The sequence below is a fragment of the Mumia spirodelae genome, assembly GCF_050632745.1.
Classification (GTDB): Bacteria; Actinomycetota; Actinomycetes; order Propionibacteriales; family Nocardioidaceae; genus Mumia.
This window is the reverse complement of record NZ_JBODSD010000001.1, coordinates 54876-165288: the sequence shown is the minus strand read 5'-3', so window position 1 is coordinate 165288 and position 110413 is coordinate 54876. Positions and strand designations below refer to the sequence as shown.

Sequence of the window (110413 nt, the reverse complement as noted above, 5' to 3'; positions counted from 1 at the left end):
GCGGCGTGGTCGCTGTGGCGGGCGATCAACGCCGTCGGCGACACGCGGTCCTACACCGAGCGCCTGCAGGAGGCGACGGCGGAGAAGCAGCAGCAGCGCCGCGGATAGCCCCGCGTCACGCGCCGGCCAGCAGCGCACCCGTACGACGGAGGTGCTCGACGAGGGCCGGCGGCTCGACCTGCTCGTACGGCGCGCCGACCGACGCGAGCACGAGGACGACCCAGTCGAAGCTGTCCACCGACATCGCGACCCGGCACCGGCCGTCGCCGGCCGGCTCGACCGTCCCGTACCAGCGGACGACGCGCCCCACCTCGGGCGCCGGCGCGTGCACGACGAACGACACGTCCGTCGTCGGCGACAGCGACGCGATCGACTCGCTCACGAACGTCGCGGCGTCCGGGGCGGGCAGGTCTCGCGGGCGGAAGCGAGCCCCGGTCGGCCGCGGCTCGGTCATCCGGTCGACGCGGAAGCTGCGCCAGTCGCCCCGGCCGAGGTCGTACGCGACGAGGTACCACCGCCGTCCGAGCGAGACGAGGCGGTGCGGCTCGACCGTACGCCGCCCGCGCTCGCCGTCGGCTCGGCGGTAGACGAGCTCGAGACGCTCGGCGTCGCGGCACGTCTGCGCGAGGACGGACAGCACCACCGCGTCGACCTGCGGGCCTCCCATCGGACCGCGGTCGGTGAAGTCCTGCAGCGCCTTCACCCGTCGCCGCAGCCGTGGTGGCATCACCTGGACGATCTTGCTCAGCGCGCGGACGGCGGCGTCGTCGAGCCCCGCGGCCCCGGTCCCTGCGGACGCCTGGAGCCCGACCGCGATCGCGACCGCCTCGTCGTCGGCGACCAGCAGCGGGGGCAGCGACGCGCCGGCCTGGAGCTGGTAGCCGCCGGCGGCCCCGCGCGTCGCCTCCACCGGGTAGCCGAGCCCGCGGAGCCGGTCGACGTCGCGGCGCAGGGTGCGCTCGCTGACGTCGAGCCTGTCCGCCAGCTCCGGACCCGTCCAGTAGCGGTGCGTCTGCAGGAGGGACAGCAGGCGCAGCATGCGTTCGCTCGATCCAGCCATGTTTCTCAGGCTAGACCGTGAATCAGGTCAGAACCTGACCGCAAGCCACGAGAGCGTGGAGCCATGGACACGATGATCGAGACCCGGGGACTCACCAAGGAGTTCCGTACCGGAAAGAAGACCGTGACCGCGGTCAAGGACCTCGACCTCCACATCGCGGCGGGCGAGATGGTGGCGCTGCTCGGGCCGAACGGTGCCGGCAAGTCGACCACGCTGCGGATGCTCACGACGCTGCTCGCACCGACCTCCGGCACCGCACGCGTCGCCGGCCACGACGTCACCGCCGACCCGCGGGCCGTCCGCCGCGCCATCGGCTACATCGGCCAGGGCAACAGCGCCGCGCACGCGCAGCGGGCGATCGACGAGATCGTGGTGAGCGGGCGTTCGTACGGGCTGTCGCGCACCGAGGCGCGCACCCGTGCGCACGAGCTGCTCGAGTCGCTCGGCCTGACCGACCAGGCGACGCAGAAGGTCATGACGCTCTCGGGCGGGCAGCGGCGCCGGCTCGACATCGCGATGGGCCTGATCCACGCGCCGGGCCTGCTCTTCCTCGACGAGCCGTCGACCGGCCTCGACCCGCAGAACCGCGCGAACCTCCAGGAGCACGTGGTCGACCTCCGACGCCGGCACGGCGCGACGGTCGTGCTGACGACGCACTACCTCGACGAGGCCGACGCGCTGGCCGAACGGATCGTGGTCGTCGACCACGGCCGGGTCGTCGCGGACGACACCCCCGCCGCGCTCAAGGCGAACCACGCCGGGGACCGCATCGCGCTCACCTTCGCCACGCCGGGAGACGCCGGACGGGCGGCGGAACGGGCAGCGGCTGCGCACCCGACGGCGCAGGTCGTGCAGGACGGGACCGCGGTCGACGTCCAGGTCGCCGGCGGTGCCGGTCTGGTGACCGACATGCTCCGCGACTACGCCGCGGTCGGGGTGTCCCCCGCGACCGTCGAGGTCGCGCGCCCGACCCTGGACGACGTCTTCCTCTCCCTCACCGGCCGCAGCCTGCGCGAAGGCGGCACCAGCAGCAGCAGCACCGACATCCTCGAGGAGGTGGCGGCATGACCGCCCTCGACACCCCCACCCGTACGACCCCTTCGCCGGCGCCGGCGCCCGCAACCCGGACCACCAGCTCGTTCCACGACACCGCCCTGGTGTTCCTCCGCGAGCTGCGTCCGGTGGTCCGCGACCCGTTCTCGGTGATCTTCGGGATCATCCAGCCGCTGTTCTTCCTCGGGCTCTTCACCCCGCTGCTCGTCGCGTCGTCGGGACAGTCGACCGCCGACACGCTGCAGTGGTTCGTGCCGGGCGTCATCGTGATGCTGTCGCTCTTCGGCACGTCGACGACCGGCGCAAACCTGCAGTTCGAGATGCAGACCGGGTCGCACGAGCGCACCCTCGTCAGTCCGCTGTCGCGCTCGTCGCTGATGGTCGGCCGGGCGCTCAAGGAGATCGTCCCGGCGATCGTGCAGGCATTGGTGATCGTCGCCGTGGCCGTGCCGTTCGGGTTCCGTCCCGACCCGGCAGGACTGGTCGTCGGGCTCGGCGTGCTCGCGGTCTTCTGCGTCGGCCTCGGCGCTCTGTCGTACGCCCTCGCGCTCGCCGTCAAGGAGAACCAGTGGGCGTTCTGGGGCGTACAGCAGACCCTGCTGTTCCCGTTGATGCTGCTCGCCGGGATCCTCCTCCCGCTCGAGGGGGCGCCACGCTGGCTGGAGGTGCTGTCGAAGGCGAACCCGCTGACGTACGTCGTGGACGCCGAGCGTGCGCTGATCGACGGGACCTGGGACGGCGACGCGGTCGCCGGAGCGGTCGCCGCCGCGCTCACCTGCGTGGTCGGCCTGCTCGTCGGCGCGCGGGCGATGCGCGCCAGCAGCTGACGCACGCGCTCCCGACACGACGAGGCATCCCGACCGCGAGGGGGTCGGGATGCCTCGTCGTCCGTGCGTGCGGGTGCGTCAGAGGATGGCCCCGGGGCGGTACGACGCCGCCTCGGGGTGCTGCGCCGCGAGCTCGCTGACCCGGCCGACGACCGTGCCGACCTGCGCGACCGCGGCGCCGGTGAACGTCAGCGGCTCGGCGACCAGCGTGGCGAGGTCGGACTCGGTCAGCCCGAGGCGAGGGTCGGCGCCGAGCCGCGCGAACAGCTCGTTCTCGGCCGAGCCCTTCTCGCGCATCTCGAGCGCGATGGCGACCGCGTGCTCCTTGATCGCCTCGTGCGCCTCCTCGCGGCCGACGCCGTGGCGGACCGCCGCCATCAGCACCTTCGTGGTCGCGAGGAACGGCAGGTAGCGGTCGAGCTCGCGCGCGATGACCGCCGGGAACGCGCCGAACTCGTCGAGCACCGTCAGGAAGGTCTCGAACAGGCCGTCGGTCGCGTAGAACGCGTCCGGCAGCGCGACCCGGCGTACGACGGAGTCCGAGACGTCGCCCTCGTTCCACTGGTCGCCAGCCAGCTCCGAGACCATCGAGAGGTGGCCGCGCAGGACGACGGCAAGACCGTTGACGCGCTCGGACGACCGCGAGTTCATCTTGTGCGGCATCGCCGACGACCCGACCTGGCCCGGCTTGAAGCCTTCGGTGACGAGCTCGTTGCCGGCCATGAGACGGATCGTGGTCGCGAGGTTCGACGGGGCGCTCACCAGCTGCACGAGGGCACTGACCACGTCGAAGTCGAGCGAGCGCGGATAGACCTGGCCCACCGAGGTCAGCACGTTGTCGAAGCCGAGGTGCGCCGCGACACGCTCCTCGAGCGCCGCGAGCGCGTCACGGTCCCCGGACAGCAGATCGAGCTGGTCCTGCGCGGTGCCGACCGGACCCTTGATGCCGCGCAGCGGGTAGCGGGCGATCAGGTCCTCGACCCGCTGGTAGGCGACCAGCATCTCGTCGGCGACCGTGGCGAACCGCTTGCCGAGCGTCGTCGTCTGCGCCGCGACGTTGTGGCTGCGACCGGTGAGCACCTGGGCCTCGAACTCCGCGGCGCGCTCGGCCAGCCGCGCCAGCGCCGCGACGGCGCGGTCGCGGACGAGGAGCAACGAGGAGCGGATCTGGAGCTGCTCGACGTTCTCGGTCAGGTCGCGCGAGGTCATCCCCTTGTGGATGTGCTCGTGACCCGCGAGGGCGTTGAACTCCTCGATGCGCGCCTTCACGTCGTGGCGCGTCACGCGCTCCCGCGCGGCGATCGAGTCGAGGTCCACCTGGTCGACGACAGCCTCGTACGCCTCGATGACGCCGTCCGGCGTCTCGATGCCGAGGTCGCGCTGCGCCCTCATCACGGCGATCCACAGCTGGCGCTCGAGCACGATCTTGTGCTCCGGCGACCAGAGGCGGGCCATCTCGGGCGAGGCGTAGCGGAGCGCGAGCACGTTCGGAGTCGTCACGTCCTCCATTCTCCCAGGTGCCGCCAGCGCCGCCCCCGCCTCGTCCCCGTTGTGAAGGGTTGCGACCCGATTCGGCATCCCGATTCCGACCGCAACCCTTCACAACGCGGACGGGAGGGGACGGGAGGGGAGGGGACGGGGCTGGGGCTAGGCGGGCTCGGCGAGCAGGACCGGGATCTCGCGGTCGGTCTTGCGCTGGTAGTCGGCGTACGGCGGGTACGCCTCCACGGCGCGCGCCCACCACTGCGACCGCTCGGCACCGTGGACCTCGCGGATCCGCAGGGCGTACTTCTCCGTCCCGTCCTGCAGGTCGATCTCCGGGTGCTGGGTGAGCGCGTGGTACCACTCGGGGTGCTGCGGGCTCCCGCCCTTGGACGCCACGAGCGCGTAGGTCCCCTCGTGCTCGACCTTCATCACGGCGGTCTTGTGCACCTTGTCGGACCGTCGGCTGTGGAACGTCATGACGACGATCGGCCTGCCCAACGGCGTGTTCGTCGGCTCGCCGGTCGTCTCCATCTCCTCGACGTGCTTGCGCACCCGGGCCGACGGGCTCGGCTCGTACTCTCCGGTGACTGGCATCTGCTCAGTCAAGCACCGTCGCGTGCCTCCAGCACGAGCACCGGGATCTCGCGGGAGGTCTTCTCCTGGTAGTCGGCGTACGACGGGTAGGCCTCGACCGCACGGGCCCACCAGAGCGCCTTCTCGTCCCCGTGGACCTCGCGCGCGACGTAGTCCCGAGGCTCGGGTCCGTCCTGCAGCATCACGTGCGGGTCGGCGACCACGCTGGCGTACCACTGCGGGTTCTGCGGACGTCCGCCGATCGACGCGACGATCGCGTAGACGCCCTCGTGCTCCACGCGCATGACCGGCGTCTTGCGCACCAGCCCGGTCTTGTGACCGCGGTAGGTGACGATGACGACGGGCCTGCCGACGATCGTGTTGTGGGTGCGCCCGGCGGACGCCTCGTACCCCGCGACCTGGTCGCGGGACATCTTCCACGCGCTGGGCTCGTACTCTCCGGTGATCGGCATCGGACCAGTCTGCCCGTTCCGGGAGAGGATCAGGCGCCGGCGGCCTTCGCGGCGATGTCGCGGCGCGAGAATCCGCCGTCGATCCGGATGAGGTCCACCGCCTCGTACGCCCGCCGCCGCGCCTCCGCCAGGTCCGCGCCGGACGCGGTGACCGCGAGGACGCGACCGCCCGCCGTGACGAGCTCGCCGTCGGCGTTGCGGGCCGTGCCGGCGTGGATGACGTCGACGCCCTCGAGCGCGTCGGCCTCCTCGACGCCGTGGATCACGTCGCCCTTGCGCGGCGAGGCCGGGTAGCCCTCCGCCGCGACGACGACCGTGACCGCGGCGCCGTCGCGCCAGCGCGGTGCCGGGACCTGGTCCAGGGTGCCCGTGGCCGCACCGTGGAGCAGCGGGCCGAGCGGCGACAGGAGCAGCGCCATGAGCGCCTGCGTCTCCGGGTCGCCGAACCGCGCGTTGAACTCGACGACCCTCAGCCCCCGAGAGGTCAACGCCAACCCTGCGTACAGAAGGCCGGAGAACGGAGAGCCGCGTTGCGCCATCTCGTCCACCGTCGGCTGCAGCACGCGCTGGGTGACCTCCTCGACGAGGTCGTCCGGGGCCCACGGCAGCGGCGTGTAGGCGCCCATGCCGCCGGTGTTCGGGCCTGCGTCGTCGTCGTAGGCCCGCTTGAAGTCCTGCGCCGGCTGCAGCGGCACGACCGTCGCACCGGACTCCTCGCTGTAGCTGCACAGGGCGAACAGCGAGACCTCGGGACCGTCGAGGTACTCCTCGACCACGACCCGCTCGCAGCCGGCGGCATGGTCGAGCGCCTCCTGCCGGTCGTCGGTCACGACGACGCCCTTGCCGGCGGCGAGCCCGTCGTCCTTGACCACGTACGGCGGACCGAACGCGTCGAGCGCAGCCGCGACCTCCTCGGGCGTGGTGCACACGTGGGCCATCGCGGTCGGCACCTCGGCCGCCGCCATCACCTGCTTGGCGAAGGCCTTCGAGCCCTCCAGCCGTGCGGCCTCCCCCGACGGCCCGAACACGGCGATGCCCCGAGCGCGGACCGCGTCCGCGACGCCGGCCACCAGCGGCGCCTCGGGGCCGACGACCACGAGGTCCGCAGCCAGCGCCACTGCGAGGTCCGCGACCGCGGCGCCGTCGAGCGGGTCGACCTCGTGAAGGGTCGCCACCTGCTCGATGCCGGGGTTGCCGGGCGCCGCGTGCACCTCGGTGACGGACGGGTCGCGGGAGAGAGCGAGCGCGAGGGCGTGCTCACGGCCGCCGGTGCCGATGACGAGGGTCTTCACGGGGCCCCACCCTAGTGGCCGCCTTCAGTGCGCCGGGCATCGCAATCTGACACTGCCAGTGTTACATTGTTGATGCGATCCACGTCACAGCTCGGGACCGAAGGGGAACCCATGACACTCACCGCTCCCGATCCACAGAGCACCGCCGCCCGACGCGAGGCCTCCGGCCAGCGCCTGCTCAAGTCCTCGGCCGCTCTGTCGTACGACCCGTTCGTCGACCTCGACTGGGACGCGCCGCTCGAGGACGACAAGTTCTTCGCACCGCCGCACCGTGTGTCGCTCTACGGCACCCCTCTGTGGGACCGGATGTCGCGCGACCAGCAGATCGACCTGAGCCGCCTCGAGCTCGCGAGCATCGCCTCGATGGGGATCTGGTTCGAGACGATCCTGATGCAGATGATGGTCCGCCGGATCTACGACGACGACCCGCGTACGGCGACGGTCCAGTACGGCTTCACCGAGATCGGCGACGAGACGCGTCACTCGGTGATGTTCGGCAAGCTGCTCGCCACGCTCGACGCGCCCTACTACCGGCCCCTCCGCCCGCTGCACGAGGGCGGACGCTTCCTCAAGACGACGTCGAACGGCGCCACCTGCTTCGCCGGCGCACTGTTCGTCGAGGAGGTGCTCGACCAGCTCCAGCGGGAGGCGCGCGACGATGCGTCGCTGCAGCCGTTGGTGCGTGGTGTCTCCCACGTGCACGTGGTCGAGGAGGCGCGGCACATGCGCTATGCCCGCGAGGAGGCCGCGATCGAGTACCAGGGCCAGGGATGGGCGACCCGCGAGTGGTCCAAGTTCGTCATCGGCGCCTCCGCGTACCTCGCGTCGGTCCACCTGATCCACCCGCACGTCTACCGCGACGCCGGTCTCGACGGGCGCTCGGCGTGGAAGGCTGCGCGCCGCAACCCGTACGCCCGGGCGACCCGCGCCTGGGCCGCCCGCCGGGTCCGCGCGACGCTCGAGGAGATCGACATGATCACCGGTCCGGGCCGCCTGCTGTGGAAGCGCGCCGGACTGCTCGACGAGGTGCCGGCGGCCAGGCCGTGACCCCGGCTGTGGCCCCCGGCGAGACCCCGGCGGACGCCGACCCGCACGCGCCCGACGACACCTACGTCGGCCCGCTCGAGCTGGTCGCGGCGGGCGAGGTGGTGGCGACGCAGGTCGTGATGTCGGGACTGCTGCAGCCGATCGACGGTGTCTTCCACTGGCACGGGCGGCTGGCGCCCGACGACGCCCTCACCGCGATCGCGACCCGTGTCGGGCGCAAGCCGATCGGCGTCCGTGTCCCCGGCGGGCCCGAGGTCTCCGGCCGGCTGGGTGAGCGCAACCCGTGGGGCGGCTACCGGATCAGCGGGACGGGAGCGCCTCCGCGTCCTTAGGATCCGTCCATGCCACGCGGCACCGCACGGCCTTCGCCCTCGTGGCGGCGCCGCACCGCCCTCGCCCTCGTCGTCGTCCTGCTCCTGGCCGCCGGCGCAGGAGTCGCGTCCCTGCTCTCGGACACGCTCGGCCTCACCTCCGAGGCTGCCGACGTCCCGCAGGAGGGTCCGCAGGCCGCGCCTGTGCGAGCCGCGATCGCTCCCCCGCGGCTCGACGTGATCGCGTTCGCGCCGGGAAGCACCCGCGTCGTCGCCGCTGCCACCGCGCTCGCCGACGCCCTCGACGACGCCGGTGCACCGCGGCCCTCGCTCGTCGCGGCCACCGACCTCTTCGCAGCCGTGTCGGGGAAGGCGGCGGTCACCGTCCACGCGGACGCCCTGACCGACACGGGACCCGAGGCGTACCGGATCACGGCGGACGCGGCCGGCCAGCGGCTCGACGCGGCCACGACCGGCGGCGCCGCGACCGCGCTCCGCGTCCTCGCCGACCGGGTCCGGTCCGGCCGAGCGGTGTTCCCGGACGCGGAGGACGGTGTCGTGGTCACGCCGCGGCTCGCGACCCGGCTCGTCGACACCGGTGCCGTCGGGTTCGACGACGATCCCGCGCGCTTCGCCGCCGGTGACGACTACACGCTCAACACCGACGTCGTCGGATCCGCGGTCCTGCCCGACGCCCCGTACGTCGACGCGGCGGCGGTCGAGGAGATCGCCGCGCAGTTCCGCGACCTCGTCGACCACAGCCTCGCCCTCGGCTACAACGGCGTGGTCGTGCCGGGCTTCCTCGAGTACGTGACGTTCCGCGACGTCGGTGACGGGCACGAGGTCTACCCCGTGGGCGACACGCACCCGGAGCGCGCCGAGGCGATGGTGGAGGCGTTCGGCCCGGTGTGGCGCTACGCCTACGACCAGGGCATGAAGGTCTACTTCTCGACCGACATGCTGGCCGTCTCCCCACCGCTCGCCCGCTACCTGGAGTCCCACGGCGACGGAGTCGAGGACCCCGCGTCGTGGACGGTCTACCAGGCGGGCCTGCGTGAGCTGTTCGCCGCGATGCCGTTCGCGGACGGGCTGATGGTCCGCGTCGGCGAGGGCGGCTCGGCGTACGCGATGGAGGGCTGGGACTACTCCTCGGAGCTGGCCGTCACGACTCCGGCAGCGGTCCGCACGATGCTGCGCGCCTTCCTCGAGGTCGCCGGGGACGCGGACCGGGACGTCATCTTCCGCAGCTGGACGGTCGGCGTCGGTCCCGTCGGCGACCTCCACACCAACCCGGACTCGTACGACGCGGTGCTCGGCGACCTCGACGACCCGCACCTGGTGGTCTCGACGAAGTACGTCGCGGGCGACTTCTACAGCCACCTGCCGCTCAACGCGACCCTCGAGCGCGGGCCGCAGCGGCGCATCGTCGAGCTCCAGGCCCGACGCGAGTTCGAGGGCCTCGGCTCGCTCCCGAACGACCTCGGTGCCGTCACGCAGGAGGCGCTGCAGCGGTTCCTCGCCGCGAACCCGCAGGTCGAGGGCGTGTGGACGTGGACGCAGATCGGCGGGCCGCTGTACGCCGGGCCCCGCTCGCTGTACCTGCGCGACGGGTTCTGGCAGCTGTACGACCTCAACGCGTACGTGGCCGGTCGCCTCGCGCTCGACCCCACCACCGAACCCGGCGAGGCGACGGCCGACTGGGTCCGGCAGACGTTCTCCGCCGACCCCGAGACCGTCCGCGCGCTCGGCGAGGCGTTCGCGCTGTCACGCGCGGCGATCTCCGACGGCCTCTACCTCGGCCCGTACGCGGACCGCTCCGTGAAAGCGCTCGGCCTCGAGCCACCGCCGATGATGTGGATCTTCGAGTGGGACCTCGTCACCGGCGACAGCGCGTCGCTCGACAGCATCTACGCGATCTCCCGCGGGCGGCTCGACGAGGCGGTCGCGGAGGGCGAGCGGGCGACGCGCACCGTCGCCCGGATGCGCACGCTCGTCGAGGGGACCGACGCCGCCACGTGGCGCGACGCCGGCCTGAGGACCCGGCTGCTGGACACCCTCGCGTACGAGGAGGACCTGTTCCGCACCCTCGCCGCCTACCGCGCGACCTTCCTGCGGCACGTCCAGTGGCTCGACACCGGGAGCGAGCGGGCGCGGACCGCCTGGCACGCGGCGCGGGAGAGGTACGAGGCCGCGCGTGCCGAGCACGTCGCGCGCTACGCGGACGACCTCGACCTCCCGGCGTACTCCTTCACTCCCGCCGACCTCGGGAGCGAGCGCGCGGACCGCGATCCCGGCATGGCGCTGCTGGCGCGTGGGCTCCTCGTCCTCGTGCTCCTCGTCGTCGCGGCGGCGCTCACCCTCCGTCGTCGCTCCGTGCCCGGCCTCACCGCCGTGCGGGCGCTGCTCGTCGGCGTAGTCGCTCCCTGGCGACTGCGCGACGTGCCTGCGCCGTCGCGGACGGACCGCGTCGCCGTCTGGCTCTTCCCCGCGCTGCTCCTGGTCGCGAGCCGCGCGGTGCTGACCTGGTTCGCCGCACCGGCGCACCTGCTGGTGACGCTCGGAGCGTGGGTGCTCTTCGCCCTCGCCGCGCGCCTCCTGGTCCGCGGCCGCGACCCGTACGCGCTGTGGGCGGCGATCGGCGGTGTCGCGATCCTGCGGACGGTCGTCCTGCTGCTGGCGCTCGCGCGCCGCGGCCCCGGACGCTACTGGTTCCTCTTCTGGACCGACCCCGACGCGCGCACGGCGTACGTCACGCTCGCCTTCGCGGCGTTCTGCTGGCTGTTCGTGGCCACCTGGCTGGTGCTGCGCCACGGGTACGGACTCCGGGTCACCGGCGCGACAGGGCGGCTCCTCGTGGCTCTCGGCGTCCCGCTCGTGGTGCTCGGCGGCCTCGTCGCCGTGATCGGGCTCGAGCAGGCGCTGACGGTCTGGAACGACCAGATGGCGCTCCTGCCGTGGGGGCTCTCACGGATCCTCGGGATCACGGTCTACCTCGGGATCCCGACGTGGCTGCCCGCCGCCGCGGCCGCGCTCGGTGCGGCGCTCGCGGCAGCCGGCGGAGTGCTCCTCCTCGCCGGCCGCCACGGGCGCGCCGCGGTCAGATGAGGTCGTGGCGGACGACGGCCTGCTCGCGGCCGGGTCCGACGCCGACCACGGAGATGCGCGCGCCGGAGAGCTCCTCGACGCGACGGACGTACGCCTGCGCGTTGGCCGGCAGGTCCTCGAACGACCGCGCGCCCGAGATGTCCTCCGACCAGCCCGGCAGCTCCTCGTACACCGGGACGGCGTGGTGGAAGTCCGTCTGGTTGACCGGCATCTCCTCGTGGCGCACCCCGTCGACGTCGTACGCGACGCACACGGGGATCGTCTCCAGCCCGGTCAGGACGTCGAGCTTGGTGAGGACGAAGTCGGTGACGCCGTTGATCCGCGCGGAGTAGCGCGCGACCACGGAGTCGTACCAGCCGCAGCGCCGCGGGCGCCCGGTCGTCGTGCCGAACTCTCCACCCTGCTCGCGCAGGAAGTCGCCGGAGGCGTCGAAGAGCTCCGTCGGGAACGGTCCTTCGCCGACACGTGTCGTGTAGGCCTTGACGATGCCGATCACGCGCTCGATGCGGGTCGGTGCGATGCCGGAGCCGGTCGCCGCACCGCCGGCGGTCGCCGAGGACGACGTCACGAACGGGTAGGTCCCGTGGTCGACGTCGAGCATCGTGGCCTGGCCGGCCTCGAGCAGCACGATCTTGCCGTCGGCGATCGCCCGGTCGAGCAGCAGCGTGGTGTCCGCGACGAACGGGGCGAGCCGGTCGGCGTACGACAGGAGGTCCTCGACGACCTCGTCGACGGTCACCGCGCGGCGGTTGTAGACCTTGGTGAGCAGCTGGTTCTTGAGCTCCAGCGCGCCCTCGACCTTCTGGGTGAGGATCTTCTCGTCGAAGATGTCCTGGACGCGGATGCCCTGGCGGTTCATCTTGTCGGCGTACGTCGGGCCGATGCCGCGCCCGGTCGTGCCGATCTTGCGCGACCCGAGGAAGCGCTCGGTCACCTTGTCGAGGACCTTGTTGTACTCCGGGATCACGTGCGCGCTCGCGCTCACCTTGAGCTGCGACGTGTCGACGCCACGGGCCTCGAGGCCGTCGATCTCCTCGAACAGGACGCCGATGTCCACCACGACGCCGTTGCCGATGACCGGGACGCAGCCCGGGGTGAGGATGCCGCTCGGGAGGAGGTGCAGCGCGTACTTCTCCTCGCCGATCACCACGGTGTGCCCGGCGTTGTTGCCGCCGTTGAACTTCACGACGTAGTCGACGCGGCTACCGAGCAGGTCTGTCGCCTTGCCCTTCCCCTCGTCTCCCCACTGGGCTCCGACGATCACGACTGCGGGCATGGGAGGCGCACCACCTGACGACATGCGACAAGCCCCGTGCAAGGGGCTCTTACGGTGGGAGTCTACCGGGCTCCCGCTCGGACGTGAGGCCCCCGCGGTGGTAGACCTCCTTCATGACCTCCGCCCTGCTGATCGCCAACGCCGACGCCGGGAGCTCCGACGACGCGGTGCTCGAACGCGTCGTCGCCGCGCTGCGCCGCGCGTGGAGCGTCGAGGTCGCCCGCACGGCCGACCCCGGCGAGCTCGAGAGCGCCCTGCGCGACTCGGACGCCGACGTCGTCGTCGTCGCCGGTGGAGACGGGTCCCTGCACGCCACGGTCCAGGCGCTGTGGTCGCTCGACCGGCTGGGGTCCACGACGCTCGCTCTCGTGCCGCTGGGGACCGGCAACGACTTCGCGCGCACGCTCGGGCTGGCCGAGGACCCCGTCGAGGTCGCCGAGGGGCTGCCCGACGCGGCGCCGCGGCCGCTCGAGATCGCCGTGGACGACGAGGGCAGCGTGGTCGTCAACGCCGTCCACGTGGGTGTCGGGGCCGAGGCCGGCAAGGAGGCCGGTCCGTGGAAGAAGCGCCTGGGGCCGCTCGGCTACGCCGTCGGCGCGCTCAAGGCCGGGCTCCTCGGGTCACCGGCGCGGCTGCGCGTCCTGGTCGACGGCCGCCCGGTCGACCACGGCGACGACGTGGTCCAGGCCGCCGTCGGGGTGGGCCGGTACGTCGGGGGCGGCGCGCCGCTGCTCCCCGACGCCGAGCCCGCCGACGGGCTCCTGGACGTGACCGTGTCGCACGCCGCCCCGCTGCACCGGCGGATCGCCTACGGCGTGGGGCTCCTGCGGGGGTCCCACACCCGGCGCGCCGACGTCGTGACGACGCGCGGCCGGTCGGTGACGATCTCCGGCGAGGCGATGTCGTGGAACGCCGACGGCGAGACGGGCGACGGTCTGCGGCAGCGCACCTGGACGGCCGTCCCGGGTGCCTACCGCATGCTGGTCCCGGCCGGCGGCAGGGCGGTCTGACCGGGTTGACCAAAATCTGCCCGAAACAGACATATTGCGATGTGACCCCATCGGAGTGACAATGGGGTCAGTGGCAGTGGCCGCGACGGAGTCTACCGGGGGATGGCTCCAGTCCGCGGCCACTGTTGCGCGTTCGGGGCAGGGCGCTCCCGCAGGCCGCGCGGGCTACTCCTCGCCGGCCCGCTCGCCCAGCACGAGGGTGTCGTAGGCCTCCCGGCTCGACTCGCGCAGGAACTCCCGGCACCGGTGCGCCTCCTCGAGGTCACCGATCCGCTCCGACGCCTCGGCGAGGTCCGCGAGCGCCCGCAGGAAGCCCTGGTTGCCCGGGTGCGACCACGGGATCGGCCCGTGGCCCTTCCAGCCGTTGCGGCGCAGCGCGTCCAGTCCGCGGTGGTAGCCGGTGCGCGCGAATGCGTACGCGGTGACGTTCTCGTCCGCGGCGAGCGCCTCGTCCGCGCACAGCGCCCACGCCAGGCTGGACGCCGGGTTGTCCCGCGCCAGCTCCTGCGGCGTGCCGTCGGCCTCGGTCACCGGGTCCGCGGGAAGAAGGGTCTCCGGCGGCTCGCCGAGCAGGTTCGTCACGGCGATCAGACCCGGGTGCCGGTCGACGACAGGTGCTGGCACGCCTCGACGACACGGGCGGCCATGCCGGCCTCCGCGGCCTTGCCCCACGCGCGCGGGTCGTACTGCTTCTTGTTGCCGACCTCGCCGTCGACCTTGAGCACGCCCTCGTAGCCGCGGAACATGTGGTCGGCGACCGGGCGGGTGAACGCGTACTGGGTGTCGGTGTCGATGTTCATCTTCACCACGCCGTACGAGACCGCCTCGGCGATCTCCTCGGCCGTCGATCCCGAGCCGCCGTGGAAGACGAAGTCGAACGCGCGCTCGACGCCGTACTTCTCCTGGACGGCCTTCTGGGCCGCGTCGAGGACCGACGGGCGGAGCTTGACGTTGCCCGGCTTGTAGACGCCGTGGACGTTGCCGAACGTCAGCGCCGTCAGGTAGCGACCCTTGTCGCCGGTCCCGAGCGCCTCGACCGTGGCGAGCGCGTCGGCCGGGGTCGTGTAGAGCTTGTCGTCGATCGCGCCGACGACGCCGTCCTCCTCGCCGCCGACGACACCGACCTCGATCTCGAGGACCACGTTGGCCGCGGCGGAGGCGGCCAGCAGCTCCTCGGCGATCTGAAGGTTCTCGTCGAGGGGGACGGCCGAGCCGTCCCACATGTGCGACTGGAAGTAGGGCAGGCCGCCCTGCTTGACCCGCTCGGTGGACGCCGCGAGCAGCGGGCGGACGAAACCGTCCAGCTTGTCCTTCGGGCAGTGGTCTGTGTGGAGGGCCACGTTCACGGGGTACTTCTTGGCGACCTCGTGCGCGAAGGCGGCGAAGGCCAGGGAGCCCGCGACCATGTCCTTGACGGTCGGGCCCGAGAGGTACTCGGCGCCGCCGGTCGAGATCTGGATGATGCCGTCGCTCTCGGCCTCGGCGAACCCGGCGAGGGCAGCGTTGAGCGTCTGGGACGAGCTGACGTTGATCGCCGGGTAGGCGAACGACTCACGCTTCGCCTTGTCGAGCATCTCGGCGTAGACCTCGGGCGTTGCGACGGGCATGGTGACTCCTCATCGACCAGGACTGGACTGTCGGGGCTGAACTGCTCGAGCCTCGGGCGGTGCGGCCATTATCGCCCACCCCTCCCCGGCCCTGTCAGGCCCGGGGGCCCAGCTTCGAGACGGCCGCGCGGGCCACCTGCTGGACCGGGTCCCAGACGGACGCGAAGGGCGGCGCGTAGCCGAGGTCGGTCATCATCAGCTCGTCCACCGTCATCTCGTTCCACAGGGCGAGCGCGAACGAGTCGATGCGCACCGCGGCGCCCTCGCGACCGACGATCTGGGCGCCGAGGAGACGCCGGGTGAGCCGGTCGGCGACCACCTTCATCGTCATCGAGCGCGCGTTCGGCATGTATCCCGCGCTCGTCGTCGCGTCGATCCGCACCGACAGCGGGTCGAAGCCCGCGTCGGCGGCCTCCCGCTCCCCCAGACCGGTGCGGGCGATCTCCAAGGTCACGACCTTGGTCATCGCCGTCCCCAGCACTCCCGGGAAGGTCACGTCGAACCCCGCGAGGTTGCGCCCGACCACCCAGCCCTGCTTGTTGGCGTGCGTGCCGAGCGGGACGTACGTCGCCCGGCCGGTGATCCGGTGGCGCGACTCGACGCAGTCGCCGGCCGCCCAGACGTGCCGGTCCTCGTCGACCCGGCCGCGGTCGTCGACCGGCAACGCGCCCTTGATGCCGAGCGGCAGCCCGGCGCCGGCCGCGAGCTCGGTGCGCCCCCGGACGCCGGTCCCGAGGATCACGACGTCGGCCTCGATCGTGCCGTGGTCGGTGACGACGGCACGCACCTGCCCGTCGAGGTCGTCCTCGAAGCCCGTGACGGTGACGGAGCTGCGCACGTCGATGCCGTCGGAGCGCATCTCCTCGGCGATGAGGTCGCCCAGGTCGCCGTCGACGGTCGGCATCGGCGTCGGGTGCTTGCCGACGACCACCGTCTCCAGTCCGCGGCGCACGCACGCCTCCGCCATCTCGATGCCGATGTAGCCCGCGCCGACGATCACGACCCGCTTCGCGTCGCCGCCGAGCGCGTCGAGCACCCGTCGTCCGTCGGCGAGGGTCTGCACGCCGTGGATCCCCCGCGCCTGGGCGCCGGGGACGTCGGGCCGGATCGGCTCCGCGCCGGTCGCGAGCAGGAGCTCGTCGTACCCGAAGGTCTGCGTCCCCTCCGGCGTACGCGCGACGACCTTGCCGGCGTCGAGGTCGAGCTCGGTCGCGGTCGAGCCGGTGCGGACGTCGATCCCGTTCGCGCGGTGCTCCTCGGGCGTGCGCGCGACGAGGTCGTCGAGGCTCGCTACGTCGCCGGCGACCCAGTACGGGATCCCGCAGGCCGAGTACGACGTCCACGGCTGGCGCTCGAGGACGAGCACCTCGAGGGCGTCTCCAAGTGCACGCTTCGCGGTGGACGCCGCGGACATGCCTGCGGCGTCACCTCCGACCACGACCAGTCTGCGGGGCATGGGTCGAGCCTAGGCCGCGACGGCGCGGCGTTCCCGGAAGCCGCCGCTTCAGCCCGGGATGTCCGCGTGCTGCGCGATCCACGCGTGCATCGCGACCGCGGCGGCGGCACCGACGTTGATCGACCGGGTCGACCCGAACTGCGAGATCGCGAGCACCGCGTCGGCCGCCGCCAGCATCTCCTCCGACAGCCCCGGTCCCTCCTGGCCGAAGACGAGCGCGCACTGCCGTGGAAGCGCCGCGCGCTCGATCGGTCGGGAGCCGTCCACGTTGTCGATCGCGACCAGCGGCACCCCGGCCGTACGGGCCCAGGCGACGACGTCGGCGACGGTCGCGTGGTGGTGTACGTGCTGGTAGCGGTCGGTGACCATCGCCCCGCGCCGGTTCCACCGCCGACGCCCGACGACGTGCACCTCCGCGGCCAGGAACGCGTTGGCCGTCCGCACGATCGAGCCGATGTTGTGGTCGTGCTGCCAGTTCTCCACCACCACGTGGAACGGGTGGCGACGGGTGTCGAGATCGGCGACGATCGCCTCCACCGACCAGTAGCGGTAGGCGTCGACGACGTTGCGCCGGTCGCCCTCGCGCAGCAGCTCGGGGTCGAGCCGCGGGTCGTCCGGCCACGCGCCCTCCCAGGGCCCCACGCCGACCTCGGGCTGATCCTCCGCGTCCACGCGCCGAGCGTACGGCGTCGCGCCGGCCACCGTCGTACGGCGAGCCCCGGTTGGAGAGGCGAGACGCAGGTCCTAGGCTCGACACGTCATGTCTGGAACCCCCGGACCGGCAGGCAGCGGCCGACCGGTCGTGATCGCCCACCGCGGCGCCTCCGGCTACCGGCCGGAGCACACGCTCGCGTCCTACCTCCTCGGCGTCGCCCTCGGCGCCGACCTGATCGAGCCCGACCTGGTGAGCACCGCCGACGGCGTGCTGGTCGCCCGGCACGAGAACGAGATCGGCGGCACCACGGACGTCGCCGACCACCCCGAGTTCGCCGACCGGCGTGGGACCCGCCTCGTCGACGGCCGCGAGGTCACCGGCTGGTTCACCGAGGACTTCACGCTCGCCGAGCTCAAGACGCTGCGCGCCAAGGAGCGGATCCCGCTGCTGCGCCCGGGCAACACCGCCTACGACGGCTGGTACGAGGTGCCGACGCTGGACGAGATCCTCGGCCTCGCCGAGATCGCCGGGACCTGGTTCGGCCGCGACGTCGGCGTGGTCCCGGAGCTGAAGACGTCGACCTACTTCCGCGACCGCGACCTGCCGCTGGAGGAGCCCCTCCTGCGGACCGTCCGCGAGTGGGGCCTCGACGACCCCGGGTCCGGCTTCGTCGTGCAGTCGTACGAGGTCGCCAACCTGCGCTACCTCGCCGCGGAGTCGCGGGTCCGGCTCGTCCAGCTCGTCGACCCGACCGGAGCCCCGTACGACCGGGTGCGGGCCGGCGACCCCCTGACCTACGCCGACATGGTGACGCCGGGCGGGCTCGCGCAGATCGCCGAGTACGCCGACGTCCTCGGCGCGGCGAAGGAGACGCTGCTGCCGCGTCGCGCCGACGGCGCTCTGGGGCGCCCCAGCACGGTCACCGCGGACGCGCACGCCGCCGGGCTCGAGGTGTACGTGTGGACGGTGCGGCGCGAGAACGCCTTCCTCCCCACCGACCTGCGCTCGAGCGCGATCGGCGGCGACGCGGGCGACGTACGCCGCGAGCTGGACGCGCTGCTCGACCTCGGGGTGGACGGCGTGTTCGCCGACCAGCCGGACGTCGCGGTCGCCGCGGTGGAGGACCGCGCCGCGCGCTACAGCCCGAGGTCGCTCTTCGCGATCGCGAACCGGTAGTCGAGCCCCTCGCCCCGGACCCGGTCGGCGGCGTCCGTCTCGCGGTCGACGATCACCGCGACCGCCACGACCTCGGCGCCCGCCTCGCGCAGCGCCTCGACGGCGGTCAGGACCGAGCCGCCGGTCGTCGAGGTGTCCTCGACCGCGACGACGCGACGCCCGGCGACGTCGGGACCCTCGACGCGGCGCTGCAGCCCGTGGGCCTTCTCCGTCTTGCGGACGACGAACGCGTCGAGCGCACGCCCCTGAGCGGCGGCCTGGTGGAGCATCGCGGCCGCGACCGGGTCCGCGCCCATCGTGAGACCGCCGACGGCGTCGTACTCGAGGTCGCCGAGCAGGTCGAGCATCACGCGACCGACGAGCGGTGCGGCCTCGTGGTCGAGCGTCACCCGCCGCAGGTCGACGTAGTAGTCCGCCTCCTTGCCCGAGGAGAGCGTGACCTTGCCGTGGATGACGGCCTTGTCCTTGATCTGGTCGATGAGGGCGTCGCGATCGCTCATGGGGCCAGGGTATCGGCGGTGTCCTTCTCCACCGCCGACGCCAGCTCGCCGAACACCACCGACCGCGCGTCGGTGTGGAAGAGCTCCGAGCAGGTCACCAGCGTGATCAGCCGCTCGGTCGGCGTCGCCTGGGGCTCGCCGGGCACCGGGTCGAGCACCCAGCCCTCCGAGAAGTCGAGCTCACGGTCCGTCCCGTCGTCGCGCAGCACGTACGTGTAGACGTGCGTCCGTGTCTCGACCACGACCTCGTCGCCCGCCCGCAGCTCGAGGAAGTGGCGGAACGGCTCCCCGTGCGTGACGCGGTGCCCGGCGACCGCGAAGTTGCCCACCTGGCCCGGACGGGCCGAGTCGGGGAACCAGCCGATGCCGCGCGCGAGCGAGCGGTCGTCGACGCCCTTCACGACCGGCACCTCGTAGTCGTCGCCGAAGCGTGGCACCCGCATCAACGCGATCGCGTCGCCCGGGACCACCGTCGCGTCGTCCGCCTCCGGCGCGTCCCACGACTTCACGAGGTCGTCGCGCAGCTCGGCCTGCTGCTGCTTGGAGATGATGTTGGTGCCGAAGTACTGCCACCCCACGTAGCCGAGCATCCCGACGCCCGCGAGCACGAGGACGACCCCGAGCGCGGTCAGCGCCCTCCCCAGCGGCGTACGACCCCGTCGGCGGCGGTCGCGGCGCGGAGGCGAGGCGGTGGTGGCGGACACGCGTCCAGTCTCGCACCGCGCGCCACGCGCCACCGCCGACGCCTAGAGTCGGGACGATGAAGACCACGAGCACGCGCGTCGCCGGTCTGGGGACCACGATCTTCGCCGAGATGTCGGCCCTCGCCGTCCGCACCTCCGCCGTCAACCTCGGGCAGGGCTTCCCGGACACCGACGGCCCCGACGACGTGATCGAGGTGGCGGTCGCGGCGATGCGGTCGGGGGCCAACCAGTACCCGCCCGGCATCGGCGTCCCCGCGCTGCGCCAGGCGATCGCGGACCACCAGCGCCGCTGGTACGGCCTGGAGCTCGACCCCGACACCGAGGTGGCAGTGACGACCGGGGCGACGGAGGCGATCGCCGGCGCGATCCTCGGCCTCGTCGACCCCGGCGACGAGGTGGTCGTCCTCGAGCCGTACTACGACTCGTACGTCGCCGTGCTCGAGTTCGCCGGCGGCATCCGGCGGCCGGTGACGCTGCGTGCTCCCGACTTCCGGCTGGACCTCGACGCGCTGCGCGCCGCGGTCGGCCCGCGCACCACCGCGATGCTGATCAACACCCCGCACAACCCGACCGGCACGGTGCTGAACGCGCAGGAGCGCGAGGCCGTCCGCGCGCTCGCCGTGGAGCACGATCTCGTCGTCATCACCGACGAGGTGTACGAGCACCTGACCTTCGACGGCGTCGCGCACGTCCCGCTCGCGACGCTGCCGGGCATGCGGGAGCGGACGCTGACGATCTCCAGCGGCGGCAAGTCGTTCTCGTTCACCGGATGGAAGGTCGGGTGGGCCAGCGGTCCGGCACCGCTCGTCCGCGCGATGGTCGGCGCCAAGCAGTTCCTCTCCTACACCTCCGGCGCGCCGTTCCAGCCGGCGATCGCGCACGCGCTCGGGCACGACGCGGCCTACTTCGAGGGGTTCGCGGCGACGCTGCAGGCGCGACGCGACCAGCTGTGCGCCGGTCTGGAGGACCTCGGTTTCACGACGTACGTGCCGCAGGGCACCTACTTCGCGACGACCGACATCCGCCCGCTCGGCCACGACGACGGCATCGCGTTCTGCCGCGCCCTGCCAGAAGCCGCGGGTGTGGTCGCCATCCCGACCCAGGTGTTCTACGACGACGTGGACGCCGGACGTCCGCTCGTGCGCTGGGCGTTCTGCAAGCAGGAGCCGGTGATCGACGAGGCGCTGCGGCGGCTGCGGAAGCTGCGCCGCTGAGTTCCGGTCGCCGCGCGGACAACGGGTGACGCGGGCGGCCGACGTCGCTAGCGTCGCGTCGTCGTGACCGCCGCCGGAAGGACCCCCGTTGCCCGCCGTCAGACCCCGACGTCTCGTCCCCGTCCTCGCCGCTGCCGTCCTGGTCGCGGTCTGCCTCGGCACCGGCGCCTCCGCCACGTCGTCGTCGTTCGGCCCGCCGCCGCCGCAGAACCCCGCGACCACGACCACCGGCACGGCCACGATGCACGGCGACACCGCCTCGAGCGACACCACCCCGTACGCCGGGCCCGGCACCGGCAAGGTCGTCGCGAAGCGCACCGCCCTCGCCTCGGCCTGCCCCGCGATCCTGATCGGCTCCGACGGCTACGTCGTCACGCTGTGCACGGCGATCTTCGGCCGCACTCCGACCGTCCACCTGCTGGATCCCTCCACCGGTGCCGACCTCGCCTCGCTCCCGCTGGCGAAGGGGAGTCTTTTCGGCGGCGTGTACGCGTACCTCGACGACGAGGACCGGCTCGTGGTCGTCGACGGCGACAAGTCCCTGCTGCGGATCGGCCACCACCACGACGACGACGGCTGGCGGCTGACGGTGGACGAGACGACGCCGATCGGATCCGCGCTCCCGGCGGACGCGGCCGTCGTGGGGCTCTCGCCGGGCTGGGACCGCGAGGTGTGGGTCGCCGCGAGCGACGGCACGGTCGGGACGGTCGCCGAGGACGGCACGGTCCGCACGATCGCGCTGGGCGAGCCTGTCCAGAACAGCATCTCGACCGTCGAAGGCCGTACGGCGGTGGTGACCGAGCACGCGCTGTACGTCCTCTCCGCCCGTGCCGACGGGTCTCCGCAGGTGCGTTGGCGGGCGCCGTACGACCGTGGTCCCGGCCGTAAGCCCGGGCAGCTCAGCTGGGGCAGCGGTGCGACGCCGACCTTCTTCGGGCCCCGCACCGGCACCGAGTACGTGACGATCACGGACAACGCGGCACCGCACGAGCGGCTCCTCGTCTTCCGGACCGACGGTGGGCCCACCCCGATCTGCGCGCTGCCGGTGCTCACCCGCCCGGCGAACAGCGGCACGGAGGACTCCCCGATCGCCTCCGGGCGCAGCGTGTTCGTCACCAACACGTTCGGCTACCCCTATCCCGCGCTGCCGGACGGCGCTCCCGCGAGCGTCCCGTCCTCGGGGTCGTTCGACGGCGGCATGACCCGTGTCGACGTGCGTCCCGACGAGTCCGGCTGCGACGTCGTGTGGGAGTCGACGGTGAAGTCGGCCGCGCTGCCGCGCCTGTCCCTCGGGGACGACCTGATCTACACCGTCACGGCGAGCGGGCCGACCGGGACGGTCGGGAGCCAGACCTTCGCCACCTACTCGTACGCGGTGGTCGACCCGCACACGGGGCGCCTGCTCACGACGACGGCGCTCGGGATCGGACTGCTGTACAACCCGCTGCAGATGACCGGGACGACCGGGTCGGACGGGACGTTCTACCAGGGCACGGAGACCGGGGTGGTCCGCGTCCGCCGCGGCTAGCAGACGTCGTACGTCAGGTGGGTCGCGGTGGACGTCACGGTCACCGTGCGCTGCACCAGCGTGCGCGGCGTGCCGCCGGTGAACAGCGGCGTCCCCGCACCGAGCACGACCGGCGCCAGGTGGAGCGTCAGGGCGTCGACCAGCCCGGTGGCGACGGCCGACCCCACGGTCGCCCCGCCGCCCATGATGACGACGTCGAGGTCCTCGCCGCGATCCGACGACGCGGCCTCCGCGCGCTGTCGTGCGGCGGTGACGGCATCGGGCAGACCGGTGGTGACGAATGTCCAGTCGAGGTCGGCGAGCCTCACGGCGGCGGGCGGCGCGCTCGTGACGACGACGAAGGCCGGCTTGCCGACCTCGCTGGCGCCGTACCCGGTCTCGTCGTCCCAGCCGTTCGGACCGTCGACGATGTCGAAGAGCCGGCGCCCGAGGACGACGGCGCCGGACCGGGCGGTTCCCTCGCGCAGGAGCCGGCGGTCGTCGGGGTCGTCGGAGAACGCCCAGGTGTGCAGGGCCTCGCCCCCGGTCCCCAGCCCGTTGTCCGGGCCGGGGTCGGGCCCGGTGACGAAGCCGTCGAGCGAGACCGAGATGTCGGCGACGATGCGGGTCATACCACGGCAGACCCGCTCGGCAGCCTCAACTCATCGGCGCAGCTCCGCTCGCCCGGTCAGGGGGTCGGGTCCTCCGCGGCCACCACGGCGATCGTCTCCCGCTCCGGCGCGAACGCCCGCGCGACCAGCAGGATCAGCGGCACCAGCACGAGCGGCACGACGTAGATCCAGCGGAGCGCGCCCTCCGTCGCGAGCGCCCCGATGAGTCCGGCGCCGATGATGTTGCCGAGGTAGTTGAAGAGGTTGAGGCGCGCGATCGCCACGTCGGCGTCGGAGCCGGGCAGGTTGCCGGCCGCGGCGAACGCGAGCGGGATGATCACCGGCAGCCCGAGGCCCATCAGCCCGAACGCGGCGATCGCCAGGGCCGGGGACGGCGCCACGACGACGAGGGCGAGCGCGACGATGCCGATCACGGTCCCCGTACGGACGACGGCGACGGCGCCGTACCGGACGACGAACCGGTCGCCGGCGAGCCGGGAGACGACCGCGCCGACCTGGTAGGCGGCGTAGCCGAGCGGCGCCACCGACTTCGCGGCGTCGAGGACGTCGTGGAGGTAGATCGTGCTCCAGCTCATCACCGAGGTGTCGGCGAGGTAGAAGACCACGACGACGAGGCCGAGCGCGACGAGCGGGCGCCACGGCACGTGCAGCGGCGGGCGCTCCACCTCCGAGACCTCGCTCGCCTCGTGCTCGGCGGCGGGCCGCACCAGGTACGGGGAGATCACGAGGGTCGTGACCACGCCGACGATCCCGGCGGCCACCAGCGACGGCATCAGCCCGATCTCGAGCTTCGCGCACCCCGCGGCGTACAGGGCTCCGACGATCGCGCCGATGCTCCACATCCCGTGGAAGCTGGTCATGATGCTGCGGCCGTACAGCCGCTGGACGGTCACGCCCTGCATGTTCGTCGAGGCGTCGGTCGCGCCCACACCGATCCCGTACACGGCGAACGCCGCGTACATCGCCGGCTTGGACTCGACGAGCCCGATCACGACCACCATCACGCTGATCGTCAGCAGCGCGAGCCGCAGCGCCAGCGCGCTGGAGCGCCGTACCGCGACCCGCTCCGCGAGCAGCGACCCTCCGCCGGCGATGACCGAGGTCAGCAGCAGGAGCAGCGTGACGTCGCCCTCGGTGACACCACGGTCGTCCTGGAAGTCGGGCAGCCTCGACAGGATCGTGACGAGGATCGCCGCCTGCAGGAAGAAGCCGACCGAGGTCGCCACTCGGGCACGGCGCAGCGCGGCCTCCGGGGGTTGCGTGATCTTGGACACGCGCCCAGTATGTGCCCATGACCGGAGATGTGACCAGGGTTTCGACGGACTTCTGGTGGGGCGCCGCCACCGCTTCGTACCAGGTGGAGGGGGCGGTCGACGAGGACGGACGGGGCCCGAGCATCTGGGACACCTTCGCCGCGCAGCCCGGTCGCATCGCCGACGGGTCCTCCGGCGCGGTCGCCTGCGACTCCTACCACCGCTGGAGCGAGGACCTCGACCTGCTGAGCGGGCTGGGCGCGAACGCGTACCGGTTCTCCATCGCCTGGCCGCGCGTGCAGCCGCCCGGCCATGGCGGTGTGAACCCCCGTGGTGTTGCCTACTACGACCGGCTCGTCGACGGGCTGCTCGAGCGGGGGATCGCCCCGTTCGCGACCCTCTTCCACTGGGACCTCCCGCAGCCGCTGCAGGACGCCGGCGGCTGGATGGTGCGCGAGACCGCCGAGCGGTTCGCCGAGTACGCCGCCGTGGTGGCCGACGCGCTCGGCGACCGGGTTGCTGCGTGGGGCACGCTCAACGAGCCGTTCGTGCACATGGCGCTCGGCTACGCGTTCGGCACCCACGCCCCCGGCGAGACGCTGCTGCTCGACGCCTTCGCGGCCGGACACCACCAGCTGCTCGGCCACGGGCTCGCCGTGCAGGCGCTGCGTGCCTCCGGCGACGTCCCCGTGATGCTGGTGAACAACCTGACCCCCGTACGCGCGGCGTCGGCGTCACCGGAGGACGCTGCCGCGGCGCAGGTCTACGACGCGTTCCACAACCGGATGTTCCTCGACACCGTGCTCCGCGGCACGTACCCCGACGAGCTCGCCGACGCCGCCGGCGCGGTGGTGCACGACGGCGACCTCGCGACGGTGGCGCAGCCCCTCGACCTGCTCGGCGTGAACTACTACAACCCGACGCTGGTCAAGGCGCCCGGAGCCGACAACCCGCTCCCCTTCGAGCTCGTGCCGATCGAGGGCTACCCGACGACCGGGTTCGGCTGGCCGGTCGTGCCCGACGGCCTGACCGAGCTCCTCGTCGGCCTGCGCGACACCTACGGGGACGCGCTGCCGCCGGTGGTGGTGACCGAGAACGGGTGCGCCTACCCCGACGAGCCCGGACCGAACGGCTCGGTCGACGACGCGGACCGCATCGCGTACCTCGAGAGCCACGTCGACGCGGTCGGCGCCGCCCGCGAGGCCGGGGTCGACGTGCGCGGCTACCTGGCGTGGTCGCTGCTGGACAACTTCGAGTGGGCGGAGGGCTACACCCAGCGCTTCGGGATCACGCGGGTCGACTTCGCGACCGGCGAGCGCACCCCGAAGGCCTCCTACGCCTGGTTCCGCGACCGCATCGCGCGGGGCTGGTGACGCGGGTTCAGAGCCACCCGTTGTCACGCGCCAGCAGGGCCGCCTCGGTCTTGTTGCGGGTGCCGGTCTTGCTGATCGCGTCCGAGAGGTAGTTGCGGACGGTGCTCGGCGACAGGTGCACCCGGCTCGCGATGTCCGCGACCGTCGAGCCGTCCGCGGCCGCCGCGAGGACCTCCCGCTCCCGCGGCGTCAGCGGGTTGGCCTGGGCCCGCAGTGCCGCACCGGCGAGCTCGGGGTCGATGACGGTGCCCCCGGACGCGACCCGGCGGATCCCGTCCACCAGGCCTTCGACCGGTCCGTCCTTGACCAGGTAGCCCCGCGCGCCGGCGGCCATCGCCCGCTGGAGGTAGCCGGTGCGCGCGAACGTCGTCACGATGACGACGCGGCACGTGGGGAGCGCGGTCGCGAGCTGCTCCGCCGCCTCGAGCCCGCTCACGTGCGGGAGCTCGATGTCGAGGAGCGCCACGTCCGGCTCGACGCGCAGCGCCGTCGGGACGATGTCCGCCCCGTCCTCGACCTGCGCGACCACCTCGAGGTCGTCCTCCAGGTCGAGGAGGACGGCGAGCGCCCCCCGCATCATCGCCTGGTCCTCGGCGAGCAGGACCCGGATCACGGGACCGGCACCCGCGCGACCAGCCGGAACCCCTCGGAGCCCGGCTCGAGGTCGAGCCGGCCACCGGCGGCGACCACCCGGCGACGGAGCCCGACGAGCCCGCCGTCGCGCGTCCCCGGCGCCGACGGGCCGCCGACCCCGTCGTCGACGACGGTCAGCACCACCATCCCGTCGGAACCCTCCACCTCGAACCGCGCCTTCGCTGCCCCCGAGTGACGGAGGACGTTCGTCGCGCTCTCGCGCACCACCCAGGCGAGCGTCTCGTCGACCCGCTCCGGCAGGTCCCCGGCGAAGGTGACGACCTCGGCACGGATCCCCGCCGCGTCCAGCGCGTGCCGCGCTCCCTCCAGCTCCTCCGAGAGCGACGGCGCACGCATGGCGTCGACGGCGCGGCGGACGTCGACGAGAGCCTCCCGGCCGATCCGCTCGATGTCGGCGGCGTGCTCGGCCGCCGCTGCCGGATCCCGGTCCGCCAGCCGGCGCACCGCCTGGGCCTTCACCACCATCACGCTCAAGGTGTGCCCCAGGAGATCGTGCAGGTCGCGCGAGAACCGCTCGCGCTCCTCCACCACGGCGACCCGGGCGAGCTCGGCGCGGGTGCGGCGCAGCGCGGCGTTCGCCTCGGACAGGCGCAGGAACGCCGTCGTGGCCGCGCCCGCGAGCAGCACACCGGCGACGCTGATCCAGAAGGCGTCGCCGACGTCGTCGACCAGCAAGGTCGCGGTCGCGGAGCCGACCGTCGCGAACCCGATCACCGCGGCCAGCGCCCAGCCCCTCAGCACGACCGGCGCCGTGATCGCGAGCAGGCCCCACGGCGACATCCAACCCTCGCCCTGCGTCGACGCCACCACGACGGACGCCGCAAGGACGACCAGCCCCGCGACACGTCCCGTCGTCACCGTCGCGACCGCGGCGACGCCGGTCACCACGAGGAGGAGGACCTGCCCGACGACCTGCGCCGGAGCGCCGTGGAGGAAGAAGAAGGGGATCCCGACCAGCAGGGGCACCCACACGAGGACGGCGGCGTACCGCTGTGCCCGGCAGACCCACGCCTCGACCATGCCGTTCAACCTACTGCTCGCGCGAGGGCCGCGTCGCGGGCTCACGCCCGGCCCTCGAGAGGACGGTGAGCCCGGCGGAGCCAGGGGATCGCGACCGCGGCGACGAGAAGGTGGAGGCTGGCCAGCGCGATCCCGGCCGACGCCGTCAGCGCGGAGGTCGTCGACACGAGGGAGAGGACGGCGAACCCGATCGCCACCCACGTCCACCGACGCCGTCCGGACTCCGATCGTCGCTGCATCCACCGCAGCAGCGCACCGCCCGCCAGCACGACGACGATCGTGCTGACCACGACCGAGGCCACGCCGACCTCCTGCGCAGCGCCGCCGAAGCCGTCCACCTCCAGCGTCACGTCCGCGACCTGGGTCCACACCGCCCACGCCGCTGCGGCGGCCGCCGCCGTCGTCCCCGCCACCGGCAGGTCGGCACGGACCGTCCGCCGCGCGGGCGCCGGTGCCGACGCGGCCTGTCCCTGAGACCTCAGCTGCTCCGTCATGTCACTCCTCCGTCCACGTCCCGCCCTGGGCCGTACCGAGGACGCTACGGACGCGCGACGGCTGCTCCCAGAGCCGAATGTGGACGGTTCAGGAGGACATCTGTCCTACGCGAAGAGGCGGTCCGGACCGAACTGGAACCAGATCACCGACACGACGGCGACGTACCAGAGGAGCACGATCAGCAGCGTCCAGTTGGACACGAAGCGCGTGATCGCCGACGTGGGCGCCCACGAACGCAGGTTGCGCGCGGTCACCGACACGAAGAGCGGGATCGTCACCGTCCACACGACCATGCAGTAGGGGCAGAGCTTCACGAGGGTGAAGATGCTCGTGTACTGAAGGAAGAAGATCAGGCCGATCGCGAAGACGACACCGACCTGCAGGCCGGCCCAGAACCACTCCGGCAGCCGCGTCCCCGCCAGGAGCAGCACGCCGAGCGTCGTGACGACGGCGAAGCCGACGAGGCCGAGGAAGGTGTTGGGGAACCCGAAGATCGACGACTGGGAGCTCGACACGACGCCGCCGCAGTCGACCCAGGCGTTGAGCGAGCACGACAGGTTGGCGCCCGGGTTCTCGAGGAGCTTGAGCTTGTCGTAGGTCAGGATCCCCGACGCGAGCACGCCGATCACCCCGCCGACCGCCATCAACCAGGCGAGCGCGCTGCGCGTCCCCGTCGCGTCCACGGCGCCGTCGCGCGGCGTCACCTCGTCGTCTATGTCGATCACGGCCCCATCGTAGGCAATGGGCCCACAGCGCGGGGACGTTCGGTGGTGACAGGACTCACCGCCGCGTTCAGGAACTTGGAGTGGTCGAGTCCGCGTTGTCCTGTTGGACTGGTTTAGTACCCCGCATTGGGGCACGTCGAGGGAGGAGAGCATGGACTCGGGACGTAGGGGCACACCCCGGCGGATGTGGATCGGGCTGGTGACGACGACCGTCGCAGCCGCATTGAGCCTGGTGCTCTGCGCCACCGGGCTCCCTGACGCGCTGGTGCTGCCGGCGCTGGTCGTCCTGCTGGCCGCGATGGCGGGCGGCCTGGTCACCGACGTCCTCGTCCGGCGCGACTGGCGACGCACCACGCTCGCGCAACGCCGATGGCTGAGCGGGCTCCCGGGCGACCTCCCCGAGTACCGCGCACGGGTGGAGGACCGCGAGCGCGCCCTCTTCGGCTGGGAGAGCCGCTGGTGGCGTCCGCTCGGCACCGCGTTCCTCGTCGCGCTGGGCGCGGCGCTGGTCCCGTTCAACCTGATCCTGCCGCTGGCGCCCGACGCGCCGGTCGACCAGCTGGTGAGCGGATGGGTCGCGGCGACGTTGCTCGTGACCGCCGCGCTGGTGGTCCGCACGGTCGACGCGGCGCGCAAGGACAGCCAGGGCCTCGTCTTCCCGGCGCCGCTCCCGGCGATGCCCGCACCGGCGCCGTCGGCCCCGGTCCGCAGCGCTCAGGAGGAGCTGCGCGAGGAGAGCATCGCGAAGTACGTCGTCGTCGAGGAGGAGATCGACCCGGCCCTGCGGCTCGCCCGCGAGCTCGAGCGCCTGACGGCGCTGCTCGACGAGCCCGGCGCGCCCCGGCCGACGCTGCCCGTGCCCGCGGACTGGCTGCCGGCGCCCGAGCCCGAGGTGGTCGCGGCCGAGGAGGTCCCGGCCGACCAGGCCGTCCCGGTCGCGGAGCCCGACGAGGCGACGGCGGTCCGGCCCGCGGCCGGCGGGCCGCCGGTGGGCGGTGAGCTCGACGCGACGCGGGTGATGCCCGCGGTCACCGAGACGTCCGCGGACTCCGCGCAGGAGGCTCCCGAGCAGCGCACGAAGGAGAGCGAGCTCGACAAGTTCTCCAAGTGGTTCCACGCCGCCTGACGCGACGGACCGCTACTCCTTCGGCTCTTCGGAGTCCTCCGCGCCCTGCTCCTGCTCGTAGCCGCGCTCCCAGGTCGCCCGCGCCTCGTCGGCGGCGGCGTCGTGCTCGTCCTGGGCGGTGCGCAGCGCGACGAGGGCGGACGCGACCGCACCCGTCTCGCCGATCTCGTACGGCGTCCCGCCGATCGTGACCACGGGCACGACCGGGTCGAGGCGCCGGGCGAACAGCGTGAGCGCCTGCCCGAGCCCCGCACCGTCCTCGCCGAGGTGGAACGAGCCGACCGCGAGCACGCTCGCGCCGGGCAGGGACTCGACCCGCTTGTCGAGCACGTCGTAGCCGATCTCGCTCGAGTCGAGCACCGCCAGCAGGTCGGCCGTCCCCTTCTCCGAGACGACGATCTCGACGGTCTGGGTGCCGGCGAGACCTCCTCCGATGCGAAGCTCCACGTCGTCGCTGCTGCCCGTCATCACGCGCCCCTCTCCGTGCTGCTGGTTCCGTTCATCATGGCGCTCGGCCGCGTCGTACGCATCCGCCGCCCGTCTCGCCCCACGTCGCGGAGCGTACGCCTCAGCTCGTCGGCCCGAACCGCTCGGTCCGGATCTTGTGCGGGTCGTGCCCCAGCGCCACCAGCATGTCCGCGACGCTCTCGACGAACCCGGTCGGCCCGCAGACGTAGCAGGTGGGGGCGAAGTCGGGCGGCCAGCCGCCGGTGTTGACGTCGGCGACGGTGAGCCGGCCCGCGGGGCGCCGGGAGCCGTCGGGCGCCTCACGCGTGTACACGGTCGTGACGTCGACCCCGGGATCCGGGGACCGCAGCTCCGAGCGGTAGAACATCTCCTCGCGCGAGCGCACCGAGTAGACGAGCCGGAACGGCGCCTTGCTCCCCGCGGCGCGACGGGCACGGACCATGGCCATCAGCGGCACGATCCCCGATCCGCCCGCGACCAGCAGGACCGGCTCCGTCTGCTCGGGCCGCCACACGAACCAGCCGCCGATCGGCCCGCGGACCTGGAGCTCGACCCCGACCTCGATGTCCTCCACGAGGAACGGCGAGACCTCCCCGCCGTCGATCGCCTGGACGGTGATCTCGGCCCGGTCGGGCTCGCCCGCCCGCGCGAGCGAGTACTCACGGTCAGCGGTGTAGCCGTCCTCGGCCGTGAGCCGGATCTCCACCCGCTGCCCGGCGACCGCGGCAGGCTGGCCCTCGACGTGCAGGAGCAGCGTCGCCGCGGTCTTGGTCTCCTCGCGGTGGCCGAGCACGACGGCCTGCCGCCACGGCATCCCGGTCATCGTGCCGCCCTCAGTCGCCCGCGTAGCGCTGCTCGCGCCACGGGTCGCCGTAGTCGTGGTAGCCGGCCTGCTCCCAGAAGCCCGGCCGGTCCTCGGTCATCAGCTCCAGCCCGCTGACCCACTTCGCGGACTTCCAGAAGTACAGGTGGGGCACGAGCAGCCGCGCCGGGCCGCCGTGCTCCGGACGCAGCGGCTGGCCGTCGTACCCGTAGGCGACCCATGCCTGACCGTTGCGCAGGTCGGCGAGCGGGACGTTGGTCGTGTAGCCGCCGTAGGAGTGCGCCATCACGTACGACGCTGCGGTGTCGATGCCCGACAGCAGGACGTCGAGGCTGACCCCCGTCCACCGCGTGCCGAGCTTGCTCCACTTCGTGACGCAGTGGATGTCGACTGTGACATCCTCGCGCGGCAGCGCCTGCAGCTCGACCCAGCTCCAGCGGTGCTCCTGGCCGGTCTCGGTGCTGATCGTGAACGACCACGCGCCCGGCGCGACCTGCGGCGTCGGTCCCGCCGAGAGCACCGGAAACCCCCGTTCGAGGTACTGCCCCGGGGGAAGGACGACGTCGTCGCCACCCCGTCTGCCGTGGAACCCTCGCGTGACGATGTTCATCGCGCTCCTCCGTCCGATGGACCAGAGCACGAGGGTAGGCGTACGACGCGGGTGGCCGCACGCGCACACGCGGCGTCGGCGGCGTGATCCGCGCCGCCGACGCCGTGCGGGATCAGCTGTTGCGGAGCGCGGAGACCAGCTGCTTCTTGGTCATCGACGACCGGCCGTCGATCCCGATCTCCTTCGCCCGGTCGTACAGCTCCTGCTTGGACCAGTCGTCGTAGTCGCCGGACTTCCCGCCCTTGCGACCGACCGCGGACCGTCCGCGCTGGGCGGCGGCGTTGGCGATCCGCGCCGACTTCTGCTTGGAGTTGCCCTCGTCGCGCAGCTCCTCGTACAGCTTCTTGTCCTTGACGCTCGGACCAGGTGACTTGCCTCGGGGCATGCCTCTTCCTCCTTCGTCGGACTCTTCTCCCCCGGTGTACCCCGCAGCGGCGGCGCGCATGCGCCGTCAGACTGGTCTGCGTGACGACCGTCCTCGACCTCGATCGTGCCGCCGACCGCGCCCACCGCCTCGTCCGCGACGGCGGTCGTCTGCTGGGCATCGCCGGCGCGCCCGGGGTCGGCAAGTCGTGGCTGGTCGACGCGCTCCTGGCCCGGACGACGGACCTCGACGTCGCGCACCTGCCCATGGACGGCTTCCACCTCGCCGACGTGACGCTCGAGCAGCTCGGGCTGCGTGACGTGAAGGGCGCCCCGGAGACGTTCGACGTCGGCGGGTACGCCGCCACGCTGCGCCGCATCGCGCGCCGCGACGAGGACGTGGTCTACGCGCCGGCCTTCGAGCGCGACCTCGAGCAACCGGTCGCCGGGGCGGTGCCGGTCCCGCGCGCGGCGGACCTCGTGCTCACCGAGGGCAACTACCTCCTGCTCGACGCACCGGGATGGCGCGACGTCCGCGCGCTGCTCGACGAGGTGTGGTTCCTCGAGGAGGACGACGAGCTCCGCGTACGCCGTCTCGTCGCGCGGCACGTCGCGTTCGGGAAGTCGCCGGCCGAGGCCGAGGCGTGGGTCGCGCGCAGCGACGAGGCGAACGCGCGCCTGGTCGCCTCGACCCGGGAGCGTGCCGACGTGGTGGTCAGCGTCGGGTGATCAGCCGTCGCGCCGCTGCTGCCGCAGCAGGTTCGACCCGATGATGAGCCGCTGGATCTCGCTGGTGCCCTCGTACAGGCGCAGCAGACGCACGTCGCGGTAGATCCGCTCGACCGTCGACTCCCGCATGTAGCCGGACCCGCCGTGGACCTGGACGGCGAGGTCGGCGACCCGGCCGGCCATCTCGGTGCAGAACAGCTTCGCCGCCGAGGGACCCAGGCGCCGGTCCTCCCCGGAGACCCACCGCGCTGCGGTGTCGCGGACGAGGCTCCGCCCCGCGAGCACACCGACCTGCTGGTCGGCCAGCATCGCCTGCACGAGCTGGAAGTCCCCGATCGGCGTCCCGCCCTGGGTCGCCGTCGCCGCGTAGGCGACGGACTCGTCGAGCGCCCGCTGCGCCTGCCCGACGGCCAGCGCGGCGATGTGGACCCTCCCCTTCGCGAGCGAGGTCATCGCGGCGCGGTAGCCGACCTCGACCGCTCCGCCGACCAGCGCGTCGTCCGAGACCCGGACGTCGTCCAGGTGGACGTCCGCCGTCCACGCACCCTCCTGGCCCATCTTGCGGTCGTGCGGGCCCACCGTGAGTCCGGCGGCGTCCCCGGGCACGAGGAACACCGCGATCTGGGACCCATCGTCACCGCCGTCGTCGGCCACGCGGGCGAACACCATGAACAGGTCGGCGAGCGGGGCGTTGGTGATGAACCGCTTCTCTCCGGAGATCGCCCACCCGTCGGAGGTGCGGACCGCCCTCGTGCGCAGGCCGGCTGGGTTGGAGCCGGCACCGGACTCGGTGAGCGCGAAGGACGCGACGACGTCCCCGCTCGCGATCCGCTCGAGCCAGGTCGCCTTCTGGGTGTCGGTGCCGAAGTTCACCAGGACCTGCCCGGCGATGCCGTTGTTGGTCCCGAACATCGAGCGGAACGCCAGCGTCGTGTAGCCGAGCTCCATCGCGAGCTCGACCTCCTGGACGAGGTCCAGGCCGAGACCGCCCCACTCCTGGTCGATGGCGTAGCCGAACAGGCCCATCCCGCGCGCCGCCGCGCGCAGGTCGTCGGGGATCTCGTCGGCGTCGGCGATCTCGCGCTCGCGCGGCACGACCTCCTTGCGCACGAACCGGCGTACCTGCTCGAGGACGTCTGCGAACTCTTCGGCGCTGACCTGCGGGCTCATGGCGAGATCATGCCGCGTCGCGCACGCCGCCGTGCGCTCCGGGTCACACCCAGGCGATCCGGCGCCCGCTGACCACCGTCGGCGTCAGCGAGATCCAGAGCACGCGGCTGCCGTCGGCCCACGGCGTCGCCCGGTCGGGTCCCCAGAGGTCGGCGAGCACCTTCGGATCGGTCTCGTGCTGCCCCTCGCCCGTGAGCAGGACCGACCATCCCGTCTGGCTGGACGCGTCGATCGTGTCGACCTCGAAGGCGATCGGCGTGCCGGTGACCGCCTGCGCCACCGCGCCGTACGGGGTGGTCCGGAAGAGGATCCGCCCCTCGTGGACCATGAAGTTGACCGGGAAGATCTGCGGCGCCCCCTCGGCCACGAACCCGACCCGCCCGACCTCCTGGCTGCCGAGCAGCTCCCAGCACTCGTCGGCCGAGAGCTGCATGAGCCGCCGGTGCGGTCCGGTCTCCCCCAACGTGCCCATCGTCTCCCCTTCCGTCAGCTCGGACGCTTCGCCGGCGCGCTCTGCGCGGTCATCGCCGGGTCCCGGACCACGACGTCGCCGAGCGCGTCGTCGATCGCCTTCAGGACGTCGGCCTCGAGGCGTACGCCGCTCGCCTTCACGTTGTCGGTGACCTGCTCCGGCCGCGAGGCGCCGATGATCGCCGCGGCGACGTTCGGGTTCTGCAGCACCCAGGCCACCGCGAGCTGGGCCATCGAGAGGCCGAGGTCCGCGGCGATCGGCTCGAGGCGCTGGACCCTCTCCAGCACGTCGTCGTCGAGGAACCGCGCCACCATGTCCGCGCCGCCCTTGGTGTCCGTCGCCCGCGACCCCTCGGGTGCCGCCTGGCCCGGCTTGTACTTGCCCGTCAGCACGCCCTGCGCGATCGGCGACCAGACGATCTGGCTGATGCCGAGCTCCTCGCTGGTCGGCACGACCTCGGCCTCGATCACGCGCCAGAGCATCGAGTACTGCGGCTGGCTGGAGATCAGCGGGACCTTCAGCTCCTGCGCGAGCGCGTGGCCGGCGCGGATCTGCTCGGCGGTCCACTCCGAGACGCCGACGTACAGCACCTTGCCCGCGCGCACGAGGTCGGCGAAGGCGAGCATCGTCTCCTCCAGCGGCGTCTCCGTGTCGAAGCGGTGCGCCTGGTAGAGGTCGACGTAGTCGGTGCGCAGCCGACGCAGCGACGCGTCGATCGACTCGCGGATGTGCTTGCGCGAGAGTCCGGAGTCGTTGTGGCCGCGCGGCCCGGTCGGCCAGTAGACCTTGGTGAAGATCTCCAGCGACTCGCGGCGCTCGCCCGCCAGCGCCTCTCCGAGCACCTGCTCCGCGACGGTGTTGGCGTAGGCGTCGGCGGTGTCGAAGGTGGTGATGCCCTCGTCGAGCGCCCGGCGTACGCACGCCTGCGCGACGTCGGCCTCCACCTGGGAGCCGTGGGTGAGCCAGTTGCCGTACGCGATCTCGCTGATCTTCAGCCCGCTGTTGCCGAGGTAACGGAAGTCCATGTCTCCACCGTAGTGCGACCCGCGCGGCGCGCTGTCGGACGTCGGCCCGCCGGACCGGCAGGATGTGTGCCGTGACGACGACGTACGACGACGTTCCCGAGGGCACCGTCACCGGCACCGCGCGGTGGACGACCCGCCTCACCCTCTTCGCGCTGTTCCTCTTCGTCGTCGCCGGAGCGGTCGGTCTGCTCGGCGTCCGCAACCTCACCACGACCGCGGAGGGCGGCGGCTTCACCCTCACGGTCGACTACCCGCGGCTCGCACGCGCCGGGCTCGACACGCCCCTGTCGATCACCGTGTCGAACCCCGACGGCGTCGGCGAGGAGGTCGTGGTCGGGATCTCGCAGGAGTACATGAAGATCTTCGAGCACCAGGGGATCTTCCCCGACCCGAGCGACACCAGCACCGACGGCACGTACCTGTACCTGACCATCGCCGCGGAGCCCGGGGCCACCGAGGTCCGCGTCGACTTCGACGTCTACGTCCAGCCGTCCAGCCAGGAGGGCGAGCAGGCGAAGGTCTTCGTCGCCGACGGCGGGGACCGGGTGGCCGAGACCGAGATCAGGACGACGCTCCTGCCCTGAGTCCGGGCACGGGACGCACCGACCACCGCAGAAGGGAGGCCGACGATGGAGATCGTCGTCCGCGCGATCATCGTCTTCGTCTTCCTGTGGCTCATCACCCGAGCCGTGGGGCGCTCCACCCTCGGGGAGCTGAGCACGTTCGAGCTCGTGCTGTTCATCGTGATGGGCGACCTCGTCCAGGGTGCCGTCACGCAGCAGGACTCCTCGATCACCGGCGCGGTGCTCGCGGTCGGCACGTTCACGCTCCTGACGGTGGCGCTGTCGTGGCTGTCCTGGCGCTTCCCCGACCGGCTGCGCTTCATCAAGGGGTCGCCGGTGGTGGTGATGCGCGACGGCGAGCCCCGCATGAAGGTGCTCAAGGACCAGCGGCTCGCGCTCGACGACCTGGTGATCTCGGCCCGGGAGCAAGGGGTGCGCCGCCTGTCCGACGTGGAGATCGCCGTCCTCGAGATCGACGGCCGGATCTCGTTCTTCACCTACGAGACCGACGAGGACGCCGACGGAGCCGCTGAGGGCGGGCTGCAGGCGACCTGACCTGCGTCAGGAGTGTGCGCGCGAGGCCAGCAGGGCGGCGCCGATGATGCCGGCGTCGTTGCCGAGCCGGGCGGCGACGATCGGGGCGCGCAGGTGCAGCAGCGGCAGGTACTTGTCGGCGTGCTTGGCGACGCCGCCGCCGACCACGAACAGGTCGGGCCAGAGCAGGTCCTCCAGCCGTGCGTAGTAGCGCTGGAGGCGTTCGGCCCACTCCTCCCAGGACAGGTCCTCGTTCTCGCGCGCTGCCGAGGAGGTCGACTTCTCCACGTCCTCGCCGTCGATGCGCAGGTGCCCGAGCTCGCTGTTGGGCACGAGCTCCCCGTCGTTGATGAGGGCCGTCCCGATCCCGGTGCCGAGCGTCGTCATGATGACCAGGCCGGACGTGCCGCGTCCCGCGCCGAACTCCAGCTCGCCGATCCCGGCGGCGTCGGCGTCGTTCGTGACGACGACCGGGCGTTGCAGGCGCTCGGAGAGAAGGCGTACGGCGTCGGTGCCGATCCAGCTGCGGTCGATGTTCGCCGCCGTACGGACCAGCCCTCGCGTCACCACGGCCGGGACGGTGATGCCGACCGGGATCTTGTGGTCGCCGCCGGCGAAGTGCTCGACGATCTCCGCGACCACCTCCGCGACAGCGTCGGGCGTCGACTCCTTCGGCGTCTCGAGCCGCAGCCGGTCCTCGGCGAACTCGCCCTTCTTCAGGTCGACGGGGGCTCCCTTGATGCCGCTCCCGCCGATGTCGACCCCGATCGGACGCATGTGCTTGCTCATGGTGTGGCCATCGTGCCACTGCGGGGACGGCTGCGCCGGTCGGCAGGAGGCGACTCCCCGAACTCGGGCATCAGGTCCGCGGTGCGGGCTCCTGGCGCATGATCCACGTCGGCACCGGCTCGGTCAGCTCGCCGACGACCTCCCACCCCGCACGGCGGTAGAGGTCGACGTTGCCGCGGTTGCTGGTCTCGAGCACCGAGGGCAGACCGTCCTCGGCGGCACGCCGCAGGCCGGCCGCCATCACAGCGCGGCCCCAGCGCTTGCCGGCGTGCTCGGGACGGGTGCCGAGCACGCCGAGGTACCAGAAGGGACCGGGCGGCAGCGCGGCGTGGACCGCGTGGTCGTACGCGTCGACGCGCGCCCGCACCTCGGCAGGGAACCGGTCCGCCCAGGTGCCGTCGGCCTCCTCCTGCGCACCCTCCGACGGCGGCTCCCAGACGGCCACGGAGTCGCCGTCGATCGTCCAGACCGCACGTCGCCCGATCCGCTTGTCGAAGAGGTGGCCGAAGAACGCCTCGGCGTACGCGGGGTAGGTGGCGTCGTCGGGGAAGAGCCACCGGAGCACGGGGTCCGCGACGAACGCCGTCACCAGCGTGTCGAGAATCCGCTCGCGGTCGGCGGCGGTGGCGAGTCGGACCGGAGGCAACGCGTTCACGGGGTCGACGTTAGCGGGCGCGCGCACCGCGTCCCGGCGCTGCTCACGCGCTGAACAGGTGCTGACCGACGTACTCGCCCTCGCGCACGCCCGGCGGGATCGCGAACAGCCCGGACCCGGTGTGCTGCACGTACTCCTGCATCCCGTCCAGCGTGGACAGGCGCATCTGCACCGGCACGAAGTGGGTGCGCGGGTCCACGACGTAGGCGAGGAAGAAGAGGCCCGCGTCCATCCGCCCGATCTCGGTGCTGCCGTCGACGAAGTTGTAGCCACGCCGCAGCATGCGGACGCCGCCGTTGTGGTCGGGGTGCGCGATCCGCACGTGCGCCCCGGCGTCGACCAGCGGCTCGCCCTCCCGTCCGGGCCGCTCGAAGTCGGGCTGTTCGTGCTCGGCGCCTCCGGACAACGGAGCGCCCTCCGCCTTGGTCCGACCGATCACGCGCTCCTGCTCGCGCAGCGGCTGGCGGTCCCAGATCTCGATCGTCATGTTGATGCGTCGTGCGACGAGGTAGCTGCCGCCGGTCATCCAGGCCTGGTCCGTGTCGTCCCCGACCCACACGTGCTCGTCCAGCACGGCGCGGTCCTCGGACTTGACGTTCATCGTCCCGTCCTTGAACCCGAACAGGTTGCGCGGCGTCTCCTCGTCGCGGGTCGTGGTCGAGGTCTTGCCGAAGCCGAGCTGCGACCACCGCAGTCCGACGGTCCCGAACCCGATCCGGGCGAGGTTGCGGATCGCGTGCACCGCGACCTGGGGGTCGTCGGCGCACGCCTGCACGCAGAGGTCGCCGTCGCTGCGCTCCGCACGGAGGTTGTCGCCGGGGAAGTGCGGGAGCGCGGCGAGGGCGGCGGGACGCCTGCCCGCCAGCCCGAAACGGTCGTCGAAGAGCGACGCGCCGAAGCCGAAGGTCAGGGTCAGCCGCGAGGGCGGGAGACCGATCGCCTCGCCGGTGTCGTCGGGAGGGGCGTCGTAGTCGCCGGAGGTCGGACCCGCCGGACCGGCCCCGTCGCCGTGCATCATGCGGGCCGCGGCGTCGGTCCACTCGCGCAGCAGGTCGACGAGGGCCGCGCGCGAGTCGGTGGTGACGTCGAAGGCAGCGAAGTGGAGGCGGTCCTGGACGGGGGTGACGATGCCCGGCTGGTGGGCGCCGTACAACGCGTAGGCCTTCGGTCCGGTGCTGGGCGGCACGCCCTCGTCGGCGACCGCACGTCCCGCGCCGAAGCCGGCCGCGGCGGCGCCGACGCCCAGCGCCGCGCCCCCGCCGATCAGCCCGCGACGGCTGATCCCTCGACGTTGCTCGCTCATGACCCTCCCTCGTCGCTCCTCAGACCGTCGCCGCGGCGAGCCGGGACAGCGGCTCGCTCAGCGCGTTGACGGCGTCGGACAGCGCCTTGACCTGCTCGGTCGTGAGCTGGTCGTAGGTGACGAAGCCGTCACCCTGCTGGTGCTCGTCGAGGAGCGTCTGGAGCGCCGCGAAGCGCTCGGCGATCTGCTTGGCGAGCTCGGGGTCGTTCTTCTCGACGATCGGCTGCACACCCTCGAACGCGACACGGGCGCCGTCGACGTTGGCCTGGAAGTCCCACAGGTCGGTGCGCGACCAGTACTCCTCCTCGCCCGTGACCTTGCCGGTCGCGACCTCGTCGAGCAGGCCGCGCGAGCCGTTGGCGATCTGGTCGACGGTGTAGGTGAGGTCCTGGACGCGGTCGTCGAGGGTCTGGGTGTTCGCGAGCAGGTCGTCGGCGTACGTCGCGCGCTGGGCGGGCGTGAGAGCCGTGTAGCCCTCGGCGCGAGCCGGCCAGAGATCCTTCTCGATCAGGTGCCAGCCGGTCCACTTCTGGTCCGGCTCGAGGTCGGCCTCGCGCGCGTCCATCTTGGGGTCGAGGTCGCCGAAGGACTCAGCGACGGTCTCGATGCGCTCCCAGTGCTGGCGGGCGACCGGGTAGAGCGCGCGCGCCTCCTCGTCCTTGCCCGCCTTGTAGAGCGCGACGAACTCGGTCGTCTGGTCCAGCAGCTGCGCGCTCTGGTCCTGCACGTACGCCGCGTAGTTCTTGTTGGCCTGGTCGACGAGCGCCTGGTCGTCGCCGGACACCTCGACGTCCTCGTCGGAGGCGGTCACGGCGAAGTCGGCGCGGATCCCCTCGCCCTTCATGCCCGGCTTGCACGCGGTCACGTAGTCGCCCTCCGGGGCGGTCACGACGAGGTCCCGCGTCAGCCCGGGGCCGATGTTCTCGATCTCGCCGACGATCCGCAGCCCGTCGGACGCCAGCAGGTAGAACTCCGTCACGTCCGAGCCGTCGTTGCGGACGCTGAAGGTCAGGTTGCCCGCCGGCGCCTCGGTGGCGGAGACCTCGCACCCGTCGGCGGTGGAGGTCACCTCGAGGCTGCGCTCGTCTCCGGCGTCGGCCGGACGGTTCTCGGTGCAGCCGGCGAGCACGCCGACGGTGAGGGCGACGAGCCCGACGACGGCGGGGAGGGTCGTACGACGCATGGAGCGGGTCAACTTTCGTTCAGGAGGTTGTCGGGTCAGGCAGCGACGCGCTGCGCGGGAGAGCGGTCCTGCTTGTCGCGACGGCGCATCTTCAGCAGGAAGAGAGTCATGGTCGGCACCAGGTACAGCAGCCAGGCCAGGCCCTCGAGCACGGTGGTGGCGGGTGAGAAGTTGAAGACGCCCTTGAGCACGGTGGCGTACCAGGTCGTCGGGTCGATCACGTCGGAGACGTCGAACAGGACGTTGCCCAGCCCGGGGAGGATCCCGGCTTCCTGGAGGTCGTGCACGCCGTACGACAGCACCCCGGCGGCGACCACGATCAGGAAGGCGCCGGTCCAGAGGAAGAACCGGCTGAGGTTGATCCGGATCGCGCCGCGGTAGAAGAGGTAGCCGAGCACGACGGCGGTCGCGAGCCCGAGCGCCGCTCCGAGCAGCGGCTCCCAGGTCGCGGTGTGACCGTCGGCGGTGGCGGTCTGCGTCGCCGCCCAGAGGAACAGCGCGGTCTCGAGACCCTCCCGCCCGACGGCCAGCAGCGCCACGACGATGAGCGACCAGCGCGCGCCCTCGGCCGCGTCGTCGACCTTGCCGCGCAGCTCGCCGCTGATCCCCTTCGCAGCACCGGCCATCCAGAAGACCATCCAGGTGACGAAACCGACGGCGACGATGCTGAGCGCGCCGCCGATGGCCTCCTGGGCCTCGAACGTCAGGCCGCGGGGTCCGAAGGTGAGGAGGGCGCCGAAGCCGAGGCTGATCACGACCGCGATGCCCACCCCCATCCAGATCCGGGGCAGGAGGTGGCGCCGCTCGGTCTTCACGAGGTAGGCGACGAGGATGCTCACGACGAGCGCTGCCTCGAGCCCCTCGCGCAGGCCGATGAGGTAGTTCGCGAACACCGGATCCCCTTCGTGCGTGAGTTAAGCCTGGCCTAACTTAACCCCGGCACCCGGCGGTCCGGAACTGGGTGGGCGTAATGGCGGGTTTGCGCCACGCCGGGCTCAGAAGTTGCCGCGTCGCTCCTGCTCGCGCTCGATCGCCTCGAACAACGCCTTGAAGTTGCCCTTCCCGAAGCCGAGAGACCCGTGCCGCTCGATCAGCTCGAAGAAGACCGTCGGCCGGTCCCCGATCGGCTTGGTGAAGATCTGCAGGAGGTAGCCGTCCTCGTCGCGGTCGACCAGGATCCCGCGCGCCTGCAGCTCCTCGATCGGCACCCGGACCTCGCCGATCCGGGCCCGCAGCTCCGGATCGGTGTAGTACGAGTCCGGCGTCGAGAGGAACTCGACGCCCTCGGCGCGCAGCACGTCGACCGCGGCGAGGATGTCGTTCGTCGCGAGCGCGAGGTGCTGGGCGCCCGGGCCGCCGTAGAACTCGAGGTACTCGTCGATCTGCGACTTCTTCTTGCCGGCGGCCGGCTCGTTGAGCGGGAACTTGACCCGGTGGTTGCCGCTGGCCACGACCTTGCTCATGAGCGCGGAGTAGTCGGTCGCGATGTCGTCGCCGATGAACTCCGCCATGTTCGTGAAGCCCATGACGCGGTGGTAGAAGTCGACCCAGGTGTCCATCCGCCCGAGCTCGACGTTGCCGACCACGTGGTCGAGCGCCTGGAAGACCCGCTTCGGCGCCCCGGCACGCTTCTCGTACCCGCTGGAGCGCTCCACGTAGCCGGGGAGGTACGGCCCGTCGTACTGCGAGCGGTCGACGAGCGTGTGCCGGGTCTCGCCGTACGTCGCGATCGCCGCCGTACGGATCGTGCCGTGCTCGTCGGTGACGTCGTGCGGCTCCTCGAGCACGGTCGCGCCCTGCTCGCGGGCGTGGGCGATGCACCGGTCGACGTCGGGGACCTCCAGCGCGATGTCGACGATGCCGTCGCCGTGAGCGGCATGGTGCGCGACCAGCGGGCTCTGCGGAGCCACCGCGCCCTTGAGGACGAAGCGCACCCCGCCGCTGCGCAGCACGTACGCCGCGTGGTCGCGGTTGCCGGTCTCGGGGCCGGAGTACGCGACGAGCTCCATCCCGTACGCGGACTGGTAGTAGTGCGCGGCCTGCGCCGCGTTGCCCACCACCCACACGACGGCGTCCCAGCCGATGACCGGGAAGGGATCCCCGGCCTCGTCGTACTCCACCAGTCCGACGAGCTGCTTGAGCTGGTCGACGTCGAGGCCGGCGAGGGCCTCCTCGCTGGTCAGCGTGTGCTCGATGGTCATGGTCGTCCCTTCGTTGCCGTCGTTGGTCGAGTAGCCAGAGCCGCGAGGCGAGGGCGTATCGAGACCCCTGTGGTCCCGATCACATCGCTGGCGCGCCCGACTGCGCAACCAGCCCCCTTCGTACTGGCCGTTCCGTGCAGATCGCACAGCGACTCGCCCCTTCTGCTGGACGATCCGCCCAGTCCGTACGACAGTGGTGCCGTGACCCTCGACGAGCTCGACCTCGCCCTTCTCCGCGCCTTGCAGGAGCACCCGCGCGCCGGTGCGCTGGAGCTGTCCCGCACGACCTCGGTCGCGCGCGGCACCGTCCAGGCGCGGCTGCGGCGGATGGAGGAGGAGGGGGTCGTCACCGGCTACGGCCCGGACGTCGACCTGCGGGCCGCCGGCTTCCCCGTGCAGGCCTACGTGACGCTCGAGATCGCGCAGGGCGCGCTCGACGAGGTGCACGAGGCGCTCGACGCCATCCCCGAGGTGGTGGAGGCGGTCGTCACCACCGGCACCTTCGACGTCCTCTGCCTCGTCGCGACCGCGTCGCACGAGGACCTCCAGCGCACCCTGCTGCGCCTCGACCAGTCCCCCAGCATCGTGCGCTCGACGAGCATCGTCGTGCTGTCGGTGCTCATCCCCAGGCGGGTGCAGCCGCTGCTGGAGTCGGCGCCGCGCCCGGGCACGACGCGCGCCCCGGCGTACCGCTCGATGACGCGCGAGTGAGCATCCCGCTCAGCTGAGCGACCCCTGGTCGGCGCGAAGTGATCAGGAGAGCGAGTTCGCCCACGTGATGTTGACCACACTCGAGGCCGCCTCCCAGCATGGTCCGCAGCCAGGCGCCGACCGCGCCACGGACTGGGAAGGAACGGCATGACCACCACCTCACGCCACGCCGTCGACGGGCTCTTCGACGATCTCGAGGAGCTCACGATCGGCACCCACGAGCGTGTCCACCTCCACCGCGACGCAGCGACGGGCCTCCGGGCGATCGTCGCCGTCCACGACACCCGGCTGGGGCCGGCGCTCGGCGGGACGCGGTTCTACCCGTACGCCTCCGAGGGCGACGCGCTCACCGACGTGCTGCGGCTGTCGGAGGGCATGACCTACAAGGCCGCCGCGGCCGGGCTCGACCTCGGAGGCGGGAAGGCCGTCATCGTCGGGGACCCGGCGACACTGAAGAGTCCGGAGCTGCTGCGGGCGTACGGCCGCTTCGTCGGCTCGCTCGGCGGCCGTTACATCACCGCGGGCGACGTGGGCATCTCCGCCGAGGACCTCGACGTGGTCGGCGAGGAGACGCCGTACGTCGTCGGGCGGACCGCCGCCGCCGGCGGCTCGGGCGACAGCGGGTTCGCGACCGCGTACGGCGTGTTCTCCGCGATGCGTGCGGCAGCGGCGCACACCTTCGGGAGCGCCGACCTCAGCGGGCTCTCGGTCGGCGTCGAGGGCGCCGGCAAGGTCGGGTTCCGGCTGATCGGGCTCCTGCGCGAGCAGGGCGCTCGGGTCGTCCTCACCGAGCTGGGCGAGGACGCGCTGCGGCGGGCCACCGACGCGTACCCCGGCCTGGAGCTCGCGGGATCGGTGGTCGACGCCGACGTCGACGTGTACGCCCCCTGCGCCCTCGGCGGCACGCTGACGCACGCGACCGCGACGGCGGTCCGCGCCCGGCTGGTCTGCGGTGCGGCCAACAACCAGCTACTGACCGCCGACGTGGAGGACCGGCTCGTCGACCGCGGCATCACGTGGGTGCCCGACTACGTGGCGAACGCCGGGGGCCTCGTCCAGGTCGCCGGCGAGCGCGACGGCAGCACGGTGGAGCAGGTACGGGCGCGCGTCGCCGGGCTCGAGGACCGGGTCGCCGACGTCCTCGCGACCGCGCGGGCCGAGGGCACGACGGCAGGGGCGGCGGCCCACGCGCTCGCCACGCGTCGCCTCGACACGGCCGGAGCCCCGACGGCGGGGTGACCGGGCGGGGTCCGGGTGCGCGAGGATCGTCCCCGTGACCCACCACGACCTCCTCGGCGACCCGCAGCACCTCTGGACGACGGCGCTCGAGCCGGTGCTGGAGATCTCCTCCGGCGACACGGTCTCGTTCGCCTGCGAGGACGCGGTGAACGGCCGCTACGACGCGGTGCCGACGGGCGGGACGCTGCCGCCGGACGACCCGGGCCGGCCGGCGTACCCGCTCGCCGGCCCGGTCGTCGTCGCGGGCGCGCAGCCCGGAGACGTCGTCGAGGTCGAGATCCTGGAGGCGGCGGGGACGAAAGGGTTCGGCTGGACCTCCATGGTCCCGGGCGAGGGGCTGCTCGCGGACGACTTCCCCGAGCCGTACCTCTACCGCTGGGAGATCGCGTGCGACCACACCGACCTCCACGACGTCGCGCGCGTCCCGGTCCGGCCGTTCTTCGGCGTCGTCGGCGTCTGCCCGGACACCGTGGAGCCCCTGCCGGTGATGCCGCCGGGGCACTTCGGCGGCAACCTCGACTGCCGCGACCTGGTCGTCGGGTCGTCGGTGTTCCTCCCCGTCCAGGTCCCCGGTGCGCGGCTCGCGGTCGGCGACCCGCACGCGGCCCAGGGCGACGGCGAGGTGTGCGTGAGCGCGATCGAGTGGGCGGCCCGTGGCACGGTGCGCGTGCGTCTGCACCGGGGCCGTACGATCGCGGGTCCGCAGCTGCGCACGCCCGGGCCGCTGCGCGCCGGCCTCGAGGACGCCGGCTGGTACGCGACGACCGGGGTCGCGCCGTCGCTGATGACCGCGGCCCAGGACGCGGTGCGGGCGATGATCGACCACCTCGGGCACGCGTACGGGCTCGACCCGCGCGACGCCTACGTGCTGTGCAGCGTGGCGGTGGACCTGAAGATCAGCGAGGTCGTGGACGCCCCGAACTGGGTCGTCGGCGCGTACCTCCCGCTGAGCATCATGCGCTGACGTTGCCCGGGGCCTCGCGGTCGCCGCCGCGTTGGTGCGTGAGTGGTCACGCGAGCGCCGCTGGTGACCCCTGACGCACCAACGGGTGCGTGTCAGCCCCGCAGGGCACGCGCGGCGGCGGTGCCGTACGCGTGGTCGTCCGTCGCTGCCCCCGCCTCGCCGATCTCCAGCGGGCGGAACGTGTCGACCATGACCGCGACCTCGTCGAACTCGTGGACCCCGATCGACGCCTCGACCGCCCCCGGCTGCGGACCGTGCGCGATGCCGCCCGGGTGCAGCGAGATCGAGCCGACGCCGATCCCCGTCCCCTTGCGCGCCTCGTAGTCGCCGCCGACGTAGAACATGACCTCGTCGGAGTCGACATTCGAGTGGTAGTACGGCACCGGGATCGACAGCGGGTGGTAGTCGACCTTGCGCGGCAGGAAGTTGCAGACCACGAAGTTGTAGCCCTCGAAGACCTGGTGCACCGGCGGCGGCTGGTGGACCTTGCCGGTGATCGGCATGTAGTCCTCGATGTTGAACGTGTAGGGATAGAGACAGCCGTCCCAGCCCACCACGTCGAACGGATGCGTCGCGTACGTCAGCCGCGTCCCGACGATGCCCGACGGGCCCGGACCGCGGTGCTTCACGAGGACCTCGACCTCGCTGCCCTCGACGACGAACGTCTCCTCCGGCCCGTGCAGGTCGCGCTCGCAGTACGGCGCGTGCTCGAGCAGCTGCCCGAACCGCGACAGATAGCGCTTCGGCGGCGCGATGTGGCTGTTGCCCTCGATCGCGTAGAGCCGGCTGAGCTCGGCGGGCACCCAGCGGTGCGTCGTCGCCCGCGGGATCACGACGTAGTCGCCCGCCCGGTAGGCGACGACGCCGAACACGGTCTCCACCACACCGGTCCCCGCCTCGACGAACACGCACTCGTCGCCGATCGCGTTGCGGTAGTACGGCGAGGTCTCGCCCGCCACCACGTACGAGATCCGCACGTCGCCGTTGCCGAGCACGAGACGCCTGCCGGTGACCGGGTCGAGCGCCTTGGCCTCGGTCTCGTCGAAGAGGTCGTGGAGCGTGAGATGGATCAGCCGCAGCGGGTGGTTCGCGGTCGTGGCCAGGTCGGGCAGCTCCCAGACCTCGCTCGCGCTCACGGCATGGGGAACTCCGCGGTGGTAGAGCAGGGACGAGTCCGACGAGAACCCCTCCTCGCCCATCAGCTCCTCGTAGTGCAGCGCACCGTCGTCGCCGCGCAGCTGGGTGTGGCGCTGGCGGGGGACCTGGCCGACCTTGCGGTAGTAGGCCATGGTGGGCTCCCTTCGCGGGCTCGAGGCTGCTTCCCGATAATCGGAACATAATGTTCCCTTTCAGAACATCGTGGGTTTAGGCTGCCGGTATGTCAACCGTTCCCCCGTGGCTGCGCGCGCTGGTGGACGACGCCGCCGTGTTCCCGCCCGGCAACGCCGCACTGCCCGACGCGGTCCGCGCGCACCAGGCGCTCCGCGCGTCGCCCGACGCCGACCTCGTCGGTCCGATCGTCGTGCCGGCGACGTCGGTGGACGACCTCGTCGCGATCGTCGCGGGCGACGACGGCGCCACCCCGCTCGGCGTGGCGCTCGTCGGCACCGCGGAGCAGGTCGCGATCGCGGGTCCGCAGGCGGCGGCCACGCCGGCCCTGCTGCTCGAGTCGCTCCAGTGCCGCCTGCCGGGCGCGACGCGCGACGCCGTCGACCTCGCCGTCGAGACCCTGCGGACGACCGGCGAGACCACCACACCGACCGCTCTCGAGCTCCCGCTCGCCGGGGAGGACCTCGGCGCCGGCTGGCGTGATGCCGCCGCGACCGCGGCGACCCACGGCGTACGCGTCAAGCTCCGCACCGGCGGCCTGAGCCCCGACGCCTTCCCGACGCCGCGCGAGCTGGCGACGGCGATCACGACCCTCGTCGGCCTCGGCGTCCCGTTCCAGTGCACGGCGGGCCTGCACCACGCCGTCCGCGCCGAGGATCCCGACGACGGGCTGGTGCACCACGGCTTCCTCAACGTGCTGCTCGCGACGCGGGCGAGCCTCGACGACGCCGACCTGCGCACGGTCTCGAGCGTGCTCGAGGAGATGTCGGCCGACGTGCTCGTGGAGGACGTCGACGCGCTCGGCGCAGGCGCGCTCACCGAGGCTCGCCGCTGGTTCACGTCGTTCGGCTCGTGCAGCACCGCGGACCCGGCGGCCGACCTCCGCACCTTGGGGCTGCTGTGAGCGCGCCGACGACGTGGGTGCCGGGGGGCGCCGGCTCGGGGTACGACGTCGACCACCTGCCGTACGGCGTGTTCGGGCTCCGCGCCGAGGGACCGTCGAGCCGCCGTCGCATCGGCGTGCGCATCGGCGACCACGTGCTCGACCTCGCGGCGGCCGCGCGACACGAGCCGTTCGCCCACCGCGTCAGCGGCGAGACGCTCAACCCGTTCATGGCGGCGGGACGTTCCACGTGGGACGAGGTACGCCGGTGGCTCCAGGCCGCGCTCGTCGACCACGACGCCGCGGCGCAGCACGTGTCGGAGCACCTGCACCGGATCGAGGACGTCGCCCTGCACCTCCCGTTCGAGGTCGCCGACTACGTCGACTTCTACGCGTCGGTGGACCACGCGAGCAACGTCGGACGCCTCTTCCGCCCCGACGCCGAGCCGCTCCTGCCGAACTGGCGACACCTCCCCGTCGGCTACCACGGGCGGGCCGGCACGGTGGTCGTCTCCGGGACCGACGTCGTACGCCCGGTCGGCCAGCGCAAGGGGCCGGACGACGCCGAGCCGGCCTTCGGGCCGAGCGCGCGGCTCGACATCGAGGCCGAGGTCGGATTCGTCGTGGGGACACCGAGCCGGCTCGGCGACACGGTGCCGACGTCGGCGTTCGCCGACCACGTCTTCGGGGTCGTCCTGCTCAACGACTGGTCGGCGCGCGACATCCAGGCGTGGGAGTACGTGCCGCTCGGCCCGTTCCTCGGGAAGTCCTTCGCCACCTCGGTCGCGGCCTGGGTGACGCCGCTCGCGGCCCTCGAGCCGGTGCGCGTTCCGCTGCCCGGGCAGGACCCGCCACCCCTGCCGTACCTGCAGGTCCAGGAGCCCGCCGGGTACGACCTCGCGCTCGAGGTCGAGGTCGACGGCGAGGTGGTGACGCGCCCGCCGTACCGCACGACGTACTGGGGTCCGGCGCAAATGCTCGCCCACCTGACGGGCAACGGCGCCTCGCTGCGGACCGGCGACCTCTTCGCGTCCGGGACGGTCTCGGGCCCCGAACGCGATCAGGTCGGCTCCTTCCTCGAGCTCTCGTGGGGCGGTCGCGAGCCGTGGACCGTCGGCGGCGAGGAGCGGACGTTCCTGCGCGACGGGGACGAGGTCGTGATCCGCGCGACCGCCGGCACCCTGACGCTCGGCGAGGTGCGCGGGCGCATCCTCCCGCCGGTCCCGCCTCGTCCCCGATTTGAAGGGTTCGGGTCGGAATCATGACGACCGAACCAACCTCAACCCTTCACAACGCGGACGGGGGGCGCGGGGACGGGGGGCGCGGGGACGGGGGCGGCGGGTCGCAGACGCTGGAGCGGGGGCTGCTCGTCCTGCAGGTCGTCGCCGACGCCCCGGGCGCGACGGCGGCCGAGGTCACCGCGCGGGCGGGCCTGCACCGCTCGATCGTGCACCGGCTGCTCGTCAGCCTCGAGCGGACCGGGTACGTCGAGCGCGACGCGGCCGGTCGCTATCGCGTGGGCAGGACGCTGACGACGCTCGCCGACCGGTCCCGACCGCGCCTCCACCCCGTCGCCGAGCCGATCCTCCGCGCGCTCGCGGTGGACCTCGACGCCACGGCGAGCCTCGTCGAGGTCGTCGCCGGTGCCGCGGTCACGACCGTCGTCGCCGAGCCGCCGACGGACGGGCCGCGCTTCTCCTACCGCCTCGGCAACCGCGACCCCCTCGACCGCGGCGCAGGAGGCCTCGCCGCGCTCGCCTCGGGCCCGGCCGCTCCTGACGAGCCGGCCCGCGTCGCGGAGATCCGTGCTTCCGGGGTCGTCACGACGCACGCCGAGCTGAACCCTGGTGCGTACGGCATCGCCGCTCCCGTTCCCGACCTGCGGGACGTGCGTGCGGCGGTCGCGGTGATCACGAGCCGCCCCGAGGTCGCCGAGCGAGCCGAGTCCCTGGTCCGCGAGGCCGCGCGACGGATCGCGGAGGTGGTCCGAGGCTGACGCGTACGCCGCGGCGGGTCAGCGCCGGCGTACGCCGCTGCGGCCGGCGGCCGAGAGCGCGTGGGCCTCGTCGAGCAGCAGCCGGCCCATCTCGTCCTGCCGCTCGGGCCGGAACCGGCTCTCCACCCCGTTGAGACTCAACGCGGCGTGCGGCCTGCCCTGCGCGTCGAAGATCGCCGCCGCCATCCCCCAGCTCCCCTCGACGACCAGGCCGGGGTTGACCGACCAGCCGTGCTCCCGCGTCTCGGCGACCCGCCGCCGGATCTCGTCGCCGCTGTGGCTGGCCCCCCACCGGTCGGTGAGGTCGACCGCCTCGAGGTAGGCGTCGATCTCCGCGTCGGGGAGGTAGGCGAGGACGACGATGCCCGCCGACACCACGCCGAGGGGGAAGCGCGACCCCTCGAAGAGCACGAACGAGCGGATCGGGAAGCTGCCGTCCTCCCGGACGAGGCACACGGTCTCGTCGCCGCGGCGTACGGAGAAGAACGCGCTCTCGCCCGTCGCCTGGCACAGCCGGTGCACGCTCTCGCGTGCCTCGCTCGTGAGGTCGTAGCGCGGCGCGGCGGCCACGCCGAGGACGTAGAGCTCCGGTCCGAGGAACCACCGCCCCGACCGCTGGTCGCGGTCGACGAGACCCTCGGCGGTGAGCGACTCGAGCAGCCGGTGCGCCGACGCCCGCGGCAGCGACGCCGCGCGGGCCACCTGCGTGGTCGTCGCGCCGTCGGACGGACTCTGCGAGACCGCCCGCAGGAGCCGGGCGACGCGTCCGACCACACCGTCAGGCTCGCTCATGGCCCGATCGTAGCGTCCACTCAGTGGACACACCTCCGTCATCGGGCCCACCGCGCGAGAGGTTCCGCACCGGCTCGGCCTCGGCGGTTGACCCGCGCAGCGCACTCTCCGTGTACTTCTTCCGTACCCGCTGGACGGACGATCCTCCGAGGAGAGTGATGAGCAAGCTACGAGCCGACACGGTCGAGACGGTGTCGCAGGCGCTGCGCGACGACATGGTCGTCGCGGTCGGAGGCTTCGGGTTGTGCGGGATCCCCGTCGACCTCATCGAGGCGGTGCGCGAGACCGGCGTCCGCGGCCTGACGGTCGTCTCCAACAACATGGGCGTCGACGGTCGGGGGCTCGGCATCCTCCTCGAGGCGAACCAGGTCCGGAAGGTCGTGGCGTCCTACGTCGGCGAGAACGCGCTGTTCGCGCAGCAGTACCTCGACGGCGTCCTCGAGGTCGAGTTCGCCCCGCAAGGCACGCTCGCCGAACGGCTGCGCGCCGGCGGGGCCGGCATCGCCGCGTTCTACACCCGCACCGGCGTCGGCACCCCCGTGGCCGAGGGCAAGCACGTCGAGGAGTTCGACGGCGTCCCTCACGTCCGCGAGCTCGGGATCGTCGCGGACCTCGCCCTGGTCCACGCGCACACGGCCGACCGCGAGGGCAACCTCCGCTACCGCTACACCGCGCGCAACTTCAACCCGCTGGTGGCGACCTGCGGACGGGTCACGATCGCCGATGCCGAGCACGTCGTAGACGGGTTCCTCGACCCCGACGAGGTGATGACGCCCGGCATCTTCGTCGACCACCTGGTCCAGGCCGCCGACCGGCCGAAGGACATCGAGCAGCGCACCGTCCGCCCCCGCGCGGTCCGCCCCCACGAGAGCATCGAGGTCTGAGATGGCATGGACACGTGACGAGATGGCGGCGGTCGCCGCGCTCGAGCTCGCCGACGGCGACTACGTCAACCTCGGCATCGGCATCCCGACGCTGGTCGCCAACCACCTGCCGGACGGCGTGAACGTCCTCCTGCAGAGCGAGAACGGCCTACTCGGGATGGGCCCGTTCCCGTACGACGGCGAGGAGGACGCCGACCTCATCAACGCCGGCAAGCAGACCGTCACCGCGGTCGCCGGCGCGAGCTACTTCGACTCCGCGACCAGCTTCGCGATGATCCGCGGCGGCCACGTCGACATCGCGATCCTCGGCGCCCTCCAGGTGGCCGCCAACGGCGACCTCGCCAACTGGACGGTCCCGGGCAAGCTCGTGAAGGGCATGGGCGGGGCGATGGACCTGGTCGCCGGCACCCGCCGCGTCGTGGTCCTGACCGACCACGTCGCGAAGGACGGGACACCCAAGATCGTCGAGGCGTGCGACCTGCCGCTCACCGGCGCCGGGGTCGTCGACCGCATCATCACCGACCTCTGCGTGCTCGACGTGGTCGACGGCGGGCTCAGCCTCGCACGGCTCGCCCCGGGCGTGAGCGTGGACGACGTCCGCGAGCGCACCGCAGCACCGTTCGACGCCGGGGCGCTCGAGGTGCCCGCGAGCGTCTGAACGGACACCCTCGGGCGGGTGCGGGTGCGGCCGGATGCGGGCTCGCCCGCGCCCGCCCGAGGAGCGTACGGCTCAGGGTCGGCGCAGCCCGCTCACCCGGTCCAGCGCCGTGGCGTACTCCGTCTCCAGCCGGTCGACGACCTCGGCCACGGGCTCGACCGCGTGGATGGTCCCGAGGCCCTGGCCGGCGGCCCAGATGTCCTTCCACCGGCCGGCCGGCGAGGCAGCGGCGTCGTAGCTGCGCTCTCCGTCGAAGGCCAGCGCGTCCGGGTCCAGCCCGTTCGCGACCAGGCTCGGGCGCAGCCACGACGCAGGGGTGCCGGTGACGCCGGCGCTCACCACGAGGTCGTCCGCACCGTGCGCGACGACCATCTCCTTGTACGGGTCGACCGCCATGCTCTCGGCCGTCGCCAGGAAGCGGGTCCCCAGCGACACGAGGTCGGCCCCGGCGGCCACCGCTCCCGCCACGCCGGCGCCGTCGCTGATCCCGCCGCCGACGGCGACGAGCCCGTCGAAGAACTCGCGCACCGCCGAGACGAACGCGAACGGCGACAGGTGACCGGTGTGGCCGCCCGCTCCCGCCGAGACGAGGCCGAGCCCGTCGGCGCCCATCGCGACCGCCTTGTGCGCGAGCCGCAGGCTGACCACGTCGGCCACGACCAGGCCGCCGTACGCGTGCACGACCTCCAGTGCCGGTGCGGGCGAGCCGAGCGCGGTCACGACCACCGGCGGCTCGTACTCCTTGACGAGGCGGAGGTCGTCCTCGAGCCGCGTGTTGGTGCGGTGCGTGACGAGGTTCAGCGCCCACGGGGTGTCGACGCCGCGCAGCCCGTCGGTGATGGTCCCGAGCCAGGCGTCGAGCTCCTCGGTGGTCCGGCAGTTCGGCGACGGGAACGACCCCATGACCCCCGCCCGCGACGACGCGACGACGAGGTCGGGCCCCGAGACGAGGAACATCGGCGCGGCGACCACCGGCAGCCGGAGCCGGGCCAGCACCTCGTCGATACGCGTGCGGTCAACCGTCGACATGCTCGAACCTCCTGCGGAGCTCGTCCTTCTTCACCTTCAGGCTCGCGTTGCGCGGCAACGCGTCGACCACGTGGATCGCGGTCGGCTTCTTGTATCCCGCGAGGCGCTCGCGGACGTACGCCGTGAGGCCGTCGACGTCCACCACCGCTCCGGGCTCCGCGACGACGGCCGCGGTCACCGTCTCGCCCCAGCGCGGGTGCGCCACGCCGAAGACCGCCGCGTCGGCGACGCCGGAGGCCTGGACGAGCACCCGCTCGACCTCGGCGGGGTAGACGTTCATCCCACCGGTCACGATCATGTCCTTCGCGCGGCCCTTGACGTACAGGTGGCCGCCGGCGTCGAGCGACCCGAGGTCCCCGGTCCGCAGCCAGCCGCCCTGGACGGCCTCGGCCGTGAGCTCCGGCTGGTCGAGGTAGCCCGCGAACAGCGTCTCGCTCGCGACCTCGATCTCGCCGACCTCACCAGGCCCGAGCACCCCGGACTCACCGGTGATCCGGATCTCGGCGATCGTGACCGGGCGACCTGCGGAGGCGAACGCGTCGTCCGCGGTCGAGCCGTCCCGCCAGTCCTCGGGCACCGTCGCGGTGACCGGTGCGCCGGTCTCGGTCATGCCGTAGGTCTCGACGTAGCGGTACCCGATCGCGTCGACGAGGTCCTCCACGGCCTCGCGCGGCGCGAGCGACCCGGAGTGCAGCACCACGTCGAGGTGGTCCAGGACGCCCGGATGCTCGCGCACGCGATCGGCGAACGCGCCCATGAGGGGGGTGGGCGCGTACGTGAAGGTGGACCGCTCCGCGCGCATGCGCGCGACCCACGCCTGCGGGTCGAGCCCGGCCATGAACGAGACCTCGCCGCCGACGTACAGGTGCGGGAGCACGACTCCCCAGATGCCGGCGGCGAACGCGAGCGTCCCGGTGAACCCGCAGCGGCTTCCCCAGCGGATGCCGTCGTGGACGGGCATGTGGCGCACGATCCGGTCGAGGTTCGCGTGCGTGTGCACGACGCCCTTCGGCCGGCCGGTGGTGCCGCTGGTGAAGCCGACGATGCCAGGAGCGTCGGCATCGATGGCCGTGCGCGGCGGGTCGAGCGCAGACCCGCCGGCGACCGCGTCCTCGTACGCCAGCGTGGTGGCTGCGGTGCGCGGACCGATCGACACGACCTCCGCACCGGTGCCGTGCAGCAGCTCCTCGAGCCGCTCGCCGTGCCCCGCCGTGTGGACGACCGCCCGAGCACCCGCGAGCGCGAGCACCTCCTCGATCTCCGCGACCTGGAGCCGGTCGTTGACCTGCACCGCCGTGGCGCCGGCGAGCCCGACCCCGAGGTACGCCTCGACGGCGTCCGCACGGTCCTCGACCACGAGGGCGACCCGGTCACCCGGCCCGATGCCGCGCGCCGCCAGCGCGTGCGCGAACGCGATCGCCCGCCGGCGCGACTCGGCGTGCGTCCGCACCGTGCCGTGGCCGCGGAACGCGACGGCGCCCGGCGCCGTACGTCCCATCGCGGCCACGACGGTGTGCGCCCATCCCGAGCCGGTCATCAGTGGCCGAAGTCCTCGACGATCCCCATGCCCGCCAGCAGCGTCGGACGGTCGTAGTACTCGAGCCACTCCGTCACCCGGCCGTCGGCCATCCGCATGATCCCCACCACCGGCACCTCGCCGTGGTGGCCGTCGAACCAGAAGTCGTCGACGCGCTCCACGAAGACGCGGCCGTCGATGACGCCGAGCGCCTTGATCCGCAGGGTGATGCTCTCGGCCTTCGAGCCGAGGATCGCGAGCCGCTCGCGGATCGCCTCGCGCCCGACGACGGGTTCCTGCATCACGCTGTGCAGCACGCCGTCGTCGGCGAACAGGTCGAGGACGAGCCCCCAGTCGAGCGCGTCCCAGGCCGCGAACATCTCCCGGGCCAGCGCGAGCTTGGCGTCGTCGTCCATCGCCACGGTCTCCGTGGTCGTCTCGGTGCTCATGCGGGGGCTCCTGTCGTCGTCGGTTCGTCGGTACGCCGCAGCGCCCGCTTGAGGATCTTGCCCACCGGGTTGCGCGGCAGCTCGTCGCGGACCTCGAGACGCTCGGGGAGCTTGAAGGACGCGATCTTCTGCTCCTTCAGGAACGCCACGAGCTCCTCGAGCGTGAGCGTCGTGCCCGGCTTGAGGGTCACCACGGCGGCGACCCGCTCGCCGAGGACCTCGTCCGGGTCACCGATCACGGCGACGTCGGCCACCGCCGGGTGCGCGCCGATCAGGCCCTCCAGCTCGGCCGGCGCGATGTTCATGCCGCCGCGGATCACGAGGTCCTTGGCGCGGTCGAGGTAGTGGAGGAACTGGCCGCGGTCGCCGGCGATCTCGAACAGGTCGCCGGTCTTGAGGTAGCCCTCGTCGTCGAACGGGCTCGGACGACGATCGGCGTGCAGGTAGCCCGCGAACACGGTCGGCCCCGTGATGTGCAGCTCGCCGCTGCGCCCGGGCTCGGTGATCTCCTCGCCGGTGACGACGTCGACGAGCTTGACGCTCATCCACTCCGACACCCGCGACGACCAGTGGACGCCCGGGGCGCCGTACCGGGGGAAGTACTGGGCCCGCTCGTCGGGATCGGGGAAGTCCTCGAAGCTGGACAGCAGGCCGATCCCCTCGTTGGACCCGAAGAAGTTGATGACGGGGATCCCCCGCTCCTGCCAGCCACGGACCATCGCGGGCTGCAGCGGGACCGAGCCGGAGCCGATGCGCGTGAGGCTCGACAGATCGACCTTCGAGAGCAGCGCCTCGTCGTGCAGGAGCATCCACAGCAGAGCCGGCGGGGCCACCGTGTAGGTCACGCGCTCCTGGGCGATCTGCGCCAGGAACGTCGGCAGGTCGAACGGGTGGTGCTGGACGAGCACGCCGCCGGTGCGCAGCCACGGCAGGAACATGCCGTTGATGCCGGCCATGTTGACCATCGGGAACGGGTTGAGCAGCACGTCGTCGGCGGTGACGCGCGGTGCGTCCACCGTCGCCCACGAGATCGCGAGCCAGTCGTAGTGGCAGCGCGGGACGCCCTTGGGCTCGCTCTCCGTGCCTGACGTCCAGCAGATCGTGAGGCAGTCGTTGGGGTCGTTCGGGTCGGACTCCCGGTACGCCGCGACCCGCGCGGTGTCGTCCTCGCTCGCAGCGGCCGGCACGAGGTGGACGACCCCCGCGGGCATGTCCTCGGGCGCCTCGCCGGGGAGCCCGAAGCCGACCACCGTCGGCAGCGACGGGATACGGTCGCGGGCCGCGAGGGCGTCGGCGGCCGGGTGCCGGTCCCCGAAGGCGTACGTCGTCACGAACGCGGCGAACTCCGCCTGCGTCGCCATGCCGACGACCTCTCGCTCGCGGTACTGCATCGGCAGCGGGGACACGACGATGCCCAACGACCACGCGGCGAGGTACACCTCGACCAGCTCGATGGTGTTGGGGAGCTGGACGCCCAGGACGTCGCCCCGCCCGAGCCCGAGGTCGAGCAGCCGAGCCGCCAGGAAGGTCACCTCGTGGTCGAGCTCGTTCCAGGTGAGCCGGCGCGGCTCGGTCCCGAGCAGAGCGGCGCGGTTGGCCGGGTCGACCACCGCGAGCGCGTCGCCGCGCGCCTGGACCTGGTCGCGGAAGACCTGGTCGGCGGTCTCGTCGCTCCACCAGCCCTTGCTCGTGTAGTCCTCGACCCGTGCGCGCGGGTGGAGTCCCCGTCCCTCGGTCATGCTGCCCGCCTCCTGCTGCCTTGAATCGGTTTGAAGCGTCGAAATCGGATGGAGCGCCCGACCTGTGCTCGAGCGCTGGAACGTCCGCCGCACGTCCCGAGGCCATGGCACCTCGGGACGCGCGGCGGACGGGTTCAGCGGCTCACTGGTACTCGGACGAGATGTCGATGACGTCACCGGCCGCGACGAAGGTCTTGCCGGCCGCGTCCCAGGTGTAGGGCTTGAACGCGAGGATGCCGAACGACTGGGTCGGGCTCATCTTGAACTTGATGCCGTCGATGAACATCGGGGGCTGGTAGTCCTGCGTACGAGCGGCCTCCATGATCGAGAGGCGCGACAGGCCGTCCTCCGACTCCGCGGCGCGGGTGAAGTTGTCGATCATCAGGTCGGCGATCGCCCAGCCGTTGACGGTGTAGCTGTTGGTCGGCGAGTCGGCACCGTTGGCGGCGGACTGCTCCAGGTACTCCTTGACGGCAGCGTCGTTCTCGAACTCGACGTTGGCCGGGTCCTTCAGCCAGCGCATGATCTGCTGGCCGTCGGCGGCGTCGCCGGCGGGCTCGTACAGGGTCTCGCCGTCAGCGCAGTTGGACGGCTGGATGACCGTCTCCGGCTTCCAGCCGACACGCCCGATGGCCTGCGTGATCGCGAGGCAGTCGGTGGTGACGCCGGCGTCGACGAGAACCTGGGCGCCGCTGGCCTTGAGGCTGGACGCCGCGGTCTTCGGGTCGGTGAGCGGCTCCTCGGCCACGATCTTCAGGTTCGTGCCCTCGACGGCCTTCTTGAAGCCGTCGGCGATGCCCTGGCCGGACTCGGTCTGGTTGACCGCGAGCGCGACGTCGGCGCCGTCGGGGTACTTCTGCTTGAGGCTCTCGACGACGACCTCCATCTCCACGTCGGCCGACGGCAGGTACTCCGTCGTCCACGGGAAGTTCTCGGCGTCGCGGTACGCCGGCACGCTGGCCTGCGCGAAGAGCAGCGGGACGCAGGCGTCGTTCTGGTCGTCGGCGATCGCGTCGACCTGGCCGGAGCCGAAGGTGTCGAGGACGTCGACCTTGTCCTTCTGGATCAGCTCGCCCACGTTGGCCTTGGCGCGCTCGGGGTTGAACGCGTCGTCCTTGACGACGACCTCGAGCTTGACGCCGTCGATGCCGCCGGCCTCGTTGGCGACGGCGAAGCGCGCCTCCATGCCCTCGATCACGTTGCCGACCGCGTCGGCGAGCGGACCCGACGTCGCGGCGGTCCAGCCGACCTTGAGGGTGTCGGTGATCTCCGCGGTGGCTGCGTCCGGGTCGGCGCAGTCGTCGGCGGAGACGACGCCGCTGGCGCCCGAGGCGCTGTCGTCGTCGGAGGCTCCGGAGTTGGAGCCGCATGCGGTGAGCACGAGTGCCGTGGCGGACACGGCGGCCGCCGCACGTACGAGTCGCTTCATCTGAAGATCCTTCGTCATGGGATGAGGGGTGGTTGTGGGGTCCTGTCCGGGTTCGCCGGTCGGGTTCAGAGCGGGGAGCGTGCCGGCGAGGGAGGTCCTTCCGCGTCGACGCGCCGGAGGCGTGGGTGGTCCGATGGGATGACGTGGACGACCTTGCGGATCAGGAGCCCGATCCGGCCGACGATGCCCTCGGGCATCAGGAAGACGATGATGATGAGGACGATGCCGAACACCACGCCCGCGAGCGGGCCCTCGGTGTAGGACGCGGTCCAGTACGGGAGGAACACGACGGCCACGGCGCCCACGAGCGGGCCGAGCTGGGTAGCGACGCCGCCGAGGACCAGACCGGTGATGAACTCGATCGACTTCATCAGCGTGAACGAGCCGTCCGGCGACAGCGCGCCCATGTACATCGTGAACAGAGAGCCGGCGAGACCGGTGATCGCGCCGGAGATGCCGAACGCCACGATCTTGGTCCGCGCGACGCTGATGCCGTTGGCGGCGGCCGCGATCTCGTTGTCGCGGACGGCGCGCATGGCGACACCGAAGCGGCTCTTGACGAGGTTGCGGACGAGCAGCATCACGACGGCGAGGACGGCGGCGGAGAACCAGAACATCCAGATGCCGCGCTCTGCTCGGACCAGACCCGTCCACTCCGGCGGGGCGAGGAAGCGCGAGCGCACGACCATGCCGGCGGCACCGCCGGTCAGCTCCTCGGCACGCCGCACGATCTCCGGGAAGGAGACGCCGACCGCGAGGGTGACCAGGGCGAGGTAGAGACCGTGGATCCGCAGCGACGGGAGCCCGACGAGGAGACCGAGCACGAAGCACAGCCCGACGGCGATCGGGATCGTGTTGAGCGGCGCGAACTGCTGCTCGACGATCAGGATGCCCGTCGTGTAGGCGCCGAGGCCGAAGAACGCCGAGTGCCCGATGGAGAGCAGGCCCGTGTAGCCGGTCACCACGTTCAGGCCCGCGATCGCGATCGCGATGATGAAGACGTTGGTGAACTGGCCCATGCGGAAGGCGGGCTGCCCTGCGCCCCAGAGCAGCAGCAGCGCCACCACGGCGACGCCGAGGAGCTGGAGCCCCCGGTACTGCCAGCTGCCCTGGACGATCAGGAAGCGCGGACCGCGGGGGGCGCGGCCGGGGGTGTCCCCGGTCTTCGCGGCAGCCGTCGCGGCCGCGTCGTCGATGGTCGTCATACCCTCACCAATCGCTTGGTTCCGAAGAGGCCGTTGGGACGCAGGAAGAGGATCGCCACGATGATGAACAGCGACGAGGTCTGCTGGAGCGATCCGCCGATGAAGGAGACGTAGCCGGTGAGCATCGCCTCCAGGACGCCGATCGTGATGCCGCCGACCACGGCACCGGTCAGGCTGTCGAGCCCGCCGAAGAGCGCTGCGGCGGAGGCGGCGATGAAGACGTGGAACATCGTCGTCAGACCGAGCTGCTGCGGTGCCAGCGGCGTGACGAGCACGCCCGCCAGCGCGCCGATCGCACCGGACAGGCCCCACCCGATCGCGAGGATCCGGCTGGTCCGCACGCCGGCGAGCGTCGCGGACTCCCCGTTGTCGGCGACCGCACGCATGTGCAGCCCGACGCGGGTGTAGCGGAACAGCAGCGTCAGCACGATCATCAGCGCGACGAGCGCACCCATGACCCCGAGCGCGTCGAAGTACAGACGGGCGCCGCCGATCGAGAGGTAGTCGTCGATGCCGTTGGGGAACGGGCTCGGCATGATCTTGGTCTCGCTGCCCCAGATGAGGCCCGCTAGTGAGTTCAAGCCGGTGAACAACCCGAGCGCGACGATGAGGACGGCCATGTCGTTGCGCCGCTGCACCGGGCGGATGAGCAGGCGCTCGATCAGCGCGCCGAGCACGAAGCCCGCGATGAGCGAGGCGATGATCGCGATCCACACGGGCATCGACTGCGTCGTCAGCCACCACGCGAAGAAGGTCGTGAAGAGCGCCAGCTCGCCCTGCGCGAAGTTGAGCGTGCCGGTTCCGCGGAAGACGACGACGAGCGCGAGGGCGAGGAGGGCGTAGACCGACCCGTTGGTCAGGCCGGTGATGAGACGTTCGAGGAAGAGCTCCACGGGGACTCCTAGTAGCCGAGGTACGCGCTGCGCACCGCGTCGTCGGACCGGAACTCGGACGGGGTGCCGACGGCGGCGATCGTGCCGACGTCGAGCAGGTAGACGGTGTCGGCGAGATCCATCGCCAGCTCGGCGTTCTGCTCGACGATGAGCAGCGCGGTGCCGTCGGTCTCGTTGATGCTGCCGAGCGTCGCGAACAGCTCCTGCACGACGATCGGCGCGAGTCCGAGGCTCGGCTCGTCGCAGAGCAGCAGGCGTGGTCGGCTCATCAGCGCCCGGGCGACGGCGAGCATCTGCTGCTCGCCTCCGGACAGCGAGCCGGCGACCTGGTGCGAGCGCCGGCCGAGGACCGGGAAGACCTCGGTCCAGCGCTCGATGTCCGCCGCGATCCCGTCCTTGTCGTTGCGGAGCGCGGCCCCGACCCGGAGGTTGTCGTGGACGGTCAGCTGGCCGAGCGTGCCGCGCCCCTGCGGGACGAGGCTGACCCCGGCGCCGACCACCTGCTCGGGGCGCTTGCCGAGCGGCTTGCCGTCGAGCTCGACGGTGCCGCGGCGCGCGATGAGGCCTGCGATGGCCCGCATCGTGGTGGTCTTTCCGGCACCGTTGGCGCCGAGGACGACGACGACCTGGCCGGCGTCGACGTCCATCGAGATGCCGTGGAGCACGTCCGCGGAGCCGTATCCCGCGCGCAGGTCGCGGATCGAGAGGAGGCTCATGCCGCCCTCCCCAAGTACGCCGCGACGACGGCGGGGTCGTGCTTGACCTGCTCGGGCGTGCCCTCGAAGATCTTCTGCCCGAAGTCGAGGGCGACCACGTGGTCGCTGATGCCGAGGACGAGACCCATGTGGTGCTCGACGAGGAGCGCCGCGAAGCCGAAGTCGTCGCGCAGCGACACGATGAGCTCGCCCAGAGCCCGGACCTCGCTGTGCGTGAGCCCGCCGGCCGGCTCGTCCAGGAGGAGCAGCTGAGGCTGCGCCATCATCGCCCGCGCCAGCTCGACGCGCTTGAGCGTGCCGAACGGGAGACCGGCCGCCGGGGCGTCCGCGAGCTCGACGAGGTCGAGGCGCTCGAGCAGCTCCCACGCCCTCGCGCGCAGCTTCTTCGTGCGCGAGCGGGCGGGCGGCCACGCAACCAGCCCGCTCGCGGCGCCGATGCGCGCCTGCGAGCTGCCGCCGGCCATCGTGTTGTCGAAGACCGACATGCCGCCGAACAGCGCCAGGTTCTGGAAGGTGCGCGCGATCCCGCGTCCGGCGAGGTGGTGCGCGGGGACCCGGAGGAGGTCCTCGCCCTGCCAGCGGATCTCTCCCGAGTCGGGCTCGTAGATGCGCGTGATGCAGTTGAAGAGCGTGGTCTTGCCCGCGCCGTTCGGCCCGATCAGCCCGAGGATCTGACCGGGCTGCACGTCGAACCCGACCCCGTCGAGCGCCTTGACTCCGCCGAAGCCGATCGAGACGTCGCGCAGTGTCAGCACGGCGTCCTCGGGCCCCGAGGGAGGGGTGGTGGGATGCGTATCGGAGGTCACGCGAAGCCTTCCTGGTGACAGGTGACACTTCAGTTAGCGGTGTGATAGAGATTACTACAGCAAGCAGAGTGAGTCCGTCAACAGAAGTGCGGACCTCTTCCCAGAAAGGACGCGTGCTCGTGACAGACGCCGGTCCCCTCCCTTCCCCGCACCCGCGCGCCGCCTCCCTCCTCGGGGCGTCGGCATGAGCGCCCTGCGCGGCGCCTCCGTCGAGGGCGCGCGCGTCGTCGTCACCGGAGCCAACCGCGGCATCGGCCTCGCCTTCGTCGAGGAGGCCCTCGCCCGTGGAGCCGCGAAGGTCTACGCCGGGGTGCGCGACCTCGACTCCGTGACCGACGAGCTCCGGGCCACCGGGGCCGAGATCGTGCCGCTGGAGGTGACCAGCGACGCCGACGTCGAGGCGGCGGCCAAGGCCTGCGCCGACGCCAACGTCGTGGTCAACAACGCCGGCCTGCACGCCGGCGACCGCCTCATCGAGGCGAAGGACCCCGACGCCGCACGCGCGGAGATGGAGGTCAACTACTTCGGACCGCTGCGGACGACTCGCGCGTTCGCTCCGGTGCTCGCGGCCAACGGTGGCGGCTCGTTCGTCAACGTCCTCTCGGTCGCCGCGATCGCCCCCACCGCGTTCATGGGCGGCTACTCGCCGTCCAAGGCCGCCGCCCTCTACCTCGGCGGCATCGCCCGCGCCGAGCTCGAGCAGTACGGCATCTCCGTCACCTCGCTCATCGTCGGCTCGGTCGACACGCGCATGGCCTCGCACGTCGAGGGCGCCAAGGAGGCGCCGCGCGACATCGCCGCGACGGGCCTGCGGGCGATGGAGCGGGGCGAGTGGGTCTGCGACACCGACCGGATGGCGATCGACTCGCGCGCCCGGCTCGCGCGCGACCCCGTCCGCTACGAGCGCGGGCTCGGCAAGCTCTTGTTCGCGACCGAGCTCAGGACCAAGCAGTGAGCCGGCCGATCAGGGTCGCGCAGTGGGCGACCGGAGCCGTCGGCAAGACGATCCTGCGCGGGGTCCTCGACCGCGACGACCTCGAGCTCGTGGGGCTCTACGTCTACGGCGACAAGAAGGTCGGACGCGACGCCGGCGACATCGCGCGCCGCCCGGCGACCGGGGTGCTCGCGACCCGCGACGTCGACGAGATCCTCGCCGCCGAGCCCGACGTCGTCATGCACGCTCCCCGCCTCCAGGTGCCGTACGAGAAGCACGACCAGGACCTGCTGCGCCTCCTCGGCGCCGGCGTGAACGTCATCACCACCGCGGGACAGCACTTCCCCCGCGCGCACGGCAGCGAGCGCGAGGCGATGTTCCTCGAGGCGTGCGAGAAGGGTTCGAGCACGCTCTTCGGCGTCGGGGTCAGCCCCGGGATCATCGGCGAGCGTCTCGCGCTCGCCCTCACCGGGGCGAGCATGACGCTCGACCGCATCACCATCGACGAGGTGCTCGACGCCCGGCGCATGCCGGACCCGGACTTCGCGTTCACGGTGATGGGCATGGGGTCGGACCCCGCGACGCTCGACGGCTCCGGCCCGCTGCCGACCCTCTACGCCTCGCTGTACCTCGAGACCATCGCGTTCATGTGCGAGCGGATGGGCGTCACGTACGACGAGGTGGTTCCCGACCACGTGGTCGTCCCCGCCTCGCGCGACCTCGAGGTCGCGGCCGGGCGCATCGCCGCGGGCACGGTCGGCTCCACCGAGTGGCGCTGGCACGCGATGCGCGACGGCCGCCCGTTCCTCACCCTCGCGATCATCTGGACGATGGAGCCCGACCGCGAGGAGTACGCCGGTCGCGACCACTGGGAGATCCACGTCCACGGCAAGCCCGAGATGGTCATGACGGTCAACCTGGTCGAGCCCGACGACCCGACCAGCCGCACCACCGCCGGACAGTTCGTCACCGCAGGACCCGCCCTGCGCGCGATCCGTCCGGTCGTCGAGGCACCGCCGGGCATCTTCGAGCCGCCGGTGTTCGCCCCGTTCCAGATGCCCCGGGAGTCCTGATGGCCACCACCCTCACCCTGGTCCCCACCCCGCCTGAGTACCGCGACCCCGAGTACGCGCTGCACCCGGACGGCACCCGCGTCGAGCGTCTCGAGGACATCACGCGCCGTCGTGCCGCGGCCACGCCCGAGGCCGCCGCCGTCATCACGCCGGCAGGACCGACGACGTACCGCGAGCTCGACGACGAGGCGAGCCAGGTCGCGCAGGCGCTCCTGGCGGCAGGTGTCGAGCCCGGCGACCGGGTCGCGTACGTCGGCGAGAACGCCCCGTCGTTCCTCGCGGTGATGTACGGCGCGTCCAAGATGGGCGGCGTCCCGACCGCGCTGAACTTCCGCCTCGCGGCACCGGAGGTCGCGTACATCCTCGGCAACGCCGAGCCCGCCGCGATCGTCCTCGGACGCGGCATGGAGCATCTCGCCGAGGTCGCGCGCGAGGCCGGGGTCCGCCTCGTCGTCACGATCGACGAGCACCCGGGCGCCACCGCGTACGACGCCTGGCTCGCCGACGTCCCGGTCGCCGACCCCGGCTACTCCCGCGGGCCGGACGAGACCGCGCTGATGTTCTACACGTCCGGGACGACGGGCTACCCGAAGGGCATCGAGCTGACGGGCCCCAACATCGGCAAGGCCATCGCGGCGATGCACTACCTCCTCGACCTGGACACGACGTCGGTCGCGCTGGCGCCGGTGCCGTTCTTCCACGTCTCCGGACTGGGGCTCGCCCTCGTCGCCGGAGTGAACGGTGCCGCGCTGCTGCTGCGCAACCAGACCTCGCCGGCGGACCTGCTCGCGATCCTGCAGGAGTACCGCGTCTCGCACGCGGTCGCCGTGCCGACGCTGATCCAGTTCATGGTGGCGCAGCCCGAGGCGCGGACGGCCGACTGGAGCGCGCTGAAGTACCTCATCTACGGCTCGTCGCCGATCCCGGAGCCGGTGCTGCGCGAGGCGACCGACGTGTTCGGCTGCAAGTTCCTCCAGTCGTACGGGCTCACCGAGTCCACCGGCGGCGTCACGATGCTGTCGCCGGAGGACCACCGCCCGACCCCCGAGACGGCACACCGGCTGCGCTCGGTCGGACGGCCGATGCCCAACGTGCCGGTCCGCGTCGTCGACCCGGTCACCTTGGAGGACCTCGGTCCGGGCGAGCGGGGCGAGGTGCTCATCGGCGGGGGGCACGTGATGAAGCGCTACTGGCGCAACCCCGAAGCCACCGAGGGGGCGATCACCGCCGACGGCTGGCTGCGCACCGGGGACGGCGGCTCGTTCGACGAGGACGGCTACCTCTACCTGCACGACCGGCTGAAGGACATGATCGTCTCCGGCGGGGAGAACGTGTATCCCGCCGAGGTCGAGAGCACGCTGACCGGTCACCCGGCGGTCGCGCAGGTCGCGGTCATCGGGGTGCCGTCGGAGCGGTGGGGCGAGTCGGCGTACGCGGTCGTCGTCCCGACCCCCGGCGCCACGGTGACGGAGGCGGAGATCATCGCGTGGTCGCGCGAGCGGATGGCGCACTTCAAGTGCCCCGTCGGCGTCGCGTTCGTCGACGCTCTCCCGCTCAACGCGAGCGGCAAGCTGCTCAAGACGTCGCTGCGCAGCCAGTACGGCGCCTGACCCACCGCACGCACGGGAACGGGCCCGAGCTCTTCGTTGAGCTCGGGCCCGTTGCTCGTGCGGGTGGTGGCAGGGTCAGGACTCGCTCAGGCGGAACACCACGCCCGAGATCTCGACCTCTCCCGCACGGTCCTCGTGGCCCGGCACCAGGGTGACGTCGACCGCGGTCAGCATCGGCCGGTCGCCGCGGACGAACCGCACCGTCCGGTGGCCCAGCCTGAGCTCCGGTGCGCCGTCGGCGCCCTCGACGTCGATGCCGAACACCCGGGCCCACCGCGCGGCCTGGGCGGCAGGGTCGGTCGACGCCACGTCGACCGCGACGACGTCGTCGATGACCGGGTCGGCGGGCGTCGCCGTCTCGATGTCGTCCCAGAACCACACACCTGGATCGTCGATCTCGTCCAGCTCGACGAGCAGGCCCATGTCCTTCGGGTGAAGCTGCACGATCCGGTGGCCGTACACCTCCTGGTCGGCGACCAGCCGGACGCCCTCGGCCTGCGCGGCGGCGACCAGCGGCGCCGCGTCGGGCACCTGGATCGAGAGGGCGTAGCCGCCACCGCCGCCGCCCTTCGCGATCCACTGGGAGATCGACGCGCGGTCGTGGAGCCCGGCCACGATCTCCAGGTGCGTCTGCGGCCCGACCCGGATGGTCTCGTCGGCCAGGCCGATCTCCTCCAGGATCGGGTCGGCGAAGCCCTCCGAGAGTCCGAAGGTCTCCCGCAGCTCCTTGCTCGTGGCCTCGATGTTCTCGGCCCCGATGACGGTCTGGCGAAGGATCGCCCAGCCGGCCGCGTCGGTCGTCATCCGATGCTCCTCTCGTGCCCGGCCCACCACGGGGCGCGGAGCTCGCGCTTGAGAACCTTCCCGGACGGGTTGCGCGGGAGGGCGTCGACCACCGTGACGGAGGTCGGACACTTGTAGTGGGCGAGGCGCTCGCGTGTGTGCGCGATCAGCGCGTCGCCGTCGATCGTCGTCCCCGGCTTCGCCACCACGACGGCGTGCGGGGTCTCGCCCCACTTCTCCGACGGGATGCCGATGACCGCCACCTCCTGGACGTCGGGGTGCGTCATGATCGCGTTCTCGACCTCGGCGGGGTAGATGTTCTCGCCGCCGGACATCAGGAGGTCCTTGATCCGGTCCTTGAGGAACAGGTAGCCGTCCTCGTCGAGGTAGCCCGCGTCGCCGGTCCGGAACCAGCCGCCCGGCCAGTACGACGCCTCGGTCTCCTCCGGACGGCGCCAGTACGCCTTGGTGACGCCGGGACCACGGGTCACGACCTCGCCGACGACACCGGTCGCGCACTCCTCGCCGGTCTCGGGGTCGAAGACCGCGACCTCGACGCCCGGCACCGCACGGCCGGCCGAGCGCAGCTTCGCGCTCTCGCCGACGACGTGGTCGCCGGCGCCCAGGATCGTCGTCACGCCGATCGTCTCGGTCAGCCCGTAGCTCTGGGCGAGCTCGGCGCCGAAGACCTTCTTGGCGCCGACCATCACCGTCTCGGAGATCGGCGACCCGCCGTACACGACCCACTCGACGCTCGAGTAGTCCGCCTGCGAGGCCTCGGGGCTGGTGATGAACAGCTGCATGACGGTCGGGACCATGATCACGTGGGTGGCGCGGTGCCCGACCATGAGGCCGAGCATGTTCTGCGGCGTGACCTCGGTGAACTGGACGATGCTGCCGCCCGCGGCCAGCGCGATGAGCGACCAGCCGCCTGCGGCGATGTGGTAGTACGGCGTGGGCACCAGGCTGACCGACGACGACGAGACGTCGAACTGCGCACCGAACGCCTCGACCGCCCACAGGAACCCGGCGACGGTCGTCGTCACGCCCTTCGGCCGGCCGGTGGTCCCCGACGAGTACATCAGCGAGAAGAGCGCGTCGCCCTCCACCCCGCGCTGCGGGTCGACCGCCGGCATCGTCGCCAGCCACTCCTCGTACCCCTGCCAGCCGTCCGGGACCTGCGGCTCACCGGACTGCGAGAACGACAGCCGCGGTCCGGAGAAGCTGCCCGGGACGAGGTGCGCCAGGTGGTCCTCCGCGATGATCGCGGCCGGCTCGGCGTCGCCGAGGATCCACGCGACCTCGTCGGCCGACAGCCGGAAGTTGAGCGGGACGACCACGAGGCCTGCCTTGGCCGCGGCGAAGAAGAGCTCCCAGTACTCGGTCGCGTTGCGGGCCAGGTACGCCACCCGGTCGCCCACCTCGAGCCCGCTCGCGACCAGCCCGGCACCGAGCGCGTCCGAGCGGCGGGAGAGCTCGCCGTGGGTGACGGAACGGCCTTCACCGACGATCGCCGGCGCGTCGGGGGTGTTCTTGGCCGTCGTGCGGATGATGTCCGCGAGGGTGGTGCGGTCGGTCATGGCGACTCCGTCGTCAAGAGGTCCCGGAGCTCCGGGAGGGGTGGATGCTGATGTCGTGCCCGGCCAGCGGCGCCGTGCACTGGTCGCAGGAGAAGATCGCGACGAACTCGGACCCGCAGGTCCGGTGCGTCAGCACGAGAGCCGGCCCCTCGGGCGCCTTGAACCAGTGGTCGGCCCACTGCAGGGTCGCGACGACCACGGGGAAGAACGCGCGCCCCTTCTCGGTGAGGTGGTACTCCACCCAGTCCGGGCGCTTCGGGTTCTGCGTCGCCTCGAGCACGCCGAGCGCGCAGAACGCCTTGAGCCGGTCGATGACCAGCGTCGGCGGCGCCCCGAGGGCGGCCTCGAAGTCGCTGAAGCGAGTGACGCCGCGGAACGCCGCACCCATCAGGGCCGACGCCCACCGGTTGCCGAAGATCGTCATCGTCTCCGGGAAGAGTCCGGCCTGGCTGCGTGACGCGTCGGACTCCGGCCGGCGTCGCCGCGCTCCCTCGGGGACCGACCGCTTCCACGTCCCGCTCGGCCCCCACTGCGCGCTGACCTCGCGCGCGGTCACCGGCTTGCCGCAGGCGCGACAGGACAGGACCGGCGCGAAGTCGTGGCCGCAGGTGTCATGGTGCATCACCGGCAGGTCGTCGGCGCGGTCGGCGACCCAGTGCCGCTCCCACTCCCAGATCGACAGCATCACCGGCCACAGCGAGCGGCTGCGCGGGGTCACCAGGTACTCCGCGCGGAGCGGGTTGGTCTGGTAGACGTGCCGCTCCAGCAGCTTCTCGTCGGTGAGCAGCTGCAGGCGGGCGGTGAGCACCGAGTTGGAGATCGGCAGGTCAGCGCGGAACTGGGCGTACCGCGTGACTCCCACCAAGGCACGCTGGAGCACGAGCAGCGTCCACTCGTCGCCGAGCAGGCCGAGCATGCGGCCGACGGCGTTCGTGTCGCCGGCCTCCAGGAGGGTCGGTGCGGTGGGGTCTTCCATGGTCACCTCGAGACGTGGCAGCGGCTTAGAGCCCGACCGCGCTCGCGGCCGAGTCCGCAGTCTGCCACCGGCGAAGCTCCTCGCCGGGCGCCCACGTGGAGTGCGTGCCGCTCGAGATCCGCTCGGGCAGCTTCAGCTTGCACACCGGTCCGTCGGCGACCCGTGCGGCGTCGAAGACGACGCAGTAGGAGGCGTCGGCGTTCATGTCGGTCGTCAGCGTCACGAGGTAGCCGTCGTCCTCGCCGGTGCTGCCGACCCGCGGCGCCATGGCGGTCTCGCTGCCGTACACGCCGTCACCGAAGGAGTAGCGCTCCTCGGTCCCGTCGAGCAGGTCGTGCTTCACGAGCCCGTCGAAGAGGAACCAGGACGGCTTGCCCGTCGCGGCGTACGCGTAGCGGTAGCTGCCGCCGTAGTAGTCGCCGTTCATCATCCCGAACTCGGTGATGCTGTCGCTGAGCTGCTCCTCCTTGACCAGACCGGTCACGAGGTTGAGCCGCCAGCGGTGCAGACGCGACTGCATCCGGTCGAGCGCGAGGAAGCGGAACGCACGCTGCCACTTGTTGCCCATGCCGTTGTCCGCCGGCTCCGGGTCGCCCTGGAAGAAGCCGTCGAGGACGATCTCGTCGCCGTCCTCGTAGGCGTTGACGAAGTGGAGGACGTACGTCGCCTCCGCCTCGAACCACATGATGTCCTTGCTCTGGCCACGCCGCGGGATCACCGCGAAGCGCGACGGCATGTCCTTGTGGAACCGCGCGATGTGCGCGTCCTTCTTGAGCGCCTCCGGCTCCCAGAACAGCGGGAAGTCGTTGAGGATGGCGTAGTTCTCCGTGTACGCCATGTCGTGCGGCAGTCGCGGCCCGGGAAGCGGGATGTCGACGTAGTGCACGAGGTCGTTGTTCTCGTCGACGATGCCGTAGTTCATGTACGGCGCTTCCTTGCTGTAGTTGAAGAACAGCATCTCGCCCGTCTTGGGGTCGACCTTCGGGTGCGCCGAGACCCCCCAGTCGAACGGGAAGTGGCCGTTCCACGACTCCTTGCCCAGGGTCTCCGCGGAGAACGGGTCGAGCCGGTAGAGGTCGCCGCACTGGTAGAAGCTCGTGAGCGCCGTGCCGCGGTGGACGACGACGTCGGTGCTCGAGGCGTCCTTCATCCGGCGGCGCGCACCCCACCCGTCGTCGCGCTTGGCGATCGCGGGCATCTCCGCGAGGCCGGCCCACAGCGGACCGCCGGCCTCCTGCTCGGCGACCAGACCGTCGGTGCGGATGAACCGGTTGCGGTAGAACGCCGTGCCGTCACGGAAGCCGACGACGTGGATCATGCCGTCCCCGTCGAACGGGTGGTAGTTCTTCAGCGACGGGTGGAGCGGGTTCTCGGTGTTGCGCAGGTAGATCCCGTCGAGGTCGCGCGGGATCTCGCCCTCGACGACCTCGAGGTCGTCGGCCTTCCACTCGGTCGTCTGGGGACGCCACGGCCCGGTCCGGTAGGGGTGGTCGTCGTCCTCCGGCAGGGTCGACAGCATCCGGCCGACGATCTCGATGTCCATGCTTCTCCTTGAAGACGTGTGCGTGAGGTACGCCCGCGTGGTGGCGGGTGAGGATCAGGCCGGCACGGCGCCGACGACGAGGCTGACGGTCGTGGCCGTGCTGCCGCCGAAGTTGAGCGTGCCGAAGGTCGTGGCGCCCTCCACCTGGTAGGCACCGGCGGTGCCGCTGACCTGCTTGGAGGCGTCGAGCAGCATCCGGACGCCGGACGCCCCCACCGGGTGGCCACCACCGATCAGGCCGCCGCTCGGGTTGATCGGGAGGACGCCGCCGGGCGCGATGTCGCCGTTCTCGATCGCCTTCCAGGACTCGCCGGGGCCGGTGAGGCCGATGTGGTCGATCGCGACGTACTCGCTCGGCGTGAAGCAGTCGTGGGTCTCGAGACCGTCTAGGTCGTCGAGCGTCACACGGGCGCGGCCGAAGGCGTCGAGCACGGCCTGGCGCAGGTGCGGCAGGACGTACGGCTGGTCCGCGGCGATCTCGAGCTTGCGCTCCAGGCCGAGCCCGACGGTGCGGTGTCCCCACCCGTCGATGCGGGCGATCGGACGCGCGTCGGGGTGTGCACGCAGGTAGGCGTCGTTGACGAGGACGACGCCGGCGCCGCCGTCGGTGATCTGGCTGCAGTCGAAGCGGCGTACGCGACCCTCGACGACCGGGTTCGTGGCGTCGTCGCTGCCGGCAGGGCCGGCGAGGTCGGGCACGTCCCAGCCGCGCGTCTGCGCGAGGGGGTTGCGGCGGCCGTTGGCGAAGTTGAGCTGGGCGATGGCACGCAGGTGGGCGTCGTCGAGGCCGTAGCGACGGTCGTACTCGTCGGCCACCTTGTCGAACATGTAGGGCCACATGAAGCTGGCGTCCTCGCCCTCGTGGCCGGCCCACGCAGCAGCACCGAGGTGGCGCGCTGCATCGTCGCCGGACACCGTCTTCTCCAGCTCGACGCCGACGACGAGGGCGGAGTCGTACGACCCGGCGCGCAGGTCGGCCATCGCGGAGAGGACGGCGATGCTGCCGGACGCGCACGCGGCCTCGTGCCGGGAGGAGGGGAGGCCCCACAGGTCCTCGCGGACGGTCGCGGGCATCGCGCCCAGCTGTCCCTGCCCCGCGAAGAGCTGCCCGAAGGCGTTGGCGACGTGGACCACCTCGATGGCATCCCCGCCGAGGCCCGCAGCCGCGAGCGTCCCGTCCACGACCTCGCGCGTGAGGTCGGCGAAGTCGCGCCCCTCACGAGTGAGGTTGCGCGCGAAGTCGCTCTGATATCCCCCGAGGACCCAGACGTTCGTGTCGCTCATCGGCTGCTCCCTTTTATCGACAGTAGCGGCTTGCCAACTCCATGGTCACCGTACTACAACTAACAGAGTCACACCACCAGTTGAAGCGCGATAGATCACATTCCCGGCGGTGTCACCCTCATTGACACCACCCGAGTAGGAGCCCCGATGGCCGAGGCACTCGTCCTGGACTACGTCCGCACCCCCCGCGGCAAGGCGTCCCCCAAGGGATCGCTGCACGCGCAGAGCCCGATCGACCTGGTCGTCCACCTTCAGAAGGCCCTCGTCGAGCGCACCGGCGTCGACCCGGCGTCCGTGGACGACGTCACCCTCGGGTGCGCCTCGCAGGTCGACGAGCAGGGAGCGAACATCGCGCGCACCGCCGCGCTGCTCGCGGGATGGGGCGACGACGTCCCCGGCGCGACGATCAACCGGTTCTGCGCCTCGGGCGTCGACGCCGTCGGCCAGACCGCGGCCCGCGTCCGCGCCGGAGACCTCGGACTGGCGGTGGCCGGCGGTGTCGAGAGCGTGTCCCGCGTGCCGATGTTCGTCGACCGCGGCCCCTTGTGGAGCGACCCGGCCACCATCAAGCGGATCGGCTCGGTCCACATGGGCGTGGCCGCCGACCTCAACGCGACCCTCGAGGGCTTCAGCCGCGAGGAGCTCGACGCGTACGGCCTCGAGACGCAGACGAAGGCCGCCGCCGCCCAGGCCGCCGGAGCCTTCGCCCGCTCGCTCGTCCCCGTGCCGCCGACCGAGTCGAGCCCCGGCCTCGACCACGACGAGCTCGTGCGCCCCGGCACCACGCTGGAGGGGCTGGCCGAGCTTCCGCCCGCGTTCGCCGAGCTCGGCGAGCAGGGCCAGGACGCGATCGCGCTCGGCGCCTACCCCGTCGTCGACGCGATCAACCACCTCCACACCGTCGGCACCTCTCCCGCGATGGCCGACGCCGCCGCGCTCCTCCTCATCGGCGACCACGCCGCCGCCGAGCGCACCGGGCTGCGGCCGCGCGCACGCGTGCTCGCCGCCGCCTCGACGTCGGTCAACCCGGTCCTGATGCTGACGGCGGGCCAGTCGGCCGTCGAGACCGTCATCGCCCGCGCCGGTCTGCGTCCGTCGGACATCGACGTCTTCGAGTTCGCCGAGGCGTTCTCAGCCCTGTGCCTTCGCTTCCGCCGCGACCTCGACGCCGGGCCGGAGCGCATGAACCCGAACGGAGGGACCATGGCCATGGGCCACGCCTTCGGCGCCACCGGCGCCATCCTCGTCGGCTCGTGCGTCGAGGAGCTCGAGCGTCGCGACGGCCGCTACGGCGTCGCGGCCGTCAGTGGAGCAGCCGGCCTCGGAGTGGCCGTGCTGGTGGAGAGGCTGGTCAACGCATGAACGACAGCATGAGCACACGCCCTCTCGACGGTCAGGTCGCCATCGTCACCGGCGGCGGCAAGGGGCTCGGGCGCGCGTTCGCGCTCGACCTCGCGGCGCGCGGCGCCGCCGTCGTCGTGAACAACCGCAACCGGGTCGTGGACGCCGACGGCCGCAGCGCCGCCGACTACGTCGTCGCCGAGATCGAGGCCGCCGGCGGCACCGCCGTCGCCGACTACGGCGCCGTCGAGGAGCCCGAGACCGCCACGCGCCTCGTCCGGACCGCCCTCGAGAACTGGGGCCGGCTCGACATCTGCATCACGAGCGCGGGCATCAGCAACCCGCAGATGTTCCACAGCACCACCCCCGAGAACTTCGCCCAGGTGATCGGCGTCAACGTCACCGGCACCGCGCTCGTCGCCTCCGCGGCGCTCAAGGTCATGCGCGAGGCCCGCGCCGGACGCATCCTGCTCGTCGCCTCGACGGCCGGGCTCCACGGCGAGCCGACCGTGTCGGCGTACGCCGCCAGCAAGGGCGCGGTCATCGCGCTCGGACGGACCGTCGCCGTCGAGGGGGCGCGCCGTGGCGTGCTCACCAACGTGCTGCTGCCGTACGCGACGACCCAGATGACCGAGGCGGGGATGGACCCGCGCTTCGCCGAGGTGATGACGTCGGAGTCGGTCGCGCCGCTCGCGACGGCGCTCGTCGACCCGCGCTCGGAGGTCAACGGCCAGGTCGTCGTCGCCGGAGCAGGCGGCTTCCGGGTGGCCGACAGCGTCGAGCTCGGGACGGTCCGCCTCCCCGGCGGGCCGATCGAGCCCGACGTGCTGGCGAAGCTGCTCGCCGAGAGCCGCGCCGGCGACCCGCACACGTACCCCGAGGCGCAGGCAGCCTTCCAGGGCTTCGCCGCCGACCTGGCCTGATCCCACCCCGAGCGAGAGCGAACACCACATGTCCGACTTCCCCTGGGGCGACCTCGCCCTCAACCTGCTCGTGAGCGCGGCGGCCGTCGTCGTCCTCATGGGCGCGATCATGGCCACCGCGATCGCCATCAAGAACCAGTCCATCATCGACATCTTCTGGGGTCCCGGCTTCGTCGTCGTCGCCCTCGTGTCGTACCTGGTCTCGGCCTCCTCCTCCGGCGACGACACGCGCCGCCTGGTCGTCCTCCTCCTCACCGCGGCCTGGGGCCTGCGCCTCGGCCTCTACATCGGCAACCGCAACCGCGGGCACGGGGAGGACAAGCGCTACACCGCGCTGATGCGTCACCAGAAGGGCTCGCTGGTCGGCTACCTGGTCCGCAAGATCTACGGTCTCCAGGGCGTGCTGCTCTTCGTGGTCTCGCTGCCGGTCCAGGTCGCCATGTACGAGAACGAGCCGCTCGGCGTGCTCGGCGTCCTCGGCATCGTGGTGTGGGCGATCGGATTCGCCTTCGAGGCGGTCGGCGACTGGCAGCTCAAGCGCTTCAAGGCCGACCCGTCCAACGCCGGCAAGATCATGGACCGCGGCCTGTGGGCGTGGACGCGCCACCCGAACTACTTCGGCGACTCCTGCGTGTGGGTCGGCCTGTGGCTGCTCGCGCTCGGCCACCCGATCGGCATCGTCACCGTGATCTCGCCGATCGTGATGACCGTCCTGCTGCTCCGCTTCAGCGGCAAGGCCCTCCTCGAGAAGGGGATGCGCCGCAGCAAGGGCGCCGCGTACGAGGACTACATCGCCCGGACCAGCGGGTTCTTCCCGCGCCCCCCGCGGCGTACGACGGCGACGGCGGCGACGGAGGGCTCGTGATGACGACGGCCCAGACCGAAGGGACGCTCGAGGCGCTCTTCGCGCTCGAGCAGACGAGTCCGCGGACCTGGACGGGCACCAGTGACGTCGTCCAGCTGCCGCAGCTGTTCGGCGGGCAGCTCGTCGGCCAGTCGATCGTCGCCGCCGGCCGCTCGGCGGGCGAGGAGAAGCGCGTCCACTCCTCGCACACGACCTTCCTCCGCCCGGGCCTCTCGCAGGTGCCCGTCCTGTTCACCGTCGAGACGCTGCGCGACGGGCGACGCCACGCCGTCCACGAGGTCAGCGCGTGGCAGGAGGACGAGCTCGTGTGCCGCACGGTCGTGTCCTCGGCGACCGACGACGGCGGCATCGGCCACGGGCGGCCTCGCCCGACGACGGCGCCGCCCGAGGACAGCACCGACCTGCGCGTGCTGGCCGAGGAGGACGGTGGTCTCGGGGAGTTCTGGGAGGGCTTCTCGGCGGTCGAGGTGCGCGTCGCGCCGATCGACGAGGACGCCCGCGTACCGCACTCGGCGGTGGCGCCGCGCAACATCTGGATGCGCGCCACCGACCGGCTGCCCGACGACCCCCTGCTCCACCGCGCCGCTCTCGCGTACGCCAGCGACCTCATGCTGATGGCGACCGCGGTCGCGCCGCACGGCGCCGTCACCGGGCACGAGCGCACGATGGCCGACCAGTGGTGGGCGGTCTCGCTGGACCACGTGCTGTGGTTCCAGGGAGACCTGCGCGCCGACGAGTGGCTGCTGTTCGAGCACACGACCCCGATGGCCCACGCGGGGCGCGCCCTCGTCCAGGCGGCGGTGTTCGACGGCGACGGCACCACCGTCTGTCAGGTCTCGCAGGAGGCGCTGGTCCGCCCCCTGCGCTGAGCCGTACGACGCCCCCGGAAGCCCTGCGGCTCCGGGGGCGTTCTGCGTCCGCGGGCAGCGGGGTGTCTGATGGAGAGATGACAGCACCGAGCATCGAACCGACCGACCCCGTCGACCCGGACACGATCGAGCCGGATGTCGTCCCCAGCCTCGACCCCGACCCGAACGACCCGACGCCCGTCGAGCCGCCGCCGGAGACGGAGCCGCGCATCCCGGAGTGAGCACGCCCTCTTCACGCGCCGGTCGTGCGCGCGTAGCGTCGAGATGTCCCCCGCCCGGTCTCGACGGAGGAGGACGCCGTGTTCATCCAGGTCATCCAAGGACCCTGCAGCCGCCAGGACGAGATGCGCTCCGCGATGGAGCAGTGGGAGGCCGAGCGCGCTCCCGACGTCGTCGGCTGGCTCGGCGGGACGTACGGCTTCACCGACGACGGCATGTTCGTCGCGGTGGTGAGGTTCGAGTCGGAGGAGATGGCGCGGAGCAACTCCGACAGCCGTGAGCAGAGCGCGTGGTGGGAGCGCACCCGCGCGCTCTTCGACGCCGAGCCCGAGTTCCACGACTGCACCGACGTCACTCTCGCCCTCGACGGCGGGTCCGACGACGCGGGCTTCGTGCAGGTGATCCAGGGGCGTGCGGTCGACCCCGACCGGCTCAGGGCGATGATGACCGACACCCGGCAGATGCAGGAGGAGCGCCCCGACATCCTCGGCGCGACGCTCGCGATCGCCGACGACGGCACGTTCACCGAGACGGTCGCCTTCACCGACGAGGCCGCGGCTCGCGAGGGCGAGAAGAAGGAGATGCCGGCCGAGATGCGGGAGCAGATGATGGCGGCGATGGACGACGTCCGCTACCTCGACCTGCACCAGCCCTGGTTCGCGTCCCGGATGGGCTGACGTTCCGCACGAACGCCGCGGCGGTGAGCCTGGTCCCACCCGAACGCCGCGGCGGTGAGCCTGGTCCCACCTGGGCGCGATGCCGTGGGACCAGGCTCACCGCCGGGCGGAGTGGTGCGGGCGGATCCGGGGCTCACTCGTAGGTGTAGAAGCCCCGGCCGGTCTTGCGGCCGAGCAGACCCGCGTCGACCATGCGGGCGAGCAGCGGCGGCGGCGCGTACAGGGGCTCCTTGAACTCCTCGTACAGCGACTCCGCCACGGCCTTCGTCGTGTCGAGGCCGATGAGGTCGGCGAGCGCGAGCGGGCCCTGCGGGTGCGCCGCGCCACGGACGAGGCCCTCGTCGATGTCCTCGGCGGTCGCGAAGCCGGACTCGAGCATCCGGATCGCCGAGAGGACGAACGGGATCAGCAGCGCGTTGACGACGAACCCCGCGCGGTCCTGGCTGAGGATGGCGTGCTTGCCGAGCTGGCCCTCGACGAACGATCGCGCCTCGAGCGTGGTCTTCTCGCTGGTGAGCAGGCTGGGCACGAGCTCGACCAGCGACAGCACCGGCACGGGGTTGAAGAAGTGGATGCCGAGGACCTTGTCAGGCCGGTTCGTGACGACCGCGAGCTTCATGATCGGGATCGACGAGGTGTTGGACGCGAGGATGGCGTCGGGCGACTCGACGAGCTCGTCGAGCTGCTTGAAGAGGGCGACCTTGGTGGCCTCGTCCTCGACGATCGCCTCGATGACCAGCTCACGGTCACGCAGCGCGTTGAGGTCCTCGACGACGGTGATGCGCTCCAGGACGGCAGCGGCGCTCTCGATCCGGCCGCGCGACTCGGCGCGCTCGAGCGACTTCGTGATCCGCGCGAGTCCGGCCTCGACGCGCTCCGGGCTCGACTCCACCGCGATGACCTCGGCGCCTGCACGTGCGCACACCTCGGCGATGCCCGCACCCATCAGGCCGCAGCCGACCACACCGATCTTGTCCATGGTTCTCCCTCATGACGAAGGACGCGCACCTCGCACGCCCCGCCTTCGACCGTACGTAGTACCTGCGGGTAACCCCAAGTCCGTTCCGGTGGATGGAATGGCGTACGGCCGGGGCGGGGCGGCGTCACTCAGGCGAAGAGGGTCGAGTCCGGCTGCAGGCCGATCGCCTGCGTGAGCCGGTTGGCGTAGCTGAAGAACGCCGCCACCTCGATCGCCTCGACGATCCCGGCGTTGGTCAGGCCGACCCGACGCAGCTTCTCGTAGTCCGCCTCGCCGACCAGGTGGGCCTCGTTGGTGACCTTGGCCGCGAGGTCGACGAGGGCCTGGTCGCGCTCGGTGAACTCGACGAGGTGGTGGTCGTCGGCGATCCTCGCGGCACGCTCCTTGTCGCCGATCGCCTCCGCGAGGCCGTGGCGGTGGTTGGCGACGCAGTAGCCGCAGTGGTTCTCGTGGGCCACCACGACCGAGATGAGCTCGCGCTCCTGGATCGTGAGGTGGTGGTCGGCGCTGTCGTCCCACAGCGGTCCGTAGATCGCGAGGAGTCGCTCGAGCGTCGCCTCGTTGACGGCGTAGCCGCGGAGCCAGTTCGGGACGCGGCCGTACGACTTCTCCGCCGCGTCGAACTGACGCTGCAGGCGCGGCGAGACGTCTTCGCGGTCCACTCCGCCGAGGCGGGTGACGAGGTGCTTGGGCGTGATTCCGGCCGTCGTCGCGGCGGCGGGTTCGCTGAGGGTGGCGGTCATATCTCGCTCCTGAAGACAGTGCTGGGTTCCGGACGTGGGTATGTATAGCATCTCGCTAGTCTTAATTGCTTTTATCGATCACCGCGATGGCAAGGAGCGTCGATGACCACCCAGCTGACTCCGACCGAGGTGCGTGCCACCGGCCGTACGCCCCGGCTCACCGCCGACGACGTCGCGGAGGTCGCCGATGCGCTGGCCGCCCGTGCGGCGCTCGGCGCCACCGAGCGCGACCTGACCCGGACCCACCCCTACGACCTGCTCCAGGACCTGGCGAGCACCGGCCTCCTCGGCGTCACCGTCCCCGTCGAGGCAGGCGGCTCGGCTCTGGGCCGCGGCGCCGCTGCCGACGTGCTGCGCCGCGTGGCCCGCGGCGACTCCTCCCTCGCCCAGCTCGTCCTGTCTCACTTCATGCTGCTGGAGATCGCGGCCGCGGCCGCATCACCGGCTCTCCTCCAGCGCCTGCACGCCGTGGCGACCGGCGGAGGGTGGATCGGCAACGCGACGGCCGAGCGCGGGACAGCGCACATCTTCGACCGCCGCACTACCGTCACGCGCTCCGCCGACGGCGGCTGGACGCTCACCGGCCGCAAGTTCTACGCCACCGGAGCGCTCGGCTCGACGGCGTTCGGCGTGGCCGCGATCGTCGACGGCAACCCCGAGCACCCGGCGATCGTCTTCGTCGCCCCCGAGGACGACGGGGTCACGATCGAGACCGACTGGACCGCCTTCGGCCAGCGCAGCACGATCAGCGGCTCGGTCGTCCTCGAGGCCGTCCGGGTCGACGACGACGCCGTCATCGACCTCGGTGTCCAGCCCGCCGACCCGCCGCGGAGTCCGCTCGGCTCGTACGACCAGATCCTGCACGCCGCCATCGACGTCGGCATCGCCGAGGCCGCGCTCGCCGACGGGGCTCGATTCGTCCGCGACCGCGCTCGCCCGTGGGTCGAGTCCGGCGTCGACCGGGTCGCCGACGAGCCTCACGTCCAGCTCCGGTTCGGTCAGCTGTCGACGCAGGTGGCGGCGCTGGTCGCGCTCTTCGACGTCGCGGTGCGCGCGGTGGACGTGCTCGAAGCCGAGCCCGCTCCGACCGAGGATCAGCTCGTCGACACCTCGCTCGCTGTCGCCCAGGTCAAGGCGTTCGCCCAGGAGGTCGGCCCGCAGGTCGCGACCGACGTCGTCGAGCTCGCGGGCACGTCCGGCGCCGACGAGCGGCACGGCCTCGACCGCCACTGGCGCAACGTCCGCGTCCACTCGCTGCACGACCCGGCGCGCTGGAAGTACGTGCACCTCGGACGTCACCTCCTCGACGGCACCGCGCCGCCGAAGCACCCGCTGTTCTGACCCCTCGTACGCACCCAAGAAAGGCAGCCGATGACCGCGCTGACGTTCCACTGGTTCCTCCCCACCAACGGCGGCGACGGGCGCCACGTGGTCGGCGGCGGGCACGGGGTCGACCCGACGGCTGTGGAGCGGCCGCCCACCGTGCCGTACCTCGGCCAGATCGCGCGCAGCGCCGAGCAGCTCGGCTTCGACGCCGCACTCACCCCCACGGGGTCATGGTGCGAGGACGCCTGGGTCACCACCGCGATGCTCGCCGGGCTCTCGGAGCGGCTCAGGTTCCTCGTGGCGTTCCGCCCCGGGCTGATCGCGCCGTACCTCGGCGCGCAGATGGCCGGGACGTTCCAGAACCTCTCGGGCGGACGCCTGCTCCTCAACGTCGTCGTCGGGGGCGAGGACCACGAGCAGCGGATGTTCGGGGACTTCTCGACGAAGGACGAGCGGTACGCCGCGGCCGGGGAGTTCCTCCACATCGTCCGGTCGCTGTGGGCGGGCGAGAAGGTCACGTTCTCGGGTGAGCACCATGCGGTGGAGGACGCCGTCCTGCACCTCGTCCCGGACCCGGTTCCGGAGATCTACTTCGGCGGCTCCTCTCCTGCCGCGGGGGAGGTCGCCGCCCGTTACGCCGACGTCTACCTCACGTGGGGCGAGCCGCCGGCCGCCGTCGCGGAGAAGATCGCGTGGATCCGCGGGCTCGCCGCCGCCCAGGGCCGCGAGCTCCGCTTCGGGATCCGGCTCCACTCCATCGCGCGCGACACCTCGGACGCCGCCTGGGCGGAAGCGGACCGGCTCCTCGCCGACGTCAGCGAGGAGGAGATCGCCCGCATCCAGGACGGGCTGCGGCGCAGCGGCTCGGTCGGCCAGCAGCGGATGCTCGCCCTGCACCAGGGCAGCCGCGAGGGGCTCGAGATCCACTCGAACCTCTGGGCGGGTGTCGGCCTCGTCCGCGGCGGCGCCGGCACCGCCCTGGTGGGGAGCTACGCCGAGATCGCCGACCTCATCGAGCAGTACGCCGCCGTCGGCATCGAGGAGTTCGTGCTGAGCGGCTACCCGCACCTCGAGGAGGCCTACTGGTTCGGCGAGGGCGTGCTGCCCGAGCTCGCCCGTCGCGGCCTGTGGGAGCAGCCCGCCACCCACTCGGGCCGACGCGCCCTCACCCCCGCCTGACAGGAGCCCTCCCCCGTGCCCACCTCCCCCCTGACCACCAACCAGGACCTCGACCCCCACCGGCTCCGGCAGGCGTTCGGGGTCTTCCCGACCGGCGTGGTCGCCGTCGCCGCCGAGGTCGACGGGCGCCTGGTCGGCCTGGCGGCGAGCTCGTTCACCGCCGTCAGCCTCGACCCGCCGCTCGTGTCGTTCTCCGTCGCCAACACGTCCAAGACCTGGCCGGACCTGCGCCGAGCGGACCACCTCGGTCTCACCGTGCTCGCCGACCACCACGGGACGGTATGCCGCCAGCTCGCCGGCCCGGTCGACGACCGCTTCGACGGCATCGTCACCACCGTCACCGACGACGGCGCAGCCACCCTCGACGACGGGCTCGTCCGGTACGACACGACGATCTACCGCGAGGTCGAGGCCGGCGACCACACGCTCGTGCTCCTGCGCCTCCACGGCGTCCAGCACAGCGCCGAGCAGACCGACGCGACGCTCCCGCTGGTGTTCCACCGCAGCACGTTCGGACGGCTGGCCGACCCCGCCTGAGATCGGCGGTGTGCACATGCGCGGCGCACACTGCCGACCTGCCTGCGCGCGAATAGCATCAGGCATGGATCTCCGTACCGAGCCCATCATCCGCCTGACGGACGAAGCGCGACGGCCGACCCGGTGGTGGGTCGCGTGGATCGTCGCCGTCGTGCTCATCGTCGCTCTCGGCGGTGTCGGCTACGCCGTCGGCAACGCGGTGCTCGGGTCTCCGAAGGAGTCCGAGGTCGCCGCCCAGTACCTCGAGCTCTTCTCCTTCGGGTTCACCGCGATCGGGCTCGCGCTGTGGGTGGTGCTCAAGGAGGGCCGCCCGGTCAGCAGTCTCGGATTCCGTGGAGGCCTCCGGCGCGGGCTCGGGACCCTCCTGGTCGGGTTCGTGATCGGGGCTGCGTTGATGGCGGTGGGCGTGCTCGCCGGGACGGTGCTCGGCTGGTACGACACGGGAACCTCCAGCCACTCGGTCAGCGGCCCCTCCGCGCTCGTCGGGCTGGTCCCGCTGCTGCTGGTGTTCGTCTTCCAAGGGTCCACCGAGGAGGCGGTGACGCGGGGCTTCATGTTCCAGTGGTCCGGTCGCCAGCTCCCGGCCTGGGTGGCGATCCTCGGGACGACGGCGTTCTTCGCGGTCGTCCACGTCGACTTCCACCCGATCATCCTGCTGAACATCGCCCTGTACGCCCTCTTCGCCACCTTCCTGGTCCTCCAGCAGGGCTCGCTGTGGCTGGTGTGCGGCATCCACGCCGGCTGGAACTACGCCCAGGGCAACCTCTTCGGCCTGCCGGTCAGTGGCCACGAGTACGCCACCTCGCTCTGGAGCTTCGGGCCCGCCGCGGAGACGGGCGACGCCCTCACCGGCGGAGACTTCGGACTCGAGGCGAGCATCCTGGGGACGGTGATCCTGGCCGTCGCCACCGCCGTCGCGTACCGCGCCTGGCAGCGCGCTCGCGTCGCCCCTCTCGCGACGACCGCCCGCTGAGGCTCCCCGTCACGCCGGGCCGTCGCTCGCGGACGACAGCCTCCTGTCCGGGGGGCGGTGCGCTCGATCTCACGAGGGCGGCGGCTCCGTGGCGTGGCGATCCGGTCACCGCCGACATCGACATGTTCGCGCGGCGCGCCCTCGACGACAACCGCCCGAGCCAGCCCGTGAAACGCAACAGAGGCGGCCCGAAGACCGCCTCTGACCTGCAGAAAACTGGAGCCGCTTGTCGGAATCGAACCGACGACCTTCTCATTACGAGTGAGACGCTCTGCCGACTGAGCTAAAGCGGCGACGGCCTCGCGAGGATCGCCCGCTGGCCGAGGACGAGTGTAGCCGAGACGGTTCCAGCGACCCAAAACGGGGGCCGTAGACTCTGGTCGCGTGAGCGAACCCGTCGATCCCACCCCCCGCAAGGCGGCCGATCCCGCCGCCATCGCCGAGCTGGAGGAGATGCGCGCCAGCATCGACAACATCGACGCTGCGCTGGTCCACATCCTCGCCGAGCGGTTCAAGTGCACCAAGCGCGTGGGGCGCCTCAAGGCCGAGCACGACCTGCCACCCGCGGATCCGCAGCGCGAGGCACGCCAGATCGCCCGGCTCCGCTCCCTCGCGGTCGACGCGGACCTCGACCCTGCCTTCGCCGAGAAGTTCCTCAACTTCATCATCTCCGAGGTCATCCGCCACCACGAAGCGTTCCGCGGCTGATGCCCCGCATCGCGTTCGACGACCCGGCGCTGGTCGCGTTCATGGGCGAGTACCACCTGGCCACGCTGACGACCCTGCGCGCAGACGGCAGCCCGCACGTCGTGCCGGTCGGAGTGACGTACGACGCCGCGACGCGCACCGCTCGCGTGATCACGCGGGAGGGCTCGGTGAAGGTCCGCAACGTCGACGCCGCCGGCGGCGAGGCGCGGGTCGCGTTCGGCCACCTCGACGGCCCGCACTGGGTGACCCTCGAGGGCGTGGCCCGGGTGAGCCGCGACGCCGACGAGATCGCCGAGGCCGTACGACGCTACGCGTTGCGCTACCGCCCGCCGCGGGAGAACTCCGAGCGGGTCGCGATCGTGGTCGACGTCGACCGGATCATGGGTCGCCTTCCCTGAGACGTGGAAGCCGGGTCGGGTGCGGACGGGGGGATCGCGCACCCGACCCGGCGGTCAGGGGGTGTTTCGACTCGCTCCGCCCGCTCGGCGGGCGGGGCGCCGGTTGGTCAACAGGCGCGGGAGCCGGCTCGCTCAACCGGTGGGGAGCGGACGCCCTCGGATCAGCACTTCAGGCCGTCCTCGGGAGCGGTGCCGGTGACCAGGAAGTCGTCGACGGCGTCGTCGACGCACGCGTTGCCCATGGCGTAGCCGGTGTGCCCGTCGCCGTCGCGGCTGACCAGCACGCCGGACTCGAGCTGCTCGGCCATCGCCTCCGACCACCGGTAGGGAGTGGCCGGGTCGCGTGTCGTGCCGACGACCACGATCGGCGGGGCGCCGACGGCGTCGATCTCGGGCGCGGGCTGCGCAGGCTTGATCGGCCACGCCGTGCAGGTGACGGGCGCCCACGCGAAGCTCCGGCCGAACACGGGCGAGAGCTCTTCGAAGTCCGGCACCGACGCACGCGCCTCGTCGACGGTCATCGTCGAGGGGTCGTCGAGGCAGTTCACCGCGGTCAGCGCGACGACGGAGTTGTCGGTGTAGCCGTTCTCGTCGCGGGCGAGGTATTGGTCGGCGAGGAACAACAGCTGGGTCCCGTTGCCGTCGAACGCCTGCCGCAGCGCCCGCGTCAGGAGCTCCCAGTAGTCCTGGTTGTAGAGCGTGACGGCCATCCCGTAGAACCCGAGCGCCTCCGTCAGCGGACGGTCGGCTGTCGAGGTCCGGAGGGGCTGCTGGTCGAGGTCGGCGAGGAACTCCGACAGGCGGTCCTGCGCGGCGTCGGGATCGTCTCCGAGCGGGCAGTCGCTCTGCTGGGTGCAAGCCTCGAGGTAGGCCCGCAGCGCCGTCTGGAAGCCCTCCGCCTGACCTTGGTTGAGGCCCTCGGTGTCGATCGACGGATCGATGGCGCCGTCGAGGACGAGCCTGCCGGCGCGCTCAGGGAACAGCTCGGCATAGGTGGCGCCGATCATCGTCCCGTACGACGCCCCGAGGTAGGTCAGCGTGGGGTCGCCGACCGCCGCGCGGAGGATGTCGAGGTCCTTCGCGACCTCGACGGTCGACACGTGGGCCGCGAGGGCGCCGGACTCGCTCTGGCACCGCTCCCCGAGCGTCCGGGAGGCGTCGTAGAAGGCCTGCTCCTCAGCTGCGTCGTCGGGCGTCGGATCGGTGTTGACGAACTCATCGAGCTGGGCCGTGTCGGCGCACTCCAGCGGGGTGCTGCGTGCCACGCCTCGCGGGTCGAACCCGACCACGTCGTAGGTGTCCAGAACGTCGTCGCCCGCGGTCGCCGTGAACGAGGCGACGTAGTCGACGCCCGAGCCGCCCGGTCCTCCCGGATTGATGAACAGCGAGCCCCGCCGCGAGCTCGGGTCACCCGCAGGCAGCCGGCGCAGCTCGAGCGTGATCCGGTCGCCGTCCGGAGCGTCGTAGTCCAGGGGCACCTCGGCGCTCGCGCACTCGTAGCGGCCGCAGGATCCCCACTCGAGGTCCTGCTCGTAGAACGGGGCGAGAGCCGGATCGATGTCGTCGCCTGCGTCGCTCGGCGCGGCGCTGGTCGGCGTGCCGTCGGTCAGGGCGGAGTCGCGAGACTCCTTGGCGCTCCCGCACGCGCTCACGGTCAGCAGACCTGCGACCACGGCGACGAGGATCCTTCGACGACGCACTGGGACTCCCTCCGGACGCGTGGACTCGGACCGTGGAGCCACCGTACGGGAGATTCCTGACGAGCGGCTGAGACCGTCCACAGGCTCGGCGCGTCCGGCCCGACCGGCTGGGGACGCGGGTCAGACGCGCAGGGCCAGAAGCAGGTTCTCGAGGGCGAGCTGGGGGGCTGCGTTGGCCTCGAGCGCCTCGCGGCAGGCGAGGATCGCCTCGATCCGTGCGAGCGTCTGCTCCGGGGTGCCCTTGCCGGCGAGGCTCCGGACACTGTCGGCGACGTCGGCGTTGACCAGCTCGGCACCTGGGGCGGTCTGCGACGCCAGGACGTCGCGGTAGAAGGAGAGCAGGTCGATCAGGACACCGTCGATGGAGTCGCGCGCGATGCGGGTACGACGCCGCTTCTGGTCCTTCTCGAGCGCCGCGAGCCGCCCCGCGTAGCCGGCCGGCCGTCGCCCCCTGTCCTCGACGCCGAACTCCATCTTGAGCGCGTCGCGCTCGCTGTCCTCCAGCCGCTCCGCGACCTCGTCGGCCTGCGCCTGCGCCGTCTGCGTGATGGTCGCGGCGGCGTCGAGGCACGCACCCAGGGACGTCAACGAGCCCGGGATCGCGAGCACGGCGCGTCGGCGCTCACGCACAGGCTCCTTCGTCGCGAGCGCGCGGGCCCGTCCGACGTGTCCTTGCGACGCTCGCGCGGCCTGCAGCGCCAGCTCGGGCGCGACCTGCTCGCGCGCGGTGAGCATCGCGGCGACCGCGGCGACCGGCGGCGTACGGAGCACGACCTGCCGCGACCGCGAGCGGATCGTCACGATGACGTCCTCCGCCGTCGGCGCGCACAGCATCCACACCGTCCGGGGAGGGGGCTCCTCCAGGCTCTTGAGGAGGGCGTCGGCCGCCTTCTCGGTGAGCCGGTCGGCGTCCTCGACCACGACCACCTGCCAGCGCCCCTGCGCCGGCCGCATGGCGGCGAGGCGCACCTGCTCCCGCACCTCCGCGACGTCGATGCTCAGGCCGTCGGTGCTCACCAGGGACACGTCCGGGTGCGCACCTGAGAGAGCCGTGCGGCACGCCTGGCACGCTCCGCAGCCACCGGTCTCGCACTGCAGCGCGGCCGCGAACGCGCGGGCGGCATTGGACCGGCCGGACCCTGGCGGCCCGGTGAACAGCCACGCGTGGGTCATCGCCGGGCCGGGACCTCCGTCCAGGCGCTCCTGCGCCGAGGCGGTCGCGGCCTGGAGCATCGCGACCACGCTGTCCTGGCCCACCAGGTCGTCCCAGACCGTCATCGCTTGTCCTGAGTAGAGCGAGCCTGCGAGCTCGTATCGAAGGGCTTGTCCTGAGTAGAGCGAGCCTGCGAGCTCGTATCGAAGGGCCCGTCCTGAGGAGAGCGAGCCTGCGAGCTCGTATCGAAGGGCCCGTCCTGAGTAGAGCGAGCCTGCGAGCTCGTATCACCGGCGTCCTCGGCGTCGGCGTACGCAGGATCGGTGCCGTCGGCCTCCCCGAACTCGTTGAACGCCTCCTCGAAGGTCTCGACGCGCTCCTGCAGCTCGGAGGGGTCGACCGGCGACTCGACCACGACAGCGGCTTCGATCGTCTCCGGCCGGTCGAACGGCGATCCCGGCGGCGGCGGGCGCATCGGCTCGATCACGCGCTCGACGTGCCCGAGGAGCGGCTGCACCCGGTCGAGGACCGCGTCGGCGATGTCGACGATGCCGCGATCGGCGCGCACCACCATGTAGTGGTCGCGGTCCTTGGACGCGAGCTCGAGGAACGTCTCGCGCACCCGCACGTGGAACTCGACCGGCTCGGCCTCGAGACGGTCGGCCTCGGCGAAGCGGGAACGGCCCAGCGTGGGGTCGACGTCGAGGAGAACCGTCAGGTGAGGACGCAGCCGCGACGTGGCCCACCGCGCCACCGACTCGACCTCCTCGAGCTCCAGCCCGCGCCCGCCGGCCTGGTAGGCGAGGGTCGAGTCGACGTAGCGGTCGGTGATCACCACCTCGCCGCGCGCCAGGGCCGGGTTGACCACCTGCTCGAGGTGCTCGGCCTTGTCCGCGGCGTACAGGAGCATCTCCGTGCGCGGCGACAGCTCGCCCGTCGCGGGGTCGAGCACGATGGCGCGGACGGTCGCGCCGACGTCGGTCGCGCCGGGCTCGCGGGTGAGCAGCACCCGGAAGCCGTCGGCCCGCAGCGCCTCGGCGAGCATCCACGCCTGGGTGGACTTGCCGGCACCCTCACCACCCTCGAAGGCGATGAAGAGCCCGCTCGTCGAGTACGACGGGGCGGTCGCCGGGTCCTGCTTGAGCTCGGCCAAGAGCGACAGCCCGTGCCGGTCGTTCATCTGGCGGAAGGAGATCAGGCCGAACCCGATCGCGATGACGGCGGCGACGAGGATCGTGATCTGCGAGCCGGTGTAGACGTAGTCGCCGAGGTCGCGCAGCCCGATCACGTGGGTGCCGATGAGGCCCGCAACCAGCGGGGCGATCGCGAGCACCGCCGAGAGGACGAGGCGCACCAGCGTCTGGACGAACGCGAAGGTCCGTCCTCGCATCTCCTCGTCGACCTCCAGGCCGAGCAGCGTGTAGCCGGTGATCCAGGCGACTCCGGCGCAGAAGCCGACCAGCGCGACGAGGATCGTCACGAGCGCCATGTTGTGCACGACCGCGACGACGAGGAGGCCGACCCCGGCCCCGACCAGCGACACGCCGAAGATGCGCGGGCGGCTGACCTGTCGGAGGACCTTCGGCCCGCGCCACATGCCGAGCCCGAGCCCGAGGAACACCGCACCGAAGAGCGTGCCGTATCCCGGGTCACCCGCACCGAGGTCGCCCACGAAGACGCGCCCCAGGCCGATGACGACCCCGCCGCACCCGAACGCGCCGACGATGCCGAGGACGAGCCCGCGCACGAGCGGCGTGCGGAACACGTACGCCCAGCCGTCGGCGATCGTGCGCCAGACCCCGACCTGCTGGTCGACCGCCGCACCCTCGGGGATGTCACGGGCGCCGAGGAACACGACACCGCCGAGCGCGAAGAGGACGGCGACGAGATACATCGTGGGGTCGACGTCGGGGACCGAGATCGGGAAGAAGCCGTCGACGGCCTTCGTGAGCCAGGTCGAGACGATGAAGACGAGCGCCGCCGGGAGCGCGGACCCGTACGTGGTGGCGAGGTTGAGGCGGTTGGCGTCCTCGAGGTTCTCCCGCGGGACGAGGGTCGGGACGGTCGCGTCCTTGGTCGGCATCCAGACCGCGTTGACCGCCTCGATCAGCACCGTCGCCACGATCAGCCACCACAGGGTGCCGACCAGCGGGATGCTCGCGAAGATGCCGGCCCGCAGGAACAGACCGGTGGTGAGCGTGACCCGGCGGTCCATCCGGTCGGCGACGTAGCCGCCGAACGGGCCGATGATGAGCGCCGGCGCGAGCCGGGCGAACAGCACGGCCGCGATCGCGAAGTTCTTGCCGGCGTAGCTGTCGGACAGCGTGTTGGCGAACGCCGTCAGAGCCAGCAGCCCGATCCAGTCGGCCAGCGACGCCAGCCCGAGCGCGGCCCAGAACCGACGGAACACCGGGATCCGCATCACCGTGCGGATGCCGCTCACGTCGGTGTCGGCTTGGGCTCCTGCCGGATCGTAGGCCACCGGCTCAGACTATCCACCCGGACCGTCACTCCGGCTCCGGCGCAGCCCTGAGCCGACCCCGAGGTGACGTGGCGTACAGGTCGGTGACCAGCAGGACGACGCACACGAGACCGACCCCGATCTCCGGTGCGGATGTCGGGACGAGGAGCAGGACGGCGACGACGGCGACGCCCCAGCGCACCGCGGCGGCGACGGAACGGTCCTCCGGGCGCACCTTGACGACCCAGAACGCCGCGAGCAGGACGGCCACGGCGACGCACAGCAGCGTGGCGCTCGGGCGGGACTCGACGACGTGACCGTGCACCAGCTCGCGCTCCCAGTAGTCGACCCGCGCCGCGAGAGCGGCCCCGATCGCCGCCGCCGACGCGAACACCGCGTAGTGGCCGAACCCCCAGACGTACTCCGCTCCCGTCCCTCGCGCGCGCTCCAGCGAGTCCGCGGAGTCGCGGGCGAAGTACAGCCACCACACCGAGAACACGATGAGGATGCCGCCGACGACGACGTACACGAGGCCCCGCTGCACGTCGTGCTCGTCGACCGACTGCTGGATCGCCAGCGTGACCGACAGGATCGTCTCGCCGAGCACGATGATGAAGAACAGCCCGTAGCGCTCGGCGATGTGGTGGGCGTGCCAGCGGGTCTGGTTCGGCCGCTCCGCCCACACCGGCACGGCCAGCTCGCAGACGACCAGCAGCGCGAACTCCGGCACGGCGACCTCGCGCGGGGTCACGAGGTAGACGACCCACAGCAGCTGGACGACCGTGATGCCGACCGCGTACCGCAGGCAGGTCCGTCGGTGCTCGGGATCGCCCGCCGCCGCGCGCAACCACTGGATCACCAAGCCGATCCGCATGATGACGTAGCCGACGACGATGAGCACGAAGTCGCCGTCGTACATCCGCGGGATGCCCGCGGCGAGCACGAGCGACCCGAGGATCTGCAGGATCGTGAGCAGCCGGTACGCGACGCCGTCGTCGTCGTACGCCGACGCGAACCACGCGAAGTTGAGCCACGTCCACCAGATCGCGAAGAACACCATCGCGTAGCGGAGCAGGCCCTGGCTCAGGTCGCCCTCGGTCGTGGCGTGGTGCAGCTGCGTCGCCGCCTGGGCCACCGCGACCACGAAGCACAGGTCGGTGAGCAGCTCCAGCGGGGTCGCCGCACGGTGCTGCTCACCGGGGTCGCGCGCGCTCAGCGCGGACAGCCGCAGGCTCGGGATGCTCGCCACGCGCTACAGCGTAGGGGCGACCTCCCGGTCCGGCACCACGTTGTGGTTGCGGCGGAACAGGTTGTCGGGGTCGTACGCCCGCTTCACCTCGGCCAGCCGCGCGTACGTCGCCGGCGGGTACACGCGTGCGACCGCGTCGGGCGTCGACTCGTCGAGGAACCCGACGTAGGAGCCCGTCCCGTGCCGCGCCACGGCGTCCCATTCGTCGGCCGGTCCGTCCAGGGACGGCGTCGGGGCACCGGGCGGTGCCATCCGCGCCGCGATCACCATCGCCTCCGCGTCGCGGTGCGCGAACGCGGTGGCCTCGGGTGCGACCCAGTCGACGGCCCCGCCCAGGCCACGCAGCGAGACGACCGTGGGTGCCCCGGAACGGAGCGCGAGCGCGGCGTCGAGGCAGGCGTCGGACAGCGTCGGGACCAGGGTGTTGCGCATGGCGACCTGCATCCCCGGGGGCATCTCGTGCTCCTCGAGGACGTCGGCGTAGGGGACGACCGCCGTGTCGTCGGCGACGACGCGCGCCAGCGTCCGGAGCCCTGCGGTGGCCTGGTCGGCAGCGCCGCGGTCCGGTTCGGAGAAGCACCAGCGGACCACGGTCTGAGCGGGGCCCATCGGCGTCTCCGGCACGAGGGCCACGACCGTGGTCAACCGGTCGTCGCTCGTCCGCAGGTGGTCACGCCACCCACGCAGGACCGCGCCGGGGTCGGCCGCGTCGTACGCGATCGTCCCCGTCACGACGTCGCTGACCCGCGCGGCGACGAAGTCGAGCCTGGTGACGACACCGACGTTGCCGCCACCACCGCGCAGCGCCCAGAACAGGTCCGGGTCGTGACCGGCGTCGACGGTGCGGACGCGCCCGTCCGCTGTGACGATCTCAGCGGCGACGACGGAGTCGATGGCGAGCCCGTACCGACGGACCATCCAGCCGATCCCGCCCCCGAGGGTCAGCCCGCCGACGCCGACGCTCGCGGTGTCGCCGGCCGTGATCGCCAGTCCGTACGGCGCCAGACGCTGGGCGACCATCCCCCAGGTGGCGCCCGTGCCGATGCGGACCAGTCCCCGCGACCGGTCGACGACGGCCATGCTGTGCAGGCCGCGCAGGTCGAGCAGCAGGCCTCCGCCTGCCGTGCTGTGGCCGGCGATGGAGTGGCCGCCGCTCCGGACGGTCAAGGGAGCGCCGGTGTCGCGAGCGTGGTGGATCGCTCCCGCCACGTCGGCGGAGGTGCGGGCGTGCACCACGGTGTCGGGTGTGCCGTACGAGGTCATGCTGTTCTCCTTCGGTAGAGGTGGAACGTGAGTGGGGCGAAGACGGCGACGACCGCGGCGGACGACACGAGGACCCAGGCGATGTCGCCGAGGTCCGCCGTGCCGGCGAACAGCTCGCGCTCGGCCGTGATGAGGAGGCTGACCGGGTTGGCGTCGACCCAGGCCGCGAGCCAGTCGGGCATGGTGTCGGGATCGACGAACGCGTTGCTCGCGAAGGTCAGCGGGAACTGGATGAGGAAGCTCAGCATCGAGACCGCCTGCGGCGACCGGGCGAGAAGGCCGATCGTCGCCCAGAGCCAGGACAGCGCGTACGCGAAGACGAGCGCGAGCACGACCCCGGCGACCACCCCGACGCTTCCGCCCTCGGGCCGCCACCCGAGGAGCAGCCCGAGCACCACGACGAGGGCGGCGGCCACCAGGTAGCGGCCGACGTCGCCGAGGAGGGTCCCGACGACGTGCGCGGCCTGCCAGACCGGCAGGGAGCGGAAGCGGTCGACGACGCCGGTGCTGACGTCGGTGTTGAGCGCGAGCCCGCCGTACACCGTCATCAGCAGGATCGCCATCACGAGCGTGCCCGGCAGGAGGTACTGGACGTACGACTGAGGGGAGCCCGCGAGCGCGCCACCGAAGAGATAGGTGAACAGCACGGTGAAGAGGAACGGGATCAGGATCGCGTCGGCAGCCTGCTCGGGCGTGTGACGGAGCTTGAGCAGGGAGCGCCAGGCGAAGGCCCGGACCGCGCTCGACGCGCTCGCGGGTGCGGCCTGGTCGAGGGGGCTCGCCAGCACGGAGGTCGGCGTCGCGGGGACCGTGGCGGTCATGCGAGCACCTCCTCGGCGGTCAGGGCGAGGAAGACCTCGTCGAGCGTGGGCCGCCGCACGTCGAACCCGGCCAGCGCGACACCGGCGTCGTCGACGGCGTCGAGGACCGTCCGGACCGGGACGGTCAGGGGCACCGAGAGCACCGCGGACCCGTCGTCGCCCGCCGAGACCGGTGGGGGCTCACGGCCGTCGACGACGAATGCGAGCGCCTCCGCGGCACGCCGGGCCTGGGCCGCGTCGGGCAGCCGGACCTCGAGCACGTCACCGCCGACCGAACGCTTCAGCGCGTCCGCCGTGCCCGCCGCGACCAGCCGTCCTCGTGCGACGACGGCGATGCGGTCCGCGAGCTGGTCGGCCTCGTCGAGGTACTGCGTGGTCAGCACCACGGTCGTCCCCCGCGCCACGAGCTCGCGCACCACGTCCCACACCTGACGACGGCTCCGCGGGTCGAGGCCGGTGGTCGGCTCGTCGAGGAAGAGCAGGCGCGGCGTCCGGACGAGGCTCGCGGCGACGTCGAGGCGGCGTTGCATCCCGCCGGAGTAGGTCCGGACCAGACGTCCCGCCGCGTCCTCCAGCCCGAACGCCGCCAGCAGCTCCTCGGCGCGCGCGACGGCCTCGCGGCGCGAGCGGCCGAGCAGGCGGCACTGCAGGACCAGGTTCTCGGCGCCCGTGAGGTCGGCGTCGACCGACGCGAACTGACCGGTCAACGCGATCTCGCGGCGGACGGCCGCCGGGTCCGACGCGACGTCGTGACCGAGCACGCGCGCCGTCCCCGCGTCGGGCCTCAGCAGCGTCGCGAGCAGCCGGACCGTCGTCGTCTTGCCTGCACCGTTCGGGCCGAGCAGCCCGTAGACGCCGCCGCGCGGGACGGTGAGGTCCAGGCCGTCGACGGCGCGCGTCGGGCCGAAGGACTTCGCCAGCGCCACCGTCTCGACGGCGGGTCCGGCTGGGTCGTCGGACATGTCATGACCTCCTCGTTCGTGGGAGGTTCCAGGCTCGTCCGCAGACCCTGGTCGCGTCGTCGTCCGCGGGGCGGCACTTCCTCCGACGGCGTACGCGGTGCGGGCCGGCGCCGCGTACTCCCTGGGGATGACGTCTCCGGTCCGCCCTGCGGAGGATGTGGCGGTGCGCCGCGGTCGCCTACAGTGCCGGAGTGCGCACAGATCGCGGATGGAGACGTCTCTACATGGCCGGCTGGGCGGTCTCGGCCGTCGTCGGCGCCGTCGCCGTGCACGAGTGGAAGGGCCGGCTCGCCGAGATGCAGGAGCGGCTCGACGAGGCGGAGCGCGTCCGCGACGAGGTCCTGCGCCGACGCGCCGCCGAGGAGCGGCTGCGGATCGCGCGCGAGCTCCACGACTCGCTGACGCACTCGATCTCCGTCGTCACCATGCAGGCGGGCGTCGCCGCGCACCTCGCCCGCAAGCGGGGTGATCCGGTCCCCGACGCGCTGGCTGCGATCCAGGAGGCAGCCGGCGAGGCGTCGCGCGAGCTGCGGGAGACGCTGAGCGTGCTGCGTCGCGACGACCAGGTGAACGGCCACGGGCTGCAGGACCTGCCCGGGCTCGTCGCCCGGACCACCGGTGCCGGTCTCCAGCCGACGCTGACCGTGACCGGCGACCGCGGGAGCGTCCCCGCCGAGGTCGACGCGGCGGCGTACCGGATCGTGCAGGAGGCGCTGACGAACGTCGCTCGCCACGCGGGACAGGTGGCGACGCGGGTACGCGTCGACTACGCCTCCGAGGGAGTGACCGTGAGCGTCGACGACGACGGGGCTGCGGTCACGTCGGCGCCGTCGACGCGTCCAGGGCTCGGGCTGGTCGGGATGCGCGAGCGGGCGGCGGCACTGGGTGGGCACCTGACCGCAGGTCGGCGCGAAGACGGTGGCTTCTCGGTCGTCGCGCACCTCCCGCGCACCGCGACGAAGGACGTCCGCGCGTGATCCGTGTGCTGCTCGTCGACGACCAGCCGTTGATCCGGACCGGCCTGCGGGCACTGCTCGACGCCGAGGAGGACGTCACCGTGGTCGGCGAGGCGGGCGACGGCGCCGAGGCGGTCGCGGTCGCCGCCGAGGCGCAGCCCGACCTCGTCCTCATGGACGTCCAGATGCCGGTCCTGGACGGAATCGAGGCGACCCGGCAGATCGTCGCCGACCCGCGGCTCGAGGACGTGCGGGTCGTCGTGCTGACCAACTACGGCCTCGACGAGTACGTCTTCAACGCGCTGCGCGCCGGCGCGAGCGGGTTCCTCGTGAAGGACACCGAGCCGGCCGAGCTGGTCCAGGCGCTGCGCGTGGTCGCCGACGGCGACGCGCTGCTGTCGCCGGGCGTGACCCGCAAGCTGATCAGCGAGTTCGTGGCCCGCCCCGCCGACGTGGTGGCGACCGACACGGTCGGCGAGCTCACCAACCGTGAGCGCGAGGTCGTCGCGCTGGTCGGGCGCGGGCTGAGCAACGACGAGATCGCCCAGGAGCTCGTGGTGAGTCCCACGACCGCCAAGACGCACGTGAGCCGGGCGATGAGCAAGACGGGCGTGCGCGACCGCGCCCAGCTGGTCGTGTTCGCCTACGAGACGGGTCTCGTACAGCCGCGCGACCGCGACGTCTGACGACGTGCCCGCCGGGGCCCGGCCTGCATAGGATCGACGCGTGGCGAACGTCGATGTGATCGTGGTCGGGGCCGGGGTGTCCGGTCTGGTGACGGCAGACCGCGTCCGCGCGGCCGGACGGAGCGTGGTGGTCCTCGAGGCGCGTGACCGCGTCGGCGGACGGACCGTCACGGAGGCCGTGCCGGCCCGAGGCGACGGCACCGAGGCTCCCGGCACCCTCGACGGTCTGCTCGTCGACTCCGGCGCAGCGTGGGTGGCGCCCGACCAGACGCTGCTGCTGGCCGAGCTCGCGCGCTTCGGGCTGAAGACGACGCCGCAGGAGGGGCCCGGCGACGCCCTCGTCTCGCTGCGCGGCAGGTCGCGCCGCTACACCGGCGAAGCCCGCGCCCTCGACCCGGTGACGACCGCCGACGTGGGCCAGGCGATGCTGCGCTTCTCGGCGGCGGCCGAGAAGGTCGACGTCGCGGCGCCCTGGCGCGGGGAGGCCGCGGACCGCTACGACGCGCAGACGTTCGAGAGCTGGATCCGCCGCACCTGCCTGACGAGCAAGGGACGCGACTACTTCCGCCTCGCCTGCGAGGCCGTGCTGGCGACCGAGCCGCAGAACGTGTCGCTGCTCCACGTGCTCTTCTACGCCCGCTCCGGGGGCGGCCTCCTGCACCTGCTCACGACCGGCGGCGGCGCCCAGGACGCGCGCGTCGTCGGCGGGATGCAGCAGGTGGCGGAGCGCCTGGCCGAGGGGCTCGGCCCCTGGGTCCGGCTGCAGGAGCCGGTGACGACGATCCTGCACGACGAGGACGGCGTCTCCGTCCACAGCGAGTCGGGGGCGACCACGGCCCAGCACGTCGTGGTCACGGTCCCGCCGGCGCTGGCGTCGAGCATCGAGTACCTGCCCGCGCTCCCCCAGGACCGGACGCTGCTGTCCCAGCGCATGCCGCACGGCAGCGTGGTCAAGTGCCATGCCGTCTACCGGCGACCCTTCTGGCACGACGAGGCCCTGTCCGGCGAGATCGCGTCCGACCAAGGCCCCGCGAAGGTCGTGTTCGACACGAGTCCGCCCGAGGGCGGGTACGGCGTGCTCACCGTGCTCGTCGAGGGCGAGGACGCGGTGCGTCTCGGGGCGATGGATCCCGACAAGGCGCGCACTGCGGTGCTGCGCGGTCTCGCGGCCCACCTCGGCCCGAAGGCGATGGACCCCGTCGGCTACCTCGCGAAGGACTGGACGGCCGAGGAGTGGACGCGCGGGTGCTACGGCGCGCACCTGCCGCCGGGCGCGTGGACCCAGGTCGGGCGCGCGCTGCGTACTCCGGTCGGACGCGTCCACTGGGCCGGGACCGAGACCGCCGAGCGCTGGTGCGGCTACGTCGACGGCGCGATCGCGTCCGGGGAGCGGGCCGCCGCCGAGGTGCTCGCGGCCCTCGGCTAGCGTCAGCCCAGCGCCATCAGGCGCTGCGCCAGCATCCCGAACTGCTCCTCGTCCGGCAGCGCGCCGATCTCCGGCCAGAGGTCCGCGCGCCCGAACGGGTCGGCGTTGACCACGGCACCGGTCGGCGTCTCCAGGAGCACCCCTTGGCTCTCGCCCCAGAGCACGCTGTCGAGGTCCACCGGGCCGCCCGGCTCGATCTCCACCTCCGCGTCGCCGAAGACCCCGAAGCTCGTGTCCGCTCCGCCGAGGAACGCGACGTTCGAGCCGGCCGGCGCGAGCTCCCGGGCGTCGGGCTCGTCCCCCGCGACACGGACCGGGACCGCGATCTGGTCGCCCGTCACAAGCCCGCCCTCGTCCTTCACGACCTGGTCGACGTCGACGACCATCACCGCGTACGGAAGGCGGTCCTCACCTCCGCCGCGCTCGGCGAGCACCACGGTCGGCCCGTCCTCCCAGGATGCGACGGTGCCGAGCACCACGACCGGGGTGTGCTTCGCGAGCGCCTCGGGGCTCGCGTACTCCAACCGCTGCCGCTCGCCTCCCGCCAGCGGAGGCGTCGTGGCCGAGACGGTCGGGTCCGGGGAGCCCGCAGCCTTCTCGGGCGCCTCGCCGCCGCACCCGGCGAGGACGAGCACCCCGGCGACCAGCAGCGCGCACGTCGTACGCCGCATGCTCAGGCCTTCTTGGCCGTCGACTTCGCGGCCGTCTTCTTCGTCGTCGCCTTCTTGGCGGCCGTCTTCTTCGTCGTCGCCTTCTTGGCGGCGGACTTCTTCGCCGGCGCCTTGCGGGTCGTCTTCTTCACCGGTCCCTTGGCGCGCTTCTCCGCGAGCAGCTCGGCGGCACGCTGCAGCGTGATCGTGTCGACCTCGTCGCCCTTGCGCAGCGTCGCGTTGACCTCGCCGTCGGTGACGTACGGCCCGAAGCGCCCGTCCTTCACGACCACCGGCTTCTTGGACTCCGGGTCCTCGCCGAGCTCCTTGAGCGGAGCCGCCGCCGCGCGACGGCCGCGCTGCTTGGGCTGCGCGTAGATCGCCAGGGCCTCCGGCAGCGTGATCGCGAAGATCTGGTCCTCGGTCTCCAGCGAGCGCGAGTCCGTGCCCTTCTTGAGGTATGGACCGTAGCGACCGTTCTGCGCGGTGATCTCGTCGCCGCTCTCCGGGTCGGTGCCGACCACGCGCGGGAGCGAGAGGAGCTTCATCGCGTCCTCGATCGTCACGGTGTCGAGGTCCATCGACTTGAAGAGCGAGCCGGTGCGCGGCTTCTCCTTCTTGGGCGTGCCTTCGGGCAGCACCTCGGTGACGTACGGCCCGAAGCGGCCGTTCTTCGCGACGACGACACGCCCCGTGGTCGGGTCGGTGCCGAGCTCGCGGTCCTGCCCTGCGGGGTTGGCGAGCAGCTCCTTGGCCTTGTCGAGCGTGAGCTCGTCCGGCGGGAGGTCGTCGGGCACGTTCGCGCGCTGCATCACGCCGTCGCTGTCGGGTCCCTCGAGGTAGGGGCCGTAGCGGCCGACGCGCAGCGCGATCCCGTCGCCCAGCTCGAAGGTCGCCAGCTCGCGGGCGTCGATGTCGCCGAGCCCGTCGACCAGGCGCTTGAGACCGGTGTCGTCGGCGTGGTCGCCGTAGTAGAACCCGTGCAGAACCGTCGGACGCTGCTCGCGCCCGGCCGCGACCTCGTCGAGGACGTCCTCCATCGTCGCCGTGAACGCGTAGTCGACCAGGCGTCCGAAGTGCCGCTCGAGCAGCCGCGTCGCGGAGAACGCGACCCACGACGGCACCAGAGCGGTGCCCTTCTTGTAGACGTAGCCGCGGTTGAGGATCGTCTGGATGATCGATGCGTAGGTCGACGGCCGACCGATCTCGCGCTTCTCCAGCTCGCCGATCAGGGTCTGCTCGGTGTAGCGGGCCGGCGGCTTCGTGGTGTGCCCCGCCGCGTCCAGCGACTCGACGGTGACGGCGTCGCCCTCGGCGACGTCCGGGAGCCGGGTCTGCTTGTCGTCGGAGTCGGCCTCGGGGTCGTCAGCCCCCTCGACGTACGCCTTGAGGAACCCGTAGAACGTGATCGTGCGCCCCGAGGAGGTGAACACGCACTCCTCGCCCGAGGCGGCGGTCGCCCCGATGCGGACGGTCACGGTGTTGCCCTTGGCGTCCTTCATCTGCGACGCCATCGTCCGCATCCAGATCAGCTCGTACAGGCGGAACTCGTCGCCGCTCAGGCCCGTCTCCGCCGGCGTCCGGAAGGTCTCGCCGGCGGGGCGGATCGCTTCGTGCGCCTCCTGGGCGTTCTTGACCTTCGACGCGTACGTGCGCGGCGCCTCAGGCAGGTAGTCGGGGCCGTACAGCTCGCGCACCTGGGCCCGCGCGGCGTTCAGCGCCGTCGTCGAGAGCGTCGTGGAGTCCGTACGCATGTAGGTGATGTAGCCGCCCTCGTACAGGCGCTGCGCCACCTGCATCGCGCGCTGTGCGCCCCAGCCGAGCTTGCGCCCCGCCTCCTGCTGCATGGTGACGGTGCGGAAGGGCGCGTACGGCCGGCGCGTGTACGGCTTGGACTCGACCGACTGCACCGTGAACGTGCGGTCGCGCAGCCCGTCGGCCAACGCCGCGGCGCGTGCCTCGTCGAGGTGGACGACGTCGGTGCCGGTGAGCTCGCCGTCGGAGTTGAAGTCGCGGCCCTGCGCCACGCGACCGCCGTCGACGGAGAGCAGGCGCGCGGGGAACGAGCGCGGGTCCTTGCCCTCGCCGGCGTCGAAGCGGGCGTCGAGGTCCCAGTACGAGGCGGCGCGGAACGCGATGCGCTCCCGCTCGCGCTCGACGACCATGCGCGTCGCGACGGACTGCACGCGCCCGGCCGAGAGGCCCGACATGACCTTCTTCCACAGCACCGGGCTGACCTCGTAGCCGTACAGGCGGTCGAGGATGCGGCGCGTCTCCTGCGCGTCGACGAGGTCCTCGTTGATGTCACGGGTGTTCTCGATCGCGGCCTGGATCGCCTGCGGCGTGATCTCGTTGAAGGTCATCCGGCGCACGGGGACCTTGGGCTTGAGCTCCTCGACGAGGTGCCACGCGATCGCCTCGCCCTCGCGGTCCTCATCGGTCGCGAGGATGAGCTCGTCGGACTCCTTGAGGAGCTTCTTGAGCTTGGTGATCTGCGCCTTCTTGTCGGCCGGCACCACGTACACGGGCTCGAAGTCGCCGTCGACGTCCACGCCGAGGCGCGCCCACGGCTGCCCCTTGTACTTCGCGGGCACCTCGGCAGCGCCGTTGGGCAGGTCGCGGATGTGGCCGTACGAGGCCTCGACGACGTAGCCCTTGCCGAGGTAGCCGGCGATCTGGGCGATCTTCTTCGGCGACTCGACGATGACGAGAGAGGTCACGGTGCTCGCTGCTCCTGGTCCTGTGCTGTGCCGGCGGGTCCTCACGGACGCGCCGCAGTGCGTCGCAAAGGCGCGACGCGGCCAAGGTAGCGCGTGTCCGCAAGCAACCGTGTACGGGTCCCGCCGTCGTCGTGTCGCGTGTCTCCCGCGTCCGGGACGTCGATCAGCCGTCGATCAGCCCGTCGCGGGCGTCAGCGCAGGTAGCCGTCGGCCACCAGCGTGCGTACGGCCGGGAGCGTCGTCCGGCGCAGCTCGGCAGCGTCCTGCCCGAGGATCTGCGCGAGGGCGTCCAGGATCTGACCGACCGTCAGATCGCCGTCGCAGGCCCCGACGAGCCCGGCCTCCACGGTGTCGAGCTGCTTCGCCCGACGGACGCCGCGCTGGAGGCGGACCATGATGACCTCGGGATCGGCGGCCCCGGCCGGACCGACCGTCTCCTGGACGAGGCCGTCAGCCTGGACCAGGTGGGCCGCGAGCAGGTCCGCGTCGGACGCGTCGGCGTACGCGTCGGTCCGGGCGCCCCACGCCGCGACGTGCGGCCCGATCGGCTGCTCGATCTCGTACGGCCACTCCTCGAGCCGCAGCACCGGCACCTCGCGACCGGCCTTGCGCAGGCTCAGCCAGCCGAACCCGATCGCCTCGATGCCCTGCTCCTCGAACCAGCCCAGCCACGTGTCGTACCGCTGGACGTAGTCGGGCGCACCCTGCAGCCCTGCGTCGGCGAGCCACATCTCGACGTACGTCGGCAGGTCGGCGATCTCACGCTGCAGCACCCACGCGTCGCAGCCCGTGCCGGTCAGCCACTCGGTGATCCGCTCGGCCCACGGCTGCCCCTCGACGTGGACCCAGTTGGCGAGGACCTGGCACCAGCCGCCGGGGTTGAGGTACGACGGGGCCTCCGTGACGATGCGGCGCACGACCTCGTCGCCCGGCAGTCCGGAGTCGCGGTAGACCAGCCGCTCGCCGGTCGCCGGCGACACGACGAACGGCGGGTTGGTCGCGATCAGGTCGAACCGCTCTCCGCGCACGGGCCCGAACAGGCTGCCGTCCCGGACCTCGTACGCCGGTGCCTTCGGGTCGTCGGCGTTGAGGGCGGCGGTCAGCCGGGCCATCGTGAGCGCACGCGGGTTCACGTCGGTGCCGACGACGCGGTCGGCGTGGGTGGCCAGGTGGAGCGACTGGACCCCGCACCCGGTCCCCAGGTCGAGGGCGCTGCCGACGCGGTCGCGCACCGTGAGCTGTGCGAGCGACGTGGAGGCCTCGCTGATGCCGAGGACGTGCTCGGGGCCGACCGTGCGGGGCGAGCCGTCGAGGCCCGGGGTGAGATCGCAGACGACCCACCAGTCGTGCGCGTCGTCCCCGTACGCCCGCAGGTCGACGCGGGCGGCCACCTCTCCTACGGAGCGCTCGAGGATCCCCGCCACCGAGAGCGCGTCGACGAGCCCGGGCAGCGCACGCTCGGCGTCGGCGAGCGGGACCGGGACCTGCAGTGCGAACAGCCGCGTCAGCGTGGACACCGGCGACCCGTCCGTCGTCGCGCGGCGTGCCGGGGTCGTCTCGTTGCGCATGAGCGCGCGGTGGGCGTCGGCGCCGAGGAGCTCGGCGACGCTCTCGACCGTGTACGGGGCGGCACGCAGGGCATCGCGCAGGGCGGCGACGTCGGAGTCGGGGAGCATGCGGTCCAGCGTAGGGGGCGCTCTCTCCTCCCTGCGGGGCGCGGCGGACGTGCCGGAGGGCCGCACCCAGCGGGTACGGCCCTCCGGTCCGCGAGCGGTGTCCCTCCTACACCGGTCGCGGGTCCTGCCAGCCGGACTGGTCCCACTCCGGTGCGTCGGGCACCGGGCCACGACGCGGCTCGCGGTCCTCGTCGCTGGTCGGCTCGTAGTCGACGCCCGACGGCCGGAGCTCGTCCGGCTCCTCGCCGCCGTCACCGCCGCCACCGAGGTCGTGGTCGTCCGACCCCGAGTCGTCGGCGATCGCGATGGAGCGCATCTTGGCCACGACCACCGCGGCCACGATGATGATCAGCGCGACCGCCGCGATCGTGTAGCGCAGCGCGTCGTTGGCGTCGGAGCCGTACGACATGGTGACGATGGCCGGGGCGATGAGGAGCGCGACGAGGTTCATCACCTTGAGGAGCGGGTTGATCGACGGACCCGAGGTGTCCTTGAACGGGTCGCCGACGGTGTCGCCGATCACGGTCGCCTCGTGCGCCTCCGAGCCCTTGCCGCCGTAGTTGCCGTCCTCCACGAGCTTCTTGGCGTTGTCCCACGAGCCGCCGGAGTTGGCGAGCATGACCGCCATGAGCGTGCCCGCGGCGATGGCGCCGGCGAGGTAGGACCCGAGCGCCGTGATGCCGAAGCCGAAGCCGACGGCGATCGGCGCGAAGATCGCGAGCACGCCGGGTGTCGCCAGCTCGCGCAGCGAGTCACGGGTGCAGATGTCGACCACTCGGCCGTACTCCGGACGACCCGTGCCCTCCATGATCCCCGGGATCTCGCGGAACTGGCGGCGCACCTCGTACACGACGGCGCCGGCCGCGCGCCCCACGGCGGCGATCGACAGCCCGGAGAACAGGAAGACGACCGAGGCGCCGACGATCAGGCCGACCAGGTTGTTGGGCTCGGCGACGTTGAGCACGCCGAGGAGACCCAGCAGCTCACTGGCACCGGCCCCGGACACGTCGTCGAGGCCGCTCGCCTCCCGCGTGACGATGTCGGCGAACGAGCCGAACAGCGCGGTCGCGGCGAGCACGGCGGTCGCGATCGCGATGCCCTTGGTGATCGCCTTGGTGGTGTTGCCGACCGCGTCGAGCTCGGTGAGGATCCGGGCGCCGTTCTCGTCGACGTCGCCCGACATCTCCGCGATGCCCTGCGCGTTGTCGCTGACCGGGCCGAACGTGTCCATGGCGACGATGACGCCGACCGTGGTGAGCAGGCCGCAGCCGGCCAGCGCGACGGCGAACAGCGAGACCAGGACGGCGCCGCCGCCGAGGAGGAACGCGCCGTAGACGGCCGCTGCGATGACCAGCGCCGTGTAGACGGCGGACTCCAGACCGAGCGAGAAGCCGGACAGGATGACGGTGGCCGGACCGGTCAGCGCCGTCTTGGCCACGTCCTTGACCGGACGGTGGTCGGTGCCGGTGAAGTAGCCGGTGAGCGCCAGGATCACCGAGGCGAGCACGATGCCGATGAGGACCGCCACCACGGCCACGACCTGCGGGTTGAAGTCGCCCGGGCCCTGGACGAGTCCGAGCTGGCCGAAGAAGCCCTCGATCGCGGTGCCGCCACCGGCGTCGGTGAGGTCGTCGGAGCTGGACGGCAGGTAGAGGAACGCCGCGATCGTGCAGCCGACCGCCGAGACGACGGCGGAGAGGTAGAACGAACGGTTGATCGTCGTCAGACCGCCCTCGCCCTCACGGGGTCGGGTGACGAAGACGCCGAGGATCGCGGTGAGCGCACCGATCGCCGGGACGATCAGCGGGTAGACGAGACCCTGCTCGCCGAAGGTGACCGAGCCGAGGATGAGGGCGGCGACGAGCGTCACCGCGTACGACTCGAAGAGGTCGGCGGCCATGCCGGCGCAGTCGCCGACGTTGTCGCCCACGTTGTCCGCGATCGTCGCGGCGTTGCGCGGGTCGTCCTCGGGGATGCCCTGCTCGACCTTGCCGACGAGGTCGGCGCCCACGTCGGCCGCCTTGGTGAAGATGCCGCCGCCGACACGCATGAACATCGCGAGCAGCGCCGCGCCGAAGCCGAAGCCCTCGAGCACCGACGGCGCCTCGCCCTTGTAGATGAGCACGACGACGGAGGCACCGAGCAGACCGAGGCCGACGGTCGACATGCCGACGAAGCCGCCGGTGCGGAAGGCGATGCGCATCGCCGGGTCGCGTCCCTCGGTCTGGGCCGCCGCGGCGACGCGCACGTTGGCGCGGACCGCGAGCCACATGCCGAGGTAGCCGATCGTCGCGGAGAAGAGAGCGCCGACCACGAAGAAGATGGAGCGCCCGACCCGGATGTCGGCGTCGCCGGGAAGGATGAAGAGGAGGAGGAACGCCAGGACGACGAACACACCGAGCGTCTTGAACTGTCTCGCAAGATAGGCCGATGCGCCCTCCTGGACCGCGCGGCCGATCTCTTGCATCCGCGGGGTGCCTTCTGAGGCGTCGAGTACCTGCTTGCGGAACACGGCAGCCATCACCAACGACACGACGGCGATCGCGGCGACCACGATCACGAGGGTCAGGTTGGTCCCGGTGAGGGAGAGGTCTTCTGATGCTGCCAGGGGAACGTACGTCATACGGGTCCTTCCTCGGCACGGCGCACGGATGCGCTGACTCGGGCGTGCCCGAACAGACAACCAGCAACGTGACCTACGACACAACCGTTTGGGAGGGGCACAGATCGATTTGTGACCAGAAGTCTGGACGGTCGAGCGCGGGACCGCATCCGGGCGCGGTCAGGGCGCTCGGGCGCGCCCGAGCGCCGTCAGGCCTGGTGCGAGCGGACCGCGTCGTCGACGGTCGCGTAGATCCCGAACACCTTGGTCAGGCCGGTGATCTCGAAGATCTTGAGGAGACGCTCGCGTGTGCAGACGACGTCGAGGCTGCCGTCGTGGGCGCGGACGCGCTTGAGGCCGCCGACGAGGACGCCCAGCCCGGTGGAGTCGAGGAAGTCGACCTGCTCCACATCCACGATCACCCGGTGGTGACCACCCTCGATGAGGTCGGCGAGGGCCTCGCGTAACCGTGGCGCCGTGTAGACGTCGATCTCACCCGCGACCTCGACGACTCGGAAGCCGTCGAGCGCTCGGGTCTCGAGTGAGAGGTCCACGACGGCTGGCTCCTGAGGATCGACGCGAGGTTCTTCCTCATTCAACCACGGGTGCACGGACGGAACCCGGGTGTCTCGGAAGGCGCCGCGCCGGGATCGGCGTCGAGGGCTCTTGCCGTGCTTGGGAGACTCGTGGTGTGCCCGATCCGATCGAGACCCTGCTGCGGCTTCCGGGCGCCTCGGACGGCCGGTTGCTGCACCTCGCCCGCGAGGACGCCCGCGACGCCGTCTACGCGCCGTGGCCGTCCTGGGTGAGCGACGCCCTGCGCGACCGCTACCGCGCCGCGGGGATCGACACGCTGTGGGCGCACCAGGCCGAGGCCGCCGAGCTGGCGCACGCGGGCCAGCACGTCGTCGTCTCGACCGGGACCGCCTCGGGGAAGTCGGCGGCGTACCAGCTGCCCGCCCTGACGGCCCTCGAGGCCGGGCGCGCCGCCGACCTGCGCCGGGGCCGTGGACCCACGGTGCTCTATCTCGCGCCGACGAAGGCGCTGGCGCACGACCAGCTCCAGGGGCTGCACCGCCTCACCCACGGCTGGGACGCCGTCCGTGCCGCCGCCGTCGACGGCGACAACACCCGCGAGGAGCGGATGTGGGCGCGTGACCACGCCAACTACGTGGTGACCAATCCCGACCTCCTCCACCGCACGGTCCTGCCGTCGCACGGGCGGTGGGCACGGTTCCTGTCCGGGCTCCAGTACGTCGTGGTCGACGAGTGCCACCACTACCGCGGCGTCTTCGGCTCGCACGTCTCGCACGTGCTGCGCCGGCTGCGTCGGATCGCCGCCCACTACGGGGCCGACCCCGTCCTCGTGCTCGCGTCGGCGACCGTGGCGGATCCCGAGGTCTCCGCCTCGCGTCTCGCCGGCGCACCAGTGCGCGCCGTGACCGACGACGCAGCCCCTCGCGGCGAGGTCGCGTACGCACTGTGGGAGCCACCGCTGATCGAGTCCGCCGGCGGCGAGAACGGCGCCCCGGTGCGGCGACCTGCGTCCGTCGAGGTCGCCGGGCTCCTCACGGACCTCGTCGCCGCCGGCGTGCGCACCCTCGCGTTCGTCCGGTCTCGACGCGGCGCGGAGTCCGTCGCGATGTCGGCCCGCCGGATGCTCGCCGAGGCGGACGCCGAGCTGGCCGAGCGGGTCACGACGTACCGCGGCGGCTACCTCCCCGAGGAGCGACGGGCGATCGAGCAGGACCTCCGCAGCGGTGCGCTGCTGGGCCTGGCGAGCACCAACGCCCTCGAGCTCGGGATCGACGTCGCCGGCCTGGACGCCGTGGTGACCACCGGCTTCCCGGGCACGCGCGCGGCTCTGCGGCAGCAGTTCGGGCGTGCCGGCCGCGACGCGTCGCGCGCCGCGGGCGTCTTCGTGGCACGCGACGACCCGCTCGACACCTATCTCGTCCACCACCCGGAGGCCCTCCTCGGCGCCCCCGTCGAGGGCACCGTCTTCGACCCGTCCAACCCGCACGTCATCGGGCCCCACCTCGCTGCGGCCGCTCAGGAGCTCCCGCTGACCGTCGCCGACCTCGCGCTGTTCGGGGAGGGTGCCGAAGACGCGGTCGACGCGCTCACGGCCGCGGGCTGGCTGCGGCGACGTCCGCAGGGATGGTTCTGGACCCGCCGGGAGCGGGCCGCGGACCTCGTCGACATCCGCTCGGTAGGCGGGCCGGCGGTCCAGATCGTCGACGACGCGACGGGCCGTCTGCTCGGCACGGTCGACGGCGGGCGTGCCGACACGACGGTCCACGAGGGTGCGGTCTACGTGCACCGAGGCGAGACCTATGTCGTCGAGCACTACGACCCCGCCGACCAGATCGCCCTCGTGCGCGCCGACCGTCCCGACTACACCACGACCGCGCGCTCGGTGACCGACATCGCGATCGTCGCCGAGCGCGCCGCGGTGCCGTGGGGTCGCGCCACGGTGGCCTTCGGCGAGGTCGACGTCACCAGCCGTGTCGTCTCGTACGTGAAGCGCCGATCGGGATCGGCGCAGGTGCTCGCCGAGATCCCGCTCGACCTGCCCGAGCACACGCTGCGGACCACCGCGGTGTGGTGGACGCTGCCGGGCCGCGTCGTCGAGGCGCTCGACCTCGACCCTGCCGAGGTGCCCGGCGCGGCCCATGCCGCCGAGCACGCGTCCATCGGGCTCCTCCCGCTCCTCGCCACCTGCGACCGGTGGGACATCGGCGGGGTCTCGACGGCCCTGCATCCTGACACCGGGATGCTGACCGTCTTCGTGCACGACGGTCTCCCCGGCGGGGCGGGCTTCGCCCGGCGCGGGTACGACGTCGCGCGCAGGTGGCTCGCGATGACCCGCGACGCGATCGCGTCCTGCGCCTGCGACACCGGCTGCCCTTCGTGCGTGCAGTCGCCGAAGTGCGGCAACGGCAACAACCCGCTCTCCAAGCGCGGGGCCGTCGTGCTCCTCGACGCGCTCCTCGCGGGAGCGCCGGACGACGACGCCGCGGACGTGCAGCCGGTCGGGGCCCCGCACCCGCGCTGACGGCACGGCGCGGGCTCCCGGACGACCCGCGCGATTGCGGTTATCGTGGCGACACGATCGGGAGGTGGGGGACCGATGATCGCTCTGGGAGTGCTGCTGCTCGCGCTCGCCGTCCTGGTGGGTGTCGTCGTCACGGTGGAGGCGACCGACCCCGTCACGTTGGACATCCTCGGCTGGGACGTCGCCACCGACGGCATCGGCGCGTTCTGGGCCGGCGCCGCGACGATGCTCGTCGCCGTCGTCGGTCTGGCGCTGGTCGCACGGGGAGTGCGTCGCGGCTACCGGGTGCGCAAGGAGAACCGGCAGCTCCGCAAGGAGCACCGCCGGCTCGAGAAGGAGCAGGCGCAGGCCCGGCCGCAGCCGCTGGCCGGCGCGCCGGGAGACCGTGACGACGACGTCGTGACGGACCCTGCGCGCGATCCCGCGTACAGCCCGGAGAGCGAGCGGGCGTACGACCCCGAGTACGACGCGCCCGCGGACGGGTCGATGGCGGACCCGTACGAGCGACGACCCGCGGAGCCGTACGCGGAGGCGCCTGCCGAGCCGTACGAGACGGCCCCGTCGGAGCCGCACGAGACCTCGCCCGGCGCGGCGAGCGGGTCCACACCGGGCACGGCGGAGCCGGCAGCCGGCACGGCGGAGCCCGCGGCTGGCGCGGCGAGCGAGACCGCGTCCGAACGGTCTCCCGACACGACCGCGGTCGACTCGGACGAGCCCTCCGACGCGGACACCCCGTCGCAGGAGCAGCGTCACGGGCCCTCCTCGGCCGCCGGGCGGTAGTCGGAGGGCGCTGCTCGCGCAGTCCGGTGGACCGTGATCGAGCGGCCCCAGACGCGCCCTGACCGCTCGACCACGACGGTTGCCACGGCCTCGGCGAGCGCGCACGCGCGCAGCGACGTCGCGTTGGCAGTGGCGATCCGACGCGCCGCCGCACAGCCGTCGTCGCCGTTGAGCGCCGCCTGGCTCGCCGCAAGTGCCGCGAGGTCCGCCGCCGCCGTGACGTGGTGCTGGAGGCGGGCCACGGCGGCGACGTGAAGGGCGATCGTGCACGCGGTGGTGGCGACCACGGCGAGCACCGCCGCGTACACGGTCGCGGCGCCGCGCTCGGCGGACGACCGGCCCGGCACCCGGAAGGCCGTCATCGCGCACCGTCCTCGACCGCACTGACGGCCCTCGCCTCCAGCGACAGCGCGAGCGCCCGGACGATCGGGAGGTCGACCTTGGCCTCGTGCGTCACCGTCACCCTCGTGGTGGCGTCCGGACCTTCGACCACCTCGACGGCCGCACCCTCGGGTGCCATGCCGCGGACGCCCTCGAGGACCGCCTGACGGTCGTCGCCGCGTGCCGCCATCCGAGCGCCCTCGCGCGCGGCGTCGACGAGACGCACCTGGGTGACGCCGATCGTCGTCGCCCACACCAGGGCGAACGCCAGCGCCACCAGGAACGGCATCACCATCGCCGTCTCGGCCGTGACCATCCCGGCCTCTCGCCGTCGATCCCGCACCGCCCCTCCTCTCGCTCCGTCCTGAGCGGTGGGTCTGCCACGCCGCGGGCAGACCCACCACCGTCCGCTCACATGAACGGCAGGATCTCGATGCCCTTCTCGAAGACGCCCTTGATGAAGTCGTTGAACCAGTCGGACGTCGCGATGCTGTAGATGGCACCGCCGACGGTGCAGGCGCCGACCGTGCCGACGGCGTACTCCGAGGTGGTCATGCCCTGCTCCTGAGCACGGGCACGCAGGGTCTTGAGGAATGTCATGGGGTCTCCTTCGGTCGGTGTCACGGACGCGGTCGGTGGATCCGGCCGCACCCTCAAGGTGGGTCCGTGACCGGCTGCGGGAACGCCACCGCCACCGGGCTGGGGACGGGCGCGAACTGTGGACGCGGTCAGAGGTGCAGCGAGGTGAAGGTCGCCACGACCGTCGGCACGACGCCGAGCAGGAGGAACGCCGGAAGGAAGCACGCGCCGAGCGGCGCCGCGGTCCGGACACCGACCGAGCGTGCGCGCTCGAGCGCGTCCGCGGCGGCCGCTGACCGCAGGTCGTCGGCGCTGCGGACCAGCGAGCGTGCGACCGGAGTGCCGCTGCGGGAGGCGCGGGCAAACGCGCGCGCGAGGGGTGCGAGCACGGGATCGGCCGTCAGCTCGCGCCAGACCGTCACGGGATCGGACCCGATCTCCAGCCGGACGGCCACCCCACCGAGCCGCTCGGCGAGCGGGCCCCCGACCGCCTCCGCCGCCAGCTGCACGGCCTGGGTGGTCGGACGCCCCGCCTCCACCGCGGCCACCACGAGGTCGAGCGCCAGCGGAAGAGCCGCGGCCTCGGCCTCCCTTCGGCGGCGCGCGGCCGCGGGCTCCAGCCTGCGCACCCACCACCCGACGGAGCCGCCGGCCACCAGCCCCGCCAGGATCCCGAGCGGCCCGCCGACCACGAGGACGACCGCGACGGTCGCGAGCGCGCCGGCGGACCAGGGGCCGGTCACCCAGGCGGGAAGATCCCGTCCCGCCCCGACCTGCTCCTCGCGGTCGTCTGCCAGTGCTCCGAGGCGCCGGAGCCGCGCCCCGTCGCCAGCGAGGAGGACGGCTGCGCCGACGAGGAGCGCGGCGACCACCGTCACCGAGCGACCCCGTCGGTGATCCTCTCCACCCACAGCACGCCGGCCGCCGCCAGCGCCACCCCCGCGACCAGGCACCAGGAGCCGGCACCGCCGCCGAGGAGGAACGCGAGCGGGTTGCCTCCCATCGCCGCACCGAGGGCGAGGGCCAGGACCGGCAGGACGGCGAGGAGCCGCGCCGTCGCGCGGGGAGGGCCGAGCGTGGCCTCGACCTCCCGCACGAGGTCGTCACGCGCCCGGAGGTCCTCGACGATCCGGTCGAGCACGGCGACGAGCCCGCCACCGGCACGGGCGCTCACCGACCACGCCGCCGCCACGTCGTGGAGCCCGGCAGCACCCGGTCTGGCCGCGGCGGCTCGCAGCGCCGCCACGGGATCGCCACCGAGCCGGACGTGGGCCGCCACCGGCCGCATCACCGCGTGGTCGCCGGCGACGCGATCGATCGCGACGGCGGCCGGCAACCCTGCCGCGAGCTCGGCACCCAGCGCCTCGCAGGCCGCCGTCGTCTCCGCACGGACGGCACGACGCAGCGCACGGGCGTGGGACCGCGCCCGCAGGCCGGTCGCGAGCCACGCGACGCACCCCGCGACCATCACGACCACCGGCGTGACGCCTGTCGTCGCGAGCACCAGGACGGTCACCCCCGCCACCAGGACCGGTCGTGCTCCGGCGAGTCCGTCCCTCGACCTCTCGGCGTCGTCGTCCGACCCGGGGGCGAGCCCGGCGAGGCGCCGGCGGCCGGTCCCCGGACACCCGGCCCAGGCTGCGGCCGCCGCGAGACACGCCGCGACGACGTCGCCACCTCCGACGGACGTCATGTCACGCCCTCGGCGGCCGCCGTCCCGAGGCTGCCCTCGGCGGCTGCCGGCCCGAGGCTGCCCCCGGCGGTCGCCGTCCCGAGACCCGCCGACGCCCCCACGATCTCCTCGAGCCGCCCACGCCCGGGCCCGTCCTCGACCTCCCCGTCGCGGCGCACGACGATCGCGGGCACGCACGCGACCGTGCCGTCGTCCGCCGGTCGGAACGTCGCGAGCTCGGCGACACGACGACAACCGTCGGCGTCGCGGACGACGTGGACGACGAGGTCGAGAGCCGCTGCGAGCTGGCTGTGCAGCGCCGCCCTCGGCATGCCCGCGGCCATCGCGAGGGCCTCGAGGCGG

General features: G+C 72.3%; 109 protein-coding genes, 1 tRNA gene and 1 pseudogene (2 of these 111 only partly in view). 43 read left to right on the top strand and 68 right to left on the bottom strand.

Translation table 11 applies throughout. The annotated features are described in order from the left end of the window. Positions 1-108, top strand: partial view of a DUF6297 family protein gene (locus ACQSSQ_RS00840; protein ID WP_431325134.1) — the final stretch only. The gene continues 1443 nt to the left of window position 1, outside the view; 108 of the gene's 1551 nt are visible here — the last part of the coding sequence; the start codon falls outside the window, past its left edge; its stop codon occupies positions 106-108. Positions 109-115: 7 nt separating this feature from the next. Here the strand turns inward: ACQSSQ_RS00840 and ACQSSQ_RS00835 are convergent, their stop codons facing one another. Continuing rightward, entirely contained in the window at positions 116-1060 is a 945-nt protein-coding gene (locus ACQSSQ_RS00835; protein WP_431325133.1) for a helix-turn-helix transcriptional regulator, read from the bottom strand. A gap of 63 nt (positions 1061-1123) precedes the next feature. Between ACQSSQ_RS00835 and ACQSSQ_RS00830 the strand changes: the two genes are divergently transcribed. Both ACQSSQ_RS00830 and ACQSSQ_RS00825 read left to right on the top strand, forming a co-directional pair. After that, positions 1124-2128 carry an ABC transporter ATP-binding protein gene (locus ACQSSQ_RS00830; RefSeq protein WP_431325132.1) on the top strand — a complete coding sequence of 335 codons (1005 nt, stop codon included), beginning with the start codon at positions 1124-1126 and terminating at the stop codon, positions 2126-2128. Further along, a complete protein-coding gene (locus ACQSSQ_RS00825; RefSeq protein WP_431325131.1) occupies positions 2125-2940 on the top strand; it encodes an ABC transporter permease in 816 nt (271 codons plus the stop codon). The genes ACQSSQ_RS00830 and ACQSSQ_RS00825 overlap by 4 nt, the downstream gene beginning before the upstream one ends. A 78-nt stretch (positions 2941-3018) precedes the next feature. On the opposite strand, the gene purB is transcribed toward ACQSSQ_RS00825, so the two are convergent. From purB to purD, 4 genes are all read right to left on the bottom strand, one after another. Beyond that, positions 3019-4449 carry an adenylosuccinate lyase gene (gene purB, locus ACQSSQ_RS00820; protein WP_431325130.1) on the bottom strand — a complete coding sequence of 477 codons (1431 nt, stop codon included), beginning with the start codon at positions 4447-4449 and terminating at the stop codon, positions 3019-3021. Positions 4450-4587: 138 nt separating this feature from the next. Then, on the bottom strand, positions 4588-5019 hold the full coding sequence (locus ACQSSQ_RS00815; RefSeq protein ID WP_431325129.1) for a nitroreductase family deazaflavin-dependent oxidoreductase: 432 nt from the start codon (positions 5017-5019) through the stop codon (positions 4588-4590). 8 nt (positions 5020-5027) lie between these two features. Further along, the gene (locus ACQSSQ_RS00810) at positions 5028-5471 is read right to left on the bottom strand and encodes a nitroreductase family deazaflavin-dependent oxidoreductase (protein ID WP_431325128.1); all 444 of its coding nucleotides are present in this window, start codon (positions 5469-5471) and stop codon (positions 5028-5030) included. Positions 5472-5500: 29 nt separating this feature from the next. Further along, complete coding sequence (purD, locus tag ACQSSQ_RS00805; protein ID WP_431325127.1) at positions 5501-6763, bottom strand: phosphoribosylamine--glycine ligase; 1263 nt, start codon at positions 6761-6763, stop codon at positions 5501-5503. Positions 6764-6874: 111 nt separating this feature from the next. Here purD and ACQSSQ_RS00800 point away from each other — a divergent pair, with 111 nt between their 5' ends. From ACQSSQ_RS00800 to ACQSSQ_RS00790, 3 genes are read left to right on the top strand one after another with little or no spacing between them, the layout of a single operon-like run. After that, a complete protein-coding gene (locus ACQSSQ_RS00800) occupies positions 6875-7810 on the top strand; it encodes an AurF N-oxygenase family protein (protein WP_431325126.1) in 936 nt (311 codons plus the stop codon). Further along, on the top strand, positions 7807-8142 hold the full coding sequence (locus ACQSSQ_RS00795; protein ID WP_431325125.1) for a DUF4873 domain-containing protein: 336 nt from the start codon (positions 7807-7809) through the stop codon (positions 8140-8142). The genes ACQSSQ_RS00800 and ACQSSQ_RS00795 overlap by 4 nt, the downstream gene beginning before the upstream one ends. A 9-nt stretch (positions 8143-8151) precedes the next feature. Beyond that, positions 8152-11226 (top strand): hypothetical protein, encoded by a 3075-nt coding sequence (locus tag ACQSSQ_RS00790; protein ID WP_431325124.1) that lies wholly within the window; start codon positions 8152-8154, stop codon positions 11224-11226. Here ACQSSQ_RS00790 and ACQSSQ_RS00785 read toward each other — a convergent pair. Then, positions 11219-12502 (bottom strand): adenylosuccinate synthase, encoded by a 1284-nt coding sequence (locus ACQSSQ_RS00785; RefSeq protein ID WP_431325123.1) that lies wholly within the window; start codon positions 12500-12502, stop codon positions 11219-11221. The two genes, ACQSSQ_RS00790 and ACQSSQ_RS00785, sit on opposite strands and share 8 nt — an antisense overlap. Positions 12503-12615: 113 nt before the next feature. Between ACQSSQ_RS00785 and ACQSSQ_RS00780 the strand changes: the two genes are divergently transcribed. Beyond that, positions 12616-13512 (top strand): diacylglycerol/lipid kinase family protein, encoded by an 897-nt coding sequence (locus ACQSSQ_RS00780; RefSeq protein WP_431325122.1) that lies wholly within the window; start codon positions 12616-12618, stop codon positions 13510-13512. Positions 13513-13677: 165 nt separating this feature from the next. Here ACQSSQ_RS00780 and ACQSSQ_RS00775 read toward each other — a convergent pair whose 3' ends face one another. The 4 genes from ACQSSQ_RS00775 to ACQSSQ_RS00760 all read right to left on the bottom strand — a co-directional run bounded on the left by ACQSSQ_RS00775 (position 13678) and on the right by ACQSSQ_RS00760 (position 17247). Continuing rightward, positions 13678-14136 (bottom strand): DUF3151 domain-containing protein, encoded by a 459-nt coding sequence (locus tag ACQSSQ_RS00775; protein WP_431325121.1) that lies wholly within the window; start codon positions 14134-14136, stop codon positions 13678-13680. Next, positions 14100-15119: a class II fructose-bisphosphate aldolase gene (gene fbaA, locus ACQSSQ_RS00770; protein WP_431325120.1), complete on the bottom strand. Its 1020-nt coding sequence runs from the start codon at positions 15117-15119 to the stop codon at positions 14100-14102. The genes ACQSSQ_RS00775 and fbaA overlap by 37 nt, the downstream gene beginning before the upstream one ends. A 94-nt stretch (positions 15120-15213) precedes the next feature. Continuing rightward, positions 15214-16575: an FAD-dependent oxidoreductase gene (locus ACQSSQ_RS00765; protein ID WP_431325119.1), complete on the bottom strand. Its 1362-nt coding sequence runs from the start codon at positions 16573-16575 to the stop codon at positions 15214-15216. 48 nt (positions 16576-16623) lie between these two features. Then, positions 16624-17247: a TrmH family RNA methyltransferase gene (locus tag ACQSSQ_RS00760; protein ID WP_431325118.1), complete on the bottom strand. Its 624-nt coding sequence runs from the start codon at positions 17245-17247 to the stop codon at positions 16624-16626. A gap of 88 nt (positions 17248-17335) precedes the next feature. Between ACQSSQ_RS00760 and ACQSSQ_RS00755 the strand changes: the two genes are divergently transcribed. After that, positions 17336-18406: a glycerophosphodiester phosphodiesterase gene (locus tag ACQSSQ_RS00755; protein WP_431325117.1), complete on the top strand. Its 1071-nt coding sequence runs from the start codon at positions 17336-17338 to the stop codon at positions 18404-18406. Here ACQSSQ_RS00755 and pyrE read toward each other — a convergent pair. After that, the gene (gene pyrE / locus ACQSSQ_RS00750) at positions 18367-18906 is read right to left on the bottom strand and encodes an orotate phosphoribosyltransferase (RefSeq protein ID WP_431325116.1); all 540 of its coding nucleotides are present in this window, start codon (positions 18904-18906) and stop codon (positions 18367-18369) included. The two genes, ACQSSQ_RS00755 and pyrE, sit on opposite strands and share 40 nt — an antisense overlap. After that, positions 18903-19610, bottom strand: a complete 708-nt coding sequence (locus tag ACQSSQ_RS00745) for a class E sortase (protein WP_431325115.1) — start codon at positions 19608-19610, stop codon at positions 18903-18905. Before ACQSSQ_RS00745 ends, pyrE begins: the two co-directional genes overlap by 4 nt. Before the next feature lie 56 nt (positions 19611-19666). Here ACQSSQ_RS00745 and ACQSSQ_RS00740 point away from each other — a divergent pair, with 56 nt between their 5' ends. Next, positions 19667-20824, top strand: a complete 1158-nt coding sequence (locus ACQSSQ_RS00740) for a pyridoxal phosphate-dependent aminotransferase (RefSeq protein ID WP_431325114.1) — start codon at positions 19667-19669, stop codon at positions 20822-20824. 88 nt (positions 20825-20912) lie between these two features. Then, a complete protein-coding gene (locus ACQSSQ_RS00735; protein ID WP_431325113.1) occupies positions 20913-22352 on the top strand; it encodes a hypothetical protein in 1440 nt (479 codons plus the stop codon). Here ACQSSQ_RS00735 and ACQSSQ_RS00730 read toward each other — a convergent pair. Beyond that, positions 22349-22963 (bottom strand): dihydrofolate reductase family protein, encoded by a 615-nt coding sequence (locus ACQSSQ_RS00730; protein ID WP_431325112.1) that lies wholly within the window; start codon positions 22961-22963, stop codon positions 22349-22351. The two genes, ACQSSQ_RS00735 and ACQSSQ_RS00730, sit on opposite strands and share 4 nt — an antisense overlap. A gap of 56 nt (positions 22964-23019) precedes the next feature. Then, a pseudogene (locus ACQSSQ_RS00725) lies at positions 23020-24282 on the bottom strand (MFS transporter); the annotation flags it as partial. Here ACQSSQ_RS00725 and ACQSSQ_RS00720 point away from each other — a divergent pair. Next, entirely contained in the window at positions 24255-25589 is a 1335-nt protein-coding gene (locus ACQSSQ_RS00720) for a GH1 family beta-glucosidase (protein ID WP_431325111.1), read from the top strand. The pseudogene ACQSSQ_RS00725 and the gene ACQSSQ_RS00720 sit on opposite strands and share 28 nt — an antisense overlap. Positions 25590-25596: 7 nt before the next feature. Here the strand turns inward: ACQSSQ_RS00720 and ACQSSQ_RS00715 are convergent, their stop codons facing one another. The 4 genes from ACQSSQ_RS00715 to ACQSSQ_RS00700 form a co-directional block, all read right to left on the bottom strand. Continuing rightward, the gene (locus tag ACQSSQ_RS00715; protein WP_431325110.1) at positions 25597-26202 is read right to left on the bottom strand and encodes a response regulator transcription factor; all 606 of its coding nucleotides are present in this window, start codon (positions 26200-26202) and stop codon (positions 25597-25599) included. After that, positions 26199-27263: a sensor histidine kinase gene (locus ACQSSQ_RS00710; RefSeq protein ID WP_431325109.1), complete on the bottom strand. Its 1065-nt coding sequence runs from the start codon at positions 27261-27263 to the stop codon at positions 26199-26201. The genes ACQSSQ_RS00715 and ACQSSQ_RS00710 overlap by 4 nt, the downstream gene beginning before the upstream one ends. A 41-nt stretch (positions 27264-27304) precedes the next feature. Next, complete coding sequence (locus ACQSSQ_RS00705) at positions 27305-27757, bottom strand: DUF6069 family protein (protein WP_431325108.1); 453 nt, start codon at positions 27755-27757, stop codon at positions 27305-27307. 105 nt (positions 27758-27862) lie between these two features. Further along, positions 27863-28483, bottom strand: coding sequence for a vitamin K epoxide reductase family protein (locus ACQSSQ_RS00700; protein ID WP_431325107.1), 621 nt, complete (start codon positions 28481-28483; stop codon positions 27863-27865). Between the two features lie 199 nt (positions 28484-28682). Between ACQSSQ_RS00700 and ACQSSQ_RS00695 the strand changes: the two genes are divergently transcribed. Further along, on the top strand, positions 28683-29609 hold the full coding sequence (locus ACQSSQ_RS00695) for a hypothetical protein (RefSeq protein WP_431325106.1): 927 nt from the start codon (positions 28683-28685) through the stop codon (positions 29607-29609). 12 nt (positions 29610-29621) lie between these two features. Here the strand turns inward: ACQSSQ_RS00695 and ACQSSQ_RS00690 are convergent, their stop codons facing one another. From ACQSSQ_RS00690 to ACQSSQ_RS00675, 4 genes are all read right to left on the bottom strand, one after another. Next, complete coding sequence (locus ACQSSQ_RS00690; RefSeq protein WP_431325105.1) at positions 29622-30077, bottom strand: hypothetical protein; 456 nt, start codon at positions 30075-30077, stop codon at positions 29622-29624. Positions 30078-30177: 100 nt separating this feature from the next. Next, the gene (locus ACQSSQ_RS00685; RefSeq protein WP_431325104.1) at positions 30178-30900 is read right to left on the bottom strand and encodes a ferredoxin reductase; all 723 of its coding nucleotides are present in this window, start codon (positions 30898-30900) and stop codon (positions 30178-30180) included. Between the two features lie 10 nt (positions 30901-30910). Beyond that, a complete protein-coding gene (locus ACQSSQ_RS00680) occupies positions 30911-31510 on the bottom strand; it encodes a sulfite oxidase-like oxidoreductase (protein ID WP_431325103.1) in 600 nt (199 codons plus the stop codon). A 112-nt stretch (positions 31511-31622) separates the two neighbouring features. Then, positions 31623-31895, bottom strand: coding sequence for a DUF7218 family protein (locus tag ACQSSQ_RS00675; RefSeq protein WP_431325102.1), 273 nt, complete (start codon positions 31893-31895; stop codon positions 31623-31625). A gap of 80 nt (positions 31896-31975) precedes the next feature. Between ACQSSQ_RS00675 and ACQSSQ_RS00670 the strand changes: the two genes are divergently transcribed. Next, the gene (locus ACQSSQ_RS00670; RefSeq protein WP_431325101.1) at positions 31976-32602 is read left to right on the top strand and encodes a nucleoside/nucleotide kinase family protein; all 627 of its coding nucleotides are present in this window, start codon (positions 31976-31978) and stop codon (positions 32600-32602) included. On the opposite strand, the gene ACQSSQ_RS00665 is transcribed toward ACQSSQ_RS00670, so the two are convergent. The 3 genes from ACQSSQ_RS00665 to ACQSSQ_RS00655 are packed head-to-tail and all read right to left on the bottom strand — an operon-like array spanning position 32603 to position 35269. Beyond that, the gene (locus ACQSSQ_RS00665) at positions 32603-33772 is read right to left on the bottom strand and encodes an acyl-CoA dehydrogenase family protein (protein ID WP_431325100.1); all 1170 of its coding nucleotides are present in this window, start codon (positions 33770-33772) and stop codon (positions 32603-32605) included. It lies immediately after the preceding gene. A 43-nt stretch (positions 33773-33815) separates the two neighbouring features. Beyond that, on the bottom strand, positions 33816-34244 hold the full coding sequence (locus ACQSSQ_RS00660) for a pyridoxamine 5'-phosphate oxidase family protein (protein ID WP_431325099.1): 429 nt from the start codon (positions 34242-34244) through the stop codon (positions 33816-33818). Positions 34245-34258: 14 nt separating this feature from the next. Then, a complete protein-coding gene (locus ACQSSQ_RS00655; RefSeq protein WP_431325098.1) occupies positions 34259-35269 on the bottom strand; it encodes an aldo/keto reductase family protein in 1011 nt (336 codons plus the stop codon). A 71-nt stretch (positions 35270-35340) separates the two neighbouring features. Here ACQSSQ_RS00655 and ACQSSQ_RS00650 point away from each other — a divergent pair, with 71 nt between their 5' ends. Beyond that, positions 35341-35853 (top strand): hypothetical protein, encoded by a 513-nt coding sequence (locus ACQSSQ_RS00650; RefSeq protein WP_431325097.1) that lies wholly within the window; start codon positions 35341-35343, stop codon positions 35851-35853. Between the two features lie 45 nt (positions 35854-35898). Next, positions 35899-36387: a DUF421 domain-containing protein gene (locus ACQSSQ_RS00645; protein WP_431325096.1), complete on the top strand. Its 489-nt coding sequence runs from the start codon at positions 35899-35901 to the stop codon at positions 36385-36387. 6 nt (positions 36388-36393) lie between these two features. On the opposite strand, the gene ppgK is transcribed toward ACQSSQ_RS00645, so the two are convergent. From ppgK to hppD, 6 genes are all read right to left on the bottom strand, one after another. Further along, a complete protein-coding gene (gene ppgK / locus ACQSSQ_RS00640; RefSeq protein WP_431325095.1) occupies positions 36394-37155 on the bottom strand; it encodes a polyphosphate--glucose phosphotransferase in 762 nt (253 codons plus the stop codon). Positions 37156-37225: 70 nt separating this feature from the next. Beyond that, on the bottom strand, positions 37226-37810 hold the full coding sequence (locus ACQSSQ_RS00635; RefSeq protein WP_431325094.1) for a GNAT family N-acetyltransferase: 585 nt from the start codon (positions 37808-37810) through the stop codon (positions 37226-37228). Positions 37811-37853: 43 nt separating this feature from the next. Further along, positions 37854-39113 (bottom strand): iron uptake transporter deferrochelatase/peroxidase subunit, encoded by a 1260-nt coding sequence (efeB, locus tag ACQSSQ_RS00630; RefSeq protein ID WP_431325093.1) that lies wholly within the window; start codon positions 39111-39113, stop codon positions 37854-37856. A 19-nt stretch (positions 39114-39132) separates the two neighbouring features. After that, positions 39133-40296 (bottom strand): iron uptake system protein EfeO, encoded by a 1164-nt coding sequence (gene efeO, locus ACQSSQ_RS00625; protein WP_431325092.1) that lies wholly within the window; start codon positions 40294-40296, stop codon positions 39133-39135. 35 nt (positions 40297-40331) lie between these two features. Then, positions 40332-41189, bottom strand: coding sequence for an iron uptake transporter permease EfeU (gene efeU / locus ACQSSQ_RS00620; protein ID WP_431325091.1), 858 nt, complete (start codon positions 41187-41189; stop codon positions 40332-40334). Between the two features lie 102 nt (positions 41190-41291). Beyond that, the gene (hppD, locus tag ACQSSQ_RS00615; protein WP_431325090.1) at positions 41292-42497 is read right to left on the bottom strand and encodes a 4-hydroxyphenylpyruvate dioxygenase; all 1206 of its coding nucleotides are present in this window, start codon (positions 42495-42497) and stop codon (positions 41292-41294) included. A 201-nt stretch (positions 42498-42698) separates the two neighbouring features. Between hppD and ACQSSQ_RS00610 the strand changes: the two genes are divergently transcribed. The 3 genes from ACQSSQ_RS00610 to ACQSSQ_RS00600 all read left to right on the top strand — a co-directional run bounded on the left by ACQSSQ_RS00610 (position 42699) and on the right by ACQSSQ_RS00600 (position 45411). Next, on the top strand, positions 42699-43208 hold the full coding sequence (locus tag ACQSSQ_RS00610; protein ID WP_431325089.1) for an Lrp/AsnC family transcriptional regulator: 510 nt from the start codon (positions 42699-42701) through the stop codon (positions 43206-43208). Between the two features lie 147 nt (positions 43209-43355). Further along, positions 43356-44447 (top strand): Glu/Leu/Phe/Val family dehydrogenase, encoded by a 1092-nt coding sequence (locus ACQSSQ_RS00605; protein WP_431325088.1) that lies wholly within the window; start codon positions 43356-43358, stop codon positions 44445-44447. Positions 44448-44481: 34 nt separating this feature from the next. Beyond that, positions 44482-45411: an acetamidase/formamidase family protein gene (locus ACQSSQ_RS00600; RefSeq protein ID WP_431325087.1), complete on the top strand. Its 930-nt coding sequence runs from the start codon at positions 44482-44484 to the stop codon at positions 45409-45411. A gap of 92 nt (positions 45412-45503) precedes the next feature. Here ACQSSQ_RS00600 and ACQSSQ_RS00595 read toward each other — a convergent pair whose 3' ends face one another. Continuing rightward, positions 45504-46700 carry a homogentisate 1,2-dioxygenase gene (locus ACQSSQ_RS00595; RefSeq protein ID WP_431325086.1) on the bottom strand — a complete coding sequence of 399 codons (1197 nt, stop codon included), beginning with the start codon at positions 46698-46700 and terminating at the stop codon, positions 45504-45506. Between the two features lie 89 nt (positions 46701-46789). On the opposite strand from ACQSSQ_RS00595, the gene ACQSSQ_RS00590 reads away from it, so the two are divergent. Genes ACQSSQ_RS00590 through ACQSSQ_RS00580 form a run of 3 tightly spaced genes read left to right on the top strand, consistent with a single transcriptional unit; the run spans position 46790 to position 49619 of the window. Next, complete coding sequence (locus ACQSSQ_RS00590) at positions 46790-47644, top strand: hypothetical protein (RefSeq protein ID WP_431325085.1); 855 nt, start codon at positions 46790-46792, stop codon at positions 47642-47644. Next, complete coding sequence (gene fahA, locus ACQSSQ_RS00585; protein WP_431325084.1) at positions 47641-48888, top strand: fumarylacetoacetase; 1248 nt, start codon at positions 47641-47643, stop codon at positions 48886-48888. The genes ACQSSQ_RS00590 and fahA overlap by 4 nt, the downstream gene beginning before the upstream one ends. Further along, positions 48885-49619, top strand: a complete 735-nt coding sequence (locus tag ACQSSQ_RS00580; RefSeq protein WP_431325083.1) for an IclR family transcriptional regulator — start codon at positions 48885-48887, stop codon at positions 49617-49619. Before fahA ends, ACQSSQ_RS00580 begins: the two co-directional genes overlap by 4 nt. A gap of 18 nt (positions 49620-49637) precedes the next feature. Here ACQSSQ_RS00580 and ACQSSQ_RS00575 read toward each other — a convergent pair whose 3' ends face one another. Continuing rightward, positions 49638-50411 carry an IclR family transcriptional regulator gene (locus tag ACQSSQ_RS00575; RefSeq protein ID WP_431325082.1) on the bottom strand — a complete coding sequence of 258 codons (774 nt, stop codon included), beginning with the start codon at positions 50409-50411 and terminating at the stop codon, positions 49638-49640. Between the two features lie 158 nt (positions 50412-50569). Here ACQSSQ_RS00575 and ACQSSQ_RS00570 point away from each other — a divergent pair, with 158 nt between their 5' ends. Further along, a complete protein-coding gene (locus tag ACQSSQ_RS00570) occupies positions 50570-51295 on the top strand; it encodes a CoA transferase subunit A (RefSeq protein WP_431325081.1) in 726 nt (241 codons plus the stop codon). Position 51296: 1 nt separating this feature from the next. Next, positions 51297-51953, top strand: a complete 657-nt coding sequence (locus ACQSSQ_RS00565) for a CoA transferase subunit B (protein WP_431325080.1) — start codon at positions 51297-51299, stop codon at positions 51951-51953. Positions 51954-52025: 72 nt separating this feature from the next. On the opposite strand, the gene ACQSSQ_RS00560 is transcribed toward ACQSSQ_RS00565, so the two are convergent. The 9 genes from ACQSSQ_RS00560 to ACQSSQ_RS00520 all read right to left on the bottom strand — a co-directional run bounded on the left by ACQSSQ_RS00560 (position 52026) and on the right by ACQSSQ_RS00520 (position 61735). Then, positions 52026-52982: an NAD(P)H-dependent flavin oxidoreductase gene (locus ACQSSQ_RS00560; protein WP_431325079.1), complete on the bottom strand. Its 957-nt coding sequence runs from the start codon at positions 52980-52982 to the stop codon at positions 52026-52028. Then, positions 52969-54519, bottom strand: a complete 1551-nt coding sequence (locus tag ACQSSQ_RS00555; RefSeq protein ID WP_431325078.1) for a class I adenylate-forming enzyme family protein — start codon at positions 54517-54519, stop codon at positions 52969-52971. The genes ACQSSQ_RS00560 and ACQSSQ_RS00555 overlap by 14 nt, the downstream gene beginning before the upstream one ends. Further along, positions 54519-54947, bottom strand: coding sequence for a nuclear transport factor 2 family protein (locus ACQSSQ_RS00550; RefSeq protein WP_431325077.1), 429 nt, complete (start codon positions 54945-54947; stop codon positions 54519-54521). The genes ACQSSQ_RS00555 and ACQSSQ_RS00550 overlap by 1 nt, the downstream gene beginning before the upstream one ends. Next, positions 54944-56686 (bottom strand): class I adenylate-forming enzyme family protein, encoded by a 1743-nt coding sequence (locus tag ACQSSQ_RS00545; RefSeq protein WP_431325076.1) that lies wholly within the window; start codon positions 56684-56686, stop codon positions 54944-54946. Before ACQSSQ_RS00545 ends, ACQSSQ_RS00550 begins: the two co-directional genes overlap by 4 nt. Positions 56687-56828: 142 nt before the next feature. After that, positions 56829-58115 carry an ABC transporter substrate-binding protein gene (locus ACQSSQ_RS00540; RefSeq protein ID WP_431325075.1) on the bottom strand — a complete coding sequence of 429 codons (1287 nt, stop codon included), beginning with the start codon at positions 58113-58115 and terminating at the stop codon, positions 56829-56831. 65 nt (positions 58116-58180) lie between these two features. Then, positions 58181-59320, bottom strand: a complete 1140-nt coding sequence (locus ACQSSQ_RS00535) for a branched-chain amino acid ABC transporter permease (RefSeq protein WP_431325074.1) — start codon at positions 59318-59320, stop codon at positions 58181-58183. Continuing rightward, complete coding sequence (locus tag ACQSSQ_RS00530) at positions 59317-60213, bottom strand: branched-chain amino acid ABC transporter permease (RefSeq protein ID WP_431325073.1); 897 nt, start codon at positions 60211-60213, stop codon at positions 59317-59319. Before ACQSSQ_RS00530 ends, ACQSSQ_RS00535 begins: the two co-directional genes overlap by 4 nt. Positions 60214-60221: 8 nt before the next feature. Next, the gene (locus ACQSSQ_RS00525; protein WP_431325072.1) at positions 60222-60929 is read right to left on the bottom strand and encodes an ABC transporter ATP-binding protein; all 708 of its coding nucleotides are present in this window, start codon (positions 60927-60929) and stop codon (positions 60222-60224) included. Next, positions 60926-61735 (bottom strand): ABC transporter ATP-binding protein, encoded by an 810-nt coding sequence (locus ACQSSQ_RS00520; protein WP_431325071.1) that lies wholly within the window; start codon positions 61733-61735, stop codon positions 60926-60928. The genes ACQSSQ_RS00525 and ACQSSQ_RS00520 overlap by 4 nt, the downstream gene beginning before the upstream one ends. A gap of 184 nt (positions 61736-61919) precedes the next feature. Here ACQSSQ_RS00520 and ACQSSQ_RS00515 point away from each other — a divergent pair, with 184 nt between their 5' ends. Genes ACQSSQ_RS00515 through ACQSSQ_RS00505 form a run of 3 tightly spaced genes read left to right on the top strand, consistent with a single transcriptional unit; the run spans position 61920 to position 65352 of the window. Continuing rightward, a complete protein-coding gene (locus ACQSSQ_RS00515) occupies positions 61920-62690 on the top strand; it encodes an SDR family oxidoreductase (RefSeq protein ID WP_431325070.1) in 771 nt (256 codons plus the stop codon). Further along, positions 62687-63742, top strand: a complete 1056-nt coding sequence (locus ACQSSQ_RS00510; protein ID WP_431325069.1) for an NAD(P)H-dependent amine dehydrogenase family protein — start codon at positions 62687-62689, stop codon at positions 63740-63742. Before ACQSSQ_RS00515 ends, ACQSSQ_RS00510 begins: the two co-directional genes overlap by 4 nt. Continuing rightward, the gene (locus ACQSSQ_RS00505; protein ID WP_431325068.1) at positions 63742-65352 is read left to right on the top strand and encodes a long-chain-fatty-acid--CoA ligase; all 1611 of its coding nucleotides are present in this window, start codon (positions 63742-63744) and stop codon (positions 65350-65352) included. The genes ACQSSQ_RS00510 and ACQSSQ_RS00505 overlap by 1 nt, the downstream gene beginning before the upstream one ends. Before the next feature lie 75 nt (positions 65353-65427). Here ACQSSQ_RS00505 and ACQSSQ_RS00500 read toward each other — a convergent pair whose 3' ends face one another. Genes ACQSSQ_RS00500 through ACQSSQ_RS00480 form a run of 5 tightly spaced genes read right to left on the bottom strand, consistent with a single transcriptional unit; the run spans position 65428 to position 71518 of the window. Next, entirely contained in the window at positions 65428-66156 is a 729-nt protein-coding gene (locus tag ACQSSQ_RS00500; RefSeq protein ID WP_431325067.1) for a VOC family protein, read from the bottom strand. Then, positions 66153-67715: a long-chain-fatty-acid--CoA ligase gene (locus tag ACQSSQ_RS00495; RefSeq protein ID WP_431325066.1), complete on the bottom strand. Its 1563-nt coding sequence runs from the start codon at positions 67713-67715 to the stop codon at positions 66153-66155. The genes ACQSSQ_RS00500 and ACQSSQ_RS00495 overlap by 4 nt, the downstream gene beginning before the upstream one ends. 13 nt (positions 67716-67728) lie before the next feature. Continuing rightward, positions 67729-68691 (bottom strand): winged helix-turn-helix transcriptional regulator, encoded by a 963-nt coding sequence (locus ACQSSQ_RS00490; RefSeq protein WP_431325065.1) that lies wholly within the window; start codon positions 68689-68691, stop codon positions 67729-67731. Positions 68692-68716: 25 nt separating this feature from the next. Next, a complete protein-coding gene (locus ACQSSQ_RS00485) occupies positions 68717-70234 on the bottom strand; it encodes a carotenoid oxygenase family protein (RefSeq protein ID WP_431325064.1) in 1518 nt (505 codons plus the stop codon). A gap of 54 nt (positions 70235-70288) precedes the next feature. After that, positions 70289-71518, bottom strand: coding sequence for an acetyl-CoA acetyltransferase (locus ACQSSQ_RS00480; RefSeq protein ID WP_431325063.1), 1230 nt, complete (start codon positions 71516-71518; stop codon positions 70289-70291). A gap of 147 nt (positions 71519-71665) precedes the next feature. Between ACQSSQ_RS00480 and ACQSSQ_RS00475 the strand changes: the two genes are divergently transcribed. The 6 genes from ACQSSQ_RS00475 to ACQSSQ_RS00450 all read left to right on the top strand — a co-directional run bounded on the left by ACQSSQ_RS00475 (position 71666) and on the right by ACQSSQ_RS00450 (position 76412). Beyond that, a complete protein-coding gene (locus ACQSSQ_RS00475; protein WP_431325062.1) occupies positions 71666-72880 on the top strand; it encodes an acetyl-CoA C-acyltransferase in 1215 nt (404 codons plus the stop codon). A gap of 8 nt (positions 72881-72888) precedes the next feature. Further along, positions 72889-73782 (top strand): SDR family NAD(P)-dependent oxidoreductase, encoded by an 894-nt coding sequence (locus ACQSSQ_RS00470; RefSeq protein WP_431325061.1) that lies wholly within the window; start codon positions 72889-72891, stop codon positions 73780-73782. 28 nt (positions 73783-73810) lie between these two features. Further along, positions 73811-74647, top strand: coding sequence for a DUF1295 domain-containing protein (locus tag ACQSSQ_RS00465; RefSeq protein WP_431325060.1), 837 nt, complete (start codon positions 73811-73813; stop codon positions 74645-74647). Further along, complete coding sequence (locus ACQSSQ_RS00460) at positions 74647-75516, top strand: acyl-CoA thioesterase (protein ID WP_431325059.1); 870 nt, start codon at positions 74647-74649, stop codon at positions 75514-75516. Before ACQSSQ_RS00465 ends, ACQSSQ_RS00460 begins: the two co-directional genes overlap by 1 nt. 77 nt (positions 75517-75593) lie before the next feature. After that, positions 75594-75737 (top strand): hypothetical protein, encoded by a 144-nt coding sequence (locus ACQSSQ_RS00455; RefSeq protein ID WP_431325058.1) that lies wholly within the window; start codon positions 75594-75596, stop codon positions 75735-75737. Positions 75738-75815: 78 nt separating this feature from the next. Beyond that, a complete protein-coding gene (locus tag ACQSSQ_RS00450) occupies positions 75816-76412 on the top strand; it encodes a hypothetical protein (protein ID WP_431325057.1) in 597 nt (198 codons plus the stop codon). 133 nt (positions 76413-76545) lie between these two features. On the opposite strand, the gene ACQSSQ_RS00445 is transcribed toward ACQSSQ_RS00450, so the two are convergent. Both ACQSSQ_RS00445 and ACQSSQ_RS00440 read right to left on the bottom strand, forming a co-directional pair. After that, the gene (locus ACQSSQ_RS00445) at positions 76546-77391 is read right to left on the bottom strand and encodes a 3-hydroxybutyryl-CoA dehydrogenase (protein ID WP_431325056.1); all 846 of its coding nucleotides are present in this window, start codon (positions 77389-77391) and stop codon (positions 76546-76548) included. 128 nt (positions 77392-77519) lie between these two features. Next, positions 77520-78134, bottom strand: a complete 615-nt coding sequence (locus tag ACQSSQ_RS00440) for a peroxidase-related enzyme (RefSeq protein ID WP_431325055.1) — start codon at positions 78132-78134, stop codon at positions 77520-77522. Positions 78135-78236: 102 nt separating this feature from the next. On the opposite strand from ACQSSQ_RS00440, the gene ACQSSQ_RS00435 reads away from it, so the two are divergent. The 4 genes from ACQSSQ_RS00435 to ACQSSQ_RS00420 all read left to right on the top strand — a co-directional run bounded on the left by ACQSSQ_RS00435 (position 78237) and on the right by ACQSSQ_RS00420 (position 82149). After that, a complete protein-coding gene (locus tag ACQSSQ_RS00435) occupies positions 78237-79475 on the top strand; it encodes an acyl-CoA dehydrogenase family protein (protein WP_431325054.1) in 1239 nt (412 codons plus the stop codon). Positions 79476-79505: 30 nt separating this feature from the next. Then, positions 79506-80639 carry an LLM class flavin-dependent oxidoreductase gene (locus tag ACQSSQ_RS00430; RefSeq protein WP_431325053.1) on the top strand — a complete coding sequence of 378 codons (1134 nt, stop codon included), beginning with the start codon at positions 79506-79508 and terminating at the stop codon, positions 80637-80639. A gap of 15 nt (positions 80640-80654) precedes the next feature. Continuing rightward, positions 80655-81176, top strand: a complete 522-nt coding sequence (locus ACQSSQ_RS00425; protein ID WP_431325052.1) for a flavin reductase family protein — start codon at positions 80655-80657, stop codon at positions 81174-81176. Positions 81177-81240: 64 nt separating this feature from the next. Beyond that, entirely contained in the window at positions 81241-82149 is a 909-nt protein-coding gene (locus ACQSSQ_RS00420; RefSeq protein ID WP_431325051.1) for a CPBP family intramembrane glutamic endopeptidase, read from the top strand. Positions 82150-82366: 217 nt separating this feature from the next. Here ACQSSQ_RS00420 and ACQSSQ_RS00415 read toward each other — a convergent pair. Further along, positions 82367-82442: transfer RNA gene (locus tag ACQSSQ_RS00415), tRNA-Thr, on the bottom strand. A gap of 142 nt (positions 82443-82584) precedes the next feature. On the opposite strand from ACQSSQ_RS00415, the gene ACQSSQ_RS00410 reads away from it, so the two are divergent. Next, positions 82585-82857, top strand: a complete 273-nt coding sequence (locus tag ACQSSQ_RS00410) for a chorismate mutase (RefSeq protein ID WP_431326756.1) — start codon at positions 82585-82587, stop codon at positions 82855-82857. Further along, a complete protein-coding gene (locus ACQSSQ_RS00405) occupies positions 82857-83255 on the top strand; it encodes a pyridoxamine 5'-phosphate oxidase family protein (protein WP_431325050.1) in 399 nt (132 codons plus the stop codon). The genes ACQSSQ_RS00410 and ACQSSQ_RS00405 overlap by 1 nt, the downstream gene beginning before the upstream one ends. A gap of 161 nt (positions 83256-83416) precedes the next feature. Here ACQSSQ_RS00405 and ACQSSQ_RS00400 read toward each other — a convergent pair whose 3' ends face one another. From ACQSSQ_RS00400 to ACQSSQ_RS00370, 7 genes are all read right to left on the bottom strand, one after another. Then, positions 83417-84928: an alpha/beta hydrolase gene (locus tag ACQSSQ_RS00400; protein ID WP_431325049.1), complete on the bottom strand. Its 1512-nt coding sequence runs from the start codon at positions 84926-84928 to the stop codon at positions 83417-83419. A gap of 147 nt (positions 84929-85075) precedes the next feature. After that, positions 85076-86233, bottom strand: coding sequence for a DNA polymerase III subunit delta' (locus tag ACQSSQ_RS00395; protein ID WP_431325048.1), 1158 nt, complete (start codon positions 86231-86233; stop codon positions 85076-85078). Next, the gene (gene tmk / locus ACQSSQ_RS00390) at positions 86230-88590 is read right to left on the bottom strand and encodes a dTMP kinase (RefSeq protein WP_431325047.1); all 2361 of its coding nucleotides are present in this window, start codon (positions 88588-88590) and stop codon (positions 86230-86232) included. Before tmk ends, ACQSSQ_RS00395 begins: the two co-directional genes overlap by 4 nt. A 25-nt stretch (positions 88591-88615) precedes the next feature. Then, entirely contained in the window at positions 88616-89818 is a 1203-nt protein-coding gene (locus tag ACQSSQ_RS00385; protein WP_431325046.1) for a low temperature requirement protein A, read from the bottom strand. A 3-nt stretch (positions 89819-89821) separates the two neighbouring features. Then, positions 89822-91081, bottom strand: coding sequence for an FAD-binding oxidoreductase (locus ACQSSQ_RS00380; protein WP_431325045.1), 1260 nt, complete (start codon positions 91079-91081; stop codon positions 89822-89824). Beyond that, the gene (locus ACQSSQ_RS00375; protein WP_431325044.1) at positions 91078-91902 is read right to left on the bottom strand and encodes an ABC transporter permease; all 825 of its coding nucleotides are present in this window, start codon (positions 91900-91902) and stop codon (positions 91078-91080) included. Before ACQSSQ_RS00375 ends, ACQSSQ_RS00380 begins: the two co-directional genes overlap by 4 nt. Next, the gene (locus ACQSSQ_RS00370; protein ID WP_431325043.1) at positions 91899-92864 is read right to left on the bottom strand and encodes an ATP-binding cassette domain-containing protein; all 966 of its coding nucleotides are present in this window, start codon (positions 92862-92864) and stop codon (positions 91899-91901) included. Before ACQSSQ_RS00370 ends, ACQSSQ_RS00375 begins: the two co-directional genes overlap by 4 nt. Before the next feature lie 191 nt (positions 92865-93055). Here ACQSSQ_RS00370 and ACQSSQ_RS00365 point away from each other — a divergent pair, with 191 nt between their 5' ends. Genes ACQSSQ_RS00365 through ACQSSQ_RS00355 form a run of 3 tightly spaced genes read left to right on the top strand, consistent with a single transcriptional unit; the run spans position 93056 to position 95932 of the window. After that, positions 93056-93841, top strand: coding sequence for a sensor histidine kinase (locus ACQSSQ_RS00365; RefSeq protein WP_431325042.1), 786 nt, complete (start codon positions 93056-93058; stop codon positions 93839-93841). Next, positions 93838-94506, top strand: coding sequence for a response regulator (locus ACQSSQ_RS00360; RefSeq protein WP_431325041.1), 669 nt, complete (start codon positions 93838-93840; stop codon positions 94504-94506). The genes ACQSSQ_RS00365 and ACQSSQ_RS00360 overlap by 4 nt, the downstream gene beginning before the upstream one ends. Positions 94507-94546: 40 nt before the next feature. Continuing rightward, entirely contained in the window at positions 94547-95932 is a 1386-nt protein-coding gene (locus ACQSSQ_RS00355; RefSeq protein WP_431325040.1) for a flavin monoamine oxidase family protein, read from the top strand. A 2-nt stretch (positions 95933-95934) separates the two neighbouring features. On the opposite strand, the gene ACQSSQ_RS00350 is transcribed toward ACQSSQ_RS00355, so the two are convergent. The 5 genes from ACQSSQ_RS00350 to ACQSSQ_RS00330 all read right to left on the bottom strand — a co-directional run bounded on the left by ACQSSQ_RS00350 (position 95935) and on the right by ACQSSQ_RS00330 (position 104134). Next, on the bottom strand, positions 95935-96603 hold the full coding sequence (locus ACQSSQ_RS00350) for a hypothetical protein (protein ID WP_431325039.1): 669 nt from the start codon (positions 96601-96603) through the stop codon (positions 95935-95937). A 2-nt stretch (positions 96604-96605) separates the two neighbouring features. Next, entirely contained in the window at positions 96606-99302 is a 2697-nt protein-coding gene (gene topA, locus ACQSSQ_RS00345) for a type I DNA topoisomerase (protein WP_431325038.1), read from the bottom strand. 191 nt (positions 99303-99493) lie between these two features. Then, a complete protein-coding gene (locus ACQSSQ_RS00340) occupies positions 99494-100978 on the bottom strand; it encodes a DUF7059 domain-containing protein (protein ID WP_431325037.1) in 1485 nt (494 codons plus the stop codon). Positions 100979-101084: 106 nt separating this feature from the next. Beyond that, positions 101085-103601, bottom strand: coding sequence for a sodium-translocating pyrophosphatase (locus ACQSSQ_RS00335; protein ID WP_431325036.1), 2517 nt, complete (start codon positions 103599-103601; stop codon positions 101085-101087). A 188-nt stretch (positions 103602-103789) separates the two neighbouring features. Next, on the bottom strand, positions 103790-104134 hold the full coding sequence (locus ACQSSQ_RS00330; protein WP_431325035.1) for an STAS domain-containing protein: 345 nt from the start codon (positions 104132-104134) through the stop codon (positions 103790-103792). A 137-nt stretch (positions 104135-104271) separates the two neighbouring features. Between ACQSSQ_RS00330 and ACQSSQ_RS00325 the strand changes: the two genes are divergently transcribed. Both ACQSSQ_RS00325 and ACQSSQ_RS00320 read left to right on the top strand, forming a co-directional pair. Then, on the top strand, positions 104272-106638 hold the full coding sequence (locus tag ACQSSQ_RS00325) for a DEAD/DEAH box helicase (protein WP_431325034.1): 2367 nt from the start codon (positions 104272-104274) through the stop codon (positions 106636-106638). A gap of 75 nt (positions 106639-106713) precedes the next feature. Continuing rightward, a complete protein-coding gene (locus ACQSSQ_RS00320) occupies positions 106714-107418 on the top strand; it encodes a hypothetical protein (RefSeq protein ID WP_431325033.1) in 705 nt (234 codons plus the stop codon). Here ACQSSQ_RS00320 and ACQSSQ_RS00315 read toward each other — a convergent pair. From ACQSSQ_RS00315 to ACQSSQ_RS00290, 6 genes are all read right to left on the bottom strand, one after another. Then, positions 107388-107780, bottom strand: coding sequence for an Rv3654c family TadE-like protein (locus ACQSSQ_RS00315; protein ID WP_431325032.1), 393 nt, complete (start codon positions 107778-107780; stop codon positions 107388-107390). The two genes, ACQSSQ_RS00320 and ACQSSQ_RS00315, sit on opposite strands and share 31 nt — an antisense overlap. Further along, positions 107777-108142 (bottom strand): TadE family type IV pilus minor pilin, encoded by a 366-nt coding sequence (locus ACQSSQ_RS00310; RefSeq protein WP_431325031.1) that lies wholly within the window; start codon positions 108140-108142, stop codon positions 107777-107779. Before ACQSSQ_RS00310 ends, ACQSSQ_RS00315 begins: the two co-directional genes overlap by 4 nt. A gap of 68 nt (positions 108143-108210) precedes the next feature. Then, entirely contained in the window at positions 108211-108399 is a 189-nt protein-coding gene (locus ACQSSQ_RS00305; RefSeq protein WP_431325030.1) for a DUF4244 domain-containing protein, read from the bottom strand. Positions 108400-108527: 128 nt separating this feature from the next. Next, on the bottom strand, positions 108528-109256 hold the full coding sequence (locus tag ACQSSQ_RS00300; RefSeq protein ID WP_431325029.1) for a type II secretion system F family protein: 729 nt from the start codon (positions 109254-109256) through the stop codon (positions 108528-108530). After that, a complete protein-coding gene (locus ACQSSQ_RS00295) occupies positions 109253-110071 on the bottom strand; it encodes a type II secretion system F family protein (RefSeq protein WP_431325028.1) in 819 nt (272 codons plus the stop codon). Before ACQSSQ_RS00295 ends, ACQSSQ_RS00300 begins: the two co-directional genes overlap by 4 nt. Then, positions 110068-110413, bottom strand: the final stretch of a protein-coding gene (locus ACQSSQ_RS00290) for a TadA family conjugal transfer-associated ATPase (protein WP_431325027.1). It continues 914 nt past the right edge of the window; only the last 346 of its 1260 coding nucleotides appear in the window; its start codon lies off the right edge, out of view; the stop codon is at positions 110068-110070. The genes ACQSSQ_RS00295 and ACQSSQ_RS00290 overlap by 4 nt, the downstream gene beginning before the upstream one ends.

Bases quoted from the DNA above. Each gene is read 5' to 3' on its own strand.
- ACQSSQ_RS00835 (WP_431325133.1), bottom strand. From the start codon at position 1,060: ATGGCTGGATCGAGCGAACGCATGCTGCGCCTGCTGTCCCTCCTGCAG.
- ACQSSQ_RS00830 (WP_431325132.1), top strand. From the start codon at position 1,124: ATGGACACGATGATCGAGACCCGGGGACTCACCAAGGAGTTCCGTACC.
- ACQSSQ_RS00825 (WP_431325131.1), top strand. From the start codon at position 2,125: ATGACCGCCCTCGACACCCCCACCCGTACGACCCCTTCGCCGGCGCCG.
- purB (WP_431325130.1), bottom strand. From the start codon at position 4,449: ATGGAGGACGTGACGACTCCGAACGTGCTCGCGCTCCGCTACGCCTCG.
- ACQSSQ_RS00815 (WP_431325129.1), bottom strand. From the start codon at position 5,019: ATGCCAGTCACCGGAGAGTACGAGCCGAGCCCGTCGGCCCGGGTGCGC.
- ACQSSQ_RS00810 (WP_431325128.1), bottom strand. From the start codon at position 5,471: ATGCCGATCACCGGAGAGTACGAGCCCAGCGCGTGGAAGATGTCCCGC.
- ACQSSQ_RS00800 (WP_431325126.1), top strand. From the start codon at position 6,875: ATGACACTCACCGCTCCCGATCCACAGAGCACCGCCGCCCGACGCGAG.
- ACQSSQ_RS00790 (WP_431325124.1), top strand. From the start codon at position 8,152: ATGCCACGCGGCACCGCACGGCCTTCGCCCTCGTGGCGGCGCCGCACC.
- ACQSSQ_RS00785 (WP_431325123.1), bottom strand. From the start codon at position 12,502: ATGCCCGCAGTCGTGATCGTCGGAGCCCAGTGGGGAGACGAGGGGAAG.
- ACQSSQ_RS00780 (WP_431325122.1), top strand. From the start codon at position 12,616: ATGACCTCCGCCCTGCTGATCGCCAACGCCGACGCCGGGAGCTCCGAC.
- fbaA (WP_431325120.1), bottom strand. From the start codon at position 15,119: ATGCCCGTCGCAACGCCCGAGGTCTACGCCGAGATGCTCGACAAGGCG.
- ACQSSQ_RS00765 (WP_431325119.1), bottom strand. From the start codon at position 16,575: ATGCCCCGCAGACTGGTCGTGGTCGGAGGTGACGCCGCAGGCATGTCC.
- ACQSSQ_RS00755 (WP_431325117.1), top strand. From the start codon at position 17,336: ATGTCTGGAACCCCCGGACCGGCAGGCAGCGGCCGACCGGTCGTGATC.
- pyrE (WP_431325116.1), bottom strand. From the start codon at position 18,906: ATGAGCGATCGCGACGCCCTCATCGACCAGATCAAGGACAAGGCCGTC.
- ACQSSQ_RS00740 (WP_431325114.1), top strand. From the start codon at position 19,667: ATGAAGACCACGAGCACGCGCGTCGCCGGTCTGGGGACCACGATCTTC.
- ACQSSQ_RS00730 (WP_431325112.1), bottom strand. From the start codon at position 22,963: ATGACCCGCATCGTCGCCGACATCTCGGTCTCGCTCGACGGCTTCGTC.
- ACQSSQ_RS00720 (WP_431325111.1), top strand. From the start codon at position 24,255: ATGACCGGAGATGTGACCAGGGTTTCGACGGACTTCTGGTGGGGCGCC.
- ACQSSQ_RS00710 (WP_431325109.1), bottom strand. From the start codon at position 27,263: ATGGTCGAGGCGTGGGTCTGCCGGGCACAGCGGTACGCCGCCGTCCTC.
- ACQSSQ_RS00705 (WP_431325108.1), bottom strand. From the start codon at position 27,757: ATGACGGAGCAGCTGAGGTCTCAGGGACAGGCCGCGTCGGCACCGGCG.
- ACQSSQ_RS00690 (WP_431325105.1), bottom strand. From the start codon at position 30,077: ATGACGGGCAGCAGCGACGACGTGGAGCTTCGCATCGGAGGAGGTCTC.
- ACQSSQ_RS00685 (WP_431325104.1), bottom strand. From the start codon at position 30,900: ATGACCGGGATGCCGTGGCGGCAGGCCGTCGTGCTCGGCCACCGCGAG.
- ACQSSQ_RS00680 (WP_431325103.1), bottom strand. From the start codon at position 31,510: ATGAACATCGTCACGCGAGGGTTCCACGGCAGACGGGGTGGCGACGAC.
- ACQSSQ_RS00675 (WP_431325102.1), bottom strand. From the start codon at position 31,895: ATGCCCCGAGGCAAGTCACCTGGTCCGAGCGTCAAGGACAAGAAGCTG.
- ACQSSQ_RS00665 (WP_431325100.1), bottom strand. From the start codon at position 33,772: ATGAGCCCGCAGGTCAGCGCCGAAGAGTTCGCAGACGTCCTCGAGCAG.
- ACQSSQ_RS00660 (WP_431325099.1), bottom strand. From the start codon at position 34,244: ATGGGCACGTTGGGGGAGACCGGACCGCACCGGCGGCTCATGCAGCTC.
- ACQSSQ_RS00655 (WP_431325098.1), bottom strand. From the start codon at position 35,269: ATGGACTTCCGTTACCTCGGCAACAGCGGGCTGAAGATCAGCGAGATC.
- ACQSSQ_RS00645 (WP_431325096.1), top strand. From the start codon at position 35,899: ATGGAGATCGTCGTCCGCGCGATCATCGTCTTCGTCTTCCTGTGGCTC.
- ppgK (WP_431325095.1), bottom strand. From the start codon at position 37,155: ATGAGCAAGCACATGCGTCCGATCGGGGTCGACATCGGCGGGAGCGGC.
- efeB (WP_431325093.1), bottom strand. From the start codon at position 39,113: ATGAGCGAGCAACGTCGAGGGATCAGCCGTCGCGGGCTGATCGGCGGG.
- efeO (WP_431325092.1), bottom strand. From the start codon at position 40,296: ATGCGTCGTACGACCCTCCCCGCCGTCGTCGGGCTCGTCGCCCTCACC.
- hppD (WP_431325090.1), bottom strand. From the start codon at position 42,497: ATGACCATCGAGCACACGCTGACCAGCGAGGAGGCCCTCGCCGGCCTC.
- ACQSSQ_RS00605 (WP_431325088.1), top strand. From the start codon at position 43,356: ATGACCACCACCTCACGCCACGCCGTCGACGGGCTCTTCGACGATCTC.
- ACQSSQ_RS00595 (WP_431325086.1), bottom strand. From the start codon at position 46,700: ATGGCCTACTACCGCAAGGTCGGCCAGGTCCCCCGCCAGCGCCACACC.
- ACQSSQ_RS00590 (WP_431325085.1), top strand. From the start codon at position 46,790: ATGTCAACCGTTCCCCCGTGGCTGCGCGCGCTGGTGGACGACGCCGCC.
- ACQSSQ_RS00580 (WP_431325083.1), top strand. From the start codon at position 48,885: ATGACGACCGAACCAACCTCAACCCTTCACAACGCGGACGGGGGGCGC.
- ACQSSQ_RS00575 (WP_431325082.1), bottom strand. From the start codon at position 50,411: ATGAGCGAGCCTGACGGTGTGGTCGGACGCGTCGCCCGGCTCCTGCGG.
- ACQSSQ_RS00570 (WP_431325081.1), top strand. From the start codon at position 50,570: ATGAGCAAGCTACGAGCCGACACGGTCGAGACGGTGTCGCAGGCGCTG.
- ACQSSQ_RS00565 (WP_431325080.1), top strand. From the start codon at position 51,297: ATGGCATGGACACGTGACGAGATGGCGGCGGTCGCCGCGCTCGAGCTC.
- ACQSSQ_RS00560 (WP_431325079.1), bottom strand. From the start codon at position 52,982: ATGTCGACGGTTGACCGCACGCGTATCGACGAGGTGCTGGCCCGGCTC.
- ACQSSQ_RS00555 (WP_431325078.1), bottom strand. From the start codon at position 54,519: ATGACCGGCTCGGGATGGGCGCACACCGTCGTGGCCGCGATGGGACGT.
- ACQSSQ_RS00550 (WP_431325077.1), bottom strand. From the start codon at position 54,947: ATGAGCACCGAGACGACCACGGAGACCGTGGCGATGGACGACGACGCC.
- ACQSSQ_RS00545 (WP_431325076.1), bottom strand. From the start codon at position 56,686: ATGACCGAGGGACGGGGACTCCACCCGCGCGCACGGGTCGAGGACTAC.
- ACQSSQ_RS00540 (WP_431325075.1), bottom strand. From the start codon at position 58,115: ATGAAGCGACTCGTACGTGCGGCGGCCGCCGTGTCCGCCACGGCACTC.
- ACQSSQ_RS00535 (WP_431325074.1), bottom strand. From the start codon at position 59,320: ATGACGACCATCGACGACGCGGCCGCGACGGCTGCCGCGAAGACCGGG.
- ACQSSQ_RS00525 (WP_431325072.1), bottom strand. From the start codon at position 60,929: ATGAGCCTCCTCTCGATCCGCGACCTGCGCGCGGGATACGGCTCCGCG.
- ACQSSQ_RS00515 (WP_431325070.1), top strand. From the start codon at position 61,920: ATGAGCGCCCTGCGCGGCGCCTCCGTCGAGGGCGCGCGCGTCGTCGTC.
- ACQSSQ_RS00505 (WP_431325068.1), top strand. From the start codon at position 63,742: ATGGCCACCACCCTCACCCTGGTCCCCACCCCGCCTGAGTACCGCGAC.
- ACQSSQ_RS00500 (WP_431325067.1), bottom strand. From the start codon at position 66,156: ATGACGACCGACGCGGCCGGCTGGGCGATCCTTCGCCAGACCGTCATC.
- ACQSSQ_RS00495 (WP_431325066.1), bottom strand. From the start codon at position 67,715: ATGACCGACCGCACCACCCTCGCGGACATCATCCGCACGACGGCCAAG.
- ACQSSQ_RS00490 (WP_431325065.1), bottom strand. From the start codon at position 68,691: ATGGAAGACCCCACCGCACCGACCCTCCTGGAGGCCGGCGACACGAAC.
- ACQSSQ_RS00485 (WP_431325064.1), bottom strand. From the start codon at position 70,234: ATGGACATCGAGATCGTCGGCCGGATGCTGTCGACCCTGCCGGAGGAC.
- ACQSSQ_RS00480 (WP_431325063.1), bottom strand. From the start codon at position 71,518: ATGAGCGACACGAACGTCTGGGTCCTCGGGGGATATCAGAGCGACTTC.
- ACQSSQ_RS00475 (WP_431325062.1), top strand. From the start codon at position 71,666: ATGGCCGAGGCACTCGTCCTGGACTACGTCCGCACCCCCCGCGGCAAG.
- ACQSSQ_RS00470 (WP_431325061.1), top strand. From the start codon at position 72,889: ATGAGCACACGCCCTCTCGACGGTCAGGTCGCCATCGTCACCGGCGGC.
- ACQSSQ_RS00465 (WP_431325060.1), top strand. From the start codon at position 73,811: ATGTCCGACTTCCCCTGGGGCGACCTCGCCCTCAACCTGCTCGTGAGC.
- ACQSSQ_RS00460 (WP_431325059.1), top strand. From the start codon at position 74,647: ATGACGACGGCCCAGACCGAAGGGACGCTCGAGGCGCTCTTCGCGCTC.
- ACQSSQ_RS00455 (WP_431325058.1), top strand. From the start codon at position 75,594: ATGACAGCACCGAGCATCGAACCGACCGACCCCGTCGACCCGGACACG.
- ACQSSQ_RS00445 (WP_431325056.1), bottom strand. From the start codon at position 77,391: ATGGACAAGATCGGTGTGGTCGGCTGCGGCCTGATGGGTGCGGGCATC.
- ACQSSQ_RS00440 (WP_431325055.1), bottom strand. From the start codon at position 78,134: ATGACCGCCACCCTCAGCGAACCCGCCGCCGCGACGACGGCCGGAATC.
- ACQSSQ_RS00435 (WP_431325054.1), top strand. From the start codon at position 78,237: ATGACCACCCAGCTGACTCCGACCGAGGTGCGTGCCACCGGCCGTACG.
- ACQSSQ_RS00430 (WP_431325053.1), top strand. From the start codon at position 79,506: ATGACCGCGCTGACGTTCCACTGGTTCCTCCCCACCAACGGCGGCGAC.
- ACQSSQ_RS00420 (WP_431325051.1), top strand. From the start codon at position 81,241: ATGGATCTCCGTACCGAGCCCATCATCCGCCTGACGGACGAAGCGCGA.
- ACQSSQ_RS00405 (WP_431325050.1), top strand. From the start codon at position 82,857: ATGCCCCGCATCGCGTTCGACGACCCGGCGCTGGTCGCGTTCATGGGC.
- ACQSSQ_RS00395 (WP_431325048.1), bottom strand. From the start codon at position 86,233: ATGACGGTCTGGGACGACCTGGTGGGCCAGGACAGCGTGGTCGCGATG.
- ACQSSQ_RS00380 (WP_431325045.1), bottom strand. From the start codon at position 91,081: ATGACCTCGTACGGCACACCCGACACCGTGGTGCACGCCCGCACCTCC.
- ACQSSQ_RS00375 (WP_431325044.1), bottom strand. From the start codon at position 91,902: ATGACCGCCACGGTCCCCGCGACGCCGACCTCCGTGCTGGCGAGCCCC.
- ACQSSQ_RS00370 (WP_431325043.1), bottom strand. From the start codon at position 92,864: ATGTCCGACGACCCAGCCGGACCCGCCGTCGAGACGGTGGCGCTGGCG.
- ACQSSQ_RS00350 (WP_431325039.1), bottom strand. From the start codon at position 96,603: ATGCGGCGTACGACGTGCGCGCTGCTGGTCGCCGGGGTGCTCGTCCTC.
- ACQSSQ_RS00340 (WP_431325037.1), bottom strand. From the start codon at position 100,978: ATGCTCCCCGACTCCGACGTCGCCGCCCTGCGCGATGCCCTGCGTGCC.
- ACQSSQ_RS00335 (WP_431325036.1), bottom strand. From the start codon at position 103,601: ATGACGTACGTTCCCCTGGCAGCATCAGAAGACCTCTCCCTCACCGGG.
- ACQSSQ_RS00320 (WP_431325033.1), top strand. From the start codon at position 106,714: ATGATCGCTCTGGGAGTGCTGCTGCTCGCGCTCGCCGTCCTGGTGGGT.
- ACQSSQ_RS00315 (WP_431325032.1), bottom strand. From the start codon at position 107,780: ATGACGGCCTTCCGGGTGCCGGGCCGGTCGTCCGCCGAGCGCGGCGCC.
- ACQSSQ_RS00305 (WP_431325030.1), bottom strand. From the start codon at position 108,399: ATGACATTCCTCAAGACCCTGCGTGCCCGTGCTCAGGAGCAGGGCATG.
- ACQSSQ_RS00295 (WP_431325028.1), bottom strand. From the start codon at position 110,071: ATGACGTCCGTCGGAGGTGGCGACGTCGTCGCGGCGTGTCTCGCGGCG.